Here is a 115343-nt window from a genome sequence, read left to right on the forward strand (position 1 = left end):
GGAACAACAGTAGTAACGTGGACATATGAAGATGCACAAGGAAATACGAGTACCCAAACGCAGAATGTAGTAATTGAAAGTGTACCAACGGCAGATGCAGGAAGCAACGGAAGCTTAACGATCTGTGAAGGAACGACAGTAACAGAGGCAGAGTTATTAGCCGCATTAGGCGGAACACCAGATAACACAGGAAGTTGGTCACCAGTTTTAGCAGGAGCAGGAACCTATACTTATACAGTAGCAGCAACAAGTCCATGTACAACAGATGCTAGCTCGGAAGTTGTAGTAAAAGAAGAGGCTGTTCCTTCAATACCTTCTATATCAGTTGAAAGAGCTACGTGTGCAACACCAGGTAGGGCTATGATTACTAATTACGATTCAAGTTTAACTTATGTTTTCAATGATTCAACATTAGAGGTTGATGAAAACGGTGTAATTAACGGTTATAATTTTGGAGTTACTTACACAGTAAGTGTGAGTGGTAGTTGTGGTAGAGGATCCTCTGAAGATTTTGTAGTGAATGGTAGATTATCAGGAGAAGATTGTGTTGATACAGATAACGATGGTATACCAGATGCTATGGATGTGGATGATGATAATGATGGTATACCAGATGTAGAAGAAGGAGATGGTTTAGTAGATACTGATGAAGACGGAATTCCAGATTCATTAGATTTAGATTCTGATAACGATGGTATTAATGATGTTATAGAAGGAGGAAATGGAAACTTAGATACCAATGGAGATGGAGTTATAGATTCTAATGATACAGGATATACAGACGCTAATGGAGATGGACAAGCTGATGATTCGGTTGATGAAGATGAAGAACCAGATACAGATGGAGATGGGGTTCCTGATTATCAAGATTTGGATAGTGATGATGATGGAATTAATGATGTTGTAGAAGGAGGAAATTCTGATGAAGATGGAGATGGTCAAGTAGACAATCCTTCTGAAGATACAGATGGAGACGGTATAGCTGATAGTGTAGATGGATTTGATGGTCATGGAGATGCTAATTCTCCAGATAATGATACAGACCCAACAGACCCTAATAGTGGAGGAAATGGTGTAGTTAATGATAGTGGAGTAGACTCTGATGGAGATGGTATTGCTGATAGTGTAGATGGATTAGATGGCTTTGGAGATGCTATTAATGAAGACACTTGTGTGAAAGTTAATAATCTTATGAGTCCGAACGGAGATTCTGCAAACAGTTATTTACATATTGATTGTATTGAGAATTTCCCAAGTAATACTTTAGAAATTTTTAATAGATGGGGTAACACAATATATAGAGCTAAAGGATATAACAATAGTAGTGTTGTGTTTAGAGGAATTTCTGAAGGAAGAGCAAATATAAATGTAGGTGATAAATTGCCAGTTGGAACATACTTCTATATTTTAGACCTTGGAAATGGAAGTAAAGTTAAAAAGGGATGGGTTTATATTAATAGATAATATAGATATTTTAGAATAAAAAGACTGATGAATAAAAGTTTTAATCAAATGAAATTATATTTAAGTTTAATCTTAATATGTGTAATGAGTATCTGTATAACGACAGATATTCAAGCACAACAAGATCCTCAGTATACACAGTACATGTATAATACAATGAATGTGAATCCAGCTTATGCAGGATCTAGAGGACATACAGTAATTACTGCATTGGGTAGAATGCAATGGGTAGGTTTTGAAGGAGCTCCTAATACTCAAAACTTATCTTATGATACGCCTTTAGGATATTCTGGATTAGGGTTAGGAGTTAATTTAATGAATGATCAAGTAGGTCCTTCTAGTGAAATATATTTAGATGCTAATGTTTCTTATAATATTCAAACTGGAGAAGAAGGAAATTTAGCTTTTGGTTTACGTTTAGGAGGAAGATTATTAAACATAGATTGGTCAAAAGGAACCTATAAAGATGATGAAGTGGTATTTCAAGATAATATCAATAAGTTTTTACCAACAGTAGGAGCAGGTATTTATTATCATCAACCACAGTGGTATGTTGGATTATCTGTACCAAATATTTTAAGAATGGAGCATTATGATGCAGACACTCCAGGTGAAGTAGCTGTAGAAAGAATGCACTTTTTCTTAATAGCAGGGTATGTTTTTGATATAAATGAAGACTTAAAGTTTAAACCGGCAGCTTTATTAAAAGGTGTTTCAGGAGCCCCTTTGTCACTAGATATTTCAGCAAATTTATTATTTAATGAAAAGTTTAGAGTTGGAGCTTCTTGGAGATGGGATGACTCTGTAAGTGCTCTTTTAGGTTTTCAAGCAACAGACTCTTTGCTTATAGGGTATTCATATGATTTAACAACATCAAACTATAATGTAACAAATTCGGGAACACACGAAATTATGTTACAGTATGAAATATTTAAAGATATTAGATATAGATCCCCAAGATTCTTCTAAAAAGAAAAAAATGAATTTTAAAAAAATACTAACATTAACAGTACTGTTAATGTTGGCTGTAAATGGTTTTGGTCAAAGTAGAAAAGTAGCGGATCGTTATTTTGAAGAGTTTTCTTATGTTCAATCAGCTAAACTATATAAAGATTTAGTATTAATTAAAGGAGATAGTTCTCAACATGTATTAAGTAGGTTGGCAGAATCTTACTATAACAATTCAGATACTGAAAAAGCAGAAGTTTGGTATCAAAAACTTATTTCTAATTTTAACGAAAAGGTTGAAGAAAAACATTTATTTAAGTACGCTCAAGCTTTGAGGAGTAATGGAAAATATAAAAAATCAGATTCTATATTTTTAAAATTAACACAATCTCAAAAAAGTGGCTTAGATGAAGAACTTAAAAAAGATAGTTATTTATCAGACTATACCAGTCAAGAAAAAAGAATAGGAGTAAGAAATTTAGCAATAAATACACCGTATTCAGATTTTGGAGGTTTTTTATTGAATGGAAAATCGTATTTCACATCTTCTGTTCCTAATGATTCAAAAAGACAAAAAATATACAAGTGGAATAATCAGCCATTTTTAAATATTTACAAGGGAGAAGAAGATGTGCAAACATTAGAAGGAAGTAAACAAGATACTATTTTAGTTTTAGGAAACGTTCAAAAGTTAGGAGAACCAATAGCTTCTGAACTTCATGAATCTACACCTGTATTTACAAAAGATGGAAAAACCATTTATTTTACAAGAAATAACTCAGAAGGAAAAAGAGCTAGAAGAAGTAAAAAAAACACATCAAATTTAAAGATATATAAGGCCAGTTATGTAAATGGATATTGGGTAAATGTTAAAGAGTTACCATTTAATAATGATGAATATTCTACAGGTCACCCAGCTTTAAGTCCAGACGAAAAAACATTATATTTTGTCTCTAATATGCCTGGAGGATATGGACAATCTGATATTTACAAGGTAGAAATAAAAGGAAAAGATGAGTATGGAGAACCTATAAATTTAGGTGATACTGTAAATACATCAGAGAAAGAAGTTTTCCCTTATGTAGGAAGTGATGACATACTCTATTTTTCATCTAATGGACATTTAGGTTTGGGGCTTCTTGATATTTTTCAAGCAAAAATTAAAGAAGATGGTACATTATCATCACCAGAAAACTTGGGATATCCATTTAATAGTAAGAAAGATGATTTTTCTTTTTTTATAAGTAAGAATGGTAAAAGAGGTTTCTTCTCATCAAATAGAGAAAAAGGAAAAGGAGATGATGACATTTATAGCTTCTTTATTTATACAGACCCACCTGTTTGTACACAAATTGTTAGAGGAGTAATAAAGAACAATAAAACAAATACTCCAGTAGAAGCAGCTGTAATAAAATTAATTAATAAAGAAAAAGAAATTATAGCAGAAACAATTTCTGATGGTTTAGGTAATTATACTTTTAAAGATGTACCATGTAATAGTACTTATACAATTATAGCATCTAAATTAGATCATCGATCAGGTAAAAGTTCTGTGTTAACTAATGGTAAAAGAAACAATGAAATTACAGCTAACTTAAAATTAACACCATTAATAATAGGAAATCAAATAGTAATAAAACCTATTTATTTTGATTATGACAAGTCTATTATTAGAGAAGATGCAGAATATGAGTTAGAAAATATTGTAACAGTAATGACAAACCATCCTGAATTAGTGATAAAAATAGAATCACATACGGATAGTCGTGGTCATAGAGATTATAATAGAATGTTATCAGATAAAAGAGCAAAATCTACTAGAGATTATATTTTGTCAAGAGGTATTGTTAGTAACAGAATTGAAAGTGCTATAGGGTATGGAGAAGATAAACCATTAAATGACTGTGTAGACGGAATAAGATGTTCTGAAGAAGAGTATCAATTAAACAGACGTTCATATTTCTATATAGTAAAAGGAAGCGAATCTATAGAGGTAAGACAAGAGCAAGAAAAAAAAAGAATAAGAAAAAAAATAGCCACTAAAAGAAGCAATTTTTTAGAGTTTTTAAGTAAGAGTTTAAAAAAAAGAGGAAGAAACTCAAGACCAGAGAACAATAAGTGTTTTAAAGGAAAAGAAGATAATTGTGATAGGATAACTAAAGAAGTTAAAGTGAATTATAAAAATTAAGACTCCCCCACAAATAACCGTAATGTTATTAAGATAAAAAACTCCTTTTTTAAAAGGAGTTTTTTTATTTACGTTAGTATAATATTATGTGAAAAATTAAGTTATAAGGTTACATTAACTTATTATCATTATTATTAATTATGAAAAAACTATTTATTCCTTTAGCGTTATTGGCTTTAACAATGACGTCTTGTGTTTCAAAAAAGAAGTATGTTGAGTTAGAACAGAAGTACAACGATACAAGAGGAAATTTACAGAAAACAACTCTAGAAAAGGAGCAACTTGAGGCTAAGTTTGCTAAAATTGAAAAGAGAGTTGATGACTATAATGAAAAAATTAACTCATTAAAAAGTGTAAATGAATCACTCCATGAAGAAAATAACGTTAAGTTAGACATGGTTGGTAAATCAGCAGTAATCTCTAATTCTGTAAAAGAAAAAATGAGAGAAACGCTTAAAAATGTTGATCCAGCAGAGTTAGCTAACGCTAAAACGTTAAAAGACTCTATGAATGTAGCTATTGCTCACAACTTAAAAAAGTCAATAAACACTTCAGAATTAGAGAACGATGAAGATGTAAACATTGATATTGATCAAACTGTTGTAATGATTTCTGTTTCAGATAAAATGTTATTCAATACAGCAAGTTATAGAGTTAAAAAGAATGCATACAAGTTAATTAAGAAATTAGCTGACGTGATTAACTCTGAGCCAAGTATGGATGTTATGATTGAAGGGCATACAGATTCAAGACCAATTCATAATGCTGTTGTAGAAGACAACTGGGATTTAAGTGTAAAAAGAGCAACATCTATTGTTAGACTTTTAGAGAAAAAATATGATGTAGATGCTAGTAGATTAATTGCATCAGGTAGAGGTAGTTCAGTACCGCTAGTAGAAAATAGTTCAGCAGCTAATAGAGCTAGAAATAGAAGAACTAGAATAGTAATTTTACCTAATTTAGATAAGTTTTTTGGTTTATTAGCTGAAAAAGAAGAAATCAAACCTTAATCATTTTAAAACAACAAAAAACCAGCATTATGCTGGTTTTTTGCTTAATAGCTATAACTGTTAACAGTGACTTTGTAGCAGTTTAAGTGTCTTAAGTATATATTATATTAACCTATTAATTAAATTATGAAAAAACTATTGATTTTAACATTCGGAATTCTTTTTATGATTTCTTGTACGGACAAAAAGAAAGAACAAGAAGAAAAACAGAAAATTGAAGCAGCCATCAAAAAAATAGATTCTATAGAAAATGAAGTAAAGGCTGGCATAGATAAATTAAATGAAGCGACTAAAAAATTAGAAGAACAGTTGCAAGAAATAGATAGTATATAAACTAATAAACTTAATCATTATGAAAAATATAAAACTAATAGTATCAATCGTAATGCTTTTTGCCTTTATAGGAACTCAGCATACGTTTGCTCAAGGAAAAGGTAAGGGGAAAGAAAAAAGTGTAGAAGAGGTAAAGCAAAAAGGAAAGGATAAAGCAAAAGAAGTAAAAGAAGATCTTGAGCAAGAAGTAGAAGAAGTAAAAGAAAAAGGGAAAGACAAAGCTCAAGAAATGAAGGAGAAAAAAGAGCTGAAAGAAAAAAAAGATAAAAAGCAAAGAAAAGATTCAAAGGCAGATAAGGAGAATAAAGGGAAAGGTAATGCCTATGGTCTAGATAAGAATGGAATGAGTGGAAGAGAGTTTGGTGAAATGAGATCAAACGAGGCTAAAGAAAAGATTGAAGAGCAAGAAAAAAATATTCTTGAAAGCGAAGGTGTTTTAAACAGAGGAAGAGAAAAGGTAAAAAAAGCTCAAGAGAAAATAAAAGAAGCTAAAGAGAGTAAAGAAATTTCTGAAGAAGAAGCTAAAGAGAAGGAAGAAATAGTTCGTAAGGCAAATGAAAGACTTAGTGAATTAGACAAAAAGATTCAAGAGCAAAAAGATAAAATAAAAAAAGATAAAGAAGCTTTAAAGAAAATATTATTTCCTGAAGAGAAGAAATAATAACTTTAAATAAATAAAAGAAAAAGAGGAGGTAATAATTTACTCCTCTTTTTTTATTTTAAAGGGACAAATGTTGTGTACCAATAAGTTTAATAATTACTGTATTAGGATTATTTAGAGAAGAGAGAGTGTTCAGTGTTCTTATAAAAATAAAAAGCTTCTAATTTTTTAATTAGAAGCTTTTTTATATAAACACTTTTAAGAGTTATTATTATTCGTGAAGCTTAAAGTTAACAGGAATGTAATACTCAACATTAGCTGTTTTGCCATTATGTTCCGCTGGAACAAATTTAGGTAGTTTAGAAACCATTCTTTTAGCTTCTTCCTCTAGTAATTGACCATTTTGAGGACCTTTCATTTTAATATTAGTTACTTTTCCTTTTTTGTCAATAATAAAACGTACCCAAACTCTACCTTCAATGTTTTGTTCAGCAGCTGCGGCTGGGTAGTTAAAGTTTCTTTGAATATGGCTAACCATTCTTTCGTTGAAACATTTTAATTTTTGCATATCAGGAACCTTTGTACAAGCTTTAAATTGAGGAATACTTTGTACCTCTACAAACTTCACAAAATCAGTAATAGTTTTTTCTTTTACTACATTAGAGCTTTTCTTAGCAACAACTTTGCTTGTTGTAGATTTAGAAGATCTATTATTAGTTGCTCCAGGTGCTCTAAACGTAATAGGAACTCCGTATTTTACCTTTACAGTTCTTCCATTGTGTTTACCTGGTATAAACTTAGGAAGATCGTTAATAATTCTACTAGCTTCTTTTTCTAAAGATTCACCACCTTTTGGTCCACGCATTAAAATATCTTCAACATTTCCTTGCTCGTTTATAGTAAATTGAACTAAAACTCTTCCTTGTATACCAGCGTCAATAGCTTCTTGTGGATAGTTGAAGTTCTTAATAATATGTTTAGTCATGTTAGTTTCAAAACACTTTGCCTGCTTAATTAATGGAACATTGTTACATTTACTAAACAAAGGAATTTCTTCAACTAAATTAAAAGGAACTTTTTCAATAGTAGCTGAATTATCTTCTAACTCAAGTTTACCAATTAATAAAGACTTCTTTTTAATGTCAGCTACCTTTTGAGAAGAATTAATACCTCCAATAGCAGAAACGGCTTCTTTATTCTTACGAACAACGCGTCTTCTGGTAGAGACTTCAATAGATAGTTGTTTTTTTGCACCATTTTCGGTGTCTTCAATTGCACATTTAGTGATACTGTTCGGATCGGCGATTTGTTCATCTGGAGTAGTACATACTTCCTGTCCTACAGCCGCTAAAGAAAGTAGCATAGCAGCTACTACTAAGGGGAGTTTTTTAATCATTGTGCTCTAATTTTAAGTGTTTGGTAGAGTTAATTAAACGTTAACTGATGCCGTAAATATAGGTAAAAAATAGAAAATAACAAATTTATTCTCTTATTCAGATTGCTACAGAGAAATTTATGAAAAATATATAGATAAATTTAACTATTTCGGAACCCTAAAAATTATAGGTAAAGCATATTTTACATTAACAAAATTACCTCTATGACTACCAGGAATAAAGTTTGGAAGAGAAGCTATTAACCTATGAGCTTCTTTCATTAATAAATCACTGTTTTCAGGCCCTTTTTTCTTTATATCAACAACATTTCCTTTTTTATCGATAGTAAACTGTACTAAAACTTTACCTTCAATTTTTTTTCGTAGAGCTTCCTTTGGGTAATCAAAATTTCTGACAATATGTGTTATCATTTCTTTTTCAAAACATTTTGATTGTTGTAAAATGGGAGTTTTTTTACACTCTTTAAATAAAGGAATTTGTTCCACTAAATGAAAAGGAATTTTTTCTAGAGAGGTTAAAATGTCTTCTTGTATGTTTAGTTTTTCAACGAGTGAATTCTTACTTTTTATATTCTCAACTTTATTAGATTTTGCTGAAATAACATTAGCTTTTCTAAGTTTTCGATGCCTTTTTCTTGTAGAGATTTCTTTAACTTTTTCAGTCTCTAGAGCTACTCTTACATCATCTATAGAACATTTAGTAATGCTAATAGTATTAATGTCTTGAATACTTTCATTAGGAGTTTCACATTTTTCTTGAGAGTAAGAAAATGATATTGACAATAAAAAAAAGGTTAAGATATGTTTCATTTGTGTGTGTTAAAGAGGAATATAAAGGAGCACGAAAATAAAATTATCTGAAATTAAGGATAAACATTTTATATTAATTTAAGATTAAGTTTATAGGAAAAGAATATGTTACATTAACAGGTATTCCTTTTTCTTTGCCTGATTCTAACTGAGGTAACTTATTGATAATCCGATTAATTTCATTGGTGATAACTTTACTAGGTTTAGAACTAACTACTTGAATGTTTTTAGGGTTACCATATACATCTATAGTAAATTGAATTAAAACTCTACCATGTATACCTTCTTCAGAAAACACTTCAGGATAATAGCTTTTAGAAAAATGTTTTTGCATGCTATCCTTAAAGCATTTTTTTGCTTTTTCGTTTGAGCTATTTTTACACTTAGGAAATAAAGGAACCTGTTCAACCACAGAAAACAACACTTCTTTGGTTTGAGACTTCAAAGAGTTTCTTATAGATATGTCATTATTAGTTGTAACAATAGAAACTTTAGAAGGAGCATTTAAGCTTGATTGATTTTTCTGTGGTGCTTTTCTTACTTTTTTTATTCTATTTCTAGCAGTTAATGTTTTTGTAGTTCTTTCTCTTGGATTTTGTTTCTTGTCAACAATCTCACATTTATCTACACTTATAATATTTAAATCAATAGCATTGTCTTCAGGAATAGTACAAACTTCTTGAGCTTTTAAAGTAACAGTTGTTAAGAGAAGTAACGTAAAAAAAAGTAAAGTTGTTTTCATAGGATTTAAGAGCTTGTTTGGTGTTGTAAAGGTCACGCTTTATTGCTCTTTTGTCCTTAAGTAATTATGATAAATCTATTAAGTAATATGTTCTTTAATGTTATGAACATTAATTAAACATTAAGTAGGGTTTGAACAAAAATAAAGCCTTCATAATTATTATGAAGGCTTTATCAATACTGAAATATTTTATGTACTATTATTTTACATTCATTAACTCAACATCAAAGATTAAAGTTGCGTCTGGAGGAATTACACCGCCAGCACCTTGTGCACCATATGCTAAGTCAGAAGGAATAACCAAACGAGCTTTGTCTCCAACTTTTAATAATTGAATACCTTCATCCCAACCAGGAATTACTTGACCAACTCCAATTGCAAAATCGATAGGTTGCTTGCGTTTGTATGAAGAATCAAACACCGTTCCGTCTAATAATTGACCCTTGTAATGTACAGAAACCGTAGCTCCTTTAGTAGCTTGTTTTCCATCTCCGTTTTGTAAAACCTTATAACGTAATCCGCTTGCAGTTTCATCGTATCCAGCAGCTACTTGATCTAATAATTCTTTTTGTTTAGCTTTTGCTTCAGCTTCACGTTTTTCACGAGCTCCTTCAAAAGATCTAAAAGCTTCTACTGCATTAAAAGATTCAGCGGTATCACCAACACGAATAATTTCTACATCCATAGTGTCGTCTTGTGCAATAGCATCAACAACATCTTGACCTTCAATAACACTACCAAAAACAGTGTGTTTTCCGTCTAACCAAGGAGTAGCAACATGTGTAATAAAAAACTGAGAACCATTAGTTCCAGGTCCTGCATTTGCCATTGATAATTTACCAGGAGCATCGTGCTTTAATTCAGGGTGAATTTCATCATCAAATTTATAACCAGGATTTCCTGTTCCAGTTCCTTGAGGACATCCACCTTGAACCATAAAATCAGCAATTACACGGTGGAACTTTAATCCGTTGTAATAAGGAGTTCCTTGTGGTTTTGCTGAGTTTTCTAAATTTCCTTCTGCTAAAGCAACAAAGTTACCTACAGTTCCAGGAGTTTTTTCGTATTCTAAGTTTACTAAAATATCACCTTTTGGAGTGGTGAACTTTGCATAAATTCCGTTATCCATTTTTCTCTTGTTTATTTATATTGTGCGATTCCAATATCTAAAATATTATTAGGTAAAAGAATCTTTTTATTAAAATAGCTAAATCATTGTTTTTCTTAGCAATGACAAAGTTAGTTTTTTACTGATAAAGTTGAAAGGTTAAAGCTTAAACCTATGTTAATATTATTTGAATTTACATTGCCGAAGGGTGAATAATATCGACCCCCTGAAGCAATTATAGAAACTTGATTCGTTACATCATAACTTAAACCAAGTGTAGGACGAATAATAATTCCTTCGTCGGTATCAACACCTGCACCACCGCCAGCACCAGCCATAACTTCTATAAAACCACGTATTTTCTTATTTAAGAAACGAGGACTATACATACCTCCACCAACTAATCCGTGAGCATACCCCCCAGAACGACCATCATAGGCAAAACTAGCTTCTCCTGCTATATACAGCCATTTGTTTAAGTCGTAGTTAACTTTAAGACCAATTAACTGTAAGTCTATTTCAGTAGCGTTGTAAACATCATCTGTTTTAGCAACATCAAAATAGCTTTGATTTTGAATTTCTAAACGTAAACCTTGTGTACTATAAGTACTATTTTCTTCGGAAGACGTTCCGCCATTTAATCCGAAGTATTTTAAACCAAATCCGAAAGTATAGGCCTCTAAATCGCCAGCAATAGCACGATAATATCCGCCATGACCACTTATAGCGATGTTTTTAAATAGTTTTAAATCTATTCCAGCAGAAGGATACATCATCAGTCCACCTTCAGGAGCCACACGACCACCAGCAGCACCAACACCTAATTTCCCGAAAATATTAATGTATTTTGATTGGTATGGGTGATACCCAGCGCCAACAAATAAATCCATAAAACCAGCACGTAACCCTCTATAAATAGCATCGGTATGTGCAAATAAGAAGGTGTTTTCGTTTAAATATTTCTGATACTCAAAACCAATAACATATAGCATTTCATTTAAGTCATCACCATTATCTTTTTTTGAATTACCGATAGGTTTAAAGAAATCAAAACGAATTTGTTGTGCATTTTTAACTGTTGGTTTACTCCAAAAACTATCAGGAGACAAGTTATCTGCTACAAAATTTTGATGTGCTTTATCATAATCGGTAAAACGTAAAATACTCGGTATTTCTACAAAGAAAGAAACTGAGTTACTTTTAATCTCTCCTGATAAAAAGTTAAGATGACTGTATTGTATTCCGAAGGAATAATCATTCTTTTTATATTGTAATCCTACATTTGGATTGATAAAACCACCATCATTTACTAAGTAACGATATCCACCACCGCCACCAAAGTGGAAGTTAGCATCTACATATAAATTTTTATACAACTGTTTATTCACTCCTAATTCAGCACCTAACGTAAATAACCCTCCTTGGTCACCTGTTACAGCAAAATGAAATCCTGCGCCGCCATATAACCAATCATTAATTGGAACTTGATAGTGTACACCCGCTAATCCCATGGTTGATTTTAGGTTTGGAAATTTATCCGAAGGCATTTCAACAGGGATAAAATTCAAACGAACTTTATTGTGTAACTCTTTTCCTTGTAAACTCGATAAATTCTCTTGACCGTAAGTTGATAGAAAAGAGAATAGAGAGAATAGAAAAAAGATAACGTCATTACAAGTGAAACGAAGTAATCTTTCTTTTATAGTTAGAGATTGCTTCACTCTGTTCGCAATGACGTTATAATTTTTATTTTCCATAATCGGGTAAATGCTTAATGCCAATTATTGGCTTAAAATTCACTAGTGAAATGTAATTTTACTGTTGGATATTTACTTTGAGTCATTTGAATAGTAAACTGAGAGTCGGCTAAAAATACTAGTTGACCTTGTTTGTCTTTCGCTAAATAACGTTGTTTTACACGCTTAAATTCTTTGAATTCTTCATTTTTAGGGTCTTCTGGTTCAACCCAACAAGCTTTGTGTACAGCAATATTTTCATACGAACATTTAGCTCCGTACTCATGCTCTAAACGATATTGAATTACTTCGTATTGAAGTGCTCCCACGGTTCCTACAATTCTACGCCCGTTCATTTCCATCGTAAATAACTGCGCAACTCCCTCATCCATTAATTGATCTAAACCTTTATATAGTTGTTTAGCCTTCATTGGGTCGGCATTGTTTACATAACGGAAATGCTCTGGAGAGAAACTAGGAATTCCTTTGAAGCTTAATTGTTCACCTTCAGTTAAGGTGTCTCCAATTTTAAAGCTTCCTGTATCGTGTAATCCTACAATATCACCAGGGAAAGATTCATCTACAATTTCTTTCTTTTCAGCAAAGAAGGCATTCGGACTAGAGAATTTTACTTTTTTACCGTTACGAACGTGTAGGTAAGGGGTGTTTCTTTTAAAAGTACCTGATACAATTTTAACAAAAGCTAAACGATCACGGTGCTTAGGGTCCATATTTGCATGAATTTTAAACACAAAACCTGTAAGTTTTTCTTCTTTAGAATCTACTAAACGTTCTTCTGCTTGCTTTGGTTGTGGATTAGGAGCAATATCTATAAAGCAATCTAGTAATTCTTTTACTCCAAAATTATTTAAGGCAGAACCAAATAAAACAGGTTGGAGTGAACCGCTTAGGTATTCATTTTGATCAAAATTTGGATATACCTCATTTACCAACTCTAATTCTTCACGAAGAATGTTTGCAGCATCTTCACCAACAATTTTGTCTAATTCAGGGTTATCAATGTCATCAAATTCTACCCCTTCAGAAATAGTTTGTTTATTATCTCCAGAAAAGATATTTAACTTCTTTCCCCAAATGTTATAGATTCCTTTAAAATCGTATCCCATACCAATAGGGAAACTTAAAGGAGTTACTCTTAAACCTAGTTTTTGCTCAACTTCATCTAATAAATCAAAAGCATCTTTACCCTCACGGTCTAACTTGTTAATGAAAACAATCATCGGGATTTTTCGCATGCGACAAACCTCTACTAACTTTTCGGTTTGTTCCTCAACTCCTTTTGCAACATCAATAACCACAATAACACTATCTACAGCAGTTAAAGTTCTAAAAGTATCTTCAGCAAAATCCTTGTGACCAGGTGTATCAAGAATGTTTATTTTCTTGTCTTTATAAATGAAAGCTAATACAGAAGTAGCAACAGAGATACCACGTTGGCGTTCAATTTCCATAAAATCGGAAGTCGCTCCTTTTTTAATCTTATTATTTTTAACCGCACCTGCTTCTTGAATTGCCCCACCAAAAAGTAATAACTTTTCAGTTAAGGTAGTTTTACCAGCATCAGGGTGTGATATAATTCCGAATGTACGTCTCTTCTGTATTTCTTCTAAAAAACTCATCTATAAATTTTAAGGTTGCAAAGATACATTTTAAAGCGAACTGTTCAAAAGGTTTTAATTGTTGAACTGGTCTCAATTTCGTAAGTTTGCTTTTCGTAAATTTTCTAGATGAAAGAGCAAGTAATTTTAGTTGATCAGCAAGACAATCCGATAGGGTTAATGGAAAAAATTGAAGCACATGAAAAGGCTTTGTTGCATAGAGCATTTTCAGTATTTGTTTTTAACGATAAAAATGAATTAATGCTACAACAACGTGCTGCAGAGAAGTACCATTCACCTTTATTATGGACGAATACTTGTTGTTCACACCAAAGAGATGGAGAGTCTAATATTGAAGCTGGAAAACGTAGATTACAGGAAGAAATGGGATTTTCTTGTGAGCTAGAAGAAGTGTTTTCTTTCATTTATAAAGCACCGTTTGATAATGGTTTAACGGAACATGAATATGATCATGTAATGATTGGTAGATTTAACGACGAACCTATTGTAAACCCTGAAGAAGTAGCTTCATATAAATGGATGCCTTTAGTAGAGGTGAAAAATGATATAGAAAATCACCCTGAAGAGTATACAGCTTGGTTTAAAATAATTTTTAAAGAATCTTACGATAAAATATCTAAGTATATTTAATATGCCTAAAGTAACAGTTCATAGAAAAGCACATTTTAATGCTGCACACAGGTTATTTAATCCTAAATGGTCTGATGAAAAAAATTATGAGGTTTTTGGTAAGTGTAGCAATCCTAATTATCATGGTCATAATTATGAGTTAATTATTTCATTAACTGGCGAAATAGACCAAGAAACAGGGTATGTATATGATTTAGGAAAGTTGAAAGATTTAATTAAGTTGAAAGTAGAAGACGTTTTAGATCATAAAAACTTAAATATTGAAGTAGAAGAATTTAAAAATGTTAACCCTACGGTAGAAAATATATCTGTGGTAATTTATAACAAATTACGTGTAAGTATTCCTGAAAAATTAGACTTAGAAGTTACATTATACGAAACTCCGAGAAACTACGTAACTTATAGAGGTGCATAATCTATGATAAAACAATTACTACGATTTACTCCAATTTTAAAACAAAAAATTTGGGGAGGAAAAAAACTAAACCATCTACTTCATAAAAATTCAGACGGATCTAATATTGGTGAGAGCTGGGAAATTTCTGACGTTGATGGAGATGAATCAATTGTTAGTAATGGTGATTTTGAAGGAAGAACATTAAGAAGTCTTTTAAAAGAGTATAAGCACGACTTAGTAGGTGATTATGTGTATAAAACTTTCGGTAAGCAGTTTCCGCTGTTAATAAAGTTCATAGATGCTAAAGAAGTACTAAGCATTCAGGTACACCCTGATGATGATTTAGCAGGACTTCAAGAGTCTTATGGAAAGACCGAAATGTGGTATGTGATGCAAGCTGATGAAGAGGCTAGTATTATAATAGGATTCAAAGAAAATTCAAGTAAAGAAGAGTATATACAGTACCTTGATAATAAAAAGCTTTTAAGTATTTTAAATGTTGATAAGGTAGCTAAAGGAGATGTATATTTTGTGCCACCAGGCAGGGTGCATGCTATTGGAGCAGGCTTATTAATTGCCGAAATTCAACAAACATCAGATTTAACTTATCGAATTTACGATTGGGATAGAAAAGATATTGATGGTAATTACCGAGAATTGCATACAGAAAAAGCTTTAAAAGCAATAGATTTTTCAGCCAAGAGTACTTATAAAACAGCTTATGTGAAACAAGAAAATGTAGCGAATCAAGTAGTTACATGCCCTTATTTTACAACGAATATACTTCCTGTAAAAGGAAAGAAAGAAATTGATTTATCTGAAAAAGATAGCTTTATAATTTATATGTGTGTAGAAGGAGAAGTAACATTTTCTTACGAGAATCAACAAGAAATTGTAAGAAAAGGAGAAACTATTTTGGTGCCAGCATGTATTGATAAAGTGAAAGTTTTATCAGAAAACTCTTCAGAATTATTAGAAACGTATATAAAATAAGCTTAAGAGAAGAATCTCCTAAGCTTATAACAAATCAAATTAACTTAACGATTGTTCAATTGATTGTAAAATCAATTTTTAGGAATAATTAAGATGCTTTTTTAATAGTATAGCCAAAAGTAGCTGTACAAATAATATTTTGTTTCTTTTCTTCTTTTTTAGATACTGTTATATTGAAAATAATTTCAGTATCACTCAATTTTTTAATGTTGTTTTTGATAACAAGTTTATCATTAAGGTAGGCATTGTCTAACAGGTCAAATTCGATACTGTTAAAACTAAAATTAGAAGAATCTGGATAAAAGCCTAAAGAAGTGTTTGCACTAGATTCAATTTTATCGTATAAAACTGAAGTTTTTAGCACTTTGTTTTTGCTAACCTGTTTTTTGTTAACTATGAATTGATTAGGCTGACCGTTTGATGTGATGTTTAGTGTTTTCATGATAATTTTAAGGATTAAGTATTAGTAATTCAGGATCTCTGTAAAATGGATTTTGTACTGAGTACATTACAGTTGAGGCTACGTGTTTTCTAATTGAATTTCGATACTTAAAAGTGTTCATAATGTTTAAAATTTAAAATATTAGTAAATAAAAAAAGGTGCTTTTTTAAAAAAGCACCTTGGTTAAGTTTATATTAAAATTGATTATTTAAAATCGATGTTTAATTCTGTTTCTTTGGGTGCTTTTAGTTACATGTACATACTGTTTATGCATGCGGGCTGTACACATAATCGAATTGATTGTGTTAAAAATAAACGTATATGTGCCTAAAAGCGTTTTCATAAGAACCCAAAAGTAGTAAAAGTTTTTAATAATTGAACAAAATCAAAAATTAATTAATGTTAAAATTTTGTCAATGTGAGTTTTATCAGTTTTTATGATAGCAGTTTAAATACGTATCTTTGATACGTAAACACTTATCATTATTTATGAAGATAATAGCAATGATTCCTGCACGTTATAGTGCATCGCGTTTTCCAGGGAAATTAATGAAAGATTTAGGAGGAAAACCTGTAATTGTAAGAACTTATGAGGCTGCAGTAAAAGCCAACTTGTTTGATCAAGTATACGTGGTAACCGATTCCGAAGTAATTTATAACTCTATAGAAAAAGTAGGAGGTAAGGTGTTAATGAGCCATAAAGAACACGAATGTGGCTCAGATAGAATTGCAGAAGCTGTTGAAAATATAGATGTAGATATTGTGGTAAATGTACAAGGAGACGAACCTTTTATTGATACCGTTTCGTTATCTAAATTAATTAGCATTTTTAAATCTGATACTCAAAAAGAAATTGATTTAGCGTCGTTAAAAGTAAAAATGACGAATGAAGAAGATATTCAAGACCCTAATAATGTAAAGGTAATTACCGATACAAATGATTTTGCAATCTATTTTTCAAGAAGTGTAATTCCCTATCATCGAGATAAAGAGGTAGTTGTAAACTACTATAAACATAAAGGAGTTTATGCCTTTAGAAAAGAAGCATTGATCGATTTTTATCATACACCTATGACACCAATGGAGGCTGCTGAAAAAATTGAATGTATTCGATACTTAGAAGTAGGAAAAAAAATAAAAATGATAGAAACTTCAGTAGAAAGTATTGGTATTGATACTCCTGAAGACTTAGAAAAAGCTATAAAATTATTAGAAAATGAATAATATTAAAATAATATCCTTTGATGCAGACGATACACTTTGGGTAAACGAAACTTACTTTCGTGATGCTGAAGATGATTTTGCTAGATTGCTATCTGATTACGAAACAGAAAATAAAATTCATCAAGAATTATTTAAGAAGGAAATAGAAAACCTTAAAATTTACGGTTATGGTGTAAAAGGTTTTATGTTGTCTATGGTTGAATGTGCTCTAGAAATTTCTAACTATAAAATCAGTCCTAAAAAAATGGAAGCAATTCTTGAGATAGGAAAAGAGATGTTAGAAAAACCAATAGAGTTATTAGATGGAGTAGAAGAGGTTTTGCAAGAACTGCAAGAAAAATATAAACTAATTGTAGCTACTAAAGGAGATTTGTTGGATCAAGAGCGTAAGTTGGCTAAATCAGGTATCTTAAAATATTTTCACCACACGGAAGTGATGAGTGAGAAAAAAAAAGCCGATTATAAAAAACTAGTAAAACGGTTAGAAATTAATCCTTCAGAATTTTTAATGATAGGAAACTCATTAAAATCAGATGTATTACCGTTAATTGAAATAGGGGCTACCGCAATTCATGTTCCATTTCATACAACATGGGCACACGAAGAAGTAAAAGAAGAACAAAAATCGGATGCTTATAAAACAGTATCTAGTATTACAGATGTATTAAAGTTTTTATAGATGAGATATCTAGATATTGAAAACTGGAATAGAAAAGAACTTTTTAAACACTTTAGAGCTTTAGCAGATCCAACTTTTGGTTTAGTTGCAGATGTAGATGTATCTAAGACTTATCAATCAGCAAAAGAGAAGGGGCAATCCTTTTTTGTAAGGTATTTACATGCTTGTATGAAGGCTATAAATGCTGTTGAAAACTTTAAATTTAGAATTGAAGGAGATAAAGTAGCAATTTATGATGTAATTAATGCATCAACAACTGTTGCTAGAACAGATACAACATTTGGTTTTTCTTATTTTGATTATTCAGAAGATTTTGAAGTTTTTAATCAAAATTATATAGAAGAAAAAGAGAGAATACAAAATTCAACTAGTTTATTACCAGCAAGGTATTCATTAGGCTGTATACACTCTTCAGCGATTCCTTGGGTAAGTTTTACAGGGCATAAAGAACCTTTTTCAGGAAATAAAAATGATAGTGTTCCGCAGTTAGCTTTTGGTAAGTTAAAAGAAGAAAAGGGGAAAATATTAATGCCTGTGGCGGTAAATGTAAACCATGCTTTGGTAGATGGATACCATGTAGGACAGTTTTTTGAGAAATTTCAAGCTGAATTGGATAAAATCGATTAATTTTGCACTAAATATTTATAATTATGGCAAGCATAAAAAATTTAAAAAAAGATATTAACTATACATTAGGAGACATTATTAGTATTTGTCAAATAGCTACAGAATTAAATCCTGAAGGAGATAAAGCTAAAGCAAATGCTATTGTAGACGAAGTAATTGTAACTTTTGATGATTTAATTGCAAAAGTAAATGCAAAAAATGTAGAGAATAAAAAAGCTCATTATAAAGCTTTAAATGCTGAGTTAGAGACTAAAGCTAACGCTTTAATAGAAAAAGTAAATAGTTTATAGATACTATAAATTATATGTTTATAAAGCGAGACTCATTTGAGTCTCGCTTTTTTTTTTGATAAATTTTAACATTCACTTTGGAATAAAATTTTGTAAATTACGTTCAGTATTTAATAACAGATAACCCCAATAAATATGGCAAGAGCTATGTATGAGTACACGAAAACTGTACTTCAAAAGGTTAGTTTTAACGCTGATTTATTTTGTAAAGAGCTTGAGAAAGCTTTAAGTAGATTACTACCTTATGAAATAGACGAACTAACTATTTGGCTAAAACAATTTACAGCTAATAAACCAGATTTATATGTTTGCTTAGCCTTAGTCGATAAGTAAAAAAAAGGAAGCTTTTAAAGCTTCCTTTTTTTTATTTTTGATGTTCTCTTTTTTTACCTTTTAGCTTTTTTATAAGCTTTCGGTGAAACTCGTGTTCAGCAACTTCTAAGGTGAGAATTTTTTTATCTGATAAAAAAGTTGAGAGCTTATCATAAAAATTAGTTTTAGCTTCGTATTGTTCTTTTGAAACTGATTTAATTTTATTGACAATTTCTTTTGATTCTTTGTCAGTTAAACTATCAATTCCTCCGCAGCTAAGTATTTTTTTCTTTATGCTGTATCGTTCCGCTTTGTGAAGCTCAATCATTTTTTTATCGTATATATTGTATAATGGCCAAAACTTATCAGCTTCTTCTTCAGTTAGGTCTAGTTTTTCAGAAAGAAAAGCTACTTTAAAGGCTTTAATTTTTTCATAGTTCCCTTTTTTACTCTGTGATTGAACAGAAAAAAGAGATGCAAAAGCTACAAATAATATAAGTAAATGTTTCTTCATCATTGTTGTATTTCGTTTATAAGTGTTGGCGTGTCAACAGAGCTTAAGTAATCTTCTAGTGTTTCATCACTAATAGAAGCAAATATATCTTCTTCCAGTTCTGAAGTGTTTAAGGTCATTGCAAGCTCACTATTGTCAATATCACCATATCCATTTTCATACCAAGACTCTATATCAGTAATAGTTATATCTTCAAAAGTAATTTTTTGAGTATTAAAATAATTAATACCAATAAAAAGTAAAACAGAAGCTGCTGCAGCTACAGGAACATACTGTAAAATTCTTTTACGTAATGAAATTACTTTTGAATCTTTAGTTTGCTCTATTGCTAATTCTGATTGAATTCGAGTTTCAATTGTATCAAAATAACAGTGAGGAGTATTGAATGGTTTATTTTTTGGTAAACTATCTATAAATACAGAAGTGTTAATAGTCTCTTCAACTTTTTCAAAATAATTTTGAGGAGTTGAAAAACCATTATCCTTACCAACTTGTTGGTTTATATAATCTATAGTATGTTTTATTTTTTTATCCATTACTTTAGTAAGACTATTCTTTTTGTAAAAGGTTTAATTATAGTTCTTTATAAAATGTTCTATTTTTTTAGCAGCTATATGATACGAGGCCTTTAAAGCACCAACAGAAGTGTATAGAACCTCAGAAATTTCTTCATATTTCATTTCATCAAAGTACTTCATATTAAATACCAGTTGTTGTTTTTGGGGTAATGTAGCAATTGCTTTTTGCAAAATAAGTTGAATTTCATCACCAGAAAACCAATAATCACTATCTAAAGTAGAAGTGAGCTGTAGTTGATAATCAGAAATATGAATGTTTTTTTCTTTAGCTTTTTTGTTTATAAAAGTTATAGCTTCGTTAGTAGCGATTCTATACATCCAAGAATATAGCTTACTATCTCTTTTAAAATGATCAATGTTTTTGAAAATTTTTACAAAAGTGTTTTGTAAAACATCGTCTGAGTCTTCATGAGAAATTACTATTTTTCGTATATGCCAATACAATCGCTCTTTATATTGCGATACAAGGCTTTTAAAAGCAACCTCTTTGGTGGTAGATTGCTGTAATTGATCTATAAGTGTAATTTCGTCAATCAACTAAAACTATTTAGCTGTTAGACTTTAAAGATAGTAAAAGGTTTAAAAATAGTAGCAAAAAGACTATTTAATTCTTTTTTGTACACCCAAATAAACGTTTTTCTTTAATAGTTTCAGATACTCCTTTAGGTAACATTTCTTCCCATCCATCTTCTCCGTTTTTTATCTTTTTTAAAACTTTTCTTGAGAAAATATGTAAAATATTAGGGTCAAAATTTTTAATATCAATTAATCTACCGTTGTTTTTAAAGAACTTATAAAGTTCTTTCATTCTAGGGTGCACTTTAAGGTTTTCACTAGTTATATACTCACCTGTTTCCTCATTTTTGTAAGGATACATATATACTTTTAAGTCTCTGTAAAAAAGTTTACCAAAAGCCTCTAAAATACCACCACTTAAATCACGATAGTATTTTTCATCAAAAATTTGAATTAAGTTGTAAACTCCCATAGCAAGTCCCATACGTTCTTTAGTATACTCGCTAAAGTATTCTACTAACTTAAAATATTCTTGATAATTGGTAATCATTACGTTTTGACCGAGAGAACATAATAGTTCAGCTCTATCTAAGAAATCACGTTCATTAATTTCACCTTCAGCACGAAGGTTACTTAAAGTGATTTCAAAAATAATTTTAGTTTTCTTAGGGTCTACTTTATTCTCACTAAAGAATAATTGTTTAGCACGCTCAAACATATCCATGTTTACCTTAGTTACAGGTCTGTAACTACCACGAAGTGCTAAAATATTCTTTTTGTAAAGTACTTGTGCAGGTAATAAGTTATTTCCGTCAGGACCAAACATTACAGCATTTGTCATTCCGTTTTTAACAAGTTGCAAACTCATTAAACGATTATCAACATACATAAAGCGAGGTCCAGAGAAGTTGATCATGTCAATTTCTAAACGGTCTTTATCAATATTATCATAAAAAGACTTTAATAAGTCTTTTGGATTGTCATTTAAGTAATAAGCTCCATAAATTAAGTTTACACCTAAAACACCTAATGTTTCTTGTTGTTGACGTGCATCAGTTTCTTTAAAACGAAGGTGTAAAACAATTTCGTTGTAATCTTCTAACGGGTCTAATTGAAAACGAATACCAACCCAACCATGACCTTTAAACTTCTTTGTGAAGTTAATAGTAGCTACTGTGTTAGCGTAACTAAAAAAAAGTTTATCAGGATGTTTTTGACGATCAAGTCGTTCCTCAATTAACTCCATTTCATGCTTTAGCATTTTTTTTAATCGAGGTTCAGTAACGTAACGATTGTCTTTTTCAATTCCATAAATGGCATCAGAGAAATCTTTATCATAAGCACTCATAGCTTTTGCTATAGTACCAGATGCTCCACCAGCTCTAAAAAAATTACGAACAGTTTCTTGACCAGCTCCAATCTCTGCAAAAGTTCCATATATATGAGCGTTTAAATTAATTTTTAACGACTTCATTTTGGTAGTTGGTACAGTACTTATTTTTTGATCTCCTTTTAACGTAATTGCCATTTTGTTGTTTTTAGTTACGTATTACAAATGTACTGAAATTAGGAACTATCAGACAATTTTTGTTGTATTTTTGTGGTGAAAATGAAGAAAAAAAATCAAGTAAAAATAACTTTTTTAGGAACAGGAACTTCTACTGGAGTTCCGATGCTTACAAGTAAGCACCCTGTAGCTTTATCTAAGAACCCAAAAGACAAACGATTACGGTCTTCAGTGCTGGTTTCGTGGAATAATATTAATTATGTGATTGATTGTGGTCCAGACTTTCGTCAGCAAATGATGCGTGAAAAAGTAGCTTCAATTAACGGAATTTTATTTACACATGAACATGCAGATCATATAGCTGGTTTGGATGAAATTCGTCCGTATTGTTTTCAAATAGGACCAGTACCTATCTACTTAACAGAAAGAGTGCTAAATGTTTTAAAAAAACGATACGATTATATTTTTGCAACTGAAAATAGATACCCGAGTGCACCAAGTGTAGCGCCAACTATTGTTTCACACAAAGAAAGTTTTGAGTTGGATGGAGTAGAGGTAACACCAATTGAAGTAATGCATGGCGATTTACCAATTCTCGGATATCGTTTTAATAATGTAGCGTATATAACCGATATTAAAACTATTTCTGAAGAGGAGAAAGAAAAGCTAAAGAGTCTAGATGTTTTAGTCATTACAGGTTTACGAAAAGAACCGCATAACACACATTTTAATTTAGAAGAAGCCCTAAAGTTTATAGAAGAAATTAATCCCCAAAAAGCGTATTTAACGCATATTAGCGAACTTTTAGGTTTGCATGAAGAGGTAGAAAAAGAATTACCTGAAAATGTGTTTTTAGCATATGATGGATTACAAGTTTAGTATTAAAAATATCAATACTACAATCAATATTAATTACTTAAAGTAATTGATGGTTTTAGAATAGCTTCTTATTTTTACTTTAAATATTTATAACATGAAAATTATTATATCACCAGCAAAATCGTTAGACTTTGAAAACAAAGTTACTACCGATGTATATACACAACCTAGGTTTTTAGAACAATCTGAAAAGTTGAATAAGAAGCTAAAAACACTTTCAAGGAAAAAGTTGAGTGAGTTAATGAAGATTTCAGATGATTTAGCAAGGTTAAATTATGAAAGAAATCAAGATTGGAAGCCTCCTTTTTCTTTAGATAATGCAAAACAAGCAGTGTTTGCTTTTACAGGTGAAGTTTATAGAGGGATTGATACTAATTCTATTTCGGAAGATAAAATTCCAGTTTTACAAGATAAGTTGAGAATTTTATCAGGATTGTACGGATTATTAAAGCCATTGGATTTAATTCAGCCATACCGCTTAGAAATGGGAACTAGGTTAAAAGTAGGTAGAAGAGAAAATTTATATAAGTTTTGGGATACTATATTAGCGGAATCATTAAATGAAGAGTTAGAGGGTGGTGAGTTGTTAATTAACTTAGCAAGTGCAGAATATTTTAAAGCACTTCCTAAAAAAACATTAAAAGTACCTATGATAACTCCAGTTTTTAAAGATTTTAAAAACGGACAGTATAAGACTATTATGACGTTTGCTAAAAAAGCTCGTGGATTAATGGTGCGCTATATTATAGATAATAATGTAGAGACTTTAAAAGAGTTAAAAGGTTTTGATGTTGACGGATATGGTTTTTCTGAAGAAATGTCTAATGAAACAGATTTAGTATTTACAAGATAAATGAAACGAAAAAAAGTTGCTATTCTTTTTCTTTTAAGTTGTTTGCTAGTTGTTATTTTTATTTACGTTTCAAATAAAGTAATAATTAATAATGCAGAAGGAAAGTTATTTAATACTACGGGAGCAATACCCAAAAATAAAGTAGGGTTGTTGTTAGGGACAGTGAAGTATCTTTCTGATGGAAGAGTAAACTTGTATTATCAATTTCGATTGAATGCTGCAGTGGAATTATACAAAGCAAAAAAGATTGATTTTATTTTAGTAAGTGGTGATAATGGCTCTGAGGGATACGATGAGCCCACTGATTTTAAAAACGATTTAATAGAAGCTGGAATTCCTGAAAATAAAATTTACTTGGATTATGCGGGGTTCAGAACATTGGATTCCATGGTGAGGGTGAAAGAAATATTTGGTCAAACCTCTATAACTATTATATCTCAACAATTCCATAATGAAAGGGCTTTATACTTAGCAAATCATTTTGATATTGACGCAATAGGCTTTAATGCTAAAGGAGTTTCAGGTAAAAAAGCAATAAAAGTCCAGCTAAGAGAATACTTAGCTAGAGTAAAAGTTTTTGTTGATATTCTTTTTAATATAAAGCCTAAGTTTTTAGGAAAGCCTATTGAAATTAAATAAGGATTAACAATCAGCTAATCGTACAGTTACAGCTAATCCTCCTTCTGAGGTTTCCTTATAATTTTTATTCATATCTTTAGCGGTTTCCCACATAGTATCAATTACTTTGTCTAAAGGGACTTTAGACTCTTTTGGGTTAGTTTCTAAGGCTAATTCAGCAGCGTTAATAGCTTTAATAGCTCCCATAGCATTACGTTCAATACAAGGTACCTGTACTAATCCGCCAATAGGGTCACAAGTAAGTCCTAAGTGATGTTCCATGGCAATTTCAGCAGCAACTAAACATTGTGATGGAGTTCCTCCTAATAATTCAGTTAAAGCAGCAGCAGCCATAGCTGATGATACTCCAATTTCAGCTTGACAACCACCCATAGCAGCAGAAATCGTAGCATTTTTCTTAAAAATACTTCCTATTTCTCCAGCAACTAGTAAGAATTTTTTAACGTCTTCAAAAGTAGCATCGTGATTTTCTATTACTAAATAATACATTATTACAGCAGGAATTACTCCGGCACTTCCATTAGTAGGAGCAGTAACAACTCTACCTAAAGCAGCATTTACTTCATTAACCGACAAGGCTAAACAACTTACCCATTTTAAAATTTCACGAAACTTAACTTCTGTAGCTCTAATAGATGTAATCCATTCCTGCTGATTGCTATATTCAGCATCTTTAATAAGTTTTTGATGTGTTTCAAATGCACGTCGCTTTACATTTAATCCACCAGGTAAAATTCCCTTAGTATGACAACCAATATACATACATTCTAACATGGTATTCCATATACGGTGTAACTCTTTATCAATTTCTTCAGCAGAATTAATTACGAGTTCGTTTTGGTATACAATATCAGAAATATTCAAGCCTTCCTTTTCACAATAAGCTTCTAGTTCAGTAGCTCTGTTTATTGGAAACGGAAAGTTTTGTTTGTTAATTTCAATATCCTCAGCAAGATTATCGTCTTCTTGTACAATAAAACCTCCACCAATAGAGTAATAGGTTTCAGTTGAAATTTCTACCCCATTAGCGTATCCTCTAAAAGTCATTCCATTCGCATGAAAAGGTAAAAATTCTTTGTTAAATTTTACTGAGTTATTAGCAAAGACAATATTCTTTTCATTATTAAAAAATAATAGCTCTTTAGTTTGAATATCACTAATAACTACATCAATAGTTTCAATAGGAATATACTCTGGATCAGCACCACTTAAACCAAGTAAAACGGCTAAATCTGTCGCATGCCCTTTACCAGTTAACGAAAGAGAACCATACAAATCTACTTTGATCTCTTCAATTAAAAGAAATTCATTCGTTTCTTTTAATTTTTGTATCCATTGTTGGGCCGCTCTCCAAGGGCCAAGGGTATGAGAGCTAGAAGGTCCCACCCCAATTTTAAGCATATCAAAAACGCTAATAAATTGCGACATAAATGTAAGTTGTTTGTTAACGGCTAAAATAAAAAAATCCTGTATTTAAAACTTAAATACAGGATTTATATTTATTAAAAGAGTGTTATTACATCCCGTAAACAGATTCTTTGTCAAATTTCTTTACTAACATGTAGTATACTACAGCACGGTACTTGTTTCTTTCAGACTTTCCAATTCTCTCCATAACTTCTCCAATAGCCTTATCTAATTCAGATCCATCAGCTAAACCTAATTTTTTCATTAAGAAATTTTTCTTAACGGTTTCTAGTTCTTTAGGATCACTACCAGATACTGTTTCAGCATCATTTTTATAAATAGAAGGTCCTAAACCTTTTGTAACAGCAGTTAATAAATCAGTGTTAGAACGGATATCTCTATCGTCCATAAATTTTTTATAAAGCGCTACTTTTTCGTCAAATTTACTCATGATTTTTTGTTTAAAATTAGATATTAATTTTTTGTTCTTCCAAATATAGAAAAATAATTAACTCTTTCAAACAACTTAGTGTTAATAAGAAAGAGAGACAATATTGTTAATTAAATTGTTGAAAAGAAATAAACAGATAGGTAAATAGGTGCTGTTCTTGTAGTAATTTTATATAAATTCAAATCTGTAGCCTATGTCATTATCAAAATTTGAATCCATGTTGAAAACCAATGAGGTATATTTTTTTGATGCTGTAGAATTTGAAACAATTATAGAGCATTATTTAAATATAGGTAAACAGTCGTTGGCAAAAAAAGCTGTACAGTTAGGTTTGGAGCAGCATCCATCTTCAATTCAATTAAAATTAATGAAAGTAGAAATTTTAATTTTTGAAGATCAATTGCATGAAGCAATAAAGATGTTATCTAATATTGAAGCTGTAGAACCTCATAATGATGAGGTTTTTATCCAAAAAGCAATTATTCTATCTAAAAAGAAGAAGCATACTGAAGCAATTGCTATTTTAAAAGAATCTTTACAGTATATAGAAGATCCATCCGATGTTTGGTCAATGATAGGTATGGAGTATTTATACCTTGATGATTTTGAAAATGCACGCTTAAACTTCGCTAAATGTATAGAGGTAGATTATGAAGATTATTCATCATTATACAACATTGTGTATTGCTTTGACATGGAAGGTAGTCATAAAGATGCAATTAAGTTTTTAAATGCATATTTAGATAAGAATCCCTACTGTGAAGTTGCATGGCATCAATTAGGAAAGCAATATTTTGAGTTAGGAATGTATAAAGAGTCATTAACAGCTTTTGACTATGCAGTATTAATTGATGATAGTTTTATTGGAGGGTATTTAGAAAAAGCAAAAACCTTAGAAGAGCTAAATCGTTACGAAGAAGCTATAGAAAATTACTTAGTAACATTAGAGTTAGATGATCCAACAGCTTATGCATACATAAGAATAGGAGAGTGTTATGAAAAGCTAAATAATACACAAACAGCTATTCATTTTTATAAAAAAGCAGTGCATGAAGATCCTCTTTTAGATAGAGGTTGGATTTTACTAACGAATGCTTGTTACAATCAAGAGAACTATCAAAAGGCATTATATTATATAAATAAAGCTATTCATATAGATGAAGCAAACGTTTTGTATTGGAGACGTTACGGAGATATTAATTTGAAGCTTAATTTTTACGAAGAATCAGTTAAAGCCTTTAAAACTTGTTTGTCACTAGGAGATAAAGAAATTGAAATATATGTAGCGTTGGCTGATATTTTATTGTTTTTAGGAGAGTTTAACGAAGCTCTTAAGATATTAATTCAAGCAAAAAAAACATATAAAGAGTTTGCAGAAATAGAGTACAGGTTGTGTGGGTTATTTATGATTCTTGGTAAAGAAGAATATAGTATAACACACCTGAAAAATGCTCTAGCAATCGATTTTGAATATCATACAATCATAAAAGAGTTGTATCCTTCTGTTTTTGAAAAAGACAGCATACAAAAAATCATTTCTAGTTACGATAAAGCTGTACAATAAATACTTAAAATAGTTGTATTAGATTCTTTTTATTAGGAGATATATTTCCATATCTTTTTCAGTATTAATATAGAAATTAAAGTAATTACTGAAAGTGTAATAGCAAGAGTTATTTCACCATAAATCCAGTTTCCGGTAGCAAATAAGAAGCTGTATACACCAATAGTTCCAGTTACGAATCCAACAATTTTAAATCCAACATTTTTAAATTTATCTTCTCCTTCAAAAATAAGGCTGTCAAAATTTTCTAATGTTTTAGTATCTGTAGGTTGTGTGAAAAGAGTTACAATAATCCACCCAATAGTTGTGATAAAAACACCGATGATTAACTGCCAATAGCTAGCAATTTCTATGATTGGAGTTTCCATTTTTCCATTGATAAAAAAGAATAGAGCAATAATAAAAGAAATAGCCATAGCAGCAATTTCACTATAAGGGTTTATTCTACTCCAAAACCAACGTAAAATAAACAATAGTCCTGTACCAGCACCAATTTGTAGTAATAAGTCGAAAACACTTTTGGCTGATTGTAAATAGAAAGAAAATAATGCAGCACAAAGCATTAGTACTACAGTTGATATTCTACCAACTACAACTTTTTGTTTTTCTGAAGCATTTTTATTGATAAATCTACTATAAAAATCATTTACTACATATGAGCTTCCCCAATTCAATTGAGTAGAAATCGTACTCATAAAAGCAGCTATTAACGATGTTAATACAATTCCTAATAAGCCAGTAGGTAAGTATGTCATCATAGCAGCATAACCAACATCATGACCTTGCATTTCTGCTGTTAAACTAGGAAAAGCTTGATTCATACTATCTAAACTTGGAAAGATAATTAATGAAGCGAGTCCGACAATAATCCATGGCCAAGGACGTAAAGCGTAATGAGCGAAATTAAAAAATAAAGTAGCCCATGTTGCATTTTTTTCGTCTTTAGCAGCTAACATTCGTTGTGCAATATAACCACCACCACCAGGTTCCGCACCAGGATACCAAGTACTCCACCATTGTACAGCAAAAGGGATAATAAACAACGTAATAAGAGCCTCTTTATCTGAAAAATCAGGAAGCATTGCTAGTTTATCACTCACGTTGGGGTGTGTTAATAAATTTGAAAGTCCGTTGATTTCAGGCAAATTTATAATATAGATAGTAGCCCAGACTGAACCAATCATGGCAATTAAAAACTGAACAAAATCAGTAAGTAATACGCCTTTTAATCCACCTAAAGAAGAATAAATAACTACAATTATAGATGAGTATAGTAGCATTTCCCCTTGAGAAATTCCTAATAAAATATTGGCAATTTTGGCACCAGCTAAACATACACCAGCCATAGTAATTACATTGAAAATAACTCCTAAATAAATAGCTCTAAAACCTCTTAAAAAGCTTGCCATTTTACCAGAGTACCGTAATTCATAAAACTCTAAATCTGTTGTAATTCCTGATTTTCTCCACAACTTAGCATAAAAAAATACGGTTAACATTCCTGTAAGTAGCATTGCCCACCAAACCCAGTTTCCTGAAACACCATTTTTTCTAACCAATTCAGTTACTAATCCAGGAGTATCTGCAGCAAAAGTAGTTGCTACCATAGAAACACCTAATAACCACCAAGGCATGTTTCTTCCTGATAAAAAGAATTCAGAACTATTCTTACCTGCTGATTTTGAGGCCCAAATTCCGATGAATAAGGATATAATAAAGAAGGCAACTATAATTATAAAATCTAAACTACTTAAATTAACCATGAATTTATTTTTGGCTTAAACTTAATTAAATTTTGTTAGTCTTATAAAAAAAATCTACTAAATACATCGTTAGGTTGTTAAACAGCATAAAACTATTAATTATTGTTATTCGTATTTAAAATAACCTGCTTTGTGTTTGATAGGTATTTGCGCCCTATAGGAATTCGTTTCTTATTTATTGTTAAAGAGTTTCCTTCTACATAATTTATTTTATCGATTGAAATTGTGTATGAGCGATGTATTCTTAGAAAAAGGTCATTAGGTAACTCTTCTGAAATACTGGTTAGAGATTTATGCACAATATGATTATCGGTAATAGTACTAACCTTTATGTAGTCTTTTAAACTTTCTATGTATAGAATGTCTTTATATTTAATTTTAACAAGCTTTTTATCTACTTTTAAAAAGATATAAGCATCGTTTTTTTGTGAAATATTATAGCTAGTATTAGAAATACGTTGAGTAAGTTTATTAACTGTTTTTAAAAAACGATTAAAAGGAATTGGTTTAACTAAGTAATCAAGAGCATCAAGTTCATATGCATCTATAGCAAACTCTCTATATGCGGTAGTTATTACTACATGAGATTTTAAAGTTATATTTTTTATAAACTCTATGCCATTCATTTTTGGCATATTAATATCTAAAAAAATGACATCTATATTTTCATTTTCAATAACATTAATAGCATCGATAGGATTGTTAAAAGTACCAACAACGTTAAAGTTTTTAAATTTCTCTAAATGCTTTTGAATAACTTTAATAGCAAAAGGCTCATCATCAATTATAATAGTATTAATTTTCACTTTTATAAAGGTATATTTAGGGTTACACAGTAATTATTTTTATTTTTTGAAAAAGATAAGTCGTAGCTGTTTTTGTAAAGTAAGTTTAATCGTCTTTTAGTATTTATATTTCCAATACCATTTTTTTCACTATTCTTAAACAAGCTATCTTTTTCATAAGAGTTTTTTATTGAAAACAGTAATCGGTTTTCAGGTTGTTTTTCGATACTAATGTATATATAAAAGTTAGGACTACTTTTATTTCCGTGTTTAAAACTATTTTCAATAAATGATAAAAAAATGAGTGGAGGTATTTTTACATTATCTATTTCTCCACTAATTTCAATATTTATTATTGCATCTTTATGGCATCTTAATCTTTCTAAGTCGATATAGTTCTGAATGTGTTGTACTTCGTTAAGTAGTTTTACTTTTGGTTTTGTTACATCATAAATAACATACTGCATTATATTAGATAATTTTAAAACGACCTCTGGTGCTTGTTCAGATTGTTCTAATGTAAGTGCGTATAAATTATTTAATGTATTAAAGAAAAAGTGAGGTTGAATTTGTGTTTTTAAAAAATTAAGTTCACTTTTTAGTTGTTCTTTTTGTAAAGTAGCAATTCTTTTCTTTTGATAAACCCAGTCTATCGTAAATTTAATAGCAGTAGCCAAAGCAAGTACATAAAGCTCACCTAAGGTAACAGCAATAATATGATTAAAAGTGAAAGCTTGTTGGTGGCCATCAGATTCTGGCCAGATGTTTTTTGTAACTAATAAATAATTTAATCCTGTTCTAATTATATATAAAAAGCCCAATGAAGCAATCAATAAAAAAATATAAGTTTTATATTTTCTTTTGGTTAAAAAATTAGGGACAAGAAAGTATATGCTAGTGTAAACAAGAATAATATGTAAAGGAAATTCAATTAAATTTGATTTAAGAGAATACCAATAATCCCCAAAATAGCTCCCCCATCTAACTACATTAAAGCAAAAATAACTAACCCAAAAAATAACATGATATTTTCTTGGTATGGTTTTATTATTTTTTAAAGAAGCTAATGATTTCATTTTATAAAAATCATGAAAGTAGCTATTTTAAACTATACCAGGTAGTTTTTGTTAAAAAAAGTACAAAAGTTTAAAAAAAGATGTCGTTTGTTGTTTTTTTTGTGTTGTTGGTATATTATTTTTTTAAGAAAAAGAATTAAACATAAATTTAGCTTAAATTCTTTTTAATTAACCACTCGTATGAAAAAAAATAAAATACTACTGTTCTTTTGGGGTTTTATGTTGTTTAGTATAATCATTACCGCACAAGAAAAAGTAATAATAGGTAAGGTAACATCTGCAACTGATGGTTTACCTTTACCAGGAGTAAATGTAATTGTTAAAGGAACAACAAAGGGAACCGAAGCTGACTTTAACGGTAAGTATACTATAAAAGCGTCAAAAGGAAATGTTTTAGTTTTTTCTTTTGTTGGAATGAAAAAGGTAGAAGTTGTAGTAGAAACTAATACAATAAATGTAGCCTTAGAAGAATCGAATCTGTTAGAAGAAGTTGTTGTAACAGCATTAGGTATTAAAAAAGAATCGAAAAAGCTAGGTTATTCTTTACAAACTATAAAAAGTAAAGACCTAAACAAAGTTAAAACAACCAACATAACAAATGCTTTATCAGGAAAGGTCACTGGGGTTCAAATAAATCAAAACGGTTCAGGAGTAGCTGGTTCCGCATCCATAAATATTAGAGGGGTTTCTTCCTTAGTATCAAATAATCCACTTATTGTAATAGATGGAGTTATCGTAGATAATACAGGTTTAGGGCAAGGAAGCTTTACTGGTGGGCTTGATTATGGTAACGCTTTGGCAGACATAAACCCAGAAGATGTTCAAAGTATAAATGTATTAAAAGGGGGGAACGCAACGGCTCTTTATGGTTATAGGGGCGCGAGTGGAGTTATTGTAGTAACAACAAAAGGAGGTAAAGAAGGAAAAGTAAAGATTGATTTTAGCTCTAGCACAACACTTGATAATGTTTTAGTAGCTCCTAGATTACAAAATAGTTATGGGCAAGGAACATATAATGCAGCTACAAATTCGTTAGAATATGATATAACTAAATCGGGAAGTTGGGGACCAAAATTAGATGGCTCTCAAAGAATAAGGTTTGATGGAGTAGGAACCGATGTTTATAAAGCAAATCCAAATAGTTTCAAAGACTTTTACAAAACGGGCTCAACTTTTATAAACTCAATAAGTGCATCAGGAGGAAATAAAGTGTCTAACTATAGATTGTCTTATACAAACTTAACCAACGCTCCAGTATTGAAAGGTAGTGATTTTGAAAGAAACAGTATTTTGTTAAATACCTTTACCAATATAACAGATAAGTTAAAGGTACAGGCCAAAATTTCATATATAAACAATACAGCTACGAATAGACCAGATATTACAGATGGGCAAGCAAATACAGTTAGAGCATTAATTTTGAAACCTCGTAATATATCTAATCAAATACTCTCTGAAAATTATATAAAGTCAGATGGAAAACCAAATAACTACGGAGGAGGAGCTTTTACGATGAACCCTTATTATGCGGTAAACACTAAAATAAATGAAGATGATAAAAATAGGTTTACAGGGTTATTAAGTGCAACATATCAGGTTACAGAAAACTTATCAGCCACAGCAAGATATTCGAGAGATCAAAGTAATTATGCAGCATCAATTTATCAACCTATAGGAGCTTTTGATATAGCGCCAACAGGAGGGTTAGTAGAAATAACAAATCAATCAGTTTTAAATAACCTAGATTTAATGATGTTCTATAATGGTAATATAACAGATAAACTATCACTAGACGCAACTTTTGGGTTCAATAGTGTTGAAACTAATTCAAAAACAAATAGAACACAAGCTAATGATTTATTAGATGAAGATTTATTTTCAGTAAATAACTTTACTTACAAGAGTGTTTCTACATTTTTGAATAGAACAAAATCTCAATCATTATTTGGAAGCGTACAATTAGGGTATAACAATTATGCATTTATAGAGCTTACAGCTAGAAATGATTGGAGTTCTACTTTACCAGAGGAAAATGCTTCATTCTTTTATCCATCAATAGGAACTAGCTTTTTGTTAGGTGAAATATTTAATATTAAAACAGAAAAAATAAATAGATTAAAATTAAGGGCAAGTGCAGCAAGAACAGGTAACGCAACTTTACCTCATTTATTAAGCTCTGTTTTTACAGTTACTTCAAAACCTTATAACGGATTATCACTATTATACTTAGGTAACTCTCAATTACCAGCTGGAGATGCAGAAGAAGGAGCTTCACCAGGATACATCATACCTAACTCAAATTTAAAGGCAGAATTATCTACCGAATATGAAATAGGTTTAGATGCTAGCTTTTTTGAAAATAGATTGGGAATAGATTTTACATATTACAATAAAGAAACTAAAAATCAAATACTACAAATATCATTACCAGCAACTTCTGGAGCGCAAAGTAAGTTGATAAACGCAGGATTAATTAGAAATAGCGGTTTAGAAATAGCTTTGACAGGTACACCTATAAAGAATAAAAACTTTTCGTGGAATACAGCCATAAATTTCACAAAAAATGAAAACAGAATAGAAAAATTAGTTGACGGTCTCCCTTCAACTATACTAGCCCGTCAGTTTAATGATGTTATTCAACTTGTAGCAACAGAAGGTAGTTTATATGGAGACTTAGTAGGGTCTACATTTAAAAGAGATAACGATGGTAATAAAATTTATGACACCGATGGACTGCCAATAGTAGGAGAAGCAGGAGTAATAGGAAACGTAACTCCAGACTTTTTAATGGGTATCACCAATACATTTACCTATAAAAATTTTGAATTAGATTTCTTAATAGATATACGTTCAGGTGGGGATGTTTTCTCTTTTACAGACCGATTAGCAGGAGTACAAGGAACCGATGAAATAACTTTACAAGGAAGAACCTTTTATGAAGGAGGTCAAGGAATTCTTGTACCAGAAGGAACAACCATTGAAGGAGGAGCTTTACCGTCAAATATAGTTACTAGAGGAGTAGACCCACAAACTTATTACAATAGGTTAGGGAATATTTCAGAAAACTGGATTTCTGATGCAAGTTTTGTAAAGTTAAGACAGTTGTCACTTACTTATAATTTGTCCCCAAATTTTTTAAAGAAATTTTCAATTTCAAAGGCATCAATAAGTTACGTAGGGAGAAATTTAGCAATACTTCATAAGAACACAAGAAACTTTGATCCAGAAGTAGGGTTTAATACGGCAATTCAAGGAATTGAGTTTTTTGATATGCCTTCTACTTCAAGTCATGGGTTAAAATTAGCAGTATCCTTTTAAAAAAAACATACTATAATATTATGAATAATAGAAATAAAAAAAATAGTATTAAAATTGCCAATATTGCTTTAATACTAATTGTAATAGCTTCAACTTTTTCTTGTACAAGTGATTTTGAAGAGATAAACAGAAACCCGAATTTACCAACTAATGCAAGAGCAGAAAACCTTTTAGGAGGAGTTCAGTATTTTACATTTGCAGAACCCAGATTTGTATCATGGAGAGGTAACTTATTATATACCTCTCAATTTGCACATCAATTTACAACAAATGTTCAAGGTACTTGGTGGGCAGGTGTTGATAGTTATCAAAATGATCAAGGTTGGACCAATGGTGTTTTTGATCAACCGTATAAAAAGAGCAGTATTAACTTAAGAGCTTTATTGATAGAGTATCAGGATCTTAATGATGTACGTGGTATGGCCATCACAAGAATAATGATGTCTATGTTTACTCAAAAAATGACAGATATTTTTGGAAACGTACCTCATAAAGAAATAATAGTTCCTCAAATAGAAGTATTAAGTCCAAAATATGAAACACAAAAAGAAATCTATAAGTTTATAATAGAAGACTTGAAAGAACAGATGAATATTATTGGAGCTTCTACAGAAACTATTAATGGCGCAAAAGGAGATTTTATTTATCAAGGTGACCCACAAAAATGGAAAGTTTTAGCAAATACATTACGTTTGAGAATGGCCTTGCGAAGTAGAGATGCATTTATTGCAGAAGGAGAATCGAGTTTCATTGACGCAGTTATTAATGACTGTTTATCAAATCCACTAATAGATGATAGTAATGAAGCTACTCTTGAAAGGTCAAAAGAACCTTTAATTAATGCAAATTTAGATGGAGGTTTTGAAGATGTTTATTGGGGGTTTGCTGGTTTAGGTTCTAAATGGGTACCAACCGAACGCTATGTAAGTTTATTAAGAGATAATAATGATCCTAGATTAGCAGAAATTCTTACAGAAGCAGAAAATGGTGGATATAAAGGTAGTTTTGTAAACATACGTACAGCTCCAGAATGGGAAGACATGGCAAAACCTAGCGAAAAAATTATAGGAAAAGGATTAAGTGACTTAAAAGACCAAGTAGATGTAATGGTTTTAACAGCAGCAGAGTCTAACTTTTTACAAGCAGAAGCAGCTTTGTTAGGCTATGCAGGAAATGCAAATACATCTTATCAAGCAGGAATTTCATCTAGTATACGTTTTTGGGGTGCTGAATCAGGAGCCTTTATTACAAGTGAACCTATAGCAACATTATCAGGAAGTAACGAAGAGCAGTTGAGGCAAGTATATAACCAACGTTGGTTATCCTCGTTAACAAATGGTTACGAAAGTTGGAGTTTGGTAAGAAGGACAAATTTAATACCACAAATTACAGATAATACTAATTATTGGGTTTCTCAACCAAATAACGGTAATGTACCAAATAGGTTACCGTATTCATCAACAGAAAAGACATTAAATAAAGAAAATATTACTGTAGCAATACAGCAACAAGGACCAGATGAGATGAATACTAAGTTGTGGTGGGATATGGATTAAGTAAACTTTGTTTTAACTCCCTCCTTTGTAAATTATCTTATATAATTTAAGGATTTACATTTAATCGTCAAGCGAGAATATGTTTAATTATTCTCGCTTGTTTTTTGTCTAGTGTTTAATGCTTTTAGTCGAAAAAAAAGATAAAAAAGGGAAGTAATAAATAAATTTACCTAAAAGACAAAAACATGATTGGAGATATAAAAACCTATAATAGAGAAGCAATTGTTCATAAACCAGCAGGACAATTTGAAGAAACTAGATTTGAGAAAATCCATAATATAATTTTTAATAATTCACTCCAGGCTTCCAAAATAGTAGCACATGAAATTGCTGATTTAATTAAACAAAAAGCTAAAGAAAATAAAAAGTGTGTTTTAGGGTTAGCAACAGGTTCTTCACCAATTAAAGTTTATGAAGAATTGGTAAGATTACATAAAGAAGAAGGTTTAAGCTTTAATAATGTGATTACGTTCAATCTTGATGAATATTTACCAATGAAGACTAATGATGTACAGAGCTACTATTATTTTATGCACGAGCACTTGTTCAATCATGTAGATATCTTGTCAGAAAACATTCATATTCCGGATGGAACTTTATCATCAGAAGAGATTTATCAATATTGTATAGATTATGAATTAAAAATAAAAGAAGCAGGAGGATTAGATTTTCAATTATTAGGAATAGGGAGAACAGGTCACATAGGCTTTAACGAACCAGGATCTCATTATAACTCAAGTACAAGAAGTATAACCTTAGATCATGTTACGAGACAAGATGCTGCCTCAAGTTTTTTAGGAATAGATAATGTTCCTAAAAAAGCAATTACTATGGGAATAAGTACCATAAAAAAAGCAAAAAGAATTGTTTTATTAGCATGGGGTGTAAACAAAGCAAAAGTTATACAACATACTATTGAAGGAAAAATATCTCCACAAATACCAGCTACTTACCTGCAAGACCATAAGAATACTACATTTATTTTAGATGTAGAATCGGCTTCAGAACTTACAAGAATAAAAACACCGTGGTTGGTAATGTCTTGTTTTTGGAGTAAAGAGCTAAAAAAGAAAGCTGTTTTCTGGTTAAGTGAAAAAGTAAAAAAACCAATATTAAAGCTTACCGATAAGGATTACAATGAAAACGGAATGTCAGGATTATTAGCAGAAGAAGGGAGTGCTTACAGTTTAAATATAAAAATTTTTAATGCATTACAACACACTATTACAGGCTGGCCTGGAGGAAAACCTAATGCAGATGATACAAATAGACCTGAAAGAGAAACACCTCATAAAAAAAGAATAATAATTTTTAGTCCACATCCAGATGACGATGTAATATCTATGGGAGGTACTTTTGATAGGTTAATTGAGCAAGGACACGAGGTTCATGTGGCTTACCAAACCTCTGGTAGTATTGCTGTAACCGATGAAGATGCTTTAAAGTTTGCTGAAGTGGCTAAAGTGCTTACCACAGACAAGGATCATTTAAATAAAGTGATTTTTAAGATTAATGAAAATAATAAAAAAGCAGTAGCTTCAAAAGAAGTACAACTTTTAAAAGGAACTATTAGAAAAGCAGAATCATATGCTGCTACCCGTTATTTAGGATTACCAGATGAATTTGTACACTTTTTAAACCTTCCTTTTTATGAGACAGGGAAAGTAAAGAAAAATAACTTATCTGATGTTGATGTGAAAATTATGCGTGATTTAATAGAAGAGGTAAAGCCTCATCAAATATACGCCGCAGGTGATTTAGCCGATCCTCATGGAACTCATAAAGTGTGTTTAGATGCTCTTTTTGAAGCTTTAAAACAATTAAAGCCTAAAAAAATGATGGAAGATTGCTGGGTATGGTTGTATAGAGGAGCATGGTTTGAATGGGAACCTTTTGAGATTGAAATGGCAGTACCACTTAGTCCAGATCAAGTTATAAAAAAGCGACATGCTATTTTTTATCACCAATCACAAAAAGATAAAGTAATGTTTAGAGGAGATGATACAAGAGAATTCTGGGTAAGAGCAGAAGATAGGAATAGATTAACTGCTGAAAAGTATCATGATTTGGGAATGGCAAATTACGCAGCAATCGAAGCATTTAAAAGACATTATTTTTAAAAAACTACTTCATGATTAGATCTTCTAAAAACATATTTATTGTCTTATGGCTAATTTGTATTAGCATAAAAGCACAAGATAAATTAAGGAACGAACTTAACTTAATGCCATGGCCGCAAGAGTTAACAAAAACTAATACGAAGCTTGTAGTTGACGCTAGCTTTACTATAAGTGTGCAAAAAAAAGAAGGTAGAGTATATAATTATGCAAGAAATATTATTAGACGGATAACAGATAAAACAGGTGTTTTTATAAGTGAAGGTTTCCCTAGGTTAAATGCTAAAAACACAACAATTAAAGTTGAGTTTGATAAAATAGAAAAACTGGGTATTCATGTAGATGAGTCTTATGTTTTAGAAGTAAAAGAACAAGAAGTTTTAATAAAGGCTAAAACGGATGTCGGAGCAATTAGAGCTCTTGAAACAGTAGTACAGTTAATAACTTTTGATGAAGAAAATTTTTTCATCCCTGGTGTACTTATTAAAGACTCTCCTAGATTTGTGTGGAGAGGTTTAATGATAGATGTTGCGAGACACTTTCAACCAGTACATGTTATTAAGCGAAATTTAAGAGCTATGGCAGCTTTAAAGATGAATGTTTTTCATTGGCATTTGTCAGATGACCAAGGTTATAGAATAGAATCAAAAGTATTTCCAAAATTACATAAAGAAGCTTCTGATGATCTTTATTATACACATAGTGAAATAAAAAATGTAATTCATTATGCTAATTCTTTAGGTATACGTGTGATACCAGAAATAGACGTACCTGGACATGCAACAGCAATATTAACAGCATACCCTGAGTTAGGAAGCAAAAAAAACGAGAAATATGAATTAGAACGTTACTCAGGTGTTTTCGATCCAACATTAGACCCCACTAATGCAGAAGTATATGTGTTTTTAGATAAATTGTTTTCAGAAGTAACAGCGTTGTTTCCTGATGAATATTTTCATATTGGAGGAGATGAAAATGAAGGTAAACATTGGAATGAAAATAAAGAAATTTCAAAATTTAAAAAAGAGCATAATCTTAAAAGCAATCATGAGCTACAAACATATTTTAATATAAAGCTTCAAAAAATATTATCGAAATACAATAAAAAGTTAATGGGGTGGGATGAGATAATGACCAAAAATATGCCCAAAACTGCTATTATTCATTCGTGGAGAGGGGTTAATGAGGGGTTTGAAAAAGGAACTTTAGTAAAAGCAGTAAAAAAAGGTTACAATGTTGTACTATCTAACGATTATTATATAGATAGGTTACAGTCAGTTAATTACCATTATATGATTGATCCTATAGGTAATAAAAAATTAACCAAAGAAGAAGAGCAAAGAGTTTTAGGAGGAGAAGTAACGATGTGGAGTGAATTGGTAACACCATTAACTATAGATTCACGTATTTGGCCTAGAACAGCAGCAATAGCAGAACGTTTTTGGTCTTCTAAAAAAGTAAATAGTATAGCTAACATGCGTAAAAGATTAACAGTAGTCAATGATAATCTGGAGCTTATAGGTGTAACTAATAAAAGTAGTGTAGAAGTTGTTTTAAGAAATATAACAAAGACAAATACAATTGAACCATTAAAGGTATTGACTGGAGTATACGAACCTTTAAAAGTCTATACTAGAAACAAAGGAGGTACAGAATATAAAACGTTCTCACCTTTTATACTTTTTGCAGATGCTTGTGCAGCAGATGCAGCAGATGCATATACTTTTAATGTATTAGTAAGTGATTTTATTAAAACACCTAACGAAGTTAAAAAATCGGAAATAATTAAATACTTTATTAAGTGGGAAAAAGGTTATACAGATTTTTTAAAATTACCAAACAATCCTATTTTAAATAAGTATAGGAAGCATTATAAATCGCTACATCAAACAGCATTATTTTGTTTAGAACTGTTAGAAAACCCAGCGTTATCTAAAAAAGATAGAAAAGAGTTGGAAAAACAAATAGAATTTTTAAAAACACCATTAGAAGATACAGAGTTAATGGTTGTACAAAGCATAGAAAAGCTATATAATTATTCATTGTTAACTCTTCAAAAAAGTATTAATAATGAAGACTAATGTTACATTAAAAGAAATAGCAATAAAAACTGGGTTTTCAATATCTACAGTTTCAAAAGCATTAAATAATAGTTATGAAATAAGTAATGTAACAAAGAAAAACATAAATGATGTGGCAAAGTCTTTATGCTACAAACCCAATTTTTTTGCAAAGAATTTAAAAAAAAGAAAAAATTATATCATAGGAGTAATTGTACCAAATTTTAAAGATGATTTTATATATAATTTTATCAATGCAATCATAGAAGAATCTAGTAGTAAAGAGCACAGAGTAATGTTATACCAAACATGTAATAGTTTGCAAAAAGAAAGTACATACATAAAATTACTTTCAGATGATTTAATAGATGGACTCATAGTTTATACTCATAATACTTCAATAACTGATTATACCAAACAACTAAAAGGTATACTTTTTACAATAGTTCGTAAGAAAGATAGTAAAAATGAAACCGGCTTGTTAAAAGCAAACCAAATAGAAGGGTTAACATTGGGTAAAAAAGTAATTAATGATTTAATTTTTCGAATAAAATCAAAAACCTCATAAATGATTTTAATTGCAGATAGTGGTTCTACAAAATGTGATTGGATTGTTTTTAACGTCAACCAAAGCAACATTCAATCTAGAATTAGAACAAAAGGAATAAATCCGTCGATCTTAAAAAAGAAAGCAATTCATAAGACTATTAGAAGTTCAAAAGAATTGATAGCTTGTAAAGAAGAAATCAGTTTCATATATTTTTTTGGAGCAGGGTGTAACAATGAAAAAAGTAAAGAGAAAATACAAAGTGTTCTGTTACATTATTATAGCAATGCAAAAAAAATAGAAATACAAGAAGATATAATGTTAGCAGTGTTGTCAGCGTCTATAGAACCATCAGTAGTTTGTATTTTAGGAACAGGTTCAAACTGTTGTTTTTTTGATGGAAATAAAATAGAAAAGCGCATAACATCAATGGGGTATTTATTAATGGATGAAGGTAGTGGTAATCACTTAGGAAAGCAATTATTAAAAGCGTACTATTTTAATGAATTACCTAACGATTTAAAATTTTCTTTTGAAAAAGAATTTAATTTAAACTCAGATAAAGTATTATCTAAATTATACAATTCAAAAACACCTAATAAGTACTTAGCAAAATACGCTCGGTTTTTATTTACAAATATAGAAAACAGTTATGTACAAGAGTTGGTAGCATCTTGTGTTTCAGAATTTATAAATAAACAATTAATAACTTACAAAGAAGAATTAGAAAAAAAACCTCTGTATTTTATAGGTTCGGTGGCATATCATGCAAAAAAAATAATAAATGAAGAATTGGCAAAAAATAATTTAAAACCAGTAACTTTATTTATAAGAAGACCACTTACAATGTTCATACAAAAAATACAAAATAACCCTAAGCTTTTGGAAAAATCATTTTCTTAATTTTTATGGAAGAATAACTTTAATTGAGTAAATTTGATATTCGTTATTTATGAAGAAAATTAAAAAAATAGCAGTAATGACTTCTGGGGGAGATTCTCCTGGAATGAACGCAGCGATACGTTCTGTGGTAAGGACTTGTGCTTATTATCGTACAGAATGTATGGGGATTTATAGGGGGTATCAAGGATTGATAGAAGGAGACCTAATTCCGTTAACCGCACGAAGTGTAAATAATATTATTAACAAAGGAGGAACGATATTAAAATCGGCTCGCTCAAAAGACTTTAGAACTAAAGAAGGAAGACAAAAAGCCTACGAAAGCTTACAAAAGAATAAGGTAGATGCCTTGGTGGTAATTGGAGGAGATGGTTCTTTTACAGGAGGAGTAATTTTTAATAAAGAGTTTAATTTTCCTATTATAGGTATTCCTGGTACAATAGATAATGATATTTCTGGAACAAGTCATACACTTGGTTATGATACCGCTTTAAACACAGCTGTAGAAGCAATTGATAAAATTAGAGATACCGCATCTTCTCATAATAGATTATTCTTTGTTGAGGTTATGGGGCGTGACGCAGGGTTTATAGCATTAAATGCAGGTGTAGGAGCTGGTGCTGAGGAAATTTTAATTCCTGAAGAAGATTTAGGATTAGAAAGAATGTTAGAGTCGTTAAAGAAAAGTAGAAGATCAGGGAAGTCATCAAGCATTGTAGTCGTTTCCGAAGGAGATAAAACAGGAAAAAATGTATTTGAACTAGCAGATTATGTAGAAAAGAACTTACCTGAATACGAAGTAAGAGTATCTGTATTAGGTCACATGCAACGCGGAGGATCGCCAACTTGTTTTGATAGAGTTTTAGCAAGTAGGTTAGGGGTAAGCGCTGTTGAGTTATTACTTGATGGGAAAACCAATTTGATGGTAGGATTAAAAGATAATAAAGTAATTGCTACCGATCTAGAAAAAGCAATCAAAGGTCAACATAAAATTGATACTGAATTATTAAGAGTATCAGATATAATGACCACTTAAACACGAATATAAAATTTATTAATAATGATAAAAATAGGAATTAACGGATTTGGAAGAATTGGTCGATTAGCGTTCCGTTCTGCAATAAAAAGAGGCAACATTCAAGTTGTGGCTATTAACGATTTGTTAGATGTAGATTATTTAGCCTATTTATTGAAGTATGATTCTGTTCATGGACGTTTTGAAGGAGATATTGAAGTTAAAGAAGGAAACTTAGTTGTAAACGGACAAACAATAAGAATTACTGCGGAAAGAAATCCTGAAAATTTAAAATGGAATGAAGTAGGGGCAGAATATGTAATTGAATCTACTGGTTTTTTTACAGATAAAGATAAGGCAGCACTGCATATTACTGGAGGGGCTAAGAAAGTAATTATTTCAGCACCTTCTAAAGATGCTAATATGTATGTAATGGGAGTAAATCATAAAGATTTGAAAGATGATGAAGTAATTTTTTCTAATGCCTCTTGTACAACAAACTGTTTAGCACCGTTAACGAAAGTTATCCATGATAATTTTGGGTTGAAAGAAGGATTAATGACTACGGTACATGCAGCAACATCAACACAAAATACTGTAGATGGACCAAACAGTAAATGGCGTAGAGGACGTTCAGTAATTAACAATATTATTCCTACATCAACAGGAGCAGCAAAAGCAGTAACAAAGGTTATTCCAGAATTAGAGGGTAAATTAACAGGAATGGCAGTTAGAGTTCCTGTAGCTGATGTCTCTTTAGTTGATTTAACATTTAGAACTGATAAAGCAACTTCATTAAAAGAGGTTTTAGCAGCTTTAAAAGAAGCTTCAGAAGGTGAATTAAAAGGAATTATCGGATATACAGAAGATGAAGTAGTATCACAAGATTTTGTTTCTGAAACTAGAACTTCTGTAATAGATGCGGATGCTTGTTTAGAGTTAAACGAAAACTTTTTTAAAGTAATTTCTTGGTACGATAATGAGTTTGGGTATGCTACAAAAATTGTAGATTTATTAGAGTATTCAGCATCTTTATAAAAACATAAAATATTTTGTAATATTGTATTCCCGCTTTTAGTGGGAATATTTTTTTAAACACTATTTTATGGAAATAGCAATTATAGCACATGATGGAATGAAAGCTGAAATGGTTCAGTTTTTAAATGAACATAAAGAAGTTTTACGTCAAAAAAGTATCCAGTTAATCTCAACAGGAACGACAGGAGAAAAGGCTGAAAAAGCAGGTTTTGAAGTAACAAAGTTTTTATCAGGGCCTATTGGTGGTGATGCACAAATTGCTGGTAGAGTAGCAGAAGGGAAATGTCAAATGGTATTGTTTTTTAGAGATCCTTTAGCAAAACATCCACATGAACCAGATATTTCTATGCTTATGCGTTTATGTGATGTACATGATGTTCCGTTAGCAACGAATCCTGCAACAGCAGAACTGTTAATTAAAGCAATTTAAAAGATTATAAATAAAAAGAGAAACATAATTGTTTCTCTTTTTATGGTAACTTATTAAAACGTTTTGCTCCTTGTCTTGTGTATAAACACTTATTTATGGTTTTTAAGAAATTTTTCAGTTGTCAATACGTCTGAATAATAATAATCTAAGGCGGCTAGAAAAGATTTTTGAACTTCGCTAGCTTTTACATTTTCTCCATTTACTTCTAAATCTTTGGTTGCACAAGCATCTCCAATAACAATGCATTCAAAACCAAAGTCTTTGGCTGCTCTTGTTGTTGCATCCACGCACATATGTGTCATCATTCCACAAATCACTAACTTTTCTACCTTTATTTCATTTAAAGTTTTTAGCAATTCGGTTTCTCTAAAACTGTTTGGAAAGTGTTTGGTTATTATATTTTCCCCGTCTATTGGTTCCACGTTTTTGTGAATCTCCACACCTTGAGTTTTTGGAATAAAAAAAGAAGAACCAGAGCGAGTTGATTTATGTTGAATATGGATAACAGGAAGTTTTTTACTTCTAAATTCACTCAAAATTTTCTTAGCGTTTAAACTTGCTTTTTCGGGTTGCGAGAGCTCCATTTTTCCATTTGGAAAGTAATCATTTTGAATGTCAATTAATATTAAGGCTGTTTTCATATTTTCCTTTTTCTGGGCTTGAAGATTAACAGTAAAAATTGTCAATACTACTAGAATTAAAATTCTTTTCATTTGTTTTGCATTGCTCATAATGGTTAAAGTATCCGTTGTTTTAAAGAAGTGATATCGTCAGATAAAAAACACTTTTTTAAAAACTATTATTTAACAGCAATCATACTAATTTCAACATTTACAAACTTAGGTAAGTTAGCAACTTCCACAGTTTCACGAGCAGGAGCAGTAGCATCGTTAAAATATTCACCATAAACAGCATTAATTTTTGAAAAGTTATGCATGTCTGAAATAAAAATAGAAGTTTTAATCACATTTTCAAAAGTCATTTCAGCAGCGGCTAATACTTCTTTCATGTTTAGCATTACTTGTCGTGTTTCTGCTTCAATGGAATCTAAAACTAACTCATCAGTTTCAGGATTAATCGCAATTTGACCTGAAGTATATAAGGTATTTCCACTAAGCACTGCTTGGTTATATGGGCCAATTGGAGCAGGGGCTTTATCAGTTGTAATTATTTTTTTCATTTTTGTTAAGTTTCTGGATTAAAAATTTTGCCAAATATTTAATGTTTTAAAATAATACTCTATCTGGTGGTTTGTTTTTATCCCATTTTAAATCGCTCAATACTGAAGACTTCACCCCAATAAAGAAATTATAAGAAGAGTTAACACCAAAAGGAGTCCAGTTAAAATTAAATCGCCAACTATCTAAATCTCTTGAAAAGTTTAATCTAGTATAAGTAAAAGCATTGTCTTTAACATCATAACCAGAAGAAAAACCAACTTTCCATTTAGGGGAGAGTTCTACATCACCACTAAACATTAACGTATTATTACCTATTTGGCTTGTTAATCCGTTATTAGTGTAGCTCATTGAGTAAGCTAAATTAAGAGTCCAAGGTATTTTGGCTTTGTAGAGTTCTGTTTCTTTTGTTTCGCCTTCTTTATTTTTGTTATTGGTGTTGTTAGGAAACCCATTAGTAGAGCCTATACCTTCTCCAAAAACATCTGGTGTATCTTGTGCACCATTTCCATTTTTGTTGTCAGAGTCATCTTCACCATCTTTATTCTTTTCAAAATCTTTACTAGAAATGGAATAATTAGCTGTTACCCCCAAATTAGTCATTCTAAGGAGACTACCGTTAAACTTATTTATTCTTTGTCCTTTGCTATTTACTTGATACGGGTCAAAAGTAGCATTCATGTTTAAAGCTAGCTTGTCTTTAAAAAGACGTGTACCAGCATTTGCTCTCACAGGAGACCAGCGTAAACTATCAGCAGCTATGTTATAACTTGTGCTAAAGTTTAAATTGTTAAGAATGGTGATTTTTTTGTCTTCTTCATCACTGTCAGGGTCTTTCGGTGCTACTTTAGCCTCTAAAACATTGTTTACGGAAATACCGATAGAATTTGAAACTCCACTTCCTGGTGTTCCATAAATGCCGCCTTCAAAAGGAGAGTAAGTTAATAGGTCATTCGGATCGGAACTTTGGCGAATTGTTAAATCATAATCATCAGCAAAATTAGGACGATACCCGTATGAAATAGAGGGTCTAATTGTATGACGAATTGCCTTTAAACGACCTTTTTTAAAGTTAAATGTACCATAGATATTGGTAGATAATGAAACTCCAAAGTTATATTCATTATAACGAGTAAAACCACTAATAGTATCATTAACTGCAGCTCCTAAATTACCATCTTTGTTTACAGCAGTAGGATCGTATCGCTTTTTAATTTGATCAAAGTACCAAACATCCTTATAATTTACACTAGGTGATAATGTAAAATATTTAAAGGCTTTCAAACTTGTATTTGTACTTAAATTATGCTGTATACCTTTTTTTGCCGTTTGAAACATTTTAGCAGTAAAAAACTCGTCATCTGTGGTATTAATTTGATATTGACCTTGCATACTATAATTCAGTCCCATTTTTTGAATAGGATTCTTTTTAATTCCATCTTTCCCAGCAAATGGATAAATACGATCCATATTAAGTTGTAATGATGGAAGCGTCATAGTAATGGATTCTGTATTGGTGTTTTGAGAATGAGTAGCAGTTACGCTCACATTAAAAGGGGTACCTACAAAATTTTTATAGTATGAAATAGATGAACTCAACGTGTTGTTTAAGAACTGAGAACTATTAAATTCGTTTAAAGATTGACGATAATACTTGCTACTACCTAAGTTAACAGAAGCAGAAAAACGAGAGTTTGGACTCGCCTTAGAATCTTGACTATGGCTCCATCTAAGGTTGAAATTGGTGGACTTTTGATAATCGCTCAAACCACGTATACCTCTAATAATATTTTCAAAACGAACACTAAAGCTTCCACTAAATTTATAACGAACATAATAGTTAGAGGAAGCATTTAATCCCCAACTACCATTGGTATATAAATCACCTAACACAGTTAAATCAAAGTAGTCACTTAAAGCAAAATAGTATCCTCCGTTTTGCATAAAAAAACCTTGATTATTACTTTCTCCCCAAGAAGGAATAATAAAACCAGAAGTTCTTTTGTCTGTTAAAGGAAAGTAAGCAAAGGGCAAATAGACAGGAGTAGGTACATCTGCTAACACTAAATTACTACCACCAACAATAATCTTTTTACCAGGGACTAGTTTTGCTTTATTTGTTTGAATATAATAATCTGGAATTTTCTTTTTTGAAGTAGTAAAACGCAATCGACGCATATAAATAGTAGAGTCATTTACCCGTTTTGTTTTTTCTCCATAAGTAATAATTCCTGCTTGATTTGTTTTAACACCATAAACTAAAGCTTTCTTAGTTTTAAAGTTAAAAAGAATAGAGTCTTGTTCAGATTCTTGTCCTCCTTGCTTAAATTGAGGTCTTTGATGATACCCTGTGCTATCTTTTATACCTTTAGCATATACCATATTGTTTTTATAATCCAGAATAATAATTCCAGCTTTTAAGTCAATGTCAGTATATGTTACTTGAGCTTTATTATATAAGGTAATTGTTTTGTTTTTGGCGTTTTGTATGGTGTAATCTTCAGCGTCATGAGTAATAATACCGTCAATTACTTCTTTTGGTTTAATAGAATCGTTAACAATAGTATCTCTTTTTTTGTTAATAAGAGCATTGTTTTTTAAACCTATTAAAGTGTCTTTAGAGCTAGTAAATAGGGAGTCTTTACTAGGTTTTTGAGGAGTAATACCTTTCTTGCCAAATTCTTGCGCAGTACTTAATTGAAAACAAAAAAGATAGAAAGCTAAAAGTATGTAAGTTGAATTTGCTCGCAATATTATTAATACTATTTTTGTGTTATATTTAAAAACTTTGGCGTGCTATTTGAATGCCTATATTTTAAAAACCAAAAATAGTTAAATTTTATTGATGCAATTCTTAAATTTCCGTAAATATAATATCTCAAAATTAAGCTTAATCATTATAACCTCTTTAACTGTTTTATATGGAGGTATATTATCGGTTTCAGCTCAAAAAAAATATACTGTTGTTCTAGATGCTGGTCATGGAGGAAAAGATCCAGGAAATCTAGGGAATGGTTTTAGAGAAAAAAACATAGCCTTAAAAGTAGCATTAGATGTAGGTAAGGAGTTATTAACATCAAAAGATATACAAGTAGTTTATACCCGTAAAAAAGATGTTTTTGTAGAGTTACACAACCGGGCTAAAATAGCGAATGATAAAAAAGCAGATTTATTTGTGTCTATTCACTGTGATGCTTTTAGAAGGTCAGATCCGCATGGAGCAAGTACTTTTGTTTTAGGGTTAAGTGGAAATAAAGAAAACCTAGAAATTGCTAAAAAAGAGAACTCGGTAATTTTATTAGAGGATAATTATAAACAGAATTATGATTATGATCCGAACTCACCAGAATCAGTAATTGGTTTGTCTGTACTTCAAGAAGAAAACTTAGAAAATAGTTTAGGAATTGCAGGTATAGTTCAAAATAACTTTGTAGCAATAAAAAGAAATAACAGAAAGGTAAAACAAGCAAATTTTTTAGTATTAAGAGAAACAGTTATGCCTAGTGTTTTAATAGAGTTAGGTTTTTTGACTAATAAAAATGAAGGTAAATTTCTAAATTCTAGAAAAGGGCAAATTAGAATGGCAAAGTCAATAGCTCAAGCAATAAGAAAGTACTTTGAACGATTAAAGTTAAATACGATTAGCGAAACTCTAACAGTTAATGCGCCGTTGGTAGAAAAAGAAATTTCTAAACCAGTTGTTAAAAAAGAAATTACACCAAAGACAAAAACTACATCTTCAAAAACAGTATCAACAGGGGTTGTGTTTAGAGTACAAATAGCAGCATCTAGAAAAAAACTTTCAACAAACAGTTTCAAAGGGTTAGAAAACGTTGAGTCTTTATTTATAGATGATTACTACAAATATTACTATGGAAATTCATCGAGTTTGTCAGGGATAAAAAAGGTTTTACCAGAAGTAAGAAGTAAAGGATATAAAGATGCTTGGGTGGTAGCTTTTAAAAACGGAAAACGAATTTCAATTAAAGAAGCACTGAAAAACCATTAATTTAGAGGTATTCTATATTTATACTCGCAAAATTATTATTATTTTCGCTCGTATAAATATATTTTATGTCTAAAGAACTAAAAACAGGAATTGTTGCTGTAGTCGTTATTGCACTATTTATTTGGGGTTATAACTTCTTAAAAGGACAAGATTTGTTCAGTGCTAATGCAAGACACTTTTTTGTAGAGTACAATAATATTAATGGTCTTAACGAAGCAAGTTCGGTAACTATTAATGGATTAAAGGTTGGCAAGGTAGATGAAATTCGCTTTAATGAAAGTCCAGATAAAAAAGGGAACTTAATAGTGAAAATTTCGTTAGATACGGACTTTAATTTTTCCAAAAATAGCATTGCTAAAATTTATTCAGCAAGCTTAATGGGAGGTCAAAATCTAGCAATTATTCCCAAATATGACGGAGAAATAGCACAATCAGGGGACTATTTAAAAGGAGAAGTTGAATCAGATATATTTTCTTCTGTGGGTGAAAAATTAAACCCTATTCAAGCAAAATTAGAGAACGTTCTTGTTGGAGCAGATTCTTTATTAATAGGGTTTAACCAAGTATTAGATGAAAAATCTCGCCAAAGCTTAAATAGAAGTATTTTAGGATTAGAAGGAACAATTTCTGATGTTCGTAAAACATTAGCTTCTGTAAACACTTTGTTAGCAGATAATAAAGGGAATTTAGATGCTACTTTAGCAAACACAAAGAAAATTACAGACAATTTTTCAAAAGTATCTGAAGATTTAGCAAAAGCTAATTTAGGTGAATCGGTTAAAAAACTTGAAGCAACTTTGGTAAATGTTAATGGTTTGCTAGCTAACATGAAATCAGGAAAAGGAACTTTAGGGAAGTTAATGACGGATGAAAAAATGTACAACAACTTAACAAAAGCTTCAAAAGAACTAGAAGAACTGCTAAGAGAAATGAAGTTGAATCCAAAACGATTTGTACACTTCTCTTTATTTGGGAAAAAAGCAAAGCCGTACAACGATGAAAATAACACCAAAAATGTAAGTAATAAATAAGTTTACACTTTATAAATCTAACAAAACTTAATAATTAAAGAACGATGGAGAAATACGTACCAAACATCTTTTTTGCACTTATCTTAATTGCAGGTATCGGGTATTTTGTAATGAATGTTCGTAAGTTAATACGAAACATTAAATTAGGAAAGGATATTGATAGAACGGATAGAAAACCTGAGCGATGGAAAAACATGGCAAAAATAGCTTTAGGGCAATATAAAATGGTACGCCGTCCAGTTTCAGGTATTTTACACATTGTAGTATATGTTGGGTTCATTTTAATCAATATCGAAATGTTAGAGATCGTTATTGATGGATTACTTGGTACACACCGTGTTTTTCAACCAATTATTGGAGATGCTCTATACGGGTTCTTGATAGGAAACTTTGAAGTGTTAGCATTACTAGTTTTTGTAGCAGTAACAATTTTTTGGTTCCGTAGAAATATAGAGAAAGTAAAACGTTTTTGGAACAAAGAAATGGAAGGTTGGCCAAAGAATGATGGTAATATTATTCTGTATTTTGAAATGGTATTAATGACTTTATTCTTGGTAATGAATGCAACAGATATACATTTTCAAGAAGCAGGAGTAGGAAATGTAGTTTCTCAATTTATAGCTCCTTGGTTTGATGGTTTTTCTAATGATTCGTTACACACTATTGAAAAGACAGCTTGGTGGTTACATATTGTTGGGATTTTAATTTTCTTAAACTATTTATATTACTCTAAGCACTTACACATCTTATTAGCTTTTCCAAATACGTTTTTTGCAAACTTAAAACCAAAAGGACAGTTTAATAATCTTGAAGCTGTAACAAAGGAGGTAAAAATGATGATGGATCCAGATGCTGACCCGTATGCAATGCCAGAGGAAGGAGCAGACGAAGGGGAGCCAGAAAAGTTTGGAGCTTCAGATGTAACCGATTTAAATTGGGTGCAGTTAATGAATGCTTATACGTGTACCGAGTGTGGACGTTGTACATCATCTTGTCCTGCAAACTTAACAGGTAAAGAATTGTCACCACGTGCTATCATGATGAAAACACGTGACCGTTTAGAAGAAGTAGGGAAGAATATTGATGAGAATGGAGGAGAGTTTCAAGATGATGGTAAGCAATTATTAAACGATTACATTACTCCAGAAGAGCTATGGGCGTGTACAAGTTGTAATGCTTGTGTGCAAGAATGTCCTATAGGTATTGATCCATTATCAATTATTATGGATATGCGTCGTTATTTAGTAATGGAAGAATCAGCAGCTCCGCAAGAGCTAAATATGATGATGACCAATATTGAAAATAATGGAGCACCTTGGCAGTATAGTCAAATGGATAGACTAAACTGGAAAGATGAAGAGTAGTTTTTAACTATTTTATTCCGTAAAAATTAAAAAGTAACCTCTGTTTGAGGTTGTAAACAAAAAACAGTTCAACAATTAAACGATAAAGAATTATGAACGTACCAACAATGGCAGATATGATGGCTCAAGGAAAACAACCAGAAGTGTTATTTTGGGTAGGAGCCGCAGGAAGTTATGATGATAGAGCAAAAAAAATAACAAGAGCATTTGTAAAAATATTACAACAAGCTGGAGTTGATTTTGCAGTATTAGGTACCGAAGAAAGTTCAACAGGAGATGCAGCAAAACGTGCAGGAAATGAGTTTTTATTCCAAATGCAGGCTGTTACTAATATAGAAGTTTTAAATGCTTACGAAGTAAAAACAATTGTTACGTGTGATCCGCATTCATTTAATACATTAAAAAATGAATACCCTGGATTAGGAGGGAAGTATAAAGTGTATCATCATACACAATATATAAGCAAATTAATCAAAGAAGGACGTTTAACGATTGAAGATGAAAACCTAAATGGAAAAAGATTAACTTATCATGATCCATGTTACTTAGGACGTGCAAACGATGTGTATGAAAGTCCACGTGAGTTAATTCGTCGTTTAGGAGTGAAAATGACTGAGATGAAGCGTCATAAATCAACAGCATTATGTTGCGGTGCAGGCGGGGCTCAAATGTTTAAAGAGCCAGAAAAAGGAGATAAAGATATCAATGTATTACGTACAGAAGATGCGTTAGAAACCAATCCACAAATTATTGCAACAGGATGTCCTTACTGTAATACAATGATGACTGATGGTGTAAAATTCAAAGAAAAAGAATCACAAATACAAGTAAAAGATATTGCAGAGTTAATTGCGGAAGCAAATAATCTATAAATTGAATAAAATATTTAGTGGTAAAAAAGTGTGTTACATAATGTAACATACTTTTTTTTGGCATAAAAATTGAAAAAGATAAAATCTAATTCTAAAAATCACTATGATGAAAAAACTACTTTATTTATTTGTTACAACTTTAGTATTAACCTCTTGTACAAAAAATACAGAGCCTTGGGAGAAAGAATCATTAAACCTCGATGTAAGGTTTGTAGTAGAAACTGAAGGGCAACATAATTCCATTTTAATAAAAGAAATAAATGATGGTTCTATTGGAGAAATAAGTTTTTATAGTAAAAATGAAGGAAATGCTAATTTACCTTATGATGAAACTATAAATCAAGAGGTGAGCTATTATACAGAGGCTACTTTTTCTTATCAAGATAGAACCGTTTCAGAATCAATAGAAGAGTATGAGTCTTTTGTAGCATATGATGTTACCTTAAAAATGTTTGTAGAAGATGAATTAAAAGCAAAAACTACTAAAACAATAGCTAAACCAGACAATACTACAAGTATTTCATTTGATTTCAAAGAATATTTTGAAGAGTAATACTTTCTTCTAGTTTCATTCCTTAATTTTTCTTAAAAAGAATAATTTTAACGACTAAAAATATAAAGTTTTCTTAAAAGTGTATAACGAGAGTAGTACACTTTTTTCTTTGTAGTAAGTTTGTGAGAAATAATTAAAAAAAATAAAAGAATGAGATACCTTTTTACCTTTTTATGCTTGGTTTTATTAACGTCATGTGATGATACTGATTTTTCTCTTGACGGAAATGGAGCGGTTTCAACAATAACATTTAATGTTACAAGTACGAGTAATGATAATAATGGGAAGATTAAAACAGTTTTTCTAGAGTCTGGCTTTTTTAAGTACGATAACGTTACTGAAACAAATGTTTTCCCTTTTAAGAAATCATACACAGATGAAATTAATTTTGCAGCTAATTTAGCTTTCGAATATGAAGATAAGGCTACAGATAATTTTAGTGTTTATACAATAACAATGGAAATCCTCAGAGATAACGTTTTGGTGGATAAAAAAGAATATTTTATAGATAAACCTGGGATAAAAGTAGGTTTTGATACAGTGGTGAATAAGTAAACTACTCATATACTTTAAGATAAAAGGAAAGTTAAGCTTTCCTTTTTTTATGTCTAAAAAACTTATCTTTGAAAATCATACTATCTCAATGAAAAACTACATAAAAGCAGCACGTTTACGTACCTTACCATTGTCCGTTTCAGGAATTATTGTTGGAGCATTTTTAGGATTTGATAAAGTATTGTATGCAGACAGTACGGTAATATTATTTGAAACTCCAATTTTTTGGCTAGCAATACTCACAACAATAGGCTTTCAGGTGCTCTCTAATTTTGCGAATGATTATGGAGACGGTATAAAAGGAACTGATGATAATAGAGATGGAGAGGCACGTATGGTATCATCTGGAGTTATTACACCAAGGCAAATGAAAAATGCGATGTTAGCAACAGGAAGCATTACATTAGTTATTGCACTACTATTGATTTATGTTTCCTTTGGAAAAGATAACTTTTTATACTCGGTAATTTTCTTCGGGTTGGGAGTTGCCTCTATTGTTGCTGCTATAAAATATACCGTAGGGAAATCAGCATATGGTTATAGCGGGTTTGGAGATATTTTCGTTTTTGTTTTCTTCGGATTATTAGCAGTAGCAGGAACCTACTTTTTATACACTAAACAACTAAATTTTATTGTTTTCTTGCCAGCAATCACAGTTGGACTATTAAGTACTGCTGTGTTAAATTTAAACAATATGCGAGATAGAGAAAATGATGCTAAATCAGGAAAAAACACACTAGTTGTAAAAATGGGAGCAGAGTCTGCAAAACTGTATCATTATTTTCTAATTGTTGTGTCTTTTATATTTGCACTATTGTATACGGTAATTGAGTTTCAATCATCTTATCAATTCTTGTTTGTCATAGCCTATATTCCTTTAGTAAAACACTTAGTTTTTGTATATAAAAACAAAGAAGAAGCACTGTTAGATGCTGAACTAAAAAAAGTAGCACTGAGTACCTTTTTATTTTCGATTTTATTTGGATTAGGTCAAATTTTGTAACTTCCCAATAAAATTTAATACTATGAGAATTATTTCAGTTTTTTTCGGAGCAGCTCTATTGCTAATTAGTTGTAATAATAAAGGAGAGGGGACAAGCTCTTATGGAGACCTTAAAACCTCAGGGAGTTTTGATATTACTGAAGAAGTTGTAGAGTCATCAGAAATTGCAAAGGAAAACAAAGAAGTAACAATTGATAGAAAACTTATTAAAAAAGGTGATATCTCTTTTGAAACAGATGATTTAACTGAAACAAGAAGTCACATTGAGCAAGCTGTAAAAAAATATAACGGATATATTTCTGCTGATAACGAGTACAGATCTTCTCAAAATATAATATCTAATTTAATTGTTCGAATTCCTTCTGAAAATTTTGATCCTTTCTTAAATGAAATTTCTTCAAAAGTAGAGAGGTTTGATAATAAGAATATCTCTGTTAATGACGTAACAGAGAAATTTCTGGACGTGCAAGCACGTTTAAAAGTAAAAAAAGAATTAGAAGAACGCTATAGCGAAATACTTAAAAAGGCAAGTTCAGTAAAAGAAATTTTAGAAGTTGAACGAGAATTAACTAATGTAAGATCGGAAATTGAATCGATGGAGGGACGTTTGAAATACTTACAAAATCAAGTATCATTTTCAACCTTAACAATTCGATTTTATAAAGAAGAAGTAAGTAAAACTTACTCAAAAAGCTTCGGAAGGCGTATAGTAGATGCTTTTAGTAACGGAATAGATAATATAAAATGGTTTTTTATCGGTTTGGTAAATATTTGGCCATTCATACTTTTAATAATTTTATTAATTATCTTCATAAAGAAACGATTTAAACGAAAAGAATAAATACATGAAAATCACTTTTTACGGTCATGCATGTTTTGGTATTGAAATTAACGGAACGCACGTATTAATTGACCCTTTTATTACAGGAAATCCTCTAGCTTCAAATATAGATGTAGATCAAGTAAAAGCAGATTATATTTTACTTACACATGCGCATCAAGACCATGTGTTAGATGTAGAACGTATTGCAGAAAGAACAGATGCTATAATCGTTTCAAATTATGAGATTGTAACATATTATGAAGCAAAAAAGTTTAAAGGACACTCCGTAAATCATGGAGGTACCTATACAAATAATACTTTTTCAGCTAAATATGTAAACGCAATTCATACATCTTCGTTTGCTGACGGAAGCTATGGAGGACAACCAGGTGGTTTTGTAATAAAAGCAGGAGAAAAGTCTTTATATGTTTCTGGAGATACAGCTGTAACTATGGATATGCAATTAATACCAATGTCAACCAATTTATCAGCTTCTATATTTCCAATAGGTGATAATTTTACAATGGGAGTTGATGATGCTATCATAGCTAGTGACCTAGTAATTTGTGATAAGGTAATAGGGTGTCATTTTAATACCTTTCCTCCAATAGAAATTAATATAGATGAGGCCAAAGAAAAATTCAATCAAGCTAAAAAAGAATTGATGATTTTAGAAATTGGACAAACAATAACTATTTAAGTAAACCTTTTATTTAGGTATTATATATGAAAGCAATCAAGATAATTTTAGGAATTATAACAGTTTTAATTCTTGCGTTTTTTTTAACAGGTTTAGTTATACAAGAAGTTGTATACACTAACGAAGTGAGTGTTGATAAGCCTGTAAACGAAGTGTTTGCTGATTTTCAAAATGTAGAGTTAATGAAACAATGGATGCCAGAAGTAAAATCAATAGAAACTTTAGAAGAAACACCCAATAAAGTAGGAAGTACTTATAAGGTGAAGATTGAAAATAAAGGGAGACTAATTACAATAACTCAGCAAGTTTTGGAATATGAAAAAAATAAAAGATTTACTATAGGTTATGATGCAGAGAATATGCTAAAAACTGATGATTATGAGTTTATTTCAGAAGGAAACACAACCAAGATAATACAAACGACCATTTGTACTAGTGAATCGTATATAATGAGCTGCTTATTTCCATATTTTAAAGGAGCACTAAAAAAAATGAGTCAACAATATTTAGAAAATTTTAAAAAAGCTTCTGAAGCTCACAACTAATACATTTACAATTGATAAAAGCTACCTACCATAAATACCTATTGAATTTTAAACAAGCTAGTGGGACTTCTCGTGGAATTTTAAGAACAAAAGAAACCTGGTTCTTAATTTTAGAAAAAGAAGGAAAGAAAGGTCTTGGAGAATGTGGTTTATTCAGAGGATTAAGTATTGATGATAGACCTGACTACGAAGAAAAACTACAATGGGTATGTAACAATATTAATTTAGGTTTAGATTTTTTATTGCCTGAATTGACACACTTCCCATCAATACAATTTGGGTTGGAACAAGCATTTTTATCTTTAGAGAATAAAAAACCATTTGAATTGTTTCCATCAGAATTTACTGAAGGAAAAGAACAGATTTCAATCAATGGGTTAATTTGGATGGGAGATAAAACCTTTATGCAGCAGCAAATAAAAAACAAGCTGCAACAAGGTTTTACGACGATTAAAATGAAAATTGGAGCGATTGATTTTAACACGGAAATAGAATTATTGCAATCAATCCGAAAAGAATTTTCAGCCAAAGAAATAGAGTTACGAGTAGATGCTAACGGAGCTTTCTTACCAGAAAATGCTTTAGAAAAATTACAAAGATTATCTGAGTTAGAACTACACTCTATAGAACAACCTATAAAGCAAGGGCAGTGGCAAGAAATGGCTAGTTTATGTGAAAAAACTCCATTACCAATAGCTTTAGATGAAGAGTTGATAGGTGTTTTTTCTTCCGAAGAAAAAGAAAAATGTATTGATACAATTAGACCACAGTACATCATTTTAAAACCAAGTTTAGTAGGAGGTTTTCAAGGAAGTAACGAATGGATTGAAATAGCGTCTAATCACAAAGCAGGTAATTGGATAACTAGTGCGTTAGAAAGTAATATAGGGTTAAATGCAATAGCACAATGGACGTATATGTTAAACAATCCATTACCACAAGGCTTAGGAACTGGGAGTTTGTTTACCAATAACTTTGAGAGTCCGTTAGAAGTTACAAACGGGAGTTTAGGATATAATGTAGGTAGAAACTGGAACTTTAATATTTAACAATGAATTTTATACAACAAGCATATAAAGGAGAAAATAGCTGGTGGAGATGGTTGCTAACAATTTTGGTAGTAATGTCACCATTTATACTAAACTTTTCCATTTATTTTTTACTACCAGAAGTATATAGTGAGTTGATGGAACAAACTGCTAACTTTCAAGGAAATAAAAATATTTTTTTACTTGAAAACCTAATACCATTCGCAGTACTAATGGTATTATTGTTAATTTTTGTAAAGTTCTTACACCAACGATCAATTACTTCATTAATAACGAGTAGAAAAAGAGTAGATTGGAGCCGTTTTTTTTATGGGTTTATCACTTGGTTTTTGGTTACTGTTTTTTTTCTTTTTATAGGTTACTTATTAACACCAGAAGATTTTGTGTGGAATTTTAAACCTGTTCCATTTTTTATTTTGCTGATGATTTGTATTATTTTAATTCCAATTCAAACATCTTTAGAAGAATTACTGTTTAGAGGTTATTTAATGCAAGGGCTTGGGGTTTTAAGTAAGACAAGATGGTTGCCTTTAATTATAACTTCTGTTTTGTTTGGTTTAATGCATATTTTAAATCCAGAAGTATCCAAATTAGGTTACGGAATTATGGGTTTTTATATAGGGACAGGTTTCTTATTCGGAATCATTACATTATTAGATGAGGGGACAGAATTAGCTTTAGGAATACATGCGTCGAATAATTTTGCAGCCGCAGTTTTGGTAGCTTCAAACTGGGCAGTTTTTCAAACAGATGCTTTGTTTATTGATTATTCAGAACCTAATTTAGTGTTTCAAATGATAATTCCAGTATTTTTAATTTATCCACTATATATTATAATATTACAAAAAAAATATAGATGGAGAAACTGGAAAGAAAAACTATTTGGTAACATAGAAAAACCAGAAATAACTGAAGAATCATAAAACTATTCTGAACAAAGTGAAGAACCCAGCCTTTCATAATAGTTTTCAGTTAAACGGAGTCTCTTTTTCTTCGGAAGAAGAATTATTAACTTTTTCGAAGACTATAAACGATTCTATATACCAATTTTTATCAGATTGGTTTAATGCTAATGATTTTGTAATCGTGCAAACTTCAGGCTCTACAGGAAAACCTAAACCAATTTTGTTAAAAAAAGAATTTATGATAAACTCAGCAAAAGCTACAGGAGCTTTTTTTGACTTAGAAGAAAATACTGTAGCTTTACTATGTTTGTCAACCGATTATATTGCAGGTAAAATGATGTTGGTTCGTGCGTTGATTTTAGGGTGGAAACTAGATATGGTTGCAACAACATCAAAAGTAGAAATAGTTAAAAACTACGACTTTTCTGCGATGGTACCAATGCAATTAAGAAATTCGTTAGATGAATTAAATAAGATTAAAAAACTGATTGTAGGTGGAGGTGTTGTAGCTAACGATTTAATTGAAGCTATTCAAAACAAGTCGACAGAAGTTTTTGCTACTTACGGAATGACCGAAACCATAACGCACATTGCTGTTAAAAAACTGAATAATGTCATTTTGAGCGATAGTGAGAAATCTACTTATAAAGCACTACCAAACGTACAGCTTTCGCAAGACAATCGTAATTGTTTGGTTATTGATGCTTCAAAAGTTTCTTCAGAAAAAATAATTACAAACGATGTTGTTCGTTTAATATCAGAAACTGAATTTGAATGGTTAGGGCGTTACGATAATGTGATTAATTCAGGAGGAATTAAGCTCCACCCAGAAAAAATAGAGGAAAAACTTTCTAAAATAATTACCAACCGTTTTTTTGTAATTGGAATTCCTGATGAAAGGTTAGGAGAGAAGTTGATTTTAGTAATAGAAGGAGAGAAAAATAATGTCATCTCAAACGAAGTGAAAAATCTATCAGGTCTTTCCAGGTACGAAGCTCCAAAAGAAGTTTATTTTGTTGATGAATTTATTGAAACAGGAACAAAAAAAATCCAACGTAAAAAAACACTCGCTAAAATTTTACCTCACTAAAAAGTAGCTTTTACTCTTTTAATAAGCCTGTTCACTCATCGGTAGTTTTATAGAAGTATAGTGTTAAGTAGTTTTATATAAACTTTAAAACGAAAAGCTATGTTTAAAAAACTAATTTATTCAATGTTCTTGCTAAGTACAGTGGTGCTTATAGCGCAACAAAGAACAATCACAGGTGTAGTTTCAGATGGGGTTGGACCATTGCCAGGAGTTACTATTGTGATAAAAGGAACTACCAATGGTACAGAAACTGATTTCGATGGAAGATATTCTATCTCTGCTAATAAAGGAGACGTACTAGTGTTTTCTTTTGTAGGTATGAAAACAGTAAATAAAAAAGTAGTAGAAGGTTCTGTTATTAATGTTGTAATGGATTCCGATAATACTTTAGATGAAGTTGTGGTAACTAGTTATGGTACTTTAAAAGGGAAAAAAGCTTTTTCCTTAAAAGTTGTTAGAATCAGAGGGCGTAATCAAATAGAGAATAGAGATTATTATGCAGGAAGAAATGAAAATATATTTAAAAGCCCTATAAACTCTCCGTTGTCTACATTTTCAATTGATGTTGATAAGGCTTCTTATAGTAATATAAGAAGAATGATAAATAATGGTCAAAAAGTACCAAAAGAAGCAGTTAAGATTGAAGAAATGATAAATTACTTTGATTATAATTATCCGCAACCAAAAGGAAAACATCCTTTTTCAATTAATACAGAGGTTGTTGTTACTCCATGGAATAAAGATACTAAATTGGTAAGAATTGGGTTAAAAGGAAAAGAGTACAAACAAAAAAACTTACCTGCATCGAACTTAACTTTTTTAATAGATGTTTCGGGCTCTATGTCGGGTCATAATAAATTACCTTTATTAAAATCTGCTTTTAAATTATTGGTAAATCAGTTAAGAGAAAAAGATAAAGTAGCTATTGTTGTGTATGCTGGAGCAGCGGGAGTAGTTTTAAAACCTACGAAAGGAAATAAAAAAGAAGTGATTTTAGAAGCACTTGATAATTTAGAAGCAGGAGGTTCAACAGCTGGAGGAGAAGGAATAGAGTTGGCTTATAAATTGGCTAAGGAAAACTACATTGAAAACGGAAATAACCGTGTTATTTTAGCCACAGATGGTGATTTTAATGTAGGTGCTTCTAATAATACAGCAATGGAAAAGTTGATAGAAGAAAAAAGAAAGTCAGGAGTGTTTTTATCTGTGTTAGGCTTTGGTTACGGAAATTACCAAGACGATAAATTAGAAATTTTAGCCGATAAAGGAAATGGTAATCACGCATATATTGATACCATGCAAGAAGCGCAAAAAGTTTTTGGAAAAGAGTTTGGAGGAACTTTGTATACCATTGCAAAAGATGTAAAAATTCAAGTAGAGTTTAATCCTAAAAAAGTGCAAGCGTATCGTTTAATAGGGTACGAAAACAGGCTATTGAATGACGAAGACTTTGTTGATGATACAAAAGATGCTGGAGAATTAGGTAGTGGACATACAGTAACTGCATTATATGAAGTGATTCCTGTAGGAGTAAAAAGTAAATTCTTGAAGAAATTACCTAAATTGAAATATACACACCATAAGCAGGAAGGTAAATATAATAACGAATTATTTACTGTGAAGTTTAGGTATAAATTACCAAAAGAAACTAAGAGTATAGAATTGGTGAAAGCTGTAAAAGACGAAATGTTAACTCCAACAAATGATATGAAATTTATTTCGGCAGTAGCACTATTTGGAATGCAGCTAAGTAAGTCAAAATTTAAAAATAAATCAAAAATAGAAGATATACTTAGTTTAGTTGAGGAAGGAAAAGGAGAAGACAAAGATGGTTACAGGTCAGAATTCTTAAGGTTGATAAAGACTTATAATTAGAGATAAGAAAAACAGGGCATTTAGCCCTGTTTTTCTTTATTATATATAGTAAAAGTTATTAATAATAAATAGTCCATTTACCCATTACTTTTTTACGAGTATAGTTTTTAGCTAACCAATCCAGTTTTTTCGGAAGTTGTTTTTTATAAAGTAACAAAACGGTAGGTTTTTTTACTATTTCGTGTAAACTTTTCAGTTCTACAGGGTCTTTAAGGTTGACTAAGTGTTTTTTCCAGTTTGTATCTGTTTCAAATTGTGTTTCTCTATTTAAAGAATTATGTCCGTCATATAAAGAAATAATAGATTTATTTAAACCAAAAGCAATGGATGGTTTTCTGGTGTTATACACTAAAATATCTCTAGAGTCCAAACCTTCACTAATAATGAATTCTGTTACAGGCTTAGAAGCATTTACTTTTAATTCATTCTTAGCTAGTATTGTCGAAGCGCTTATCAATAAAAATACAGTAATTATAAGAGAAGTGAATATTGGTTTGAATTTAACCTCTTTTGTAGATTTGTAAAGCAAGATTATTGTAGTTAAAGCAATACAGCTACCAATAGCTAAATAATAAGGGAAGTTCATGCCAGTATTAATAAAAGGAGCAATGATAAAAACCAATAGGATTAAACCAGAAAAACCAAGAATAAAGTTATTTATGATTTTTGTTTTTTCAGTATTGATTTTTGAAAATAAGTCAGCGGTTAGTATGGCAAGTAAACCATATAAAGGCAGAATGTATAAAATACGTTTAGAAGAAGAAATAGAAAAGAAAACTAAGGGAATTACAAAAGCCATTAACAAAGTAAAATGTAGAGACTTCTTTTTTAATACTTCTTTTTGGTCTTTTAGTAAATAAATTAAAGCTAAGAACCACGGTAGTCCAACTAAAGGAGCAAAAGCTAAAAAATACCAAAATGGTTCTGTTCTTCCGAAGGCATTTTTAGAAAACCTATCTGCAGTTTGTTTTCCTAAGAAATAATCAAGAAAAGCAGGATTGTGATATCCTAAATACACAAACCAAGAAGCAGCAATAACTAAAAATAATACCCAAGCAGTAATATGATGGATAGAAAAATTCTTTTTCGCTTTTTCTGTACGATTATAAAATAAAATGAAAATTACAGGGACAATAAATATTACAGGTCCTTTTGTTAAAAAACCTAAAGCTAAGCTTAAGGTAAAGGTATAGAGCCATTTTATAACTCCAGATTGGCGATATTTTACCCAACTATAAATACTTAGTAAAGCAAACGTAGCTAGAAAAGCATCAGTAGTTAAATTACGTGACGACATTAATACTAAAGGAAAACTAAAATAGATAATTGAAGACCAAAGCGCTGTTTTCTTATTATTGAAAAATAAAATACTTAAACGATACACTAAAATAAGTTGTAATAAAACGGCTAATTGTAAAAAGAAGCGAGCCCCAAAAGCATTAATACCAAATATTTTGTAACCTAAAGCTGTAATTTGATAGGTAAATGGAGGTTTATGATAATGATGAACATCTAACAAGTTTGGATATATATAATCGCCAGATACATGCATTGCCCTTCCAATTTCGGCATATCTCGCATCGCTACTTTCTATGACTCCGTAAGACCCCATATTGATGAGTAAACTAATAGCAGCTATTAATAAAAATATATTGAAAGACAGTTTACTTTTCATTTTAGTAAAATTTAGTTCTTTTTAATTGTTTGTAAATCAGGTTTTTATTGTTTATTGTGTTTTAACATGATATAAACGTTTCTAATATAGATAACAAAACCGAATAATTGACCAACGAATAATACAGGGTCTTTTCTTATGATGGCGTAACTCAAAATCATAAGCGAACCAACAAGACTTAATAGCCAAAAACCTAAAGGTAAAGAAGATTCTTTCTTGCGCTCAGAATAAATCCATTGATACATAAAACGAAGTGTAAAAATAACTTGACCAATGCTTCCCCATATTAATAAATTAATAGGAATGTCTTCGTTACGAAACAAACGCTCAACATCTATTTGATTATTTTTAAAAGAATATACAGCAATAAAAAAAGGAAAAATAAATAAAAAACCACGTAAAATTTTAGGTAGTTTTTTCCAGGAACCTTGTAATTGCATGTTTCTTATATAAATAAAGTAGGTTAGTGATTGACCAAGCATAATGGCAAAGTCATCTCGTAACCAACCATAAACAAACAGCAAAAAGGAAGCAATTAAGCTTAATTGCCAAAACAATTCAGGAGTTAAAACTTTTTTTACTTTTTCAGACTGAATCCATTGCAGTAAAAGTCTTGCTGAAAATAAAATTTGAGCAGCAAAACCGATAATGTACACAAAGTATTTATATGAAAGCCACTCGCTCATTAGCTAATTTTAGACTCTTCAATAGTGTAGTTTATATAACTTTTTCGCATCCATCTGTAAGCAAAAGTATCACGTAACGCTTTTAAAGAACGATTGAAAATGTTAAATTTGGAAGTACCTGCAATACGTTCAAAATGTTGCACTTTTAGTTGTTTTATTTTTCCGTTCTGAAGTAAAATTAAGGCAGGAATAAAACGGTGCATTCCTTTAAAGAAAGGAATTTTTTTTGCAACATCAGTACGTAGTACTTTTAACGGACAACCAGTGTCAATAACACCGTCGTTAATTAAACTACGTCGTATACTATTGGCAATTAATGATTGTATTTTTTTACTTAAAGTGTCTTTTCTTTTACCTCTATATCCAATAACGGCTTGATAATTGTCGATGTTTTCTAGTAAGATATCAAAGTCATATGGAGTAGTTTGTAGGTCTGCATCGATATATCCGATTAATTCGGTGTTGATATGATCAATACCTGCTTTGATGGCAGTACTTAATCCGCAGTTTTCTTTAAATTTTAAATATTCAAAGTCAGGATTATCTAAACAGATTTCAGAGATTCTATGAAAACTATCGTCGGTAGAACCATCATCGATAAATAAAACTTTACTTTTAGTTTTGCTTTTAGAAAAATAATCAGTAAACGTACTATATATTCTATCTAAATTATCAATTTCATTAAAAACTGGAATGATGATAGTCATTCTGTAACTCATAGACTTGCCTGTTTTGATATAACTGTGCGAAAGTACAAATATTTAAAAAAACTATTAGATTTTGAGTTTACTATTTACAAAACCTAAATCTAATTGTTTAAAGTGGTTTCTATAGTATTGTTGTTACCTATCAACATCTAAAAACTTCTTGTCATCAAAAGCTTTTTTATAATCAGCTAAACTCATTCCGAATCGTTCAGCAGTATAGTTTTTTTCTTTATCTATTTTATATAGTTTACTTTTTCTACTTATTTCCATAGAATTAGCTACAAAGAAAATAGAATCGGTAGTAACGTTTGTTACTTTTACGGTAGAATAAGCTTTGTCTGATGATTTGTATTCAACTATGTCATTTATTTGAGGAGTATTAATGTAGGTAACAACATCTTTACCGTGTTGTTGTACAGAGTAGATTCCAAAGAGAATTATAGCTCCCATTAATAAGGAACCTATCCAATGAGTGAAAGGAGTTTTGGTGTTTCGTTTTACATTGTCGTGAGCTAACTTTAATTGTTCGCTCATGTTTTTACGTTCGTAAGTAGCTTTACAATGATTACATTCAGATACTCCTTTCTTGCCTATAGGAAAAACAGGAATCCAATAAATGTAAAAGTATTTACCAAAAATACTAATGGTGTGAGTGTTTTGCTGCTCGCAGTGATTACATTTTACACCGCTAACTTTTTCGTTGTGTAAATGCGCTCCTTTAGTTCCGTAGAAAATCATAATAATGAGAAGTTTGGTTTGGATAAATATATAAAAAAACCAATGATTATTTTCATTGGTTTTTAAGTTTTATAAAGGCAGAAAGTGTTTATTCTTCCATGCTGTGGTAAACATTGTTTACATCATCTTCTTCTTCCAATCTTTCTAAAAGTTTGTTTACTTCTTCCTTTTGTTCATCAGAAATAGCAGTAGTGGTTGTAGGAATACGTTCAAATTCAGAAGAAAGAATTTCAATATTATTTTCTTCTAGATATTTTTGAATAGCACCGAATTGTTCAAAAGGAGCGTAAAGCATTACCGAACTATCTTCTTCGTCGGCAAAAATTTCTTCAACTTCAAAGTCAATCATTTCCATTTCAAACTCTTCTAAATCCATTCCTAAGGAGTCTTCTTTCACTTTAAAGTTTACCACATGGTCAAACATAAAAGCAACTGAACCAGAAGTTCCTAAGTTTCCATTACATTTATTAAAAGAAGCACGAACATTAGCAACTGTACGGTTATTGTTATCAGTAGCAGTTTCTACTAAAACAGCAATTCCGTGAGGAGCATATCCTTCAAATAATACTTCTTTATAGTTTTCAGTATTTTTATCAGATGCTTTTTTAATGGCGCGTTCAACATTGTCTTTCGGCATGTTGGCAGCCTTCGCATTTTGAATTATAACACGTAAGCGAGAGTTAGTTTCGGGGTTTGGACCACCTTCTTTAACTGCCATAACGATATCTTTACCAATACGGGTAAAAGTTTTTGCCATAGCTGACCAACGTTTCATCTTTCTTGCTTTCCTAAATTCGAATGCTCTTCCCATGTGTATTCTGTTTTAATTTTGCTTGGCAAATGTAACTAATGCTATAAAATATTGCAATTAAAAATGCTTTTTGAAAATTACATCACCATTTTGTTTATTATAAGCTTTCCAAGTTCCGTCTTGCTTATCTTTTTTATAATGCCCTTTAACTTTTATATTTCCAGTTTCGTAATAAGATTTGTACGAGCCATCTTTTAAGCCGTCCTCTAAATCAACTTCAAACTTTAGCTTTCCGTTTTTATAGTATTCCTTGTAAGATTTAGCACTTAAATCAGAAGGATGTATTGCAGGTACTATAAAAAAAGTTATTGAGCTTTTATCGCTTATAGAATCTTTATAAGGAGTTAACTCAAGTAATAATTTTTCTCTTAATTCTTGGTCTTTTTTAGTACTTATTTCAATATTCTTAGGGTCTTCAAAAATAAAAGAAATATTACTTTCAAATAACTCATCAGAAGCAATTAGCTGTATTCCAATTTGAGAAAAACAAGTTATGTATGGTTTATTTTTTTGGAGTTCACGTCGAGTTTTACTGTCAACTAAACTTAAAAGATCTTTATATGAGTTAGGTGTGTTTACATAAGCAAATACACTAGATTTCTTTTCAAAATGATAATTAAAATCATCGAATTTTTCTGAACTCTCAAGTGTATACCCTATTAAATGATTATTAATAATTTCTTTAATAGTGTTTGGACTGGTACTAAAAACTACAAAATCATCAATAATTGTAAAGTAAGGTTTGTCCATTTTAGAAAACATGTTTCCTGCTAACATTTTAAAGAATCCCTTAAGGTCAAAAAAGTTAATAGGGTAGCCTCTATAATTGATTTGTTTGTACTTTAAAGGAGTATTTTCTTTAATTTTAGAAAGAATGAACTGAAGGTTTTCTTTAGCATCATTAATATCATCAGCTTTAATAATAGCAGCGATATCTTTTTTGTTTTTTGAGAGCTCAGTATTAAAATGAACCAAAGCTATTTCACTACCAATCCAACTATAAATATGTTCAGAAACATTAATGTCTAGTTTATCCTCAATCATAGCAAGTTGATTAGAATACATTTTAAATTCAGCAGGGTTTTCTTGTTGAAGTTTTTCTAAATTACTGTTGAATGTTTTAAAATCATCAAAAGCAAAACTTAGATATAAAGAAGTGTTTTTGGGTGCTATTTTAGCAACACTACGCTTACCAACTCCAGATTTTTGTAATACTTTTAAATAGGTTTGAGAGCTACTATCAACATTTGTAAAGCCTGTAGCTTGAACTATAACACCTTCTACAATTGATATATCTAACCCTGTGTAAAAAAAAGCGTCTTTATTTAAGAAGTCTAAATTACTGGAATTGGTAAAACAACTTAGATAGTCTTTTAGATATTTATGTTGTAAATAGATGTTAAAAAAGCCGTCAGTATCTGTTTTCTTTTTTATTTCTAAAAAGTTTATGTCACGTCCAATAACGGGGTTTAAATATTGGTCAATTGACTTTTCAACTAGAAGATGAGTATAGGAAGCTATAACCTGATTTTTAATAAAGGAAAGATGCAAAGTTTCTCTTGTTTCCTTATTGTATAGCTCAATAATTTCATGCTCTTTATATACCCTTTTGGTTACTTTATAATCTTCTCCTGCTAAATTGCTTATAGCTCTTTTTAAAAAGATGAGTTTTGAGAATTTTTGCAAATCAGCTACATATAACAATCCATACTTTTTGGGACTGAATACATGTACAGAGATAACTAGATTACGTTCCCCAATAAAGTCAATAATTTCCTTTTTAGCTTTAAAGGTTTCATCTAAACTATTTAAGCTTTCTGTAAGTTTATTAATTTGTTGATTCTTTTGAAGGTGTGTCCAAATTTCACTTGAACTGATTTCATCCCAAGTATCAATAGGTCTTTCAGTATCAACCACAAAAACAGCATCATCAGGAACTAAATAAATAGATTTGATATTATCATTTTCAGATAAGGTAAAAATATAAACCTGATAGATAACATAGCTAACAACAAGGGCAATAATACCCCAAAATACTCTTTTTTTCATGTTGTTTACTGTGCTTTTAAACCTGTAAAACACCCAAATTGAATTTCTTTTCAATAGGCGCATGGTCAGCAGCTTCTATTCCCATAGAAATCCAAGTTCTAGTATCTAGAGGGTTGATAACTGCATCTGTCCATATTCTTGCCGCAGCATAATATGGAGATATTTGATTATCGTATCTTGATTTTATTTTATCGAATAACTCAGCTTCTTTTTCAGGAGTAATTTTTTCACCTTTTTTCTTTAAAGCAGCTGTTTCAATTTGTAATAATACTTTTGCAGCAGAAGCTCCACTCATTACTGCTAATTCAGCACTTGGCCATGCAAAAATAAGACGTGGATCATAGGCTTTACCACACATAGCATAGTTTCCTGCTCCGTAAGAGTTACCAATAACCACCGTAAATTTAGGAACTACAGAGTTACTTACGGCATTCACCATTTTAGCTCCGTCTTTAATAATTCCACTATGTTCAGATTTACTCCCTACCATAAACCCAGTAACATCTTGTAAGAAAACTAACGGGATTTTCTTTTGGTTACAGTTGGCAATGAATCGTGTAGATTTATCTGCTGAATCGTTATAAATTACCCCACCAAACTGCATTTCGCTAGGTTTAGTTTTTACTCCTTTTGATTTTACAATTTTACGTTGGTTGGCAACAATACCAACAGCCCATCCATCAATACGAGCATATCCTGTAATAATTGTTTGACCGTAACCAGCCTTATATTCTTCAAATTCAGAATTGTCTACTAAGCGTTTAATGATTTCCATCATGTCGTATTGTTCATTACGAGCTTTTGGTAGAATTCCGAAGATATCGTCTTCATTTTCTTTTGGAGGAAAAGCCTCTTTTCGGTTAAAACCAGCTTTGTCGTAATCTCCAATTTTATCCATTAAGTTTTTAATGGTATCTAAAGCATCTTTATCATCTTTAGCTTTGTAATCGGTAACACCAGATACCTCACAGTGCGTAGTTGCTCCACCTAACGTTTCGTTATCAATAGATTCACCAATAGCTGCTTTTACTAAATAGCTTCCTGCTAAGAAAATACTTCCTGTTTTATCAACGATGAGCGCTTCGTCACTCATAATTGGCAAGTAAGCACCACCAGCAACACAGCTTCCCATAACAGCAGAAATTTGAGTAATTCCCATGCTACTCATTACAGCGTTATTTCTAAAAATTCTTCCAAAATGTTCTTTGTCAGGAAAAATTTCATCTTGCATTGGTAAGTACACACCAGCAGAGTCTACCAAATAAATAATTGGTAATTTATTTTCTATAGCTATCTCTTGTGCTCTTAAATTCTTTTTACCTGTAATAGGAAACCAAGCTCCTGCTTTTACTGTTGCATCATTAGCAACAACAATACATTGCTTACCGCTAACATATCCCATTTTTACAACCACACCACCAGAAGGACACCCACCGTGTTCTAGGTACATATCTTCTCCTGCAAAAGCTGCGATTTCAATAGACTTAGATTTGTTATCTAATAAGTAATCGATACGTTCACGAGCAGTCATTTTTCCTTTCTCATGATGTTTGTCGATACGTTTTTGTCCGCCACCTAATTTAACTTTAGCAAAGCGTCTGCGTAAATCTGATACTAAAAGTTTGTTGTGGTCTTCGTTTTTATTGAAGTTAAGATCCATGGTAAGTTATTTGTTTGCGTGTGCTAAAATAAGAAAAACGACGTATAAAACAAGGTGTTTACCTATACGATTGAATGATGTTTTCAATAGTTTTTTCTATTTCTTTGTTTCTAGATTGTTTTATTAAAATATATGGTTCAGCTACACGTTCGTTACAGTTTTGTACAGCACAAGTTTCACAAGTAATACCTACTGTTTTTTTAATGAAAGTATCTTCATTAAAAAAATGAAGTTTACGTTTTAAGTGTGGAGAAAGCAACATACCTATACTTACACTACGGTTAATCTTATCTTTAAAAGGATCAGCAGTAGCAGCAGATAGTACTAAATATTCCTTTTGAGAATTTTCGTACGAAGATATCTGAATTCCATAGGCAGATTTTTTTTCTTCTGAAACCTCTAAATCCTCTATGGTTTTTATAGCAATCCATCTTCTGCAATAATGTTCGTTATTACGATTGGCATGTGGAGATTGTTGTTGTGTAATATGTAACTCCTTTGATAGTCTATGTATAGGGGAACCTTCTTTGTGTGTAAAACGTAAAAAGAACAGGTTTTTAATGTTGAAATGCCTTGGTAAGATATTGGTTAAACGTTGATAGAATGTCTCATCAGAACAATTATAGCTTCTAATAATTTTATGCAACTGTAAAGGTTGCCAAGTTTCTAAAGAAAAAAGCTGTGTTAGTTTTTGAATTAAATCATCTTTTGGAATAATTAAAGCGCCAGCAAAGTAAGAGGCGATAAAATTATTTAATACTTCATCAAAACTCTCAAACTTTATCCAAGGAAAGGTATATAGTCTATTTTCAACTTGTAAATAATTATAAGCTATTTCTTTAGCAAAAATGAATGTTTTCTGAGCTTCGTTTATATCATTATATATTAGTAGCGTCTTGTTTTTTGGAATGTAGATGTTTCTCAGTTCAGATAACTTTTGATGTTTTGATAACTCTTCACTATCAATTGTGTAACCATATTCTTCAATTAAGATTTCTTCCAAGTCTTTTGAAGTAATAGGAGCATTTGGATTTATTTGGTATGCTTTTATGAAATCAGTAACCTTCGTTTCAATATCTTCAAAATAATTGTTATGTGCTTCTTGGTATGAACGCAATGCAGCAAGAAAAAAGCTTTCTCTTGTTAAATTATAGTTTTGCGATATCTTAATAATTGTGCTGATAAATGCATTCACCTTAGCAGGCGCATTGGCAATAATATCAATTAGGTTATTTTCTTTAATACCAAATAGGTCAAGTGGAATCTCTTTTAAAATTTTTGACTGTAAAATTTCACCAATAGGAGCTAGGTTTTTATCTAGCTTTAATGATACTAAGTGGTCGTAAGGTACTTCTAACTTCTCAGAAAGAATAACAATTTTATCAGTTTTCGGGTACTTTTTACCTTTCTCAATTTCGTTTAAATACGATTTTGATAATCCTGTTAGTTTAGCTAATCCAAAGAGTGATAGGTTTTTATCTGTGCGTATTTGTTTTAGCTTTAATCCGAAAACTAGTCTGATATATTCTTCTTCCAAAGTGTTTTTATTAAAAGATTCGTAATTCAAAGGTATAAAAATTAGCGAATTAATAAAAATTAGTAAATTTTATATTTTAGCGAACGTTCGCTTTTTTGTTTGAGTTCTTTTTTTTAATATTGAACTATCAATTAATAAGAAAAATAAAATAGTATGAATCAAGATGTTTTAGCAAAAGAAATTCAATGTGTAGGTTTTGATCAAGCCGAGTATAAAAGCGTTCTAACTGACGAAGCCAAAGCGTTTTTAATTCAACTTCAAGAAAAGTTTAATACTCAAAGACTTCAGTTGTTAGCTGAAAGGGAAATAGAACAAGCTTATTTTGATGCAGGAAATAATCCAACATTTCCTTTAGAAACGAAAGAAATTAGAGAAAGCGATTGGGTATGTGCTCCGTTACCTGAAGATTTATTAGACAGGAGAGTAGAAATTACAGGACCAGTAGAACGTAAAATGATTATAAATGCGTTGAATTCTGGCGCAAAAACATTTATGGCAGATTTTGAAGATAGTAATTCGCCTACTATTCAAAATATTTTAGATGGTCAGGTAAACTTACGAGATGCAGTAAATAAAACAATTTCATTTTACAATGCTGCAAAAGATAAAAGCTATGAGTTGAAAGACAAAGTAGCTACTTTGTTAGTAAGACCCAGAGGATTACACTTAAACGAAAAACATTTGTTGATTGATGGTGTAGAAATGTCGGGGTCTTTGGTTGATTTTGGTTTGTACTTTTTTCATAATATCAAAACCTTACAAGAGAAGGGGAGTGCAACTTATTTTTATTTGCCTAAGCTAGAACATTATAAAGAAGCACGTTGGTGGAATGATGTTTTTGTATTTGCTCAAGAGCATTTAGACGTGCCACAAAAAACAATTAAAGCGACAGTGTTAATTGAAACAATTACTGCAAGTTTTCAGTTAGATGAAATTATCTATGAGTTAAAAGATCATATGGCGGGATTAAACTGTGGTCGTTGGGATTATATTTTCTCATACATTAAAAAGTTTAGAAACCACACCAATTTTATAGTACCAAATCGCTCACAAGTAACCATGAGAAGCCCGTTTATGAAAGCCTATTCGTTACGAGTTATTCAGTCGTGTCATAAACGAGGTGTACATGCAATGGGAGGAATGGCTGCTCAAATTCCCGTAAAAAACAACAATGAGTTAAATAAAGAAGCTTTTGCAAAAGTAAAGAACGATAAAGAGCAGGAAGTAAAAAATGGTCATGACGGAACTTGGGTTGCACATCCAGGACTCGTGGAGGTTGCAATGGATGTTTTTAATACAACAATGCCAAATGCGAATCAGATAGATAAAAAGTTAGAAGACTTATTAATTACTGAAGAAGATTTGGTTGAATTACCAGAAGGGACTATCACTGAAAAAGGAATACGAGACAACATAAATGTTGGAATTTTATATGTAGAGTCTTGGTTAATGGGGCAAGGAGCTGCTGCTTTGTATAATTTAATGGAAGATGCAGCAACTGCTGAAATCTCTAGAACGCAAGTATGGCAATGGTTACATAAAAGTGTGATGTTAGAAGACGGTCGAACATTTACTGAAGGAATGTACGAGCAATTTAAAAAAGAAGAGATTACAAAAATAAAAAGTTATGTAGGTGAAGACAGATATAACAAAGGAAAGTTTGACTTAGCTATTCAATTATTTGATGAGTTGATTTTAAATAAAGAATTTGTAGAGTTTTTAACCTTACCAGCGTATAAATACTTGTAGTATAAACTATTTAGAGAACCAGGTTTTGTGCGAATAAATATTTTAATATACAGACTAAACTAGGAATATTTAATCTCGATTATCGAGTAAAAAAAGCCCTCAAAAAATGCGGCAACATTCAAGAGGGCAAGCTATCAATAAAAATTAATAACCTTATCAATTACAAAATTATGAAAAATTTAGCACACGCTAATTATAGTTCTGCTTTACAAACTGTAAAAGACTTAAAGAAAAAGTATGGAACAACATGGAATTCAGTTTCTTCAGAAAATGCTGCTAGAATGGTAGCGCAAAACCGTTTTAAAACAGGTTTAGATATTGCTAGGTATACAGCTGCTATTATGCGAAAAGACATGGCAGCGTACGATGCAGATCCATCTAATTATACGCAATCTCTGGGGTGTTGGCATGGTTTTGTAGCTCAGCAAAAAATGATTGCTGTTAAGAAACATCACAAAACTACCAGTAAACGTTATTTATACCTTTCAGGATGGATGGTAGCTGCGTTACGCTCTGAATTTGGTCCGTTACCAGATCAGTCGATGCATGAAAAAACTGCTGTTCCAGCATTAATTGAAGAAATTTATGATTTCTTACGTCAAGCAGACGCAATTGAGTTGAATGATTTATTTCGAAGGTTAGAAAACGGAGAAGATGTGCAAAATGAAATAGATAATTTCGAAACGCACATTGTACCAATTATTGCAGATATTGACGCTGGTTTTGGAAATGAAGAAGCAACGTATTTATTAGCTAAAAAAATGATTCAAGCCGGTGCTTGTGCTATTCAAATAGAAAATCAAGTATCAGATGCAAAACAGTGTGGACATCAAGATGGAAAAGTAACGGTGCCACATGAAGATTTCATAGCAAAATTAAACGCAATCCGATATGCCTTTTTAGAATTAGGTGTAGAGGATGGAGTTATTGTTGCTAGAACCGATTCGGAAGGAGCAGGATTAACTCAAAAATTACCAGTAAGTCAAGAACCTGGAGATTTAGCCTCTCAATACCTAGCGTTTGTAGAAGCAGAAGAAATCACGATTGACGAAGCTAGAGAAGATGATGTGCTGTTAAAACGTGAAGGAAAATTAGTACGTCCTGTACGTTTAGCAAATGGTTTGTATAAATTTAGAGAAGGAACAAATATTGACAGAGTTGTGTTAGATTGTATTACTAGCCTACAAAACGGAGCAGATTTACTGTGGATTGAAACACCTACACCTCATGTTGGTCAAATAGCAAACATGGTAAATAGAGTAAGAGCTATAGTACCAAATGCTAAATTAGTATACAATAATTCACCATCGTTTAACTGGACGTTAAATTTCCGTAATCAAGTATACGATGAAATGCTAATACAAGGATATGACGTTTCAATGTATGATAGAGATAATTTAATGGATGTTGTGTATGATGGTTCAGAACTTTGTCAATTAGCAGATGAGAAAATTCGCACGTTCCAAATAGATGGAGCAAGAGAAGCAGGAATTTTTCATCACTTAATTACATTACCAACGTATCACACAACAGCATTACATATGAACGATTTAACCGAGGGTTATTTTGGAGAAGATGGTATGTTAGCATATGTTAGAGGGGTACAACGACAAGAAATTAGAAAAGGTGTATCGTGTGTAAAACATCAGCGAATGGCTGGTTCTGATTTAGGTGATGATCACAAAACATTTTTTGCAGGAGAAAAAGCATTAAAAGCAGGAGGAGAAAAGAATACGGCTAATCAATTTGAAACTAAAAATGAAAATAAAGTAGAATTACAAAAAGAATCTGTAGTAGCTTAATTTGTAAAGTAATACTATATATTTTGAAGTTGAACTCCACTTGTACAAGTGGAGTTTTTTTTAATGCACATAATTAGCTTTAAGTGTTATCTATATTGCTTTAATATTACTATAAGATATAACTACTCTCCTCTCTATAACTAAAATAACTGCTTTTATGATTGAAAATCAGTAGTTTGTGTGTTTGTTTTTAAAATTGAAGGATTAATTCCTCAAATTTGAATTATCTGATAGTATAATTAATGATAGTTATTTTATCAGAATTTTTAGGAACATCAAATATTTGTAAAATGACAAGATATTTAATGAACTATAATCAATTTTTATTTGCACAGGTGGCATCCGAAAAACCTCCAATAAAAGAGTAGGAATTATTTAAAAACTTAACTAATTATGGAAACAGGCACAACTATTGAAATTCATAAAGCAGTTGTTGAACAACTGAAAAGTATTTTAGATGGTAATCCAGCAATGGCAAAAAGTCTTGGAGAGTCATTAAAAAAAGCGGTAGAATTATCAAAAAATGGAAGCTCTGATAAAACTATACCTCCTTTAAATAAAGATCTTTACAAGGCAATTGATAAAGAATTTAAAGGAAAAGGATGGCCAGAAACGGTAGATGCATATTATGACTACTTAGATATTTATGTACAAATGATACCGAATGAAAGTAGAGATCCAGAATATCCTAATGCTTGGACAAGTGATGGAACTAAAAATGGATACAATCAAAAAGTATACGATTTACTTTGTCAATCCTATTGGTTGATTGATCAAACAGATTCAGCAGGAAAAACGATGCAGAGTTATCCTGAGTTTGCTGATTGGTTAGTGAGTTTTGCAAATGCTTGGGGAACTTTTTTAGATACGGAAGCTTCTTTAACAGACGAAACGTTACAATCGTTTAAAGATGATAAAAATGATGAAGGCGAAAGTGTTTATAATTTTCCTTTGTATTCTGATAATGAAAGCAGTTGGAAAACGTTCAATCAATTTTTTTATAGAGAATTTAATCACGCGGATCCTAAAACGGGAATTTCTCCTTTGCGTCCTATAGCAGATCCAGATGATAATACGACTATTGTTTCTCCTGCAGATTGTACTTTTAAAGCATATTATCCAATTGATAAAAAAGGGAATGTAGATAAAATTACGTTGAAAGGAACACATACTATTGGTAGTGTAGATGAGTTGTTGGAGTATAGTAAGTATGGAGAAAGTTTTTATGGAGGTACATTTATTCATTATTTTTTAAGTCCTTTTGATTATCATCGTTTTCATACACCGGTTAGTGGAAAAATTTTAGAGATTCTTCCTGTGCAAGGAAAAGTGTATTTGAATGTTGAAACAGCATCTGATGGACAGTTTGATGCCCCTGATGGTGGAGAAAACGGATATGAGTTTTCACAAGCTAGAGGATTAGTAATTATGGATGCGGGTACTGAAGTAGGAAAGGTTGCTATTTTACCAATAGGAATGTGTCAGGTTTCTGGTGTAGATATGTATACTGAACTACAAGGACAAACAGTAGTGAAAGGTCAAGAGTTTGGTAAATTTAGATTTGGAGGTTCAGATATTATTATGTTATTTGAAAAACCGCCTCATGAATTGTATATGTTCCAAAGAGATCCTTCGCTTGTGCCAATTCATTTTCAATACGGACAAGCTTCAGTTTATTGGAATAAGTAATATCTTTTAAAGGAGAGGTAGTTGTTTTTTTAGGAACTACCTCTTTTTTTTAATGTTATAATCTTAATAAGGATTAATGTATGTTTTTTATGATGATACTTTAATACTTTTGATTATCAATAGACTTTGTGATAGGAGTTATTATCTCACCAGTATGTTTGGTAGATTTTGTTTCAATAAGCATAATTAAACAATCTTCAGAAGAACTAACTCTATGGTTGATGCCTTTAGGAACTACATATAAATCTCCTCTTTTCATTGTAAAACTGGGTTCATTTTCTATCTCCATTAAAAGGTTTCCATCAATAATATAAAAAAGCTCATCCTCATTTTCGTGATTATGCCAAGGAATATCTTCTCCTTTAATTTTAGCGACTTTAACGTATTCATTATTAACCCCAGAAATTATTTTAGGAGAAAAGTAATCTTTTAGCTTTTCAGCCTCCTTTTGAATATTAATTATTTGAGTTGTATTCATATCACAACATTATTAAGAGTTTGTTTTTAGTTCCATTTTAATATTACAACGTTCATAAGGGCAACCTTCTTCCACAGGAATTTCTAAAAACCCAAATTTTCTATAAATGTAAATAGCGTTTTCAAGCTTTGTGTTAGAGTAAAGAACGAGCTTGTCAAAATTATTTTCTTTAGCAAAATAGATGCAATGCTGCATAAGCTGTTGTCCTATTTTGTAACCTCTGTGTTTTGGTGAAACAGCCATTTTTGTCAATTCATAAACGTTAGGATCGTCCATTGGCATCAAAGCAACAGTACCTACAATTTCATTATTTAATGTAGCAAAGAAAATATGTCCCCCTTTGTTAATAATATATTTATCAGGGTTGCTTAAAACTTCCTTATCATAAGGTTCTACGTAGAAAAATGTTTCTAACCATTCAATATTCAAATCGTAAAAAGAAGCGCTGTACTCTTCTTTAAAAGTGGTAATTACTACAGTGTTTTTTGTTGTATTCATTTTTATATGTTCAATAATAGCTTTACTGAAGGGCTTTTCTTTAAATTTAGTTTCTAACTCATTTATGAGTTCAGTTAGAGATTCAGATTTTATATTTGTATACTCTTTAATAATGTACTCAATACTGTTCCAAATTGGGGTAACACTTTTAATAAGTTGTTTCCCTTTATCGGATACAAAAACAATCTTTTTTCGCTTATCTAATTTATCTTCTTTTAGAATGATAAGTCCTTTTTTTTGAAGCTTATTAATTGCTTGTGTTGTAGCGGGTTGTGATGTTTTTAAGTTGTTGGTAATCTCAGTATTTGTTACACCATCTTTGTTTTTTATAATTTTAAAAGTAGGGAATAGGTAAGGGTCAAAGTCAATATTAAACTCATCATATACCAATTGTGTTTCACGCATCATATATTCACTAGTTCTCTTTAATCTAGAACCTAAACCAATTTCTCCTAATCCTTTTAATGCATCCATCTATAAAACATAAGTACTTATATAATTGCAAATATAAATGTTTTTTTGATTTCAAACAGTTGCTTATTAATTTTAATAAATACCTAGAAAATATATACCATGGAAAATAATTAAATATTTTCATATATTTGTAAGAGAACTTTAAACAACAATTAAAAATGAAAAGAAATAAAATTATTTTTTATGTAGCTACAGGCTTGTTAACATTATTGATGTTTTTTTCAGCAGGAATGTATTTTTTTAACCATGCAGAAGTAGCTAAAATGTTTACAGCATTTGGATATCCAACATACATTATTTATCCCTATGCAATAGCAAAAATATTAGGTTTAGTAGCATTATGGTTTTTTAGAGGAAAGTTTATAAATGAATGGGCATATGCAGGCTTTTTCTTTGCGTTTATTCTTGCCTTTTTTGCTCATTTTATGATTGGAGATGGAGAGCAAACAGGTGCTGCAATTGCAATGGTACTAGTAATAGTTTCGTATATTTATAGTAAAAAAATATAATGAGCAATAATCCAACAGCAACAGTTACTTTAACTGAACGAAATTACTTAGCAGAAGGTAAAATGAGAAATCATTTTGCCGTTATTGATGAACCTTTGGATAAAGGAGGAGACGATAACGGGCCAACCCCAGTAGAATATTTATTAACTGCAATTGGCGGTTGTGTATCAATTACACTACGAATGTATGCAGAAAGAAAAGGGTGGGACTTAGGAAGAGTTACAGTAAATGTCAGTCAAAAAGAACAATTAACTTCTGAAGGAATTAAAAAATCATTAGTAGAAGAAATTTATTTTGAAAAAGAAGTTACTGATGAGCAACGGACTAAATTATTAGAAATAGCCGGTAAATGTCCTGTAGCTAAAATGGTGAAAGGAGCAACAGAAATTGAAACAAAAATTACAACATAAATGAAGAAAATAATCGCTTTCTCGGGTAGTAACAGCAAAAAATCAATCAATAAACAATTAGTAATATACGCATCAGGTTTACAACAAGAAGCTGAGGTATCTGTATTAGATTTAAATGATTATCCATTACCTATTTATGGAGTTGATGAAGAAATAGAGAATGGTATACCAGAAAATGCAGTGAAGTTTTTAAATGAAATAAAAGAAGCTGATGGTATTATGTTATCATTAGCAGAACATAATGGGAATTTTACAACGGCATTTAAGAATATAGTAGACTGGATGTCGCGTATAGAGCAAAAAGTATGGCACAATAAACCTATGTTATTATTATCAACCTCTCCAGGGGGTAGAGGAGGAGCATCTTCTATGGCAATAGCTAAAAATGGATTCCCACATATGGGAGCAAATGTTATAACCGATTTTTCTTTACCAAAATTTTATGATAACTTTAAAGACGGAAGGGTTGTAAATGAAGAGTTTAATCAAGAAATAAAAGAAGCAGTTACAACTTTCCAAAAAGCAGTATAAACATAAAATATAATATTATGTCAGGAGCAAAGGAGATTGTAAAAAAGTATAGTAATGATGATATTACTGTAGTTTGGAAACCAAATACATGTATCCACTCAAAAAAATGTTGGAAAGGCTTGATACAGGTTTTTAACCCTCAAAATAGACCATGGATTGACATGGATGGAGCAACTACAGAAAGAATAAAAAAACAAGTAGAAGAGTGTCCTTCAGGAGCTTTATCATACATTTCAAAAAAGGAAGGTAGTCAAGCTGCAGCTCACACAGAAACTAAAGTAGAAGCATTGGAAGATGGTCCCTTATTAATATACGGAACCCTACATGTTACCAATTCAGATGGAACAACAGAAAAGAAAAATAAAACAACAGCTTTTTGTAGATGTGGAGCCTCTCATAATAAACCATATTGTGACGGTACACATGTAAAAGTTGAGTTTAAAGGATAATTATGAAAGTAGAGCAAGAAGATAAGGGTAATAAAGGAGAGTTTTTTATTAATGTTGATGGAAATAGAGATGCACTGATGACTTATACTTGGGCAGGAGAAGATAAACTAATTATAGATCATACTGAAGTTGGAGATAGTTTACGAGGAAAGGGGGCAGGGTATAAGTTAGTAGCAGCTTCTGTGGAATTTGCTAGAACTCAAAATATTAAAATCCTTCCTTTATGCCCATTTGCAAAATCAGTTTTTGATAAAAAGCCTGAATATTCAGATGTTTTAGTGTAAATAAAGTTCCTTTTCAATATTTGTAAAAAGTTTATTTTCCTTGGTATATAAGTGTTGTTTTTTGTATTTTTGTAATCTAATAATAAGGAAGTTAAAATGAAGATAGTTTTATACGGCAGAAGAGGACATGCACATACGGTTGCATATAAAAACTTTCTAAAATCTGCAGAAGTACCATTTGAGTATAAAGATGTTTCTATAGATGAGGAAGCGAAAGAACATACAAAAGAACTTTATGAAGGACAAGTGAAGTACCCAACTTTATTTGTTGATGACGAAGTGTATTTAACACCATCATCAGATACGTTTAATAAGTTAATGCAAGACTTAAAATTAAAAGGGTAATCTTATTTAATTAAATAATAAAAAAGGCTAGTAGCTAACAGCTAATAACCAAAACAATGGGAGATATTTCAAAAGACATCAATTCAAAATTTCCAAATGATAAAGTTAAAGCATTTATCAATATTAAATATACTGCTAATTGGATAAGTAGTAAGGAAAATGAGTTTTTTAAACAGTATAGTATTTCACCACAACAATTTAATATTCTTCGTATTTTAAGAGGAGCTAAAGAAGCTATAAAAGTTCAAACAATAAAAGATAGAATGATTGAGCGAGCTCCTAATGCTACGAGGTTAATGGATAAACTGTGTGAGAAAAACTTAATAGACCGTGATAGGTGTGAGGATGATAGAAGAGTAGTTTATATAAGTATTACCGTACAAGGGAAAAAGCTATTAAAAGCAATAGATGATAATTTACATTTAGATTTTATTGATAATTTAACAGAAGAAGAAGCCACCCAACTTAGTGATTTACTAGATAAAATAAGGTAATATATTTTATACTTATATGTGAAATAAATAGGAAGTCTAGTTTTAATATTGTATCTTTTAAGAAAGTGAAATAATAGAAATTATGTACACATACGATACACTTTCAGAAGCATTAAAAGATTTACAGGAAAGAGGATTTACTCTTGATTTTAATTTGAGAGAAAATGAAATAGAAAGTAAAAATACCAATGAAGTATACTCACCTGAAGTATTTGAGATTGTAGAAATGTATCGGTTTGAGGGTATGAGTAGTGTAGATGATAATTCGGTGATATATGCTATAGAAACAATAAAAGGAACTAAAGGAGTGTTAGTTGATGCTTATGGGGTTTATGCAAACTCTTTATCTCCAGAAATGATTCAAAAATTAAAAATAGTACGATAATTTAAAAACTAGAGGACATTGTATATAAAAAAGAGTTATTTCCCTTATAAAATTAAGATGTTTTCCTTATATAATAAATAACCTTTTGCCTATGAGCTTCTATATAGAGTTAAGATATATTTGGGTTGATTAATTAACCCAAACTAATATTTTATGAAGACTTTAAAAACCCTAATGTTTGTAAGTATCTTTTTTATGGTATTTACATCATGTCAAAACGAAGAAACTTTACTACCAGTTGAAACTCAAACAAAAGCAGTAGATGCTAAGGCTGCAAAATCCATAGACGATTTAAGATTAGATTACCATGAAGACTACGGAGTAGTTAAAGCGGATGAATACCCAATGAATCCAGAAGGAGTTAAAAAACCTACCTTAGACTTATTTTTAGAAAAAGGAAACCTTAAAAAAGAAGATTTAAAAAGTTACCGTATTGTAAAAGACGAGTTTTCAGGTGTTGGCTTAGCAGAACATAGAATGAAGGATGGTAATGTGATACAAGTACCACATGAGTATGAAAGACAGCCAGTTTATAGGTTTGAAGCTGAACTAAATGATGGAACAAAAGTTAGAATAATTATAATTATAATTTGTTCTAATGGTTTAATTATAATCATTTGGTGGTAATAAAATAATTGAATAGTTCTAAAAGACCTTATACTTAGTATAGGGTCTTTTTTATAGTATAAACATATTGTAAAAATATGTATCTTGCAATTTGTTATGCATGCATAATACTTTATAAAAATACAACAATGAAATACAAACATATTTTTGAACCCTTAGACCTAGGTTTTACCACTTTAAAAAATCGAATTTTAATGGGGTCAATGCATACTGGTTTAGAAGAAGAGAAAAATGGAATTGAACGCATTGCTACATATTATGCAGAACGTGCAAGAGGAGGAGTAGGTTTGATTGTTACTGGAGGAATTTCTCCTAATATTCAAGGATGGACAGCTCCTTTTTCTGCTCGTATGAGCACAAAAAAACATGCACGAGAGCATAAAGTAATTACAGAAGCAGTTCATAAAGAAGGAGGTAAAATATGTATGCAAATTTTACACTCAGGTCGTTATGGATATCATCCATTCAATGTAGCACCGTCAAAAATTAAATCACCAATAACCCCTTTTAAACCTTTTGCTTTAAAACAATCAGGAATACGAAGAACAGTAAAAGATTTTGTTAACTGTGCTAAGTTATCACAAGAAGCAGGATATGATGGAGTAGAAATCATGGGGTCTGAAGGATATTTAATCAACCAGTTTATAGTAACAAGAACTAATAAAAGAAAGGATGATTACGGAGGGAAATATGAAAATAGAATCCGTTTAGCGGTAGAGCTAGTTAGAAAAATTAGAGAAGCTGTTGGTGAGAATTTTATTATAATCTATCGTTTATCAATGTTAGATTTGGTAGAACAAGGAAGTTCTTGGGAAGAAGTAGTACAATTAGGAAAAGAAATAGAAAAAGCAGGAGCAACCATTATTAATACAGGTATTGGTTGGCATGAAGCACGAATACCTACTATTGCTACATCAGTTCCTAGAGCAGCGTTTACTTGGGTAACTAAAAAAATGAAGGCAGAATTATCTATTCCTTTAGTTACTTCTAACCGAATTAACATGCCAGATACTGCTGAAAAAGTATTAGCAGAAGGACATGCAGATATGATTTCTATGGCGCGTCCATTTTTAGCAGATCCAGAATGGGTAAACAAAGCACAAGAAGAGAGAGTTGATGAGATAAACACTTGTATAGCTTGTAATCAGGCTTGTTTAGATCATGCTTTTCAAAAGAAAGTGGCAAGCTGTTTGGTGAATCCAAGAGCATGTCATGAAACAGAACTGAACTATAATCCAACTTCAAAAAAGAAGAAAATAGCAGTTGTAGGTGCAGGACCAGCAGGTTTAGCTGCTTCAACTGTAGCAGCTCAAAGAGGTCATAAGGTAACCTTATTTGATGCCGATAAAGAAACTGGAGGTCAGTTTAATATTGCAAAGCAAATTCCAGGAAAAGAAGAGTTTTATGAGACCATTCGTTATTTTAACAAGCAATTAGAGTTACACAAGGTAGATGTAAAGCTAAATACAAGAGTTTCTGCAGAAGACTTATACAACGGTAATTTTGATGAGGTTATTTTAGCAACAGGAATTACGCCAAGAACTCCAAGAATAAAAGGGATAGAACACGAAAAGGTATTGAGTTATATTGACGTTGTAAAATTAAAGAAACCTGTAGGTAAGCGTGTTGCTGTAATTGGAGCGGGAGGAATTGGTTTTGATGTTTCAGAATACTTGGCTCACAAAGGAGAGAGTACTTCTCTAAATGTGGATGCTTGGTTAGCAGAATGGGGAATTGACAAAACTTTAGAAGCTCGTGCGGGAATTGAGGGAATTAGACCAGAATTTGATCCATCTCCAAGAGAAATTTTTATGTTTAAGCGTAGTAAAGGAAAGTTTGGAGGAAACTTAGGAAAAACTACAGGTTGGATACATCGCGCTGTACTAAAGAAGAAAAAAGTACAATTTATAGGAGAAGTACAATACACAAAAATAGATGATGAAGGTTTGCACTATGTTCAAAATGAAGAACAAAAAGTATTACCGGTTGATAATGTAATTATTTGTGCAGGTCAAGTTCCATTTAAAAAATTATTAGAACCGTTAGAAGCTAAAGGAATGAAAGTTCATGTAATTGGAGGAGCAGATGTTGCGGCAGAGTTAGATGCAAAAAGAGCGATAAACCAAGGAAGTAGGTTAGCTGCTGAACTCTAGTTTTATATAAATTTAAAATCACTAAAAAAGTCTTGCTATAGCAAGACTTTTTTTATATGTATTAAGATTAAGAGCATGAATAAGTCTAAATAATTACCGATATTTGTAGCTCACATTTTTTTGAAAAAAGTAAATTATGGCAATGAACAAAAACACTGTCCTAGGTTGGGCAACGCTTATAATGGTATTAATGGGAATTTTACTTATATGTTTAGCAGTATTTAAGTACGATGAAATAGCCGGATATGGTTTTGGTGCTGTTGGTTTAGGTTTTTTTGCTAATGCATGGGTGTTTAACGCCTTAAAAGGAAGAGTTTAATTAAAGAAAATATAGAGAAATGAGCGACGATAAAAAAGTCATTTTTTCAATGAATAAGGTCTCTAAGACCTATCAAAGTACAGGAAAACAAGTTTTAAAAGATATTTATTTAAGTTTCTTTTACGGAGCTAAAATTGGTATTTTAGGTTTAAACGGTTCGGGTAAATCTACCTTGTTAAAAATTATAGCTGGAGTAGAAAAAAACTACCAAGGTGACGTTACTTTTTCTTCAGGGTATAAAGTAGGCTACTTAGAGCAAGAACCTAAGCTAGATGAGAATAAGACAGTGATGGAAGTTGTAAAAGAAGGAGTTGCAGAAACAGTTGCTATCCTTGACGAATACAACAAAATAAATGATATGTTTGGTTTAGAAGAAGTGTATTCTGATCCTGACAAGATGGAAAAGCTGATGAATCAACAGGCTGAGTTGCAAGATAAAATTGACGCTTCTAACGCATGGGAACTTGATACAAAGTTAGAAATAGCCATGGATGCGTTACGTACACCAGACGGAGATAAGAAAATTGGAGTATTATCAGGAGGAGAGCGTCGTCGTGTAGCTTTATGTCGTTTGTTATTACAAGAACCAGAAATTTTATTATTAGATGAGCCTACCAACCACTTAGATGCAGAATCTGTACACTGGCTAGAGCATCATTTAGCACAATATAAAGGAACTGTAATTGCTGTAACGCACGACCGTTACTTCTTAGATAATGTTGCAGGATGGATTTTAGAATTAGATAGAGGAGAAGGTATTCCATGGAAAGGAAACTATTCTTCTTGGTTAGATCAAAAATCACAACGTTTAGCGCAAGAAAGCAAAACAGCATCTAAGCGACAAAAAACGTTAGAGCGAGAGTTAGACTGGGTTCGTCAAGGAGCAAAGGGACGTCAAACAAAGCAGAAAGCCCGTTTGAAGAACTATGAAAAATTAATGAGCCAAGACCAAAAGCAAACGGAAGAGAAGTTAGAAATTTACATTCCTAACGGACCACGTTTAGGAACCAATGTGATTGAAGCTACAGGCGTTTCTAAAGCTTATGAAGATAAATTATTATATGAAAATCTAGAGTTCAATCTTCCGCAAGCAGGAATCGTAGGTATTATTGGTCCAAACGGAGCTGGTAAAACTACTATTTTCAGAATGATAATGGGAGAAGAAACTCCAGATGCTGGAAGCTTTAAGGTAGGTGAAACTGCAAAAATTGCCTATGTTGATCAATCACACTCAAATATAGATCCTGAAAAATCTATTTGGGAAAACTTCTCAGAAGGTCAAGATTTAGTGATGATGGGAGGTAAGCAGGTTAATTCGAGAGCTTATTTAAGTCGTTTTAATTTCTCAGGAAGTGAGCAAAATAAAAAGGTAAATACTTTATCGGGAGGTGAGCGTAACCGTTTGCATTTAGCTATGACCTTAAAAGAAGAAGGTAACGTACTATTATTAGATGAGCCAACAAACGATTTAGATGTAAACACACTACGTGCCTTAGAGGAAGGTTTAGAGAATTTTGCTGGATGTGCCGTAGTAATTTCGCATGATAGATGGTTTTTAGACCGTGTTTGTACGCATATTTTAGCTTTTGAAGGAGATAGTCAAGTATATTTCTTTGAAGGATCTTTCTCTGATTATGAAGAGAACAAGAAAAAACGTTTAGGAGGTGATTTAATGCCAAAACGTATTAAATATAAGAAGTTAATTAGATAAATTAAATATCTATTCTTTATAAAAATAAAACTCGAAGTTAGCAGCTTCGAGTTTTTTCTTTTTCTATAACAATTGTCCCCTCAATGTAAAACTGTTTAGTAGATAGTTTTTCATAGTATAGTAGATTATGTTAAAGTTTTCTTAAATACAATTATCGTGCCGAAATGATGAAGTTGTTTTTTTTATTGATTAATTCGTGGTTTTAAAACATTTTTACTATTAATAAGTAGGTATATTATGTGTTTTCTTAAAATAAATCCTTTAAAAGGAGTAGAGGATGCTTCTATTTTATTAAGTATTTCAATAGCTTTGTTTAAAACAACATTTTTGTATGAGAAATAGTCTTCGATTGATTGTTCTATTTTAATATCTGGTTCAATTGTATCAAAGAAGAATATTATTTGAGTCAGGTCGTTTATTTTTTCAAATATAAAAAGCCTCACCTTATTATGGTGAGGCTGAAGAATTTTTATGTGGTCTCTAATGACCCTACTCTTTATAGTATTAATAACAAATTTCATAAAAGCCATTAATACAACAATGGTTGACGGCTGGTAAGCAATTGGGAGGAGTTTGAGATCCACCATGACAAGGATCTCCTAAAGAACATTCTTGCATATCATTTCCTCCAGCAATTAATTTTTGTTCATGCTTTTTTAAAACAGAACCTAATTTTAAAACATTTCTTAACATAATTGTAAATTTTTATAGTTAAACAAATTTATATAATAAGCTCTAAGTAACTTAATTAAAAACCGTAATAAAAGTAAGTGAATTACATACTTTTAACTTAGAATAACGAGTCGTCCTAAAATAGGTTGACAGTTATTTATAATAATTTATAAGTGTTTATATATCATGCTCTGAAGTAATTGATAAAAAGTAATGAAATAAACAGCGTTTTTTTGTAATAATTTAATTAAGGGTTAGCTAGATTACTAGTCATCCTTTTTTTAATTATGAAAAGCAGCATTATGTGCTAAATTTCCATTACAACTGTTACATTTCCCAGCAGCATCCCCACCACCAGCGCAACCGTTGGCACAGGTATAATGATATTGACCAGCTGCATTTGGTCCAGAAGTAGGTGGTGTTACAGGTGTCGATGTTGGTGTATTCGAAGTTTTGTTTGGAGTATTGTGGAATCCTTGGTTGTGAGCAAGTGGAGTTTGACAAACAGGGCAGGTAGTTCCTTTAATATTTGAAGTTCCTCCTTTACACTTTTTAGGGCATATGTAATGTGCACCTCCTATAACACCGGTAGAAACATTATTAGTATTTGGAAGTTTAGGAGTTGGACGTTCACTAAATGGAACTGTTAGCGGATTTACAGGTGCTTTCTTTTCTTCTGTTTTACAAGAATAAAAACAGCATAATAATACGAAGATTGCGAATATTTTTTTCATATTCAAATATAAAAAAACCTCGTCAAAAAAGACGAGGTTTTAACTATATAAAGTTTGTGAATCTTATAAGTGAATCACTTCATCATAAGCATCGGCAACAGCTTCCATAACCGCTTCACTCATCGTTGGGTGAGGGTGTATAGCTTTTAATACTTCATGACCAGTGGTTTCTAATTTACGTCCTAAAACAGCTTCAGCAATCATATCGGTAACACCAGCACCAATCATATGGCATCCTAACCATTCACCGTATTTAGCATCGAAAATTACTTTTACAAATCCGTCAGGAGTTCCTGCTGCTTTTGCTTTACCAGAAGCAGAGAAAGGGAATTTTCCGACTTTTAATTCGTAACCTTTTTCTTTAGCTTGCTCTTCAGTTAAACCAACAGAAGCAATTTCAGGAGTTGCATAGGTACAACCAGGAATGTTTCCATAGTCAATCGCTTCAGTATGTAAACCAGCTAATTTTTCAACACAGGTAATTCCTTCTGCAGAAGCAACGTGCGCTAATGCAGGCCCAGGAGTTACATCACCAATAGCATAATAACCTGGGATGTTAGTTTGGTACCAATCGTTTACTAAGATTTTATCCCTATCAGTAATAATACCTACATCTTCTAAACCGATGTTTTCAATATTAGTTTTAATTCCAACCGCTGATAATACGATATCTGCTTCTAAAACCTCTTCTCCCTTTTTAGTTTTAACAGTAGCTTTTACACCGTCACCAGAAGTATCGACAGCTTCTACAGAAGAACTTGTCATCACTTTAATTCCAGCTTTTTTGAAAGAACGTTCCATTTGCTTAGAAACATCTTTATCTTCTACAGGAACAATCGTTGGCATAAACTCAACCACAGTTACATCAGTTCCCATAGAGTTATAGAAGTGTGCAAACTCAACTCCAATAGCACCAGAACCTACTACAATCATAGATTTTGGTTGTTTTGGTAAGCTCATTGCTTCTCGGTATCCAATAACCTTTTTACCATCTTGTGGCAAGCTTGGTAATTCACGAGAACGAGCTCCTGTAGCAATAATAATATTGTCTGCTGAATATTCGGTTACGTTACCATTTTTATCAGTAACATCAACTTTTTTTCCAGTTTTTACTTTACCAAAACCGTCGATGATATCAATTTTGTTTTTCTTCATTAAGAATTGAACACCTTTGCTCATTCCTTCAGCAACACCACGACTACGTTTAATAACCGCTTCAAAATCTTTATCGATTGCTTCTGCTTTTAAACCGTACTCATCAACATGTTTTAAATAATCATAAACTTGAGCAGATTTTAATAATGCTTTGGTAGGAATACATCCCCAGTTTAAGCAAATTCCACCTAAGTTTTCCTTTTCAACTACAGCGGTTTTAAACCCTAATTGAGAAGCTCTAATAGCTGTTACATAACCTCCGGGACCACTTCCGATTATTAGTACGTCGTATTTCATGTTGTTTACTTTTTACTTGTTGTTTGTTTAATTATTACATTCTCTCAGGAACCTGAATTCCTAATAAATTGAATGCTGATTTTATCGTGTCAGCTACTTTTTTAGATAACTGAACTCTAAATATTTTTTTATCTTGATTTTCTTCTCCTAAAATTGATACGTTTTGATAGAATGAGTTGAACTCTTTTACCAAATCATACGTGTAATTAGCGATAACAGCAGGTGAATAATTACTAGCTGCTTGCTGGATTATTTCAGGATACAATTCTAATTGCTTAATTAATTCTTTTTCTTTCTCATGTAATTCTACTGATACTTTTGATGAATAATCAAAATCAGCCTTACGTAAGATAGATTGAATTCTAGCAAAGGTATATTGTATGAACGGACCCGTATTTCCTTGGAAATCTACCGATGCTTGCGGGTCAAACAAAATTCTCTTTTTAGGGTCTACCTTTAAAATAAAGTACTTTAAAGCACCTAACCCGATAATTTTATATAATTCCTCCTTTTCTTCGTTTGAATACCCTTCTAATTTTCCTAACTCTTGAGAAATTTCACGAGCAGTGTTCGTCATTTCATCCATTAAATCGTCGGCATCAACTACGGTTCCTTCACGAGATTTCATTTTTCCTGAAGGTAAATCTACCATTCCGTAACTTAAATGGAACAATTGTTTCGCCCATGAGTATCCTAGTTTTTGTAAGATTAAGAACAATACTTTAAAGTGGTAATCTTGTTCGTTACCTACGGTATAAACCATTCCGGTTACATTAGGAAAATCTTTTGAACGTTGAATGGCAGTACCAATATCTTGCGTCATGTATACTGAAGTTCCATCCGAACGTAACACCAATTTTTCGTCCAACCCTTCATCAGTCAAATCACACCAAACAGAGCCATCTTCTTTTTTGAAGAAAACACCATTTTTAAACCCCTCCTCAATAACGTCTTTACCTAATAAATAGGTGTTACTTTCATAGTATAGTTTATCAAAGTTAACTCCGATACTTTCATAAGTAACATCAAAGCCTTTGTAAACCCATTCGTTCATCATTTTCCAAAGAGCAATAACTTTTTTGTCTCCAGCTTCCCATTTACGCAACATTTCTTGCGCTTCTAAAAATAAAGGAGCTTGCTTTTTAGCGTCGTCTTCAGAAATTCCTTCAGCAACTAACTCAGAAATTTCTTTTTTATATTCTTGATCGAATTTTACATAGTAATTTCCAACCAGTTTATCACCTTTTAAACCCGTAGATTCAGGAGTTTCACCGTTTCCGAACTTTTCCCAAGCCAACATAGACTTACAAATATGGATACCACGGTCGTTGATAATTTGTGTTTTGTACACTTTATGCCCTGCAGCTTTTAAAATCTCAGCAACCGAATACCCTAATAACACATTACGAACATGCCCTAAGTGTAAAGGCTTGTTAGTGTTAGGAGATGAATACTCAACCATACGAGCATCTGCCTCATCTTCTTTAACAAAACCATAGGTCGCATCAGTTGTAATTTCATTAAAAAAGTTCACATAGAAAGAATCGTCAACTACCAAGTTTAAAAAACCCTTTACTACATTGTAGCTAGTAATTTCATTGATGTTTTCAACCAAATACTTTCCTAAATCTCCACCAATTTGAACAGGATTTCCTTTTCTGTACCGTAGCAAAGGGAAGACAACAACAGTAATGTCACCTTCAAAATCTTTACGGGTTGCTTGAAATTCTACACAAGGAATTTCTACATTATACAAGGCTAAAAATCCTTCTTTTACTTTCGTTTCTATTAACGATTGAATATTCATTGGTTCTTTTTAATTATCGCACAAAATTAGTGTTTTTAATTTTTTCTTCCCACGATTTGCCTTATGATTTTTTAGGATAGAATAATGTTAGACTTCAAAGGTGCTTTCGTACCTTTGCACTATGGATAAAGACCTTGAAAACTTACCAAAATTAGCCAAAGACGCTTTACAAGAAAATAAGAAATATTTTCAACGATTAAAGAGAAGAACGCCTAAACGTTTAGATTTATTGATGCAAGAATTGCATGAGGAAGAATTTGAACGTACGGATTGTTTAGAATGTGCAAATTGTTGTAAAACTACATCTCCTATTTTTACAGAGAAAGATATTGAACGTATTGCGAAACATCTAAAAATGAAAGTGATTGATTTTACAAATCAATACTTACAAAGAGATGAAGATAATTTTATGGTATTACAATCGGCACCGTGTACTTTTTTAGATGAGCGAGATAATACTTGCTTTATTTATGATGTCCGCCCGAAAGCTTGTTCTGAGTATCCACATACCAATCGTAAAAAGTTTATCCAGATAGCAGATTTAACGATTAAGAATACGGAGATTTGTCCCGCTACGTATAGAATACTAGAGGAGCTAAAAAAACGTTTACCACAATCAGGGAGTGTTAAAGGGTAAATAATATATTTTTTCTATTTTTAAAGAAAATATATCATAGTGGAGACCCTTATACATTATTTTGAAACCATTCCTTCTAGTCACAGAAGTATTATTTTAGTAGGTGGAATAACCTTTTTTTGGTTACTAGAAAGTGCAGTTCCTTTATTTAGTTTTAAATACAATAAATGGAAACATGCATGGCCTAATTTATTTTTTACGGGCACTACCATAATTATCAATTTTGCACTGGCTTTTCTTTTACTAAAAACTGCAGATTGGGTACAAGCGAATGATTTTGGATTGATTAATTGGCTTCCTAATATGCCCTTATTGTTGTATGTACTGTTAGGTGTGTTATTCTTAGATTTTTTCGGAGCTTATTTAGCGCATTTAGTAGAACATAAAGTAAAACCTTTATGGATGGTACATTTAGTACACCATTCTGATCATAAAGTAGATACCACAACAGCAAACAGACATCATCCGATAGAAAGTATTATTCGTTTTACATTTACATTACTAGGTGTTTTTTTAGTAGGAACACCAATAGGTATAATTATGTTATATCAATCAATGTCGTTAGTATTTACACAATTAACCCATGCCAATATAAAAATGCCTAAGAAATTAGATAGAATATTAAGCTATGTTATTGTTTCACCCGATATGCATAAAGTACATCATCATAATATATTACCTTATACTGATTCTAACTATGGAAATATTTTTTCTATTTGGGATCGATTATTAGGGACTTACATGGAATTAGATCGTGAAAAAATTGTCTACGGAGTAGATACATTTCCTGATGAAGTAAAAAATTCAAGTTTAAAAGAATTGCTTAAACAACCTTTTCAAGGGTATCGTAAACCAACAAATTTGGAATAATAATAAAGTATAAAAAAGAAACGAGCCTAGGCTCGTTTCTTTTTTATACTATCCTGCTTTTATAGGTGTTCCTTGAGAATCTATTACGTTTGGTGTACAAACAATACCATCACCTGATACATCAATACTTGATTGATAATTGTCGCTTGTTCCAACCGCAGAATCCCAACATAAGTATGGATAAACTTCATTGTTTTCGTTTGTACCTCCTTTAATTTCCTTTTGATCTAAGTTGCTCAATTCTAGAACACCACTTAACTTTAAAAATGTTTTTAACATAATTTTTATTTTGATTTATAAGTTGGCAAAACTATAACCGAAAGATAAGAAGAACTTTAGGTTAACGACTGTGTTTTTAAAAGGGATAAACACTTGATTTATAGAGGAAATAAATTGAAATACTTTAAGAATCATAGTAATCGTTTAGTACGTAATATTTATTGATTTACTTAAAGGGGGATTTTCCTGTGTTATAAATCATTATTATCCTGATAGTTAAGTTCTGGTGTTCATATATATTTGAGTTCATAATTAACCCCGAAAACTATTATTTTATGAAACGACTACAAAACTTTGTAATTGTAGGCATCGCTCTTATGATGCTACAAGCATGTCAAAAAGAAGACACTGCAAATGAACTGTTAAACAACACAAACTTAGAGGTAAAACAAGCTCGAGCCTATTACGCACCATGGGTATATGTTATGGATTGGCGCTTTAGTAGAGGAACTTGTACTACAGGACCAGGAGTGTGTTTTAAAAACGATTATGGAGATATACTTGTGTATAGCAATGCAAGTTCAGGCTCATCAGAAGAAGTAAAAGAAACTTTTTCAAAACTTATGGAAGGAAACAATGATGAAGATAATGGAGTGATAGCATTCAGAAATGAAGGTGAGTCATTACGATTAGTGTTTTCAAGAAGTTTAGAGGAAGAAGATTTTATCATTTCAGAAAACGTTTCTCTTAGAGAAGACATAGTAGCAGAATTAGGTAAAGCTGATATTACTTTACAAGCAGGTAGATACGTTGTAGATTATTCGCGTTTTAAGAACGGAGAGGTTTTAATACCTGTAAAAAATTAAAAAACTAACTAATCAAACTAATAAACTCTTAGCAAAGTCTGAGGGTTTCAAAAAATAAGAAAAAATGAAAAAACAAAATTTTTTATGGATAGCTGTAATGTGTTTTACATTGCTTTTTAGCTGTCAAAGCGAAGATATAGTTGAAAATGAATCAAATAAAGAAGAAGTACAATTAGCAAAAGAAAGTACAGTAACTATAAATCATACATATGATTATTATGGTAAGCAGTTTAAAGTGGCTTATGTATATAATGAAGAAAGTGGAGAAGTACTGAAAGCTGATGGAGATGTTGAGCTTGCTCAAGAAATCTTTGGAAATGAAGAAAGAGCTCCAAAATCATTATTCTTTGATAATCAAAAAGAAGGAAGTACTGATATTCAAGTTAAGGTTTTTGATAATGGAGAAGACTTACAAGAGTATGCTTCAAAAGTAGCAGAAGAATTCCCAGGAGATCAAGAAGCAACAGAAGGAAGATCATCTAAGTGTAATAGCTATGATTTATATGGAACAGGAAGGTTTTATTTCTACAAACACGCTTACTATAATACATATATGAGTGGAATGAGTAGAATGGATCGTAGGTATTATAGAGATCATTGGGTAGGAAGCGGTTATAACGATCAGTTGTCCTCTTTAATTGTAAAAAAACCTTGGAATAGAAGAGCTTTGGTGTACTTATATCAACACTCTTGTTATGGAGGTAAAGTTATAGGTTTTTATCAATCAGTAGGTCCTTCAGGTTTTGGAGTAGCTAACCTTAAGTGGTATACTATGTCAGGCTGGTGGTTCTGGAGAAAGTCTTGGAACGACCAAGTTTCATCTACTAAAGGATGGGCTTGGTAATAAAATAAACTATAACTATTTAGTTGTTTGTAAAATAATAAAAGAACCTCAGAAGAATTTTCTTCTGGGGTTTTATAATTGTTTTTTGTACTTCTCAATCAACCCTAAAATTTTATTTCCTCTTGCTTCACAACCTTTACTTTCATGAATTACCTTAGTACGAATTAGGTGTTCTAACTCAGGGTGAACCCAATCTTTTTGTAAACCAAATAAATAGAGAGTACTCATTGTATAGGCTTTTACTGCTATTTTTTGGTCGGTAATTAACCAATCAAATCCAGTTTCTATAATTAAATCAATATCAACTTCTGTTAATTGTTCTTTTATTTTATTGGTTGTTCTTGAGGTAAAAGCTGTTGCTAAATGCTCGCAAATTTTAGCACAAGGCCTTACTGCACTATCAAAATGTACTTTCGAAATGTTTTCTGTAAAAATAGTTAAGAAAGGTGTAATATGTTTAATTCCATTATGTGTACAAATCCATTCTAGTACCCATGCTGCTTTAATAGATAGCTTATTATCAATATCAAAAGTAATATGGACTAAATATTTTATCAATTCAGGTTGTGCTAATACAATATTTGCAGCATTATATCTGTTTACTTTAGCAGGGTTATCAACATTTTCTAACACAGAAATTAAAAATTCAATACTCATATTGGTATGGTTTATGTAAATTTGAAATGTAAAAGAAATTATAGCATGATAAATATAAAAAGGATATTTTCAACAGTACTTTTATTATCAGTCTTTTTTACAATGGCAGCACAAGCACAAAAAAATAATAAGCTTGATGCTAATGGTAAGAGAGATGGGGTTTGGAAGAAATATTACGATGATAATAAAAACAGAATAAGATACTCAGGTGAATTTAAAAACGGAAAAGAGGTAGGAACATTTAATTTTTACGAACCCAACTCTTACGGAGTGCCTTCTATGACTAAAGAGTTTTCTGCAAAGTCAGATAGTGCTTTTGTACAATTTTTTACCCCAAAAGGAAAAGTAAAAACAAAAGGATGGATGATTGAAAAAAAACGAGTAGGAAAGTGGACGTACTATTATTCTGATGGAAAGCTTTTTTCAGAAGAAGAGTATGTTGATGGTAAACTAGATGGAGTCTTAAAAAATTACTATAGAAATGGTAAGTTAACGGAAGAAAGTATTTATAAAGATGGTAAGAAAAATGGACTTTCTAAGATTTTTACTGAAGAAGAAGTGATGATTGAAGAAGTATATTATGTTGATGGAAAATTAGAAGGAGAAGGAAGGTATTACGATTTAAAAGGAGATTTAAAAGAAAAAGGAATGTATAAAAACGGTAAAAGAGACGGTAAATGGCAATTTTACATGGATGGAGAAGTTGTTACCGATAAGAGAAAAAGAGCTGTACATACAATTCCAAAAAACTAAAAAAATACAGAGTACTACCAGAGATAATTCCATAAGATATTTATACAAAAGAATACTTTATTTCCAAGGAAATATAGGTGAATTAAAATCTCGATTATCAAGTAAAAAGAAAACGTTTATTATTTCGTAAATTTGCAGCTTCAAAAGTATAAAATGCAAAGAGTAGTAGTAGGACTTTCAGGAGGGGTAGATAGTAGTGTAACTGCTTATTTACTAAAAGAACAAGGATATGAGGTTATTGGTCTGTTTATGAAAAACTGGCACGATGACTCAGTAACTATTTCTAATGAATGTCCGTGGTTAGAAGATAGCAACGATGCCATGATTGTTGCAGAAAAATTAGGAATTCCTTTTCAAACAGTTGATTTAAGCGAACAATACAAAGAACGTATCGTTGACTATATGTTTAACGAATATGAAAAAGGTCGTACACCTAATCCTGATGTATTATGTAACCGCGAAATTAAGTTTGATGTGTTTATGGACATCGCATTAAGTTTAGGAGCTGATTATGTAGCAACAGGACATTATTGTAGAAAAGCAGAAGAAATTATTGATGGAAAACCTGTATACAAGTTATTAGCAGGTAAAGACACCAATAAAGATCAGTCATATTTTTTATGTCAATTATCGCAAGAACAATTATCCAAAGCGTTGTTTCCTATTGGAGAATTGACAAAACCAGAAGTTCGTGAAATAGCAAAAGAAGCAGATTTAATTACAGCTGATAAAAAAGATAGTCAAGGACTGTGTTTTATAGGAAAAGTAAAATTACCTGACTTTTTACAACAAAAATTACAACCTAAAGAGGGGGTAATTGTTCAAATTCCTGCAGGTTTTGAACAATACAATCGTACAACGACGGAATTTGATGGAAAAGAAGCAGAGCTTCAATATTTTTCAACAAAATTCTCATATACTAAAGAAGATGGGAAAGTAGTCGGGAAACATCAAGGTGCGCATTATTTTACGAAAGGTCAACGTAAAGGACTAGCAGTTGGAGGAACGAAAGAACCACTATTTGTAATTGAAACCGATGTAGACACCAATATTATTTATACAGGGGAAGGAAAAAATCACCGAGGATTGTATCGTAGTGTGCTATTTGTATCAAATGAAGAATTACACTGGGTACGGGAAGATTTAGCCTTAGAAACAGGAGAATCTATGGAAGTAGAAGCGCGTATTCGTTACAGACAACCGTTAGAAAAAGCTACTCTGTATAAAGTAGACAAAGGAATTTATGTAGAGTTTGAAAATCCACAATCAGCTATTCAAGAAGGACAATTTGTTGCTTGGTATAAAAGTGAAGAATTGTTAGGTTCTGGTGTGATTTCGTAACTTTTTAAGACGTAAAAAATATAAACATACAACCTCGATTTTTTCGAGGTTTTTTTGTGCTTCCTAGCTAATGATTGTACATTTACGCTATGCAAAACAGAATAACCAAACTATTTAATACACAATATCCAATCATCCAAGGCGGAATGATTTGGGTAAGTGGCTGGAAGTTAGCTTCTGCAGTGTCAAATGCAGGTGGACTAGGATTAATTGGAGCAGGATCGATGTATCCAGAAGTACTTCGTGAACATATTCAAAAATGTAAAAAAGCAACTGATAACCCTTTTGGTGTAAATGTACCAATGTTATATCCTGATATAGAAAAAATCATGGATATTATTGTTGAAGAAGGAGTAAAAATTGTGTTTACTTCAGCAGGGAACCCAAAAACATGGACTACTTTTTTAAAGGAAAAAGGAATAACTGTGGTACATGTTGTGAGTTCAGTAAAATTTGCCTTAAAAGCGGAAGCGGCTGGTGTAGATGCTGTAGTATGTGAAGGTTTTGAAGCAGGAGGTCATAACGGACGTGAAGAGACTACTACGTTTACATTAATTCCTATGGTGAAAGAACAAGTTAAAATTCCTGTAATTGCAGCAGGAGGTATCGGGTCAGGTAGAGGGATGTTAGCGGCGATGGTATTAGGAGCAGACGGAGTACAAGTTGGGAGTCGTTTTGCTGCGACTATAGAATCTTCAGCACATGACAACTTCAAAAAAACAATTGTAGCCGTAAAAGACGGTGGTACACAACTAACGTTAAAAGAATTAGCGCCTGTTCGTTTGGTAAAAAACAAGTTTTATCAAGAAATACAAGAGTTATATCAGCAAGGACCATCAGTAGAGCAATTAAAAGAATTGTTAGGGCGTGCGCGTGCTAAAAGAGGTATGTTTGAAGGGAATTTGGATGATGGAGAACTAGAAATAGGTCAAGTAGCAGGGCTTATTCATGAAATTAAACCAGCAAAAGAAGTTTTAGAAGCAATTGTAGAAGAATATCAGCAAGTGAAAAAAGAGCAGCTATTTTAATCGCAGAGCGATTACCAATAAAATAGAACGTCATTCGGACGAGGTAGGAGGAGGAATCTTATAAAGATAAGTTGTAAACATACCTTTATCGTCATAACAAGAAAAAGTTAAGGTAAAACAAAATAGTAATGCTTAAACAATTAATCAGTATTCTGTTTTTAATTATAGGTATTTACCAGCTATTTAAATTAGTTAACTTAATTGAAAGCAATAAGGAGTCCTTTAAGGTATTAATAGGTGATAGTAAAAATAAGTTACCCTATCCAAAAGGTTCAGAGATGTTCTTCAAGATACTTTTTACTTTTTTTAACTAGCATGTTTATATTTAGTCAACTTGTTTAGCTTTCCTAAAGGAGACGTGAATTAGAAATTAGATTTTTTTTAATCAGTACTTTATAAGGATAAATCTAATACTATTTTCAACACTTTTTAGAACAAATAAATTTCTCTTTAATAATTTGTGCCACAGGCTTATTTTCAATCTTACTTTCAAGCCAGGAAAGGATATCTAAATATAAAAAAGCTCTTTTCTCATAAGGATGATTCTCATAAACTTTAAGGCGACTGTGTACTTTTTTTAATTCCTTTTTTATTTGATGAGGAAACACGTCTCCCAACGCTTTTATGGAAGAAATAAACTCTTTTTGAACTTCTTGTAAATTCTCCATTTTTAGTAAAAAGCGATAGGTATCTTTAAACTGACGCTCCAAATCATAATCCAAGCCACACTCGTAATGAGCAATTAAAGAAAGTACTCTGGCAAAACACTGTAGATCGTTAGCTACTTGAATATTTTTAGGTTTAATTATTTTATTTAAATACAAAATACACTCTTTGTTTTTACCCATACCAAAGTACAAACAAGCAATTTTATAGTAAAATACCACGATATGATGATTATCAAGACGATCCTTATAACTATTAATCTTATCATTAATAATAGCCACTAAATATTCGCCCTCAGCAAAACTACCCTCTAAGAAGTGTAAGTGTAATTTGTTAGCATAATAGTATAGAAAAGTTAAGATTTCAGTATTGCTATTTTGCGGAATACTTTTCTCTTCAATTTCCTCTTCAAAAGCAGAAAGTTCTTCTTTAAACTTATCATAATGCTTTATAAAAAATAAGCTCTCTAATAAGTAGTTCTTTCCTTTTAAATAAAAAACAGGATGCAAAGAAATATTCTTAGTATCATGCTTAAACAAATCTACCCATTTATTAGCATACTTATAACTCTGTAAAAAATCTTGAGTTAAAAAGCTATGCCACAAATGTGCTTTGTATAACCATAACTTTTCTCTAAAACCCAATTCTTCATATGTATATTCAGGAAGCTTAGAATAAAAGTAAGTATTTACTCGCTGCAGCTCTTCATCGTTTTTTACGTAGCCATTTTTAAGCAACGTTCCATACAATTGTAGCGATAAGTTTGACAATTTACTGGCGATAACATTTTGCATGCTAAGCTCTTTTGCCTGAATAGTTAATTCGTCAGAACGCGTATCAATACTTCGGGTTATATACTGACTTTCAATAACTTTTTCAAGCTCAACAATTTCATAAGCAACATTCTTTTCTTCATTTTCAACCGCCATGTTTTTTGCTTTGTCAAGCAATTTTAAACTTTGCTTGTACAATCCTTTTTGATATAAAACTGTAGCAAAATCTAACTGCTCACGTATTTGAATTCTAATGTTTTTATGAGCAGGATTCATACGAAGACTAGTTAGTATTTGCTTATATAAATGAGCTTTTAAGTTAGATAACTGTTGCTTACTCACCACACCGCTATCAATAATAGCCTTTTCGTTATAACTCTTTTGTTTTTCAAGTAATTTAAAAAGCGCAAAAAATTTAGCATCTACATTACCTCCTAAACGACCAACATATAAATTAAACTGACGTTTTTCTGACTTCGATAAAGACTTAATCAAAACAAACAAAGCGTCATTTTGTTGGTTGGAGAATGTAATTGGTTTACGCATAACTTTTTGTTTTTCAGTATTTTATTTTTGTTTTTTGTTGTTTTGATATCGTAACTAACCCATTAAAAAAGAGCTTGCTAGAAAAGCCAATATATACATTTGGTTTTTATTTTGATAATCATATTTAGATTTATGCAAAGCGATAAAATTCAAATTTTCGATACCACATTACGAGACGGAGAGCAAGTCCCAGGATGTAAATTAGATACCCAACAAAAGCTAGTTATTGCCGAAAGACTCGATTTTTTAGGAGTTGATGTAATTGAAGCAGGCTTCCCAGTATCAAGCCCAGGAGACTTTATTTCGGTACAAGAAATAGCTAAATTAGTTAAAAATGCTGCTGTTTGTGGATTAACAAGAGCCGTAAAAAAAGATATTGAAGTAGCAGCAGATGCTTTAAGGTTAGCTAACAAACCTAGAATTCATACAGGTATTGGTACTAGTGATTCACATATTCAGTATAAATTCAATGCCTCTAAAGAAGAAGTAATTAGACGAGCAAAAGAAGCTGTTTCGTACGCGAAAAACTTTGTAGACGATGTAGAGTTTTATGCAGAAGATGCAGGTAGAACTGACAACGCTTTTTTAGCTGAAGTTTGTGAAGAAGTTATAAAATCAGGAGCAACAGTATTGAATATTCCTGATACCACAGGATATTGTTTACCTGAAGAATATGGAGCGAAAATCAAGTATTTAAAAGATAATGTAAAAGGGATTGAAAATGTAATTATTTCATGCCATTGTCATAACGATTTAGGATTGGCTACTGCAAACTCTATTGCAGGAGCTATCAATGGTGCACGTCAGATAGAGTGTACGGTCAACGGAATAGGAGAGCGAGCAGGAAATACAGCGTTGGAAGAAGTCGTCATGATTTTAAAGCAGCATCCGTATTTAAATCTTCAAACTGATATTAACACCAAATTACTGTACGATACAAGTATGATGGTTCGCGAGCGTATGGGAATGCCTGTGCAGCCTAACAAAGCTATTGTAGGAGCAAATGCCTTTGCTCATAGTTCAGGAATTCATCAAGATGGAGTAATCAAGAACCGTGAAACCTATGAAATTATTGATCCAGCAGATGTAGGAGTTACAGAAAGTGCTATTGTATTAACTGCAAGAAGTGGAAGAGCAGCCTTAGCATACCGAGCAAAAAAGATAGGGTATGAGCTAACTAAAATTCAGTTAGATACAGCTTATAAAACATTCTTACAGTTTGCTGATAGACAAAAAGAAGTAATCGACGAAGACATTCATCAGATTATGAAACAAGTAAATAAAATTTCAAAAATAGCCATAGCTTAATGGGAAAGACATTATTTGATAAAGTATGGGATGCGCATGTAGTGGATACTGTAAAAGACGGACCACAAATATTATACATAGACAAACACTTAATTCATGAAGTAACCAGTCCGCAAGCTTTTAACGAGTTAAAAGAACGTAATATTCCAATTGCACGACCAGACAAAACAGTAGCAACTGCCGATCATAATACGCCAACCATAAATCAACATTTACCAATAAAGGATGAATTATCAAGAAATCAATTAGAGCAGTTAACAAAAAACTGTAAGGAAAACAATATCACTTTATACGGATTAGGACATCGATATAACGGAATTGTACACGTAATGGCTCCTGAGTTAGGGATAACACAACCAGGAATGACTATGGTTTGTGGAGATAGCCATACGTCAACACATGGTGCTTTTGGTACTATTGCCTTTGGTATCGGTACAAGTCAAGTAGCCCAAGTATTTGCAAGTCAATGCCTGTTGTTAGAAAAACCTAAGAGTTTACGTGTAACAGTAAAAGGTAAGCTTAAAAATGGAGTATTACCAAAAGATGTAATCTTATATATCATAGCGCAATTAGGAACAAATTCAGGTACAGGATATTTTTGTGAATATGCAGGAAATGTATTTGAAGAAATGTCTATGGAAGGACGAATGACCGTATGTAATATGAGTATCGAAATGGGAGCAAGAGGAGGTATGATTGCTCCTGATGAAACCACTTTTGAATATGTAAAAGGACGTGAGTTTGCACCAAAAGGAGACGAGTTTGATAACAAAGTAGCTTATTGGAAAACATTAAAGACTGATAAAAGTGCAAAATTTGATAAAGAATACACTTTTAAGGCAGAAGACATAGAACCAATGCTTACTTACGGAACCAACCCAGGAATGGGTATAAAAATTTCAGAGAACATTCCCCAATTTAATGATGCTTCCTTTGAAAAGTCGCTACAGTATATGAACTTTAAAAAAGGAACATCATTAATTAATACACCCGTTAACTATGTATTCATAGGAAGTTGTACAAACTCTAGGATAGAAGATTTTAGAGTAGCAGCAAACTATATAAAAGGAAAGCAAAAAGCAGCGAATGTAAATGCGTGGTTAGTACCAGGATCACAACAAGTAGCAAAACAAATAAAACGAGAAGGCTTACAAGAAGTTTTTGAAGCAGCAGGATTTCAGTTACGACAACCAGGTTGCTCAGCATGTTTAGCAATGAATGACGATAAAATACCAGAAGGAGAATACTGTGTATCCACCTCAAATAGAAACTTTGAAGGACGTCAAGGACAAGGAGCAAGAACCATTTTAGCAAGTCCATTAATGGCTGCAGCAACAGCAGTAGAAGGAAAAATTACTGATTTTACAAAACAATTAAACTAATGGAGAAATTTGTTAAACTAATAGATACGGCCATACCATTACCAACGGAGAATATAGATACCGATCAAATTATACCTGCTCGTTTTTTAAAGTCAACGAATAAAGATGGTTTTGGAGACAATGTGTTTAGAGACTGGCGTTACAAAAAAAACGGAAGCTTAAACGAAGATTTTGTTTTAAACAATACAAATTATACAGGAAGCATTTTAATAGCAGGAGATAACTTTGGTTGTGGCTCAAGTAGAGAACATGCTGCATGGGCATTAGCAGGCTACGGATTTAAAGTAGTCATCAGTAGTTTTTTTGCAGATATTTTTAAAGGAAATGCACTTAATAATGGAATATTACCCTTGCAAGTACCTAAAGAATACTTAGCAAGGTTGCTAAAAAAAGTAACAGAATTACCTAATACAACGATAATAGTTGATTTAGAAAATCAAAAACTTAAAACACCAGTTGGTAATGTAGACTTTGAGATCAATCCATACAAAAAGCTATGTATGATAAATGGTTATGACGATATAGATTTTTTAATCAGTAAAAAAGATACAATAACAGCTTTTGAAGCAACAATGATATAAAAAGTAAAAAGATGAAGTATAATATTACGGTAATACCAGGAGATGGAATAGGACCAGAAGTAACAGAGCAAGCAAAAAAAGTGCTTAAAGCTGTTGGTAATGTGTTTGATCATACCTTCTTATTTAAAGAAACATTAATGGGAGCCTGTGCTATTGATAAAACAGGAAATCCATTGCCTGATGAAACCATTGAGTTGTGTCAAAAGAGTGATGCTATTTTATTTGGAGCCATTGGAGATCCAAAATATGATAATGATCCTACAGCAAAAGTACGTCCAGAGCAAGGATTACTACGTTTAAGAAAAGAGTTAGGACTATTTTGTAATGTACGCCCAGTAAAAGCATATGATACACTAATTCATAATTCACCTTTAAAGAAAGATAGAATTGAAGGAACAGATATTGCTATTTACAGAGAACTCACAGGAGGAATTTATTTTGGTATTAAAGAACTAAGTGATGATGGAAAGCATGCTTTTGATGGTTGTTCTTATACTGTAGAAGAAATTGAACGAATGGCACACTTAGCCTTTCAAGCAGCTCAAAAGAGACGAAAAAAACTAACATTGGTAGATAAGGCCAATGTATTAGAAACCTCAAGGCTGTGGCGTAAAGCAGTAACAGCTATGGCAACACAATATCCAGATGTTGAACTAGATTTCTTATTTGTTGATAATGCAGCAATGCAATTAATTTTAAATCCAAAACAGTTTGATGTAATTCTAACAGAAAACCTTTTTGGAGACATTCTTTCTGACGAAGCAAGTGTTATAGGAGGTTCTATAGGTTTGTTAGCCTCAGCTTCAGTAGGAAAAGAAAATGCATTGTTTGAGCCTATTCATGGATCTTTTCCACAAGCTAAAGGAAAAGATATTGCAAATCCGTTAGCTTCTATTTTATCTACAGCAATGTTATTAGAGCATTTAGGTTTAATGCAAGAAGCTAAAGTAGTAGAAGTAGCCGTTCAAAAATCATTAGAACTGGGTATTACTACAGAAGATATCAATTCAGAAAATCCATTTTCTACTAGTAAAGTAGGAGATTTTATAGCGGACTATATCTATAATCAAGAAGATAGTGATATGAACTTCCAAAATATACATATGGGGCAAAGCACCATTATATAAGTAGTAAAAACTATAAATAATTATGTAAACTTCCTTTAACTATTATGGTTAAAGGAAGTTTTATTTATAAGTGTCTGTCAGCCTGTTTGTTAGTTGTTTGAAATTATTGTGTGTTGTTTAAGATTTAATATTTTATGATTTTTCTGTTTAAATATTCTTTTTTTTAACGTTTTTTTTGATTTTGTTTTAAAGGTGTGAATCTAAAGTGTAGATTTACAGCGAATTAAAAAACCCTTCATATCATGAAAAAAACAAAGTTAGCCCTAATTATGGGCTTGTCAGTAGGTGTATTCTTCACCTCATGTTCAAGTGAAAACGAACAAATTAAAAACCCTGAAGCTATACTGCAATATAGCGATAATCCAGGGCTCAAACCTGTACCTCAGGAGGTTATTGATGCTGCAGCCAAATTGGAGTTAAATGTAGATCATATTCGTTATGATAATTTTTACTTTCCTGACGGAACTTCAGAAGTCCGCTTATTTTTAGAAGAAGATGTAGTAATGACAGAACAAGAGTTATTCACTTTAGTAGATGCTAAGGATGATAATCAATCTGGACGTCAATACTCAACTAATAACCTAGTATCTCAAGGTAGAAATATTTCTATTATTGGGTATACAGGTGGTGGTGGATATGGTCTTTCTAGTAAAGAGCAAACAGCACTTCAATGGGCAGTAGATAATTACAATAATCTAAGTGGAGTATCTATTAGTTTTACATTAAGTTTTGGTACCAACTATGATAGTAAAGATATGGTAGTATACCGCAATCCAAGTTCTTCTGGTTCTGGTGGTAGTGCTGGTTTTCCAAGTGGAGGTTTACCTTATAAGTGGGTGCAAATCTACGGGTTATCAGGATACACAACGAACGTAAACGAGCATGTCATTACACATGAAATTGGGCACTCAGTAGGATTTAGACATACAGATTGGTTTAGCCGTCAAAGTTGTGGACAAAACAGTAATGAAGGCTCTGCTGGAGTTGGTGCTAACCATGTATCAGGTACACCAACAGGATACGATTCAACTTCAGTTATGTTAGCGTGCTTTAGCTCTAACGAAGACGGAGAGTTTAATGGTAACGACATTACAGCATTACAAAACATGTACTAAGAAATAACTAACCTTAATACATAGTGTAAACCACCGATTTTTAATCGGTGGTTTTTTTATTGCTAATATTCCTTAGTTTATCATTTATTTTCCTGAGCTTATAAAAAAAATGTTTTTAAAAACGTGAGTCCAAAATACTTTTGAGGCATCTAATAATAAAAACATACCATGATGAACACAAAAAGAGAACTTATTTTTTTAAGAACATTTGCAATAAGTATAACAGCATTAATAGGAGTTTTAACTACTGTAGCCTTTAAAAATAAAGGGAATACACAATTTGATACTATTGATGTGAAAAGAATTAATATTATAGAAAATGATGGAACAGTAAAAATGCTAATTACAAATGCAGCAAACTTTCCTAGTAAAGGTGATAAGATTAATGGAAGAGTATATCACGAAAGAAAAAAGAGAGCAGGAATGCTTTTTTATAATGAAGAAGGTATAGAGTGTGGGGGATTTATTTATGATGGTAAAAAAACTGAAAAAGGACATAGTTCAGGGTTATCATTAACGTTTGATCAATACGATGGAGATCAAGTAATGCAGCTCATAACTACTGATGCTAAGAAAAATGGAAAAAGATACAAAGCAGGTAGGTTGGTGTTTAATGATAGAGGAGATAACGAAACTCAAGAGATGGCTCAAAAAATAAGTGAAGAGTTAAGGTCAATTAATGATTCAGCTGAAAGAAAAGCCAAGTACGAAGAGTATCAGCAAAAAGGAATGATAGGAGGAGTACCAAGAGTAGCTTTAGGACAAACACCGGGAAAACAAAATGGGTTATTTTTATACGATTCCAGCGGAAATACAAGAGCTAAGTTTATTATAGATGAGGATAATACAATAAAATTAGAAGCCTATGATGAGAAAGGAAATACAGTAAGTACTTGGCCAGAAGTTAAATAGAAATACTAGAGTTTGCGGTGAGATTCTTCCAAAAGTTTCATCGCAGATTTGATATATTTGTGGGTACTGATATGAAAACAAACACATCCTTTTTTAGAGAAAATACTGCATTTTTAATCTTTCTCTTCATCTTTTGCTGGATATTTATTTTAAAGAATCAATTTGGAGTTTCAAAATCATGGGAAGACTTTGCTTTTTATCCCGATGCTCCCTTTTGGTTTTTTTTAAAAGTGGTTTTTATTTTTTGGTGGGTAAGCTTTATAAAAGTACGTATTAATAAAAGTTCAAAACACGAAGTCTCATTAGGTAAGAAATACGTGCTGTTTTTTGGCGTAGGGTTGTTGTCTTACGTAGTTATAGGAAATGTTTTTGGATTGGTTATCTCCTTCATTTTTGACACCTATTCTAGAAATTTTGGTTCCTTATATCATTTGGTATATAAAAACATAGGGTCGGTAATCGATTTTATCATCTTTGGAGGGTTTTCATTGGCATATCTATATTACAAAGAAAATGTAGTCTATCAAAAGCAAGTGGTTTCTTACGAAATAAGTAAAGCCAAAAATGAAATAACCCAATTAAAAGCGCAGTTAAACCCTCACTTTTTGTTTAATAATCTGAATATTTTAGATCAACTTATAGAAGAAGATACTGAAAGAGCCTCTCTATTTTTAAATCGATTTTCAGAGCTATACAGGTACAGTTTGTATAGTGCCAATAAAGAGTTGGTTTTGTTAGAAGAAGAACTTTTTTTTGCAGAAGGATATTTTAAGTTGATGGAGGAAAAGTATCAAGGATACTATCAGTTGAATATTGAAGAATCTTTATATCAAAGACAAGTTGTAGTACCCCCGTTCTGTTTACAAGTTCTTATAGAAAATGCGATTACTCATAATAAAGGAACGCTTAAAACTCCCGTAAATATTATGATTACGGAAGATAACGGAATAAAAGCAGTGAACAATAAAGTGTTATATCCAAAAGGGAGAAAAGGGAATGGAGTAGCGTTGGCGAATTTATCTAAACAGTTTAGACTACTTGCAGAAAACACTATTAAGATACATGAAACGGAAGAAGAATTCGAAGTTGTTTTACCGCTAATAACAACCCTTAAACCTACTTAGAAATGATAAAAGCACTCATAGTTGAAGACGAATTGCCTGCTAGAAAAAAGCTAAAAAAATATATTGAAAACTATCACGAACCTGTAACTATTGTAGAGGAGTTCGAAACCGCAGAAGAGATATTACAGTTTTTAGAAACCGCAACCGATATCGATTTGATTTTTTCAGATATCGAATTACGAGATGGTAATGTTTTTGAAGCTTATAAAAAGCTAAATATTCAAACCCCTATTATCTTTATAACAGCTTACAATCAGTTTTGGATGCATGCTTTTGAAACTAGTGGTATTGAGTATTTACTAAAACCATATTCGTATGAACGTTTTGAAAAGGCAGTTGATAAATATTCGAGTTTAAAAAATTCAATGATGGTTGGAAAAAATGAAAGCGTACTACAAAAATTAGAAACTTACTTAACAAGTCAAACAAAAGAACTACCTAAAACCTATCAAGATTTTATAGCGGTTAAGTCTTCACAATACACCTATTTTTTAAAAATTGAAGAAGTCGTTTATTTTCAGGCAGATTACGGAATTGTTGTAGCATATGATGAGCATAATAAAAAACACATTTTGAATCAGTCTTCATTAAAAGTGTTGGAAGAAATGATAAATCCTAGCATGTTTTTTAAGATAAATAGAAGTGAACTGCTCAATAGAAATTATATAGAAAAAATAAGCAGGTATACTAAAAATATAGTAGCTATTAATTTAAAAAATAGTGAAACGGTTTTAAAGACCAGTCAAAACAAAACGGCTGAGTTTACTAAGTGGTTAGGAATTTAACAAACACAAAATATAGAAGTAAATAATCGTGGCTAAATTTTGTTTATTCTCTTTTTAATATTTTTTATTCTTTGTATATAGTACTCATCATCACTAATTTCAAATGCCTTAGTAGCAAATTTTAAGGCATTATTATAATCATTACTTCTTTCATAAAAGTCAACCATAGAATTATAAGAGGTTGCATTATTGGGGTAAAACTTTATAGCAAATTCAAAAAACATCTTAGCTTTTTTCAAGTCTCCTATGTCCATACTCATATGCCCAAGAGCATCAAAAAGATCTTCTGGGTACGGAGGAACGATATATCCAAAATGAGATTCAAGCTTTTTTGCACGATAATTAACAAATTTGGATAATTCTTCTTTGGTGGTATTTGTAGAATTGAATTTGTTTGTATTTTCCATTTGATACCACTTAAAATTAAATATCAAACCATCCATAATAGACGGAAACGGTATGGTACCGTGCAAATCATTAGGGTAGAAATTCCATTTGTACGCTAGCCCATTTTTACTATGATGTTTTACCATATTTGAAAAGGCAATGTTAGCCCTAGCAAATAATGTTAACTCAGAAGTATCTTGCATTACATTTTCTATATTAATAATAGGATTTTGTGGATGCAATTGTCCATTTAAAGACATAAATAAGGATTTACCATTATAGGTCTTTTTAGAAAATATTTCTTGTGCATCTGATAATAATTTCTGATTGTCCCAATCTAGACTTGGGTCAATAGCAAGATAATTGGTGAAAAGATCTGGGGTATTAAGTAAAGTATACATAACGAACAAACCTCCATAAGAATGACCAATTAAAGTTCTGAAATGAGTAACTGGGTATTTACTTTCTACAAAAGGGATTAGTTCACTACCTATAAATTTATTAAAATTATGAGCTTCCCCATTTTCTTCAGTAAAAGGCATACCATATTTTTTGTCAATTTTAGAAGTGGTTAAGTCTCTTGTTCTATTGGTGGCATTTGAAATACCAATTAGAATCATTTCAGGAGTAAAACCACCACTGTAATATCTTTGTACATCATTTACAGTAGGAAGAAATACTCCACCATCTAAAATGTAAACAACAGGATACTTTTTTTTAGGGTTGTAATTTCCTGGTAGTTGAACGTAAAACTTTCTGTATTCCTTTAGCGTTTTTGAATAAATACTATCTATAGTACCAATTTTTTGTAAAAACTTATTTTCATTTTTGGATTGACTCACTATAGATTGTTGCAAGAAAAAAATCAATCCAATTATAGATGCTATCTGTATTTTATTCATAAGGAATGTTTAATTGAAATAAGTGTTAAATATAGCTTACTTAATAGTAAAAAATAAATGTAAATGGATTTTATTAAAATTAAAAACGGTTCAAGTGAAAACTTGAACCGTTCTGGAGTATAATTATGCTACATGCGTAAAAATCTTAGCTACAATTTTCCAATTACCTTCTGTTTTAGTTAGAGAAAGATAATCATAATAGTTATACCCTAACATAGGAACGTGTAGTTTAGCCATAGCAATGTTACCCATAATATCAATTCCTACAATTTTCATGTTAAAAGATTCCTTCAAATCATTCGGACTTTGTCTGTTAGCAACTCCTTCAATATAGGCTTCAGCACTTTTAAAATAGTCAGTCCCTTTAATATCTCCGTAAATAGGAGTATTGTTGTGAAAGCAAGTTTGAAGCTTTTGTGTATCTCCATAAAAAATACCCTCAAAGTAGTTGGTAATTAAACGTTCTATTCCTTTTATGTTTTTTGTGTACATGTTTTCAGCTTTAAATAGCGTGTCCAACGGTATGTCCGCCTGCTACATTAATCGTTTCCCCAGTAACAAAATTTGAAAAAGCTAAATAGTAAGTAGCTTCAGCAATATCATTTACCTCGCCAATACGGTTTAATAAGTGTAATCCTGCTAAACTATCAGCATCTTCAATACCTATTTTACTTTGCAACGGACTTCTAATAATTCCCGGAGCGATGGTATTTACTTTAATATTGTCGTTACCAAACTCAGCAGCTAGCTGTCTGGTTAAGGTATGAATGGCACCTTTACTCATTAAAGGAGCGGTTGCAGGGAATCCAGCGATAGCATGATCTACCAACACAGTTCCTATATTTATAATAGCACCGTTTTGTTGCGCTACCATACTAGGAATAACAGCTTGAGAAGCAAAGTAAGTTCCTTTTAAATTCACATTCCAATACAACTCTAAATCACTTTCTTCAACCTCTAAAAAAGGCTTTGGAGCAAAGATTCCAGCATTGTTAATTAACACATCTATAGCGTTAAATTTTTCCAAAGCCAAGGCTACTAATTGCTTACTTGTTTCCTGTTTGCTAATATCACCAACAAGAAGCGCAGCATTTATTGGACTTCCTAATTCTTTATAAGCTCTTTGCAAGTTTTCTTCGCTAGAAGCATTCATTACCACATTGCATCCTTTTTCTATAAAAAGTTTTGCGATTTCTTTACCAATACCTGTTGAGGCTCCTGTTATAATTGCAGTTTTATTTTTCATTTTCTTTATTTTTTAGTCCCTAAATATTGTTTACCATCATGTCCCCAATTACCTAAAGGAACTTCTTCAATTACAATATGGGTAGTTGCAGGATTTTTCTGAAGCACATCAACTAAAAGCTGTGTAGTTCCTTCAATAAGTTGACGTTTTTGTTCTTGGGTTACTTGTTCGTCAGTAATCTTAATGTTTACAAAAGGCATAATAATATGTTTTAAAATTATACTACAAAGTTGCGATGCATGCACAACTTTACACAGGAGCTATGTCACACCTTTAAAGTGATGTAGATCACACACAGACGATAAGATGAAGAAATAAGACTAAGAGTTGAGTCTACTAAGGGTTTCTCTTGTTACCCCTAAATAAGCAGCAATCATTTTTTTAGGAACGCGTTGAAAAAGGGTAGGGTATTGTTCTAAAAGTTGGTCATATCGTTCTTTTGCAGAATTTTGTAAGAGCGATACAATTCTTTTTTGAAGAGCTATTCTACCCATTTTACTCTTTTTAGCCCAAAAACGTTCCATTTTATGCATGGTAGCAGTAAGTTTATCACGGTTTTCATAAGTGATATACAATAACTCACAGTCTTCTATACAGTCAATACCCGTTTTAGAAGGTAGTTGTTTTACGAACGATTCATAATCGGTAATCCACCAGTTCTCCATAGCAAACTGAAGAATATGTTCTTTACCGCTATCTTCAATAAAATAACTTTTTACACAACCTTTAACCACCCAATATTCTTTATTGGCAGTTTCGCCTTCTTGCAGTAAGTATTGATGTTTACGCTTAGTAACAGGCTGAAAAAAACTTAAAATGTATGTAAACTCCTCATCGGTAAGAGGAATAATTTCTTCAATATGCTGTCGTAAAGGATGTGTCATTTAATAAAGAGTATGCTATTTTCTTTTTATTGTATGCAAATATACTTGTAAAGTAAGTAGTATTTAGAAAATGTTTTTACATACCGTCATTAGGAGGAGGGATTTATTTAGAGCCCTAAACTTAAAGGTTGCCACGTTTCACTCATAATGACGTCATAAAGAGAAGTTTTTCCTCAAAGATTATTGTTGGTATTCTTTTTCCTGATAAAAAGAAACAAAAATCAAGACTTACAATAAAATCGTAAGAAAATACTACGACATCCTCCACTGATAAAAAGAATTGTTCGTGTTATCTTTATTTTTTTATCAAAGAACTCACGAATCTAACGATTTCGCTATCGCTCAAACAGCTTTTTATCTTACATCCATTGCTGCTGTCTTGATTTTCAAAGATTTTTTTGTAGGTCACAAAACATACCGTTATTCCGAACGCTACTGAAACCAAGATATATTTTGATTGAAAGTATGTAGCAAAGCAACTGAGGAGGAATCTCACTCAAAAGTGTTACTCTTATTTTTTTATTGTAATCACTGTCAGTTCGAGTGATTTTTATTGAGTGATAACGAAATAAAAATTGTATCGAGAACAATTCGAACAGTTCTAAATTTATAACTCTAAACGTGAAGATTTCTCCCTCTGGTCGAAATGCCGTCACAACGAGGAGCGATAGCGACGTGGTTATCTCATTACTTAAAAGTCTATACTCTAACAGCGGAAGCGGTCTTTTTTTTTGATTCTAAACCAAGTGTTAACAAGGAATCTTATGAAAAATAGTAACACACAAGTACACACTCCGTAGCTTATTCGTACAAAGTGATTTAATGAAAAATATGCTGGTTTTTTTAACAGAAATATTGTAGGTTTGATACGTTGAAATTGCTAAGAATTACTTCAACAAAGAAAAAATATAACTAAAAATGATGCTATGAAATATAGAACTATGCTGTTGTTTAACAACAGAGAGATAGAAGTACTAACCTATAACTTTGGTTTTAATAGAAACATAAATGTTTCTGACCAACCCACAAGTTCCGCTAATTTTGGAGGCCTTGAAGTAGAGATAGAATCTAGTAGTAATACTGATATTGAAGAATGGGCTTGCAAAGAAAATGCTGTAGACCAACTAGAGTTAAAAATATACTATCCGTATTTAAAAGGAGGTTCTAAAACAATGACTTTCTTTGATTGCTACCTTAAAAAGTTTGAAACTATTTTTTCTAGTACAAACGATCAACCCATAAAAGACCGATTAATAATTACGTGCGCAGGGGTAAAAACACCTAACTCTTCGATAGAATATACAACACATTGGAGAAAAACACTATCCGGTACACAAAATGAAGTAACCAATAACGGTAGTACTGTTTCAAGTGATGGCACAAACTTTAGTGTAATCCCAAAATTATCGTAATATGCCAAGTTTTGTCCCCCTAGGAATTGCTGATTACAGCGGAAATAATGAAAGAGGCTTTGTACAATTTACTTACCAAATAGCCGATAATAACGCCAAAGAACTAACGCTACAAATTAGAGATGGAAGCTCGGTGATTTATGAAGAAAAAATAACTGAAGCTAACAAACTAAAACAAGGAGAACACATTTGGAAATGGGATGGGTTTGATAGCAGAGGAATTTTAGATACTGCTAAACTAACACAATACGAAAATTTAAATCTGTATACTATTGGCGTAGATAGTTCAAATAACTACAGCAGAAAAAAGTTAGATTTTAGTATGCGTTACGATGAGGTTAAATGGGTAGATGTAAAGATTGATAAAAACTCTAAAAGAATAGATGTTACACTACGTGTTAACCTAAAAGATGGAGGAGCAAAAGGAATAGAGTGTTATGAAAAAGATATTGACCCTGATCCAAAACTTAGAGTTCCAATGAAAGTATGTCCGTGGGATAAAATACCACAAGAAGATTTGATTACTGGTAAACCTCCTTTAACAGCACGTACAAGAAGTTTTGAAGATTTAGAAAGGTTGGCTTTAGAAGGCTTAAATTACCATTGGGGAAGAAACAGGAACCATTACGTAGCCAAAGATGTTGATATTGATGGAGAAAAATATGAAGTTTATGTAAACGCAATAAATACAACGGAGAAAACAATGGATGATGTTAGTTTAATCTTTAATACAAATGGTGATTGGATGCGCTCAGGAAACCCAGGAACTGTGGAAGACCCTATTTCTTTTGTAGGAAATATTGTTTCTAGAGAAGCTGTATGCTATAATGTAGGGTATATTTATGAGTATTTTTATTTAGAAAATTGGGATTATCAAACTTTAGCTAATGAAGATAATGAGTTTAGGG

The 115343-nt window shown here is 31.5% G+C and carries 115 protein-coding genes (1 of these 115 only partly in view); 73 read left to right on the top strand and 42 right to left on the bottom strand.

The genetic code is table 11. The annotated features are described in order from the left end of the window. The 6 genes from ACQYZ7_RS07265 to ACQYZ7_RS07290 form a co-directional block, all read left to right on the top strand. The coding region (locus tag ACQYZ7_RS07265) for a gliding motility-associated C-terminal domain-containing protein (protein ID WP_430729105.1) at positions 1-1464 on the top strand (1464 nt) is incomplete at its 5' end. A 48-nt stretch (positions 1465-1512) separates the two neighbouring features. Then, the gene (locus ACQYZ7_RS07270) at positions 1513-2433 is read left to right on the top strand and encodes a PorP/SprF family type IX secretion system membrane protein (RefSeq protein ID WP_430729106.1); all 921 of its coding nucleotides are present in this window, start codon (positions 1513-1515) and stop codon (positions 2431-2433) included. Positions 2434-2443: 10 nt separating this feature from the next. After that, a complete protein-coding gene (locus tag ACQYZ7_RS07275; RefSeq protein WP_430729107.1) occupies positions 2444-4600 on the top strand; it encodes an OmpA family protein in 2157 nt (718 codons plus the stop codon). A 140-nt stretch (positions 4601-4740) separates the two neighbouring features. Next, positions 4741-5610, top strand: coding sequence for an OmpA family protein (locus tag ACQYZ7_RS07280; protein ID WP_430729108.1), 870 nt, complete (start codon positions 4741-4743; stop codon positions 5608-5610). A 126-nt stretch (positions 5611-5736) separates the two neighbouring features. After that, a complete protein-coding gene (locus ACQYZ7_RS07285) occupies positions 5737-5943 on the top strand; it encodes a hypothetical protein (RefSeq protein WP_124591056.1) in 207 nt (68 codons plus the stop codon). Between the two features lie 19 nt (positions 5944-5962). Next, entirely contained in the window at positions 5963-6604 is a 642-nt protein-coding gene (locus tag ACQYZ7_RS07290; protein ID WP_430729109.1) for a hypothetical protein, read from the top strand. A gap of 211 nt (positions 6605-6815) precedes the next feature. Here the strand turns inward: ACQYZ7_RS07290 and ACQYZ7_RS07295 are convergent, their stop codons facing one another. From ACQYZ7_RS07295 to ACQYZ7_RS07320, 6 genes are all read right to left on the bottom strand, one after another. Further along, a complete protein-coding gene (locus ACQYZ7_RS07295) occupies positions 6816-7940 on the bottom strand; it encodes an energy transducer TonB (RefSeq protein ID WP_430729110.1) in 1125 nt (374 codons plus the stop codon). Between the two features lie 144 nt (positions 7941-8084). Continuing rightward, a complete protein-coding gene (locus ACQYZ7_RS07300) occupies positions 8085-8750 on the bottom strand; it encodes an energy transducer TonB (protein ID WP_430729111.1) in 666 nt (221 codons plus the stop codon). A 73-nt stretch (positions 8751-8823) separates the two neighbouring features. Further along, a complete protein-coding gene (locus tag ACQYZ7_RS07305) occupies positions 8824-9492 on the bottom strand; it encodes a TonB family protein (RefSeq protein ID WP_430729112.1) in 669 nt (222 codons plus the stop codon). A 199-nt stretch (positions 9493-9691) separates the two neighbouring features. Then, on the bottom strand, positions 9692-10621 hold the full coding sequence (locus ACQYZ7_RS07310; protein ID WP_430729113.1) for a peptidylprolyl isomerase: 930 nt from the start codon (positions 10619-10621) through the stop codon (positions 9692-9694). A gap of 110 nt (positions 10622-10731) precedes the next feature. Beyond that, on the bottom strand, positions 10732-12321 hold the full coding sequence (locus ACQYZ7_RS07315; protein ID WP_430729114.1) for a hypothetical protein: 1590 nt from the start codon (positions 12319-12321) through the stop codon (positions 10732-10734). A gap of 68 nt (positions 12322-12389) precedes the next feature. Then, positions 12390-13976 (bottom strand): peptide chain release factor 3, encoded by a 1587-nt coding sequence (locus ACQYZ7_RS07320; protein ID WP_430729115.1) that lies wholly within the window; start codon positions 13974-13976, stop codon positions 12390-12392. A gap of 108 nt (positions 13977-14084) precedes the next feature. Here ACQYZ7_RS07320 and idi point away from each other — a divergent pair, with 108 nt between their 5' ends. The 3 genes from idi to ACQYZ7_RS07335 are packed head-to-tail and all read left to right on the top strand — an operon-like array spanning position 14085 to position 15996. Next, positions 14085-14606, top strand: a complete 522-nt coding sequence (idi, locus tag ACQYZ7_RS07325) for an isopentenyl-diphosphate Delta-isomerase (RefSeq protein ID WP_430729116.1) — start codon at positions 14085-14087, stop codon at positions 14604-14606. A 1-nt stretch (position 14607) separates the two neighbouring features. Further along, complete coding sequence (locus ACQYZ7_RS07330) at positions 14608-15021, top strand: 6-pyruvoyl trahydropterin synthase family protein (RefSeq protein WP_430729117.1); 414 nt, start codon at positions 14608-14610, stop codon at positions 15019-15021. A gap of 3 nt (positions 15022-15024) precedes the next feature. Continuing rightward, complete coding sequence (locus ACQYZ7_RS07335) at positions 15025-15996, top strand: type I phosphomannose isomerase catalytic subunit (RefSeq protein ID WP_430729118.1); 972 nt, start codon at positions 15025-15027, stop codon at positions 15994-15996. Between the two features lie 88 nt (positions 15997-16084). Here ACQYZ7_RS07335 and ACQYZ7_RS07340 read toward each other — a convergent pair whose 3' ends face one another. Further along, the gene (locus tag ACQYZ7_RS07340; protein ID WP_430729119.1) at positions 16085-16438 is read right to left on the bottom strand and encodes a hypothetical protein; all 354 of its coding nucleotides are present in this window, start codon (positions 16436-16438) and stop codon (positions 16085-16087) included. A gap of 489 nt (positions 16439-16927) precedes the next feature. On the opposite strand from ACQYZ7_RS07340, the gene kdsB reads away from it, so the two are divergent. The 5 genes from kdsB (at position 16928) to ACQYZ7_RS07365 (ending at position 19591) form a co-directional block, all read left to right on the top strand. Beyond that, the gene (kdsB, locus tag ACQYZ7_RS07345) at positions 16928-17662 is read left to right on the top strand and encodes a 3-deoxy-manno-octulosonate cytidylyltransferase (RefSeq protein ID WP_430729120.1); all 735 of its coding nucleotides are present in this window, start codon (positions 16928-16930) and stop codon (positions 17660-17662) included. Further along, positions 17655-18341 carry an HAD family hydrolase gene (locus ACQYZ7_RS07350; protein ID WP_430729121.1) on the top strand — a complete coding sequence of 229 codons (687 nt, stop codon included), beginning with the start codon at positions 17655-17657 and terminating at the stop codon, positions 18339-18341. Before kdsB ends, ACQYZ7_RS07350 begins: the two co-directional genes overlap by 8 nt. Next, positions 18342-18968: a CatA-like O-acetyltransferase gene (locus ACQYZ7_RS07355; RefSeq protein WP_430729122.1), complete on the top strand. Its 627-nt coding sequence runs from the start codon at positions 18342-18344 to the stop codon at positions 18966-18968. Positions 18969-18991: 23 nt separating this feature from the next. After that, complete coding sequence (locus tag ACQYZ7_RS07360; RefSeq protein WP_430729123.1) at positions 18992-19258, top strand: hypothetical protein; 267 nt, start codon at positions 18992-18994, stop codon at positions 19256-19258. Positions 19259-19393: 135 nt separating this feature from the next. Continuing rightward, positions 19394-19591 (top strand): hypothetical protein, encoded by a 198-nt coding sequence (locus tag ACQYZ7_RS07365; RefSeq protein ID WP_115900718.1) that lies wholly within the window; start codon positions 19394-19396, stop codon positions 19589-19591. Positions 19592-19622: 31 nt separating this feature from the next. Here the strand turns inward: ACQYZ7_RS07365 and ACQYZ7_RS07370 are convergent, their stop codons facing one another. The 4 genes from ACQYZ7_RS07370 to ACQYZ7_RS07385 form a co-directional block, all read right to left on the bottom strand. Further along, a complete protein-coding gene (locus tag ACQYZ7_RS07370; RefSeq protein ID WP_430729124.1) occupies positions 19623-20084 on the bottom strand; it encodes a sensor of ECF-type sigma factor in 462 nt (153 codons plus the stop codon). Further along, the gene (locus ACQYZ7_RS07375; RefSeq protein ID WP_430729125.1) at positions 20084-20620 is read right to left on the bottom strand and encodes a hypothetical protein; all 537 of its coding nucleotides are present in this window, start codon (positions 20618-20620) and stop codon (positions 20084-20086) included. Before ACQYZ7_RS07375 ends, ACQYZ7_RS07370 begins: the two co-directional genes overlap by 1 nt. Positions 20621-20653: 33 nt before the next feature. After that, positions 20654-21199, bottom strand: a complete 546-nt coding sequence (locus ACQYZ7_RS07380; RefSeq protein WP_430729126.1) for an RNA polymerase sigma factor — start codon at positions 21197-21199, stop codon at positions 20654-20656. Between the two features lie 67 nt (positions 21200-21266). After that, on the bottom strand, positions 21267-22706 hold the full coding sequence (locus ACQYZ7_RS07385; protein WP_430729127.1) for a TonB-dependent receptor: 1440 nt from the start codon (positions 22704-22706) through the stop codon (positions 21267-21269). A gap of 81 nt (positions 22707-22787) precedes the next feature. Between ACQYZ7_RS07385 and ACQYZ7_RS07390 the strand changes: the two genes are divergently transcribed. The 3 genes from ACQYZ7_RS07390 (at position 22788) to ACQYZ7_RS07400 (ending at position 25056) form a co-directional block, all read left to right on the top strand. Then, on the top strand, positions 22788-23564 hold the full coding sequence (locus ACQYZ7_RS07390; RefSeq protein WP_430729128.1) for an MBL fold metallo-hydrolase: 777 nt from the start codon (positions 22788-22790) through the stop codon (positions 23562-23564). Positions 23565-23658: 94 nt separating this feature from the next. Beyond that, entirely contained in the window at positions 23659-24417 is a 759-nt protein-coding gene (gene yaaA / locus ACQYZ7_RS07395) for a peroxide stress protein YaaA (RefSeq protein WP_430729129.1), read from the top strand. Then, positions 24418-25056 (top strand): SanA/YdcF family protein, encoded by a 639-nt coding sequence (locus ACQYZ7_RS07400; RefSeq protein WP_430729130.1) that lies wholly within the window; start codon positions 24418-24420, stop codon positions 25054-25056. It abuts the gene before it with no gap. A 3-nt stretch (positions 25057-25059) separates the two neighbouring features. Here the strand turns inward: ACQYZ7_RS07400 and ACQYZ7_RS07405 are convergent, their stop codons facing one another. After that, the gene (locus ACQYZ7_RS07405; protein WP_430729131.1) at positions 25060-26484 is read right to left on the bottom strand and encodes an L-serine ammonia-lyase; all 1425 of its coding nucleotides are present in this window, start codon (positions 26482-26484) and stop codon (positions 25060-25062) included. 88 nt (positions 26485-26572) lie between these two features. Next, a complete protein-coding gene (locus tag ACQYZ7_RS07410; RefSeq protein WP_430729132.1) occupies positions 26573-26914 on the bottom strand; it encodes a DUF2853 family protein in 342 nt (113 codons plus the stop codon). A gap of 193 nt (positions 26915-27107) precedes the next feature. On the opposite strand from ACQYZ7_RS07410, the gene ACQYZ7_RS07415 reads away from it, so the two are divergent. Continuing rightward, a complete protein-coding gene (locus ACQYZ7_RS07415) occupies positions 27108-28478 on the top strand; it encodes a tetratricopeptide repeat protein (RefSeq protein WP_430729133.1) in 1371 nt (456 codons plus the stop codon). A gap of 32 nt (positions 28479-28510) precedes the next feature. Here ACQYZ7_RS07415 and ACQYZ7_RS07420 read toward each other — a convergent pair whose 3' ends face one another. The 3 genes from ACQYZ7_RS07420 to ACQYZ7_RS07430 form a co-directional block, all read right to left on the bottom strand. Continuing rightward, positions 28511-30241 (bottom strand): sodium:solute symporter family protein, encoded by a 1731-nt coding sequence (locus tag ACQYZ7_RS07420; protein ID WP_430729134.1) that lies wholly within the window; start codon positions 30239-30241, stop codon positions 28511-28513. Positions 30242-30336: 95 nt separating this feature from the next. Beyond that, the gene (locus ACQYZ7_RS07425; RefSeq protein ID WP_430729135.1) at positions 30337-31047 is read right to left on the bottom strand and encodes a LytR/AlgR family response regulator transcription factor; all 711 of its coding nucleotides are present in this window, start codon (positions 31045-31047) and stop codon (positions 30337-30339) included. 2 nt (positions 31048-31049) lie between these two features. Next, positions 31050-31859 carry a sensor histidine kinase gene (locus ACQYZ7_RS07430; protein ID WP_430729136.1) on the bottom strand — a complete coding sequence of 270 codons (810 nt, stop codon included), beginning with the start codon at positions 31857-31859 and terminating at the stop codon, positions 31050-31052. A gap of 423 nt (positions 31860-32282) precedes the next feature. Here ACQYZ7_RS07430 and ACQYZ7_RS07435 point away from each other — a divergent pair, with 423 nt between their 5' ends. The 9 genes from ACQYZ7_RS07435 (at position 32283) to ACQYZ7_RS07475 (ending at position 45083) form a co-directional block, all read left to right on the top strand. Then, positions 32283-35420: a SusC/RagA family TonB-linked outer membrane protein gene (locus ACQYZ7_RS07435; RefSeq protein WP_430729137.1), complete on the top strand. Its 3138-nt coding sequence runs from the start codon at positions 32283-32285 to the stop codon at positions 35418-35420. Between the two features lie 20 nt (positions 35421-35440). Further along, positions 35441-36976 carry a SusD/RagB family nutrient-binding outer membrane lipoprotein gene (locus ACQYZ7_RS07440; protein ID WP_430729138.1) on the top strand — a complete coding sequence of 512 codons (1536 nt, stop codon included), beginning with the start codon at positions 35441-35443 and terminating at the stop codon, positions 36974-36976. 185 nt (positions 36977-37161) lie between these two features. Beyond that, entirely contained in the window at positions 37162-39096 is a 1935-nt protein-coding gene (nagB, locus tag ACQYZ7_RS07445) for a glucosamine-6-phosphate deaminase (RefSeq protein WP_430729139.1), read from the top strand. 11 nt (positions 39097-39107) lie between these two features. Next, on the top strand, positions 39108-41174 hold the full coding sequence (locus ACQYZ7_RS07450; protein ID WP_430729140.1) for a beta-N-acetylhexosaminidase: 2067 nt from the start codon (positions 39108-39110) through the stop codon (positions 41172-41174). Further along, a complete protein-coding gene (locus tag ACQYZ7_RS07455) occupies positions 41164-41721 on the top strand; it encodes a LacI family DNA-binding transcriptional regulator (RefSeq protein WP_430729141.1) in 558 nt (185 codons plus the stop codon). The genes ACQYZ7_RS07450 and ACQYZ7_RS07455 overlap by 11 nt, the downstream gene beginning before the upstream one ends. Further along, positions 41722-42603, top strand: coding sequence for a BadF/BadG/BcrA/BcrD ATPase family protein (locus tag ACQYZ7_RS07460; protein ID WP_430729142.1), 882 nt, complete (start codon positions 41722-41724; stop codon positions 42601-42603). Positions 42604-42652: 49 nt separating this feature from the next. Then, the gene (pfkA, locus tag ACQYZ7_RS07465; RefSeq protein ID WP_430729143.1) at positions 42653-43636 is read left to right on the top strand and encodes a 6-phosphofructokinase; all 984 of its coding nucleotides are present in this window, start codon (positions 42653-42655) and stop codon (positions 43634-43636) included. A gap of 24 nt (positions 43637-43660) precedes the next feature. Continuing rightward, entirely contained in the window at positions 43661-44653 is a 993-nt protein-coding gene (gene gap / locus ACQYZ7_RS07470) for a type I glyceraldehyde-3-phosphate dehydrogenase (RefSeq protein WP_430729144.1), read from the top strand. A gap of 67 nt (positions 44654-44720) precedes the next feature. After that, a complete protein-coding gene (locus ACQYZ7_RS07475; RefSeq protein WP_430729145.1) occupies positions 44721-45083 on the top strand; it encodes a methylglyoxal synthase in 363 nt (120 codons plus the stop codon). Positions 45084-45172: 89 nt separating this feature from the next. Here the strand turns inward: ACQYZ7_RS07475 and ACQYZ7_RS07480 are convergent, their stop codons facing one another. The 3 genes from ACQYZ7_RS07480 to ACQYZ7_RS07490 form a co-directional block, all read right to left on the bottom strand. Beyond that, positions 45173-45796 carry a cysteine hydrolase family protein gene (locus ACQYZ7_RS07480; RefSeq protein ID WP_430729146.1) on the bottom strand — a complete coding sequence of 208 codons (624 nt, stop codon included), beginning with the start codon at positions 45794-45796 and terminating at the stop codon, positions 45173-45175. Between the two features lie 86 nt (positions 45797-45882). Then, positions 45883-46263, bottom strand: a complete 381-nt coding sequence (locus ACQYZ7_RS07485; protein WP_430729147.1) for a Rid family detoxifying hydrolase — start codon at positions 46261-46263, stop codon at positions 45883-45885. Between the two features lie 46 nt (positions 46264-46309). Beyond that, positions 46310-49012 (bottom strand): putative LPS assembly protein LptD, encoded by a 2703-nt coding sequence (locus tag ACQYZ7_RS07490; protein ID WP_430729148.1) that lies wholly within the window; start codon positions 49010-49012, stop codon positions 46310-46312. Between the two features lie 94 nt (positions 49013-49106). On the opposite strand from ACQYZ7_RS07490, the gene ACQYZ7_RS07495 reads away from it, so the two are divergent. The 14 genes from ACQYZ7_RS07495 to ACQYZ7_RS07560 all read left to right on the top strand — a co-directional run bounded on the left by ACQYZ7_RS07495 (position 49107) and on the right by ACQYZ7_RS07560 (position 62635). Then, positions 49107-50270 carry an N-acetylmuramoyl-L-alanine amidase family protein gene (locus ACQYZ7_RS07495; protein WP_430729149.1) on the top strand — a complete coding sequence of 388 codons (1164 nt, stop codon included), beginning with the start codon at positions 49107-49109 and terminating at the stop codon, positions 50268-50270. A gap of 65 nt (positions 50271-50335) precedes the next feature. After that, positions 50336-51301, top strand: coding sequence for an MlaD family protein (locus tag ACQYZ7_RS07500; RefSeq protein WP_430729150.1), 966 nt, complete (start codon positions 50336-50338; stop codon positions 51299-51301). A 44-nt stretch (positions 51302-51345) separates the two neighbouring features. Beyond that, positions 51346-52665, top strand: coding sequence for a 4Fe-4S dicluster domain-containing protein (locus tag ACQYZ7_RS07505; protein ID WP_430729151.1), 1320 nt, complete (start codon positions 51346-51348; stop codon positions 52663-52665). A 92-nt stretch (positions 52666-52757) separates the two neighbouring features. Beyond that, the gene (locus ACQYZ7_RS07510) at positions 52758-53537 is read left to right on the top strand and encodes a (Fe-S)-binding protein (RefSeq protein ID WP_099216248.1); all 780 of its coding nucleotides are present in this window, start codon (positions 52758-52760) and stop codon (positions 53535-53537) included. Positions 53538-53643: 106 nt separating this feature from the next. Further along, positions 53644-54090, top strand: coding sequence for a hypothetical protein (locus tag ACQYZ7_RS07515; RefSeq protein WP_430729152.1), 447 nt, complete (start codon positions 53644-53646; stop codon positions 54088-54090). Between the two features lie 150 nt (positions 54091-54240). Continuing rightward, complete coding sequence (locus ACQYZ7_RS07520; RefSeq protein WP_430729153.1) at positions 54241-54645, top strand: hypothetical protein; 405 nt, start codon at positions 54241-54243, stop codon at positions 54643-54645. Between the two features lie 88 nt (positions 54646-54733). Beyond that, on the top strand, positions 54734-55648 hold the full coding sequence (gene menA / locus ACQYZ7_RS07525; protein ID WP_430729154.1) for a 1,4-dihydroxy-2-naphthoate octaprenyltransferase: 915 nt from the start codon (positions 54734-54736) through the stop codon (positions 55646-55648). Between the two features lie 22 nt (positions 55649-55670). Then, complete coding sequence (locus ACQYZ7_RS07530) at positions 55671-56489, top strand: DUF4349 domain-containing protein (RefSeq protein WP_430729155.1); 819 nt, start codon at positions 55671-55673, stop codon at positions 56487-56489. Positions 56490-56493: 4 nt separating this feature from the next. Further along, entirely contained in the window at positions 56494-57171 is a 678-nt protein-coding gene (locus tag ACQYZ7_RS07535) for a metal-dependent hydrolase (protein WP_430729156.1), read from the top strand. Between the two features lie 26 nt (positions 57172-57197). Further along, a complete protein-coding gene (locus tag ACQYZ7_RS07540) occupies positions 57198-57716 on the top strand; it encodes an SRPBCC family protein (RefSeq protein WP_430729157.1) in 519 nt (172 codons plus the stop codon). An 11-nt stretch (positions 57717-57727) separates the two neighbouring features. Beyond that, complete coding sequence (locus ACQYZ7_RS07545; RefSeq protein WP_430729158.1) at positions 57728-58765, top strand: o-succinylbenzoate synthase; 1038 nt, start codon at positions 57728-57730, stop codon at positions 58763-58765. 2 nt (positions 58766-58767) lie between these two features. Continuing rightward, complete coding sequence (locus ACQYZ7_RS07550) at positions 58768-59688, top strand: CPBP family glutamic-type intramembrane protease (RefSeq protein WP_430729159.1); 921 nt, start codon at positions 58768-58770, stop codon at positions 59686-59688. Between the two features lie 16 nt (positions 59689-59704). Next, on the top strand, positions 59705-60760 hold the full coding sequence (locus ACQYZ7_RS07555) for an AMP-binding protein (RefSeq protein WP_430729160.1): 1056 nt from the start codon (positions 59705-59707) through the stop codon (positions 60758-60760). Positions 60761-60859: 99 nt separating this feature from the next. Then, positions 60860-62635, top strand: a complete 1776-nt coding sequence (locus ACQYZ7_RS07560; protein WP_430729161.1) for a YfbK domain-containing protein — start codon at positions 60860-60862, stop codon at positions 62633-62635. Between the two features lie 58 nt (positions 62636-62693). Here ACQYZ7_RS07560 and ACQYZ7_RS07565 read toward each other — a convergent pair whose 3' ends face one another. The 8 genes from ACQYZ7_RS07565 to ACQYZ7_RS07600 all read right to left on the bottom strand — a co-directional run bounded on the left by ACQYZ7_RS07565 (position 62694) and on the right by ACQYZ7_RS07600 (position 72498). After that, a complete protein-coding gene (locus ACQYZ7_RS07565; protein WP_430729162.1) occupies positions 62694-64310 on the bottom strand; it encodes an ArnT family glycosyltransferase in 1617 nt (538 codons plus the stop codon). Positions 64311-64354: 44 nt separating this feature from the next. Further along, positions 64355-64996: a lipid-A-disaccharide synthase N-terminal domain-containing protein gene (locus ACQYZ7_RS07570; protein ID WP_430729163.1), complete on the bottom strand. Its 642-nt coding sequence runs from the start codon at positions 64994-64996 to the stop codon at positions 64355-64357. Further along, positions 64996-65715, bottom strand: coding sequence for a glycosyltransferase family 2 protein (locus ACQYZ7_RS07575; RefSeq protein ID WP_430729164.1), 720 nt, complete (start codon positions 65713-65715; stop codon positions 64996-64998). Before ACQYZ7_RS07575 ends, ACQYZ7_RS07570 begins: the two co-directional genes overlap by 1 nt. Before the next feature lie 123 nt (positions 65716-65838). Continuing rightward, positions 65839-66441 (bottom strand): hypothetical protein, encoded by a 603-nt coding sequence (locus ACQYZ7_RS07580; RefSeq protein WP_430729165.1) that lies wholly within the window; start codon positions 66439-66441, stop codon positions 65839-65841. An 88-nt stretch (positions 66442-66529) separates the two neighbouring features. Next, positions 66530-67252 carry a YebC/PmpR family DNA-binding transcriptional regulator gene (locus ACQYZ7_RS07585; protein ID WP_430729166.1) on the bottom strand — a complete coding sequence of 241 codons (723 nt, stop codon included), beginning with the start codon at positions 67250-67252 and terminating at the stop codon, positions 66530-66532. 57 nt (positions 67253-67309) lie between these two features. Further along, a complete protein-coding gene (locus ACQYZ7_RS07590; protein WP_430729167.1) occupies positions 67310-69301 on the bottom strand; it encodes a DUF3352 domain-containing protein in 1992 nt (663 codons plus the stop codon). Between the two features lie 16 nt (positions 69302-69317). Continuing rightward, positions 69318-70961: an acyl-CoA carboxylase subunit beta gene (locus ACQYZ7_RS07595; protein WP_430729168.1), complete on the bottom strand. Its 1644-nt coding sequence runs from the start codon at positions 70959-70961 to the stop codon at positions 69318-69320. A gap of 58 nt (positions 70962-71019) precedes the next feature. Continuing rightward, positions 71020-72498: a helix-turn-helix domain-containing protein gene (locus ACQYZ7_RS07600; protein WP_430729271.1), complete on the bottom strand. Its 1479-nt coding sequence runs from the start codon at positions 72496-72498 to the stop codon at positions 71020-71022. A gap of 153 nt (positions 72499-72651) precedes the next feature. Between ACQYZ7_RS07600 and aceB the strand changes: the two genes are divergently transcribed. The 3 genes from aceB to ACQYZ7_RS07615 all read left to right on the top strand — a co-directional run bounded on the left by aceB (position 72652) and on the right by ACQYZ7_RS07615 (position 77738). Next, positions 72652-74247: a malate synthase A gene (gene aceB / locus ACQYZ7_RS07605; protein WP_430729169.1), complete on the top strand. Its 1596-nt coding sequence runs from the start codon at positions 72652-72654 to the stop codon at positions 74245-74247. 170 nt (positions 74248-74417) lie between these two features. Further along, positions 74418-76049 (top strand): isocitrate lyase, encoded by a 1632-nt coding sequence (locus ACQYZ7_RS07610; protein ID WP_430729170.1) that lies wholly within the window; start codon positions 74418-74420, stop codon positions 76047-76049. A gap of 393 nt (positions 76050-76442) precedes the next feature. Further along, positions 76443-77738, top strand: a complete 1296-nt coding sequence (locus tag ACQYZ7_RS07615; protein ID WP_430729171.1) for a phosphatidylserine decarboxylase — start codon at positions 76443-76445, stop codon at positions 77736-77738. Positions 77739-77838: 100 nt separating this feature from the next. On the opposite strand, the gene ACQYZ7_RS07620 is transcribed toward ACQYZ7_RS07615, so the two are convergent. Together ACQYZ7_RS07620 and ACQYZ7_RS07625 are read right to left on the bottom strand one after the other, a co-directional pair. After that, positions 77839-78216, bottom strand: coding sequence for a cupin domain-containing protein (locus ACQYZ7_RS07620; RefSeq protein WP_430729172.1), 378 nt, complete (start codon positions 78214-78216; stop codon positions 77839-77841). A gap of 12 nt (positions 78217-78228) precedes the next feature. Continuing rightward, the gene (locus ACQYZ7_RS07625; protein WP_430729173.1) at positions 78229-79188 is read right to left on the bottom strand and encodes a bifunctional helix-turn-helix transcriptional regulator/GNAT family N-acetyltransferase; all 960 of its coding nucleotides are present in this window, start codon (positions 79186-79188) and stop codon (positions 78229-78231) included. Positions 79189-79346: 158 nt separating this feature from the next. On the opposite strand from ACQYZ7_RS07625, the gene ACQYZ7_RS07630 reads away from it, so the two are divergent. The 12 genes from ACQYZ7_RS07630 (at position 79347) to ettA (ending at position 87405) form a co-directional block, all read left to right on the top strand. Further along, positions 79347-79697, top strand: coding sequence for a DoxX family protein (locus tag ACQYZ7_RS07630; RefSeq protein WP_430729174.1), 351 nt, complete (start codon positions 79347-79349; stop codon positions 79695-79697). After that, positions 79697-80107, top strand: coding sequence for an OsmC family protein (locus ACQYZ7_RS07635; RefSeq protein WP_430729175.1), 411 nt, complete (start codon positions 79697-79699; stop codon positions 80105-80107). Before ACQYZ7_RS07630 ends, ACQYZ7_RS07635 begins: the two co-directional genes overlap by 1 nt. Further along, positions 80108-80638, top strand: coding sequence for an NADPH-dependent FMN reductase (locus tag ACQYZ7_RS07640; protein ID WP_430729176.1), 531 nt, complete (start codon positions 80108-80110; stop codon positions 80636-80638). A gap of 17 nt (positions 80639-80655) precedes the next feature. Continuing rightward, complete coding sequence (locus tag ACQYZ7_RS07645; protein WP_430729177.1) at positions 80656-81087, top strand: (4Fe-4S)-binding protein; 432 nt, start codon at positions 80656-80658, stop codon at positions 81085-81087. Between the two features lie 2 nt (positions 81088-81089). Further along, entirely contained in the window at positions 81090-81371 is a 282-nt protein-coding gene (locus tag ACQYZ7_RS07650) for a GNAT family N-acetyltransferase (RefSeq protein WP_430729178.1), read from the top strand. A gap of 96 nt (positions 81372-81467) precedes the next feature. After that, a complete protein-coding gene (locus tag ACQYZ7_RS07655) occupies positions 81468-81716 on the top strand; it encodes a glutaredoxin family protein (protein WP_430729179.1) in 249 nt (82 codons plus the stop codon). A 56-nt stretch (positions 81717-81772) separates the two neighbouring features. After that, positions 81773-82210: a MarR family winged helix-turn-helix transcriptional regulator gene (locus tag ACQYZ7_RS07660; protein ID WP_430729180.1), complete on the top strand. Its 438-nt coding sequence runs from the start codon at positions 81773-81775 to the stop codon at positions 82208-82210. An 82-nt stretch (positions 82211-82292) separates the two neighbouring features. Then, on the top strand, positions 82293-82595 hold the full coding sequence (locus tag ACQYZ7_RS07665) for a phosphoribosylpyrophosphate synthetase (protein ID WP_430729181.1): 303 nt from the start codon (positions 82293-82295) through the stop codon (positions 82593-82595). A gap of 153 nt (positions 82596-82748) precedes the next feature. After that, positions 82749-83222 (top strand): hypothetical protein, encoded by a 474-nt coding sequence (locus tag ACQYZ7_RS07670; RefSeq protein WP_430729182.1) that lies wholly within the window; start codon positions 82749-82751, stop codon positions 83220-83222. 128 nt (positions 83223-83350) lie between these two features. Next, positions 83351-85375 (top strand): FAD-dependent oxidoreductase, encoded by a 2025-nt coding sequence (locus ACQYZ7_RS07675; protein ID WP_430729183.1) that lies wholly within the window; start codon positions 83351-83353, stop codon positions 85373-85375. A gap of 142 nt (positions 85376-85517) precedes the next feature. Then, the gene (locus ACQYZ7_RS07680) at positions 85518-85694 is read left to right on the top strand and encodes a CAL67264 family membrane protein (RefSeq protein WP_099216284.1); all 177 of its coding nucleotides are present in this window, start codon (positions 85518-85520) and stop codon (positions 85692-85694) included. A gap of 19 nt (positions 85695-85713) precedes the next feature. Continuing rightward, complete coding sequence (gene ettA / locus ACQYZ7_RS07685) at positions 85714-87405, top strand: energy-dependent translational throttle protein EttA (protein WP_430729184.1); 1692 nt, start codon at positions 85714-85716, stop codon at positions 87403-87405. A gap of 182 nt (positions 87406-87587) precedes the next feature. Here the strand turns inward: ettA and ACQYZ7_RS07690 are convergent, their stop codons facing one another. The 5 genes from ACQYZ7_RS07690 to argS form a co-directional block, all read right to left on the bottom strand. Then, a complete protein-coding gene (locus tag ACQYZ7_RS07690; protein WP_430729185.1) occupies positions 87588-87926 on the bottom strand; it encodes a hypothetical protein in 339 nt (112 codons plus the stop codon). Beyond that, entirely contained in the window at positions 87910-88098 is a 189-nt protein-coding gene (locus ACQYZ7_RS07695) for a hypothetical protein (RefSeq protein WP_430729186.1), read from the bottom strand. Before ACQYZ7_RS07695 ends, ACQYZ7_RS07690 begins: the two co-directional genes overlap by 17 nt. Before the next feature lie 260 nt (positions 88099-88358). Beyond that, positions 88359-88811, bottom strand: coding sequence for a hypothetical protein (locus ACQYZ7_RS07700; RefSeq protein ID WP_430729187.1), 453 nt, complete (start codon positions 88809-88811; stop codon positions 88359-88361). Between the two features lie 63 nt (positions 88812-88874). Beyond that, positions 88875-90263 (bottom strand): dihydrolipoyl dehydrogenase, encoded by a 1389-nt coding sequence (gene lpdA / locus ACQYZ7_RS07705; RefSeq protein ID WP_430729188.1) that lies wholly within the window; start codon positions 90261-90263, stop codon positions 88875-88877. 34 nt (positions 90264-90297) lie between these two features. Next, positions 90298-92070, bottom strand: coding sequence for an arginine--tRNA ligase (gene argS / locus ACQYZ7_RS07710; RefSeq protein ID WP_430729189.1), 1773 nt, complete (start codon positions 92068-92070; stop codon positions 90298-90300). Between the two features lie 121 nt (positions 92071-92191). Here argS and ACQYZ7_RS07715 point away from each other — a divergent pair, with 121 nt between their 5' ends. Both ACQYZ7_RS07715 and ACQYZ7_RS07720 read left to right on the top strand, forming a co-directional pair. After that, positions 92192-92707 carry a YkgJ family cysteine cluster protein gene (locus ACQYZ7_RS07715; RefSeq protein ID WP_430729190.1) on the top strand — a complete coding sequence of 172 codons (516 nt, stop codon included), beginning with the start codon at positions 92192-92194 and terminating at the stop codon, positions 92705-92707. 39 nt (positions 92708-92746) lie between these two features. Next, positions 92747-93577, top strand: coding sequence for a sterol desaturase family protein (locus ACQYZ7_RS07720; RefSeq protein WP_430729191.1), 831 nt, complete (start codon positions 92747-92749; stop codon positions 93575-93577). A 48-nt stretch (positions 93578-93625) separates the two neighbouring features. On the opposite strand, the gene ACQYZ7_RS07725 is transcribed toward ACQYZ7_RS07720, so the two are convergent. Continuing rightward, complete coding sequence (locus ACQYZ7_RS07725; protein WP_430729192.1) at positions 93626-93856, bottom strand: hypothetical protein; 231 nt, start codon at positions 93854-93856, stop codon at positions 93626-93628. Positions 93857-94131: 275 nt separating this feature from the next. Between ACQYZ7_RS07725 and ACQYZ7_RS07730 the strand changes: the two genes are divergently transcribed. Together ACQYZ7_RS07730 and ACQYZ7_RS07735 are read left to right on the top strand one after the other, a co-directional pair. Further along, complete coding sequence (locus tag ACQYZ7_RS07730; RefSeq protein WP_430729193.1) at positions 94132-94662, top strand: hypothetical protein; 531 nt, start codon at positions 94132-94134, stop codon at positions 94660-94662. A 64-nt stretch (positions 94663-94726) separates the two neighbouring features. Then, on the top strand, positions 94727-95506 hold the full coding sequence (locus ACQYZ7_RS07735) for a hypothetical protein (protein WP_430729194.1): 780 nt from the start codon (positions 94727-94729) through the stop codon (positions 95504-95506). 72 nt (positions 95507-95578) lie between these two features. On the opposite strand, the gene ACQYZ7_RS07740 is transcribed toward ACQYZ7_RS07735, so the two are convergent. After that, the gene (locus ACQYZ7_RS07740; RefSeq protein WP_430729195.1) at positions 95579-96163 is read right to left on the bottom strand and encodes an adenylosuccinate lyase; all 585 of its coding nucleotides are present in this window, start codon (positions 96161-96163) and stop codon (positions 95579-95581) included. 45 nt (positions 96164-96208) lie between these two features. On the opposite strand from ACQYZ7_RS07740, the gene ACQYZ7_RS07745 reads away from it, so the two are divergent. The 3 genes from ACQYZ7_RS07745 (at position 96209) to ACQYZ7_RS07755 (ending at position 99285) form a co-directional block, all read left to right on the top strand. Beyond that, positions 96209-96916 (top strand): toxin-antitoxin system YwqK family antitoxin, encoded by a 708-nt coding sequence (locus ACQYZ7_RS07745; RefSeq protein ID WP_430729196.1) that lies wholly within the window; start codon positions 96209-96211, stop codon positions 96914-96916. Positions 96917-97069: 153 nt separating this feature from the next. After that, positions 97070-98257, top strand: a complete 1188-nt coding sequence (mnmA, locus tag ACQYZ7_RS07750; protein ID WP_430729197.1) for a tRNA 2-thiouridine(34) synthase MnmA — start codon at positions 97070-97072, stop codon at positions 98255-98257. Between the two features lie 89 nt (positions 98258-98346). Then, positions 98347-99285, top strand: a complete 939-nt coding sequence (locus tag ACQYZ7_RS07755; RefSeq protein WP_430729198.1) for an NAD(P)H-dependent flavin oxidoreductase — start codon at positions 98347-98349, stop codon at positions 99283-99285. A 419-nt stretch (positions 99286-99704) separates the two neighbouring features. Here ACQYZ7_RS07755 and ACQYZ7_RS07760 read toward each other — a convergent pair whose 3' ends face one another. Then, the gene (locus ACQYZ7_RS07760; protein WP_430729199.1) at positions 99705-101270 is read right to left on the bottom strand and encodes a hypothetical protein; all 1566 of its coding nucleotides are present in this window, start codon (positions 101268-101270) and stop codon (positions 99705-99707) included. 132 nt (positions 101271-101402) lie between these two features. Between ACQYZ7_RS07760 and ACQYZ7_RS07765 the strand changes: the two genes are divergently transcribed. From ACQYZ7_RS07765 to ACQYZ7_RS07800, 8 genes are all read left to right on the top strand, one after another. After that, complete coding sequence (locus ACQYZ7_RS07765) at positions 101403-102578, top strand: 2-isopropylmalate synthase (RefSeq protein WP_430729200.1); 1176 nt, start codon at positions 101403-101405, stop codon at positions 102576-102578. Continuing rightward, entirely contained in the window at positions 102578-103960 is a 1383-nt protein-coding gene (gene leuC, locus ACQYZ7_RS07770) for a 3-isopropylmalate dehydratase large subunit (RefSeq protein ID WP_430729201.1), read from the top strand. The genes ACQYZ7_RS07765 and leuC overlap by 1 nt, the downstream gene beginning before the upstream one ends. Further along, a complete protein-coding gene (gene leuD / locus ACQYZ7_RS07775) occupies positions 103960-104541 on the top strand; it encodes a 3-isopropylmalate dehydratase small subunit (RefSeq protein ID WP_430729202.1) in 582 nt (193 codons plus the stop codon). Before leuC ends, leuD begins: the two co-directional genes overlap by 1 nt. A gap of 11 nt (positions 104542-104552) precedes the next feature. Next, a complete protein-coding gene (leuB, locus tag ACQYZ7_RS07780) occupies positions 104553-105668 on the top strand; it encodes a 3-isopropylmalate dehydrogenase (protein ID WP_430729203.1) in 1116 nt (371 codons plus the stop codon). Positions 105669-105910: 242 nt separating this feature from the next. After that, complete coding sequence (locus ACQYZ7_RS07785; RefSeq protein WP_430729204.1) at positions 105911-106783, top strand: M57 family metalloprotease; 873 nt, start codon at positions 105911-105913, stop codon at positions 106781-106783. 171 nt (positions 106784-106954) lie between these two features. Next, positions 106955-107695, top strand: coding sequence for a hypothetical protein (locus tag ACQYZ7_RS07790; RefSeq protein ID WP_430729205.1), 741 nt, complete (start codon positions 106955-106957; stop codon positions 107693-107695). 71 nt (positions 107696-107766) lie between these two features. Beyond that, entirely contained in the window at positions 107767-108819 is a 1053-nt protein-coding gene (locus ACQYZ7_RS07795; RefSeq protein ID WP_430729206.1) for a sensor histidine kinase, read from the top strand. Between the two features lie 2 nt (positions 108820-108821). Next, a complete protein-coding gene (locus tag ACQYZ7_RS07800; RefSeq protein WP_430729207.1) occupies positions 108822-109604 on the top strand; it encodes a LytR/AlgR family response regulator transcription factor in 783 nt (260 codons plus the stop codon). Positions 109605-109636: 32 nt separating this feature from the next. Here the strand turns inward: ACQYZ7_RS07800 and ACQYZ7_RS07805 are convergent, their stop codons facing one another. The 5 genes from ACQYZ7_RS07805 to ACQYZ7_RS07825 all read right to left on the bottom strand — a co-directional run bounded on the left by ACQYZ7_RS07805 (position 109637) and on the right by ACQYZ7_RS07825 (position 113023). Next, complete coding sequence (locus ACQYZ7_RS07805) at positions 109637-110893, bottom strand: alpha/beta hydrolase-fold protein (protein ID WP_430729208.1); 1257 nt, start codon at positions 110891-110893, stop codon at positions 109637-109639. A 123-nt stretch (positions 110894-111016) separates the two neighbouring features. Then, positions 111017-111385, bottom strand: coding sequence for a nuclear transport factor 2 family protein (locus ACQYZ7_RS07810; protein ID WP_430729209.1), 369 nt, complete (start codon positions 111383-111385; stop codon positions 111017-111019). Positions 111386-111395: 10 nt separating this feature from the next. Then, positions 111396-112139, bottom strand: a complete 744-nt coding sequence (locus tag ACQYZ7_RS07815) for an SDR family NAD(P)-dependent oxidoreductase (protein WP_430729210.1) — start codon at positions 112137-112139, stop codon at positions 111396-111398. Positions 112140-112144: 5 nt separating this feature from the next. Beyond that, entirely contained in the window at positions 112145-112339 is a 195-nt protein-coding gene (locus tag ACQYZ7_RS07820) for a tautomerase family protein (protein WP_430729211.1), read from the bottom strand. A 120-nt stretch (positions 112340-112459) separates the two neighbouring features. Beyond that, positions 112460-113023: a Crp/Fnr family transcriptional regulator gene (locus tag ACQYZ7_RS07825; protein ID WP_430729212.1), complete on the bottom strand. Its 564-nt coding sequence runs from the start codon at positions 113021-113023 to the stop codon at positions 112460-112462. Between the two features lie 926 nt (positions 113024-113949). Here ACQYZ7_RS07825 and tssD point away from each other — a divergent pair. Continuing rightward, on the top strand, positions 113950-114435 hold the full coding sequence (gene tssD, locus ACQYZ7_RS07830) for a type VI secretion system tube protein TssD (RefSeq protein ID WP_430729213.1): 486 nt from the start codon (positions 113950-113952) through the stop codon (positions 114433-114435). 1 nt (position 114436) lies between these two features. Continuing rightward, positions 114437-115343 carry the 5' portion of a hypothetical protein gene (locus tag ACQYZ7_RS07835; protein WP_430729214.1) on the top strand. 275 nt of this gene lie beyond the right edge of the window, so 907 of the gene's 1182 nt are visible here — the first part of the coding sequence; its start codon is at positions 114437-114439; its stop codon lies off the right edge, out of view.

This window comes from Tenacibaculum sp. SDUM215027 (assembly GCF_050566205.1).
GTDB lineage: Bacteria > Bacteroidota > Bacteroidia > Flavobacteriales > Flavobacteriaceae > Polaribacter.

Excerpts from the sequence above, each read along its gene's own strand:
- ACQYZ7_RS07270 (WP_430729106.1), top strand. The coding sequence starts at position 1,513 with ATGAAATTATATTTAAGTTTAATCTTAATATGTGTAATGAGTATCTGT.
- ACQYZ7_RS07275 (WP_430729107.1), top strand. The coding sequence starts at position 2,444 with ATGAATTTTAAAAAAATACTAACATTAACAGTACTGTTAATGTTGGCT.
- ACQYZ7_RS07280 (WP_430729108.1), top strand. The coding sequence starts at position 4,741 with ATGAAAAAACTATTTATTCCTTTAGCGTTATTGGCTTTAACAATGACG.
- ACQYZ7_RS07285 (WP_124591056.1), top strand. The coding sequence starts at position 5,737 with ATGAAAAAACTATTGATTTTAACATTCGGAATTCTTTTTATGATTTCT.
- ACQYZ7_RS07290 (WP_430729109.1), top strand. The coding sequence starts at position 5,963 with ATGAAAAATATAAAACTAATAGTATCAATCGTAATGCTTTTTGCCTTT.
- ACQYZ7_RS07295 (WP_430729110.1), bottom strand. The coding sequence starts at position 7,940 with ATGATTAAAAAACTCCCCTTAGTAGTAGCTGCTATGCTACTTTCTTTA.
- ACQYZ7_RS07300 (WP_430729111.1), bottom strand. The coding sequence starts at position 8,750 with ATGAAACATATCTTAACCTTTTTTTTATTGTCAATATCATTTTCTTAC.
- ACQYZ7_RS07305 (WP_430729112.1), bottom strand. The coding sequence starts at position 9,492 with ATGAAAACAACTTTACTTTTTTTTACGTTACTTCTCTTAACAACTGTT.
- ACQYZ7_RS07310 (WP_430729113.1), bottom strand. The coding sequence starts at position 10,621 with ATGGATAACGGAATTTATGCAAAGTTCACCACTCCAAAAGGTGATATT.
- ACQYZ7_RS07320 (WP_430729115.1), bottom strand. The coding sequence starts at position 13,976 with ATGAGTTTTTTAGAAGAAATACAGAAGAGACGTACATTCGGAATTATA.
- idi (WP_430729116.1), top strand. The coding sequence starts at position 14,085 with ATGAAAGAGCAAGTAATTTTAGTTGATCAGCAAGACAATCCGATAGGG.
- ACQYZ7_RS07330 (WP_430729117.1), top strand. The coding sequence starts at position 14,608 with ATGCCTAAAGTAACAGTTCATAGAAAAGCACATTTTAATGCTGCACAC.
- ACQYZ7_RS07335 (WP_430729118.1), top strand. The coding sequence starts at position 15,025 with ATGATAAAACAATTACTACGATTTACTCCAATTTTAAAACAAAAAATT.
- ACQYZ7_RS07340 (WP_430729119.1), bottom strand. The coding sequence starts at position 16,438 with ATGAAAACACTAAACATCACATCAAACGGTCAGCCTAATCAATTCATA.
- kdsB (WP_430729120.1), top strand. The coding sequence starts at position 16,928 with ATGAAGATAATAGCAATGATTCCTGCACGTTATAGTGCATCGCGTTTT.
- ACQYZ7_RS07350 (WP_430729121.1), top strand. The coding sequence starts at position 17,655 with ATGAATAATATTAAAATAATATCCTTTGATGCAGACGATACACTTTGG.
- ACQYZ7_RS07355 (WP_430729122.1), top strand. The coding sequence starts at position 18,342 with ATGAGATATCTAGATATTGAAAACTGGAATAGAAAAGAACTTTTTAAA.
- ACQYZ7_RS07360 (WP_430729123.1), top strand. The coding sequence starts at position 18,992 with ATGGCAAGCATAAAAAATTTAAAAAAAGATATTAACTATACATTAGGA.
- ACQYZ7_RS07365 (WP_115900718.1), top strand. The coding sequence starts at position 19,394 with ATGGCAAGAGCTATGTATGAGTACACGAAAACTGTACTTCAAAAGGTT.
- ACQYZ7_RS07370 (WP_430729124.1), bottom strand. The coding sequence starts at position 20,084 with ATGAAGAAACATTTACTTATATTATTTGTAGCTTTTGCATCTCTTTTT.
- ACQYZ7_RS07375 (WP_430729125.1), bottom strand. The coding sequence starts at position 20,620 with ATGGATAAAAAAATAAAACATACTATAGATTATATAAACCAACAAGTT.
- ACQYZ7_RS07385 (WP_430729127.1), bottom strand. The coding sequence starts at position 22,706 with ATGGCAATTACGTTAAAAGGAGATCAAAAAATAAGTACTGTACCAACT.
- ACQYZ7_RS07390 (WP_430729128.1), top strand. The coding sequence starts at position 22,788 with ATGAAGAAAAAAAATCAAGTAAAAATAACTTTTTTAGGAACAGGAACT.
- yaaA (WP_430729129.1), top strand. The coding sequence starts at position 23,659 with ATGAAAATTATTATATCACCAGCAAAATCGTTAGACTTTGAAAACAAA.
- ACQYZ7_RS07400 (WP_430729130.1), top strand. The coding sequence starts at position 24,418 with ATGAAACGAAAAAAAGTTGCTATTCTTTTTCTTTTAAGTTGTTTGCTA.
- ACQYZ7_RS07405 (WP_430729131.1), bottom strand. The coding sequence starts at position 26,484 with ATGTCGCAATTTATTAGCGTTTTTGATATGCTTAAAATTGGGGTGGGA.
- ACQYZ7_RS07410 (WP_430729132.1), bottom strand. The coding sequence starts at position 26,914 with ATGAGTAAATTTGACGAAAAAGTAGCGCTTTATAAAAAATTTATGGAC.
- ACQYZ7_RS07415 (WP_430729133.1), top strand. The coding sequence starts at position 27,108 with ATGTCATTATCAAAATTTGAATCCATGTTGAAAACCAATGAGGTATAT.
- ACQYZ7_RS07420 (WP_430729134.1), bottom strand. The coding sequence starts at position 30,241 with ATGGTTAATTTAAGTAGTTTAGATTTTATAATTATAGTTGCCTTCTTT.
- ACQYZ7_RS07435 (WP_430729137.1), top strand. The coding sequence starts at position 32,283 with ATGAAAAAAAATAAAATACTACTGTTCTTTTGGGGTTTTATGTTGTTT.
- ACQYZ7_RS07440 (WP_430729138.1), top strand. The coding sequence starts at position 35,441 with ATGAATAATAGAAATAAAAAAAATAGTATTAAAATTGCCAATATTGCT.
- nagB (WP_430729139.1), top strand. The coding sequence starts at position 37,162 with ATGATTGGAGATATAAAAACCTATAATAGAGAAGCAATTGTTCATAAA.
- ACQYZ7_RS07450 (WP_430729140.1), top strand. The coding sequence starts at position 39,108 with ATGATTAGATCTTCTAAAAACATATTTATTGTCTTATGGCTAATTTGT.
- ACQYZ7_RS07455 (WP_430729141.1), top strand. The coding sequence starts at position 41,164 with ATGAAGACTAATGTTACATTAAAAGAAATAGCAATAAAAACTGGGTTT.
- ACQYZ7_RS07460 (WP_430729142.1), top strand. The coding sequence starts at position 41,722 with ATGATTTTAATTGCAGATAGTGGTTCTACAAAATGTGATTGGATTGTT.
- pfkA (WP_430729143.1), top strand. The coding sequence starts at position 42,653 with ATGAAGAAAATTAAAAAAATAGCAGTAATGACTTCTGGGGGAGATTCT.
- gap (WP_430729144.1), top strand. The coding sequence starts at position 43,661 with ATGATAAAAATAGGAATTAACGGATTTGGAAGAATTGGTCGATTAGCG.
- ACQYZ7_RS07475 (WP_430729145.1), top strand. The coding sequence starts at position 44,721 with ATGGAAATAGCAATTATAGCACATGATGGAATGAAAGCTGAAATGGTT.
- ACQYZ7_RS07480 (WP_430729146.1), bottom strand. The coding sequence starts at position 45,796 with ATGAAAAGAATTTTAATTCTAGTAGTATTGACAATTTTTACTGTTAAT.
- ACQYZ7_RS07485 (WP_430729147.1), bottom strand. The coding sequence starts at position 46,263 with ATGAAAAAAATAATTACAACTGATAAAGCCCCTGCTCCAATTGGCCCA.
- ACQYZ7_RS07495 (WP_430729149.1), top strand. The coding sequence starts at position 49,107 with ATGCAATTCTTAAATTTCCGTAAATATAATATCTCAAAATTAAGCTTA.
- ACQYZ7_RS07500 (WP_430729150.1), top strand. The coding sequence starts at position 50,336 with ATGTCTAAAGAACTAAAAACAGGAATTGTTGCTGTAGTCGTTATTGCA.
- ACQYZ7_RS07505 (WP_430729151.1), top strand. The coding sequence starts at position 51,346 with ATGGAGAAATACGTACCAAACATCTTTTTTGCACTTATCTTAATTGCA.
- ACQYZ7_RS07510 (WP_099216248.1), top strand. The coding sequence starts at position 52,758 with ATGAACGTACCAACAATGGCAGATATGATGGCTCAAGGAAAACAACCA.
- ACQYZ7_RS07515 (WP_430729152.1), top strand. The coding sequence starts at position 53,644 with ATGAAAAAACTACTTTATTTATTTGTTACAACTTTAGTATTAACCTCT.
- ACQYZ7_RS07520 (WP_430729153.1), top strand. The coding sequence starts at position 54,241 with ATGAGATACCTTTTTACCTTTTTATGCTTGGTTTTATTAACGTCATGT.
- menA (WP_430729154.1), top strand. The coding sequence starts at position 54,734 with ATGAAAAACTACATAAAAGCAGCACGTTTACGTACCTTACCATTGTCC.
- ACQYZ7_RS07530 (WP_430729155.1), top strand. The coding sequence starts at position 55,671 with ATGAGAATTATTTCAGTTTTTTTCGGAGCAGCTCTATTGCTAATTAGT.
- ACQYZ7_RS07535 (WP_430729156.1), top strand. The coding sequence starts at position 56,494 with ATGAAAATCACTTTTTACGGTCATGCATGTTTTGGTATTGAAATTAAC.
- ACQYZ7_RS07540 (WP_430729157.1), top strand. The coding sequence starts at position 57,198 with ATGAAAGCAATCAAGATAATTTTAGGAATTATAACAGTTTTAATTCTT.
- ACQYZ7_RS07550 (WP_430729159.1), top strand. The coding sequence starts at position 58,768 with ATGAATTTTATACAACAAGCATATAAAGGAGAAAATAGCTGGTGGAGA.
- ACQYZ7_RS07560 (WP_430729161.1), top strand. The coding sequence starts at position 60,860 with ATGTTTAAAAAACTAATTTATTCAATGTTCTTGCTAAGTACAGTGGTG.
- ACQYZ7_RS07565 (WP_430729162.1), bottom strand. The coding sequence starts at position 64,310 with ATGAAAAGTAAACTGTCTTTCAATATATTTTTATTAATAGCTGCTATT.
- ACQYZ7_RS07570 (WP_430729163.1), bottom strand. The coding sequence starts at position 64,996 with ATGAGCGAGTGGCTTTCATATAAATACTTTGTGTACATTATCGGTTTT.
- ACQYZ7_RS07575 (WP_430729164.1), bottom strand. The coding sequence starts at position 65,715 with ATGAGTTACAGAATGACTATCATCATTCCAGTTTTTAATGAAATTGAT.
- ACQYZ7_RS07580 (WP_430729165.1), bottom strand. The coding sequence starts at position 66,441 with ATGATTTTCTACGGAACTAAAGGAGCGCATTTACACAACGAAAAAGTT.
- ACQYZ7_RS07585 (WP_430729166.1), bottom strand. The coding sequence starts at position 67,252 with ATGGGAAGAGCATTCGAATTTAGGAAAGCAAGAAAGATGAAACGTTGG.
- ACQYZ7_RS07590 (WP_430729167.1), bottom strand. The coding sequence starts at position 69,301 with ATGAAAAAAAGAGTATTTTGGGGTATTATTGCCCTTGTTGTTAGCTAT.
- ACQYZ7_RS07595 (WP_430729168.1), bottom strand. The coding sequence starts at position 70,961 with ATGGATCTTAACTTCAATAAAAACGAAGACCACAACAAACTTTTAGTA.
- aceB (WP_430729169.1), top strand. The coding sequence starts at position 72,652 with ATGAATCAAGATGTTTTAGCAAAAGAAATTCAATGTGTAGGTTTTGAT.
- ACQYZ7_RS07610 (WP_430729170.1), top strand. The coding sequence starts at position 74,418 with ATGAAAAATTTAGCACACGCTAATTATAGTTCTGCTTTACAAACTGTA.
- ACQYZ7_RS07615 (WP_430729171.1), top strand. The coding sequence starts at position 76,443 with ATGGAAACAGGCACAACTATTGAAATTCATAAAGCAGTTGTTGAACAA.
- ACQYZ7_RS07620 (WP_430729172.1), bottom strand. The coding sequence starts at position 78,216 with ATGAATACAACTCAAATAATTAATATTCAAAAGGAGGCTGAAAAGCTA.
- ACQYZ7_RS07625 (WP_430729173.1), bottom strand. The coding sequence starts at position 79,188 with ATGGATGCATTAAAAGGATTAGGAGAAATTGGTTTAGGTTCTAGATTA.
- ACQYZ7_RS07630 (WP_430729174.1), top strand. The coding sequence starts at position 79,347 with ATGAAAAGAAATAAAATTATTTTTTATGTAGCTACAGGCTTGTTAACA.
- ACQYZ7_RS07635 (WP_430729175.1), top strand. The coding sequence starts at position 79,697 with ATGAGCAATAATCCAACAGCAACAGTTACTTTAACTGAACGAAATTAC.
- ACQYZ7_RS07640 (WP_430729176.1), top strand. The coding sequence starts at position 80,108 with ATGAAGAAAATAATCGCTTTCTCGGGTAGTAACAGCAAAAAATCAATC.
- ACQYZ7_RS07645 (WP_430729177.1), top strand. The coding sequence starts at position 80,656 with ATGTCAGGAGCAAAGGAGATTGTAAAAAAGTATAGTAATGATGATATT.
- ACQYZ7_RS07650 (WP_430729178.1), top strand. The coding sequence starts at position 81,090 with ATGAAAGTAGAGCAAGAAGATAAGGGTAATAAAGGAGAGTTTTTTATT.
- ACQYZ7_RS07655 (WP_430729179.1), top strand. The coding sequence starts at position 81,468 with ATGAAGATAGTTTTATACGGCAGAAGAGGACATGCACATACGGTTGCA.
- ACQYZ7_RS07660 (WP_430729180.1), top strand. The coding sequence starts at position 81,773 with ATGGGAGATATTTCAAAAGACATCAATTCAAAATTTCCAAATGATAAA.
- ACQYZ7_RS07665 (WP_430729181.1), top strand. The coding sequence starts at position 82,293 with ATGTACACATACGATACACTTTCAGAAGCATTAAAAGATTTACAGGAA.
- ACQYZ7_RS07670 (WP_430729182.1), top strand. The coding sequence starts at position 82,749 with ATGAAGACTTTAAAAACCCTAATGTTTGTAAGTATCTTTTTTATGGTA.
- ACQYZ7_RS07675 (WP_430729183.1), top strand. The coding sequence starts at position 83,351 with ATGAAATACAAACATATTTTTGAACCCTTAGACCTAGGTTTTACCACT.
- ACQYZ7_RS07680 (WP_099216284.1), top strand. The coding sequence starts at position 85,518 with ATGAACAAAAACACTGTCCTAGGTTGGGCAACGCTTATAATGGTATTA.
- ettA (WP_430729184.1), top strand. The coding sequence starts at position 85,714 with ATGAGCGACGATAAAAAAGTCATTTTTTCAATGAATAAGGTCTCTAAG.
- ACQYZ7_RS07690 (WP_430729185.1), bottom strand. The coding sequence starts at position 87,926 with ATGAAATTTGTTATTAATACTATAAAGAGTAGGGTCATTAGAGACCAC.
- ACQYZ7_RS07695 (WP_430729186.1), bottom strand. The coding sequence starts at position 88,098 with ATGTTAAGAAATGTTTTAAAATTAGGTTCTGTTTTAAAAAAGCATGAA.
- ACQYZ7_RS07700 (WP_430729187.1), bottom strand. The coding sequence starts at position 88,811 with ATGAAAAAAATATTCGCAATCTTCGTATTATTATGCTGTTTTTATTCT.
- lpdA (WP_430729188.1), bottom strand. The coding sequence starts at position 90,263 with ATGAAATACGACGTACTAATAATCGGAAGTGGTCCCGGAGGTTATGTA.
- argS (WP_430729189.1), bottom strand. The coding sequence starts at position 92,070 with ATGAATATTCAATCGTTAATAGAAACGAAAGTAAAAGAAGGATTTTTA.
- ACQYZ7_RS07715 (WP_430729190.1), top strand. The coding sequence starts at position 92,192 with ATGGATAAAGACCTTGAAAACTTACCAAAATTAGCCAAAGACGCTTTA.
- ACQYZ7_RS07725 (WP_430729192.1), bottom strand. The coding sequence starts at position 93,856 with ATGTTAAAAACATTTTTAAAGTTAAGTGGTGTTCTAGAATTGAGCAAC.
- ACQYZ7_RS07730 (WP_430729193.1), top strand. The coding sequence starts at position 94,132 with ATGAAACGACTACAAAACTTTGTAATTGTAGGCATCGCTCTTATGATG.
- ACQYZ7_RS07735 (WP_430729194.1), top strand. The coding sequence starts at position 94,727 with ATGAAAAAACAAAATTTTTTATGGATAGCTGTAATGTGTTTTACATTG.
- ACQYZ7_RS07740 (WP_430729195.1), bottom strand. The coding sequence starts at position 96,163 with ATGAGTATTGAATTTTTAATTTCTGTGTTAGAAAATGTTGATAACCCT.
- ACQYZ7_RS07745 (WP_430729196.1), top strand. The coding sequence starts at position 96,209 with ATGATAAATATAAAAAGGATATTTTCAACAGTACTTTTATTATCAGTC.
- mnmA (WP_430729197.1), top strand. The coding sequence starts at position 97,070 with ATGCAAAGAGTAGTAGTAGGACTTTCAGGAGGGGTAGATAGTAGTGTA.
- ACQYZ7_RS07755 (WP_430729198.1), top strand. The coding sequence starts at position 98,347 with ATGCAAAACAGAATAACCAAACTATTTAATACACAATATCCAATCATC.
- ACQYZ7_RS07760 (WP_430729199.1), bottom strand. The coding sequence starts at position 101,270 with ATGCGTAAACCAATTACATTCTCCAACCAACAAAATGACGCTTTGTTT.
- ACQYZ7_RS07765 (WP_430729200.1), top strand. The coding sequence starts at position 101,403 with ATGCAAAGCGATAAAATTCAAATTTTCGATACCACATTACGAGACGGA.
- leuC (WP_430729201.1), top strand. The coding sequence starts at position 102,578 with ATGGGAAAGACATTATTTGATAAAGTATGGGATGCGCATGTAGTGGAT.
- leuD (WP_430729202.1), top strand. The coding sequence starts at position 103,960 with ATGGAGAAATTTGTTAAACTAATAGATACGGCCATACCATTACCAACG.
- leuB (WP_430729203.1), top strand. The coding sequence starts at position 104,553 with ATGAAGTATAATATTACGGTAATACCAGGAGATGGAATAGGACCAGAA.
- ACQYZ7_RS07785 (WP_430729204.1), top strand. The coding sequence starts at position 105,911 with ATGAAAAAAACAAAGTTAGCCCTAATTATGGGCTTGTCAGTAGGTGTA.
- ACQYZ7_RS07790 (WP_430729205.1), top strand. The coding sequence starts at position 106,955 with ATGAACACAAAAAGAGAACTTATTTTTTTAAGAACATTTGCAATAAGT.
- ACQYZ7_RS07795 (WP_430729206.1), top strand. The coding sequence starts at position 107,767 with ATGAAAACAAACACATCCTTTTTTAGAGAAAATACTGCATTTTTAATC.
- ACQYZ7_RS07800 (WP_430729207.1), top strand. The coding sequence starts at position 108,822 with ATGATAAAAGCACTCATAGTTGAAGACGAATTGCCTGCTAGAAAAAAG.
- ACQYZ7_RS07805 (WP_430729208.1), bottom strand. The coding sequence starts at position 110,893 with ATGAATAAAATACAGATAGCATCTATAATTGGATTGATTTTTTTCTTG.
- ACQYZ7_RS07810 (WP_430729209.1), bottom strand. The coding sequence starts at position 111,385 with ATGTACACAAAAAACATAAAAGGAATAGAACGTTTAATTACCAACTAC.
- ACQYZ7_RS07815 (WP_430729210.1), bottom strand. The coding sequence starts at position 112,139 with ATGAAAAATAAAACTGCAATTATAACAGGAGCCTCAACAGGTATTGGT.
- ACQYZ7_RS07820 (WP_430729211.1), bottom strand. The coding sequence starts at position 112,339 with ATGCCTTTTGTAAACATTAAGATTACTGACGAACAAGTAACCCAAGAA.
- ACQYZ7_RS07825 (WP_430729212.1), bottom strand. The coding sequence starts at position 113,023 with ATGACACATCCTTTACGACAGCATATTGAAGAAATTATTCCTCTTACC.
- tssD (WP_430729213.1), top strand. The coding sequence starts at position 113,950 with ATGAAATATAGAACTATGCTGTTGTTTAACAACAGAGAGATAGAAGTA.